This is a genomic window from Streptomyces sp. NPDC051020, assembly GCF_040683105.1.
In the GTDB taxonomy this organism is placed as follows: domain Bacteria; phylum Actinomycetota; class Actinomycetes; order Streptomycetales; family Streptomycetaceae; genus Streptomyces.
This window is the reverse complement of the sequence record NZ_JBFBCG010000001.1, coordinates 115344-230686: the sequence shown is the minus strand read 5'-3', so window position 1 is coordinate 230686 and position 115343 is coordinate 115344. Positions and strand designations below refer to the sequence as shown.

The following is a 115343-nucleotide window of genomic DNA, read 5'->3' as shown; positions in this document are numbered from 1 at the left end:
TGCGCGGCCGCCGCTTCGGCAACGCCGTGCTGCTCGCCTCCGGGCTGCCGCTCAAGGTCGCCGAACTGACCCGCAGGGTCGCCACCGACCCGCACCCGGGACGCGTCGAACACGGCCGGGAACTCGCCGACTTCACCGGCGGCGCGGCCGCGGTGCGCGACGCGGACGCCCGTCCGTCACCGGCGCCGCCGTCCTCCGCGTTCCAGTGACGTGGCGCCGCACCGGCGCCGAGCTCGAAGACGACCCGGACGCCGTCGTCCCGTCACTCCGCACCGTGCCGTACGGCGTGGCCGGTTGCGGGGAAGCAGGGGTGCGGGACGGCGGCCACATCCCCGCCGTGTGAGACCGTGTTCACCCGGGATGTGCCACGCCGCCCGTGCCTGCCAGAATCACGGCACTGGACGTGTCCATGCAGAGGGGGGCGATGGCACAGTCGGAGATACCGGTTGCCTGGATCGGTCTGGCAGGAGCGGTCGCCGGGGCCGTCGCCACGGCGGCGGTGGGCCGTTTCGCCGGGCGGGCGAGCATCAAGGCGGCGACCGTCGCCAAGATGGACACCCTTCCGGACGGACTGACCCAATTCTGCGCGCCGTTCATTGAAGCGAGGATTCAGTTACGCCCCGCTCTCGGCGGTCACACGCCCACCGAACCGTGGCAGGCGGTGGCCCCCGGCATGTCGCGCTCGGCACCCGCCTGGACCTCCATGGCCGCCGATCCCGTGGAGCTCTGGGAGATGCCGGGCATCGTTCGCCGCAAGGCCGCTTATGTGGATGCCGAGATCCGTTCGCACCAGTCGCGGACCGACCAACTGCTGCTTCCCGCTGTGCACTCGGCAGTCCGCGAGTTGTACCAGGAGGCCAAGGAACTGATGGATACGTACACCCGGGAGTTCCAGCGGCTGGTCAAGCGTGGCCTGGGCGTGATGTAGGTTCCGGCCGCCGAGGCCGATGGCCTGCTCCCTTCCCCCGATTCACCGCGGAGAGCGCCGCATCTGCCCCGCGCGTACGGCCGGGCGATGTCCCGGGTGCCGGCTTCGGGGAAATAACGCGCAGGCGGACCGGAGCCGCCCTCGGGCGCCGCACCTCGTTCACCTTCCAGCGGGCCCTCCCGTGCGAGCGAGGTGGCACGCGAACCGTTTCCCGGAGCCGGGGCGCCTGCGCCGTGCCGACGGGGACGTCCGTCGGCCGATTCTGTGAGCGTTCGTCAACAAGCCTTTGACCTGCTGGAAGTCAAGAGCCTGCCAGTCCGGGGATTACGTGCACCTCCTTTGGCAAGCCTTCGGCGGGACACGGTCTCGTGACGTGCAGGACACACTCGGGCAACGGAAGCGTCTTCAACTCTTGACACCCACACCTTCAAGGAAGGAACCTTCCGGCATCGACGCATGGGAGCGCTCCCACATCGCCTGAGGCCTTCTCACGCGAACGGCACTGCCCGTGTCCTCCCCCCTTGCACCACCCGGCACCCGCACACAACCAGCGCGTATGCCGCGCAGTCAGAACGCCAGTCCCACCCTGGAACAAGGAGTAGTGGAATGCGCATCACCCGCACCGTCGCCGGTCGAAGCCGCAGAGCCGCGGTTCTGGCCACCACGGGCCTGACAGCCACGGCCCTGTTGCTGACCGGCTGCAGCAGCGACTCGGATTCATCGGACAACACAGGCTCCGGCGCGAACGGGAAGATCACGCTGACCGTTGCCGACTTCGGGCAGTTCGGCTACAAGGAAGCCGGTCTCTTCGCCAAGTACCACGAGCTGCACCCGAACATCACGGTCAAGGAGGACGTCACCTCCGATGAGAAGGTCTACTACCCCAAGCTGCTCCAGCAGTTGAACTCGGGCAGCGGTCTGGCGGACGTCCAGGGCATCGAGGTCGGCCGGATCAAGGAGATCGTCGACACCAAGGCGACCTCCTTCGCCGACCTCAGCAAGGTCATCAACGTCGATGACTGGGTCTCCTGGAAGGAGAAGCAGGCCACCACGGCAGACGGCGCGGTGATCGGCGCGGGCACCGACATCGGTCCGATGTCCCTCTGCTACAACACCGACCTCTTCAAGCAGGCCGCTCTGCCGACCGACCGCGAGGAGGTCGCCAAGAGGGTCGCCGGCGGCTGGGCGGACTACCTCAAGCTCGGTGAGGAGTACAAGAAGAAGGCCCCCAAAGGCACTTTCTTCATGGACTCCGCGAGCGCGATGTTCAACGCCGTGGTGAGCTCCAACGCGAAGCAGTACTACGACGAGAGCGGCAAGCCGATCTACAAGGAGAGCCCCAGCGTCAAGCAGGGCTGGGACCTTGCGGCCGAGGCGGCGTCGAAGAAGCTGACCCAGGGCCTCGCCCAGTTCACCGACCCGTGGAAGGCCGCACTGCGCAAGGGCACTGTCGCCACCGTGGCCTGCCCCGCATGGATGGCCGGTCAGATCTCGATCAACGCCGGTGACAGCAACAAGGGCAAGTGGAACATCACCACCGCGCCCGGTGCGACCGCCGCCAACTGGGGCGGCTCCTTCCTCGCCGTGCCCAAGTCGGGCAAGAACGTCGACGAGGCCATCAAGCTCGTCACGTGGCTGACCGCCCCCGAGCAGCAGGCCGCCGTCTTCAAGGCGATCGGCAGCTTCCCGTCCAACAAGGGTGCGTACGAGCTGCCGGACGTGAAGAACGCGACGCTGCCGTACTTCAACGACGCCCCGATCGGCCAGATCTACGCCGGCGAGGCCACATCGATCCCCGAGACCGTTCTCGGCCCGAAGGACGGCGTCATCAAGGACACCATCTCCACCCAGATCAACAACATGGAGCAGCGCGGCACCAGCCCGGACGACGCGTGGAAGGCTGCGACCGGCGCGATCGACAAGGCGATCGGCTGACCGTCGCAGCAGCGGGCGGCCACCGGGCCGCCCGCGCCTGCACGCTCCTGACCACCCGGCCCGCCCCCGCACCCAGGGGCCGTCCGGTGTGCCGGGTGCTCATCGGCCCCTCCACGGCGTGCCCGGACACACCACGGGGTACCTCCCGGGCGCACCGTGGACCCGTCCGGTCCGGCCGGCGCCCCTCCGGCCACCCCGTGGACGTCCACGGCCGTGCGCAACCACCCACACCCCAGCCCCTGACGGGGCGCCCCCGTACCGGGTACCCCAAGTAACCAGGGAAGGACTCCCGCCCGTGGCCACCTCGACTCCCACCCGGGACGCCTATGCCCCGCCACCCGGCGGCTCCCAGCAGCCGCAGACCGGCCCCCGCCGGCAGGCGTGGCGGCGTCGGCTGTGGCGGTTCGACGACAAGGCGTCGCCGTACGCCTACATAGCCCCGTTCTTCCTCGTCTTCGGCGCCTTCGGGCTCTATCCGCTGCTCTATACCGGCTGGATCGCCCTGCACCGGGTGGAGATGACCGGCCTGGACCGGATGGAGTGGGTCGGCTGGGACAACTTCGACAGGATCCTGCATGACGGCGAGTTCTGGACCGCCGTCACCAACACCTTCCTCATCGGCGTCATGTCGACGGTCCCACAGCTGTTGGTCGCACTCGGCCTGGCCCACCTGCTGAACTACAAGCTGCGCGCCAGCACCTTCTGGCGGACGGTCATCCTCACTCCGTACGCCACCTCCGTGGCCTCCGCGGCCCTGGTCTTCGCCCTGGTCTTCCGGGCCGACGGCGGTCTGCTGAACTGGGCGCTGGAGTTCGTCGGCTTCGGCGACACCAACTGGGCCAACGGGCACTGGACGTCCAAGATCGCGATCTCCGTCATCGTGATCTGGCGCTGGACCGGTTACAACACGCTGATCTACCTCGCCGCCATGCAGGCGGTGCCGAGCGATCTGTACGAGGCTGCCTCGCTCGACGGTGCCTCGCGGTGGCAGCAGTTCCGCAAGGTGACCATCCCCTCGCTGCGGCCCACGATCCTGTTCACGATCGTCATCTCGACCATCGGCTCCATGCAGTTGTTCGGTGAGCCCCTGCTGCTGGAAGGCGGCACGCTCGGTGCCACGGGCGGCAACGAGCATCAGTACGAGACGCTCAGCGTCTACCTCTACAACTACGGCTGGAACCTCGGGCATCTCGGTCCCGCCGCAGCAGTGGCCTGGGCGATGCTCGCCCTCCTGCTGATCATCGCTGCGGTCAACTGGCTCATCGGCCGCTTCGTACGCACATCCGCGGTATGACCGGGAGCGATATCCAATGACCATGACCAGCTCCACCAAAGCCCCGGAGACCGGCGTCCCGCACACGGCCCACCGGGCGCGCCTGCGCCCGAGCCGGTTCAAGCCGGGCGCGGGCAAGCAGTTGCAGGGTGGCCCGTTCGCCTATATCGCCCTGGCCGTCGTCGGCATCGGCTCGGTCCTGCCGATGTACTGGACCCTGGTGGCCGCCTCCCACACGCAGGACGAGGTGCTGGCTTCCACACCGCCCTTCCTGCCGGGCGGACGGCTCATGCACAACCTGGACGCGGCCTGGAACCAGGCACATCTGGGCAAGGCGATCGTCAACAGCGTCATTGTCTCCGGCTGCATCACGGCAGCGACGCTCTTCTTCTGCACGCTGGCCGGTTACGCCTTCTCCAAGATGCGGTTCCGGGGCCGCAGCGGACTGATGGCCGCGGTCATCGCCACCCTGACGATCCCGCCGCAGCTCAGCGTCGTCCCGCTGTTCATGATGATGTCCGACATCGGCTGGGGCGGAAAACTGGAGTCGGTGATCTTCCCGACCCTGGTGAGCGCGTTCGGCGTGTTCTTCATGCGTCAGTACCTGTCCGAGGCGCTGCCGTACGAGCTCATCGAGGCCGCCAAGGTCGACGGGGCGAACAACTTCCGTATCGTGCTGAGCATCGTGCTCCCGGTGGCCCGTCCCGCGATGACGGTGCTCGGGATGCTCACCTTCGTACAGGCGTGGAACGACTTCTTCTGGCCCTACCTGGCGCTGAACCAGCAGAACCCCACGCTCCAGGTGGCCCTCGGCCAGCTGAGCGCCTCGTACACCCCCGACCAGAGCATCGTGATGGCCGGCGCGCTGATCAGCACGCTGCCGCTGCTCGTGGTGTTCGTGATCTTCGGTAGGCAGATCGTCGGGGGGATCATGTCCGGCGCCGTCAAGGGCTGACGTGACGTCACCCGACTCTTCCCTGGCGTCCCGTGCGGCCTGCGCCTGACCGCAGGCCGCACGGGACCCGGAGTCCCTCTCCTTCCCTGACTCTGTCCGTCCATTCTTGGGAGCGCTCCCGCATGACCGCCGTACGACCCGACATCGCCCCGCAGCGGGCACCCGAGGCAACGGACTTCCCGGCCGGTTTCGTCTGGGGGGCGGCCACCGCCGCCTACCAGGTCGAGGGTGCCGCCGCCGAGGGCGGCCGCACCCCTTCCATCTGGGACACCTTCAGCCGCACACCGGGCAAGGTCCGCAACGGTGACACCGGCGACATCGCCGCCGACCACTACCACCGCTACCGCGACGACGTGCAGCTGATGAAGCAACTGGGGCTGAAGGCCTACCGTTTCTCCATCTCCTGGCCCCGGGTGCAGCTCACCGGCCGGGGCCCCGCCGTCGAGCGCGGCCTGGACTTCTACCGCAGGCTCGTCGACGAGCTGCTCGAAGCCGGCATCACTCCCGTCGCGACGCTCTACCACTGGGACCTTCCCCAGGAGCTGGAGGACGCGGGCGGCTGGCCGCAGCGGGTGACCGCCGAGCGTTTCACCGACTACGCCGCCATCATGGCCGGCGCCCTCGGTGACCGCGTCGGCATGTGGACCACGTTCAACGAGCCGTGGTGCTCGGCCTTCCTCGGTTACGGCTCCGGTGTGCACGCTCCCGGCCGCACCGAGGCCGTGTCCGCCCTGCGGGCGGCCCACCACCTCAACCTCGCCCACGGCCGGGCGATCGAGGTGCTGCGCGGTCGGCTTCTTGCCGGCGCGCAGACCTCGGTCACCCTCAATCTCCACCAGGTCCGCCCGCTGACCGACAGCGCGGCCGATGTGGACGCCGCCCGTCGGATCGACGCGGTGGGCAACCGGGTGTTCACCGGGCCGATGCTGCGCGGCGAGTACCCCGAGGATCTGATCGCCGACACCGCGCACCTCGTCGACTGGTCGCAGTTGGTCCACGACGGGGACCTGGCCGCGATCTCCCGCCCCGTCGACGTCCTGGGCGTCAACTACTACACGCCGACGCTGGTTTCCACGCCTGCCGAGGGCGCCGGCGACTCGCGCAACGACGGTCACGGCGCCAGCGACCACTCCCCGTGGCCCGGCTCCGAACATGTCGCCTTCCACCTCTCCGAGGGGAAGCCGCGGACCGCGATGAACTGGCCGATCGACCCCGACGGCCTGTACAACCTGCTGATGGACGTCACCCGTGACCACCCCGGGCTGCCGTTGATGGTCACCGAGAACGGCGCAGCCTTCGACGACTACGTCTCTCCTGAGGGCCGGGTCGAGGACCCCGAGCGGATCGAGTATCTGCGCGGCCATCTCGACGCCGTGCGGCGTGCCGTCGCCGACGGCGCGGACGTCCGCGGCTACTTCCTGTGGTCGCTGATGGACAACTTCGAGTGGGCGTACGGATACTCCAAGCGGTTCGGTGCGGTGTACGTGGACTACGCGTCCCAGCGCCGCATCCCCAAGGCCAGCGCCCACTGGTACGCGGAGGTGATCCGCCGCCACGCGCTTCCCCCGGCCGACGCGTCCTGACCGGTGCCCCTCCCGGCAGTAGAGGATCCCTGAGACCCGGCCCTGTGCCGGGTCTCAGGCGTTTCTCTCCGGCAGTTGAGTCTCCGGGCCCTCCGCGCTGCGAGGTCCTTGATCGCGCGCATAGAGTGGGAGCGCTCCCAAAGGATGCTGCGGTGCGGGCGGCCGGCCCGGTGGAGTGTCGAGGGATCCCACATCGGGACTTGGTTCGGTTATCCGACTGTGAGAAATTGACCGCGAAACGGGAGGCGGCCATGACGGTAGCGCGAGTACGGAGCGGTGGGCGGCCCACGCTCGAAGAAGTCGCGGCACGAGCGGGCGTGGGGCGCGGCACCGCCTCGCGGGTCATCAATGGTTCACCGCGGGTCAGCGCGCACACCCGTGAGGCAGTGGAGGCTGCGGTCGCCGAGCTGGGTTACGTGCCCAATCGCGCGGCCCGCGCCCTGGCCGGGAACCGCATGGACGCCATCGCCCTCGTCGTGCCCGAGTCGGAGAGCCGCTTCTTCGCCGAGCCGTACTTCTCCGACATCGTGCGGGGTGTCGGCGCGGCCCTCGCCGACACCGACATGCAGCTGCTGCTCACCCTGGCGGGCAGCGACCGTGAGCGCCGGCGGCTGGCCCAGTATCTGACCGCGCACCGCGTCGACGGTGTGCTGCTGGTCTCCGTGCACGCCGACGATCCGCTGCCCGATCTGCTGGAGCAGCTCGGGATGCCGGCCGTGATGAGCGGCCGCAGATCCGCCTCGGAACCGCTCGCCGCGGTCGACTCGGACAACTTCGAGGGTGCCCGCAGCGCCGTCGACCATCTGATCTCCCGGGGCCGCCGGTCCATCGCCACGATCACCGGACACCTTGATGTGTACGGTGCGCAGCGGCGCCTCGATGGTTACCGCGAGGCCGTCGCCTCGGCCGGTCTCGACCTGGACGAGCGGCTGGTCGCCCCCGCCGACTTCACCGAGGAGGGCGGCGCCCGCGCCATGCGCGACCTGCTGGCCCGTCGGCCCGATGTCGACGCGGTCTTCGCCGCCTCCGACGTGATGGCCGCGGGCGCCCGTCAGGTGCTCCGAGAGGCGGGCCGGCGTATCCCGGACGATGTGGCGCTCGTCGGCTTTGACGACTCGGCCGTGGCCCGCCACATGGACCCCGCGCTCACCAGCGTGCGTCAGCCGATCGAGGAGATGGGCCGGGAGATGACCCGGCTGCTGCTCCAGGAGATCGCGGGCGAGGAACTGGAACGCCCGCAGATCGTGCTTCCCACCGAGCTGATCGTCCGCGACTCGTCGTGACGCCCGCTGCCGGACGGATGCCGGAGTGACGACCGTCACTAGTGCCGCGACCGGCAAGGTTTGCCCCGTCGCGGCGCCCGGCACGCCCTACGGGCGGACGACGCCACTTTCGAAACACGCCCTGGGCCCCCCGGTGAGGGGGCTCGCGCCGGGCGGCCTGGGGTGGCTTGTCGCTGTCGGCCGGAGCAGCTGTCCGGTCGGGCTGGTCGCACTTGTTCCGCTGGGGGACGTGCTCGACCGGCACCGGCTCATCGAAGGCCATCTGGTGCTGACGGCGGTGGGGTGCGCTGTGGTCGCGGCTTCACAGACGGTGCCGCTCGCGTCCGGCGGCGTCGGTGTGACGGAGCCGTGACTCCGCGATGCTCGCCGCGTGGGGACGATACGGCGCAGGACCTGCCGCCGTGTTCCCGCGATGTTCCCAAGTACCGGGACACGAAGAAGGCCTGACCTGTTTTCACAGGTCAGGCCTTCTTCATTCAGGGTGAGTAACGGGACTCGAACCCGCGACATCCTGGACCACAACCAGGTGCTCTACCATCTGAGCTATACCCACCGTGTCCGGTCTTTTCTGACCGGCCGAGAAAAAGTGTACAGGGTCCGAGGGGGTGCTCGCGCCCCCGTTGTTCAGCCGCTGATCCCAGACCTTGAAACGCCCGTGACCAGCGGCTTCCCGAGGTCCTACGACGGCGGCGCCGTCAGGCGTGTCGCGATGGCCTTGGCCTGCTCCGAGTCCGGCCCGGGCTGCGGTACGAAGATCGCCTCCCGGTAGTACCGCAGCTCCGTGATGGAGTCACGGATGTCCGCGAGCGCCCGGTGGTTGCCGTTCTTCTCCGGACTGTTGAAGTACGCCCTCGGGTACCAGCGGCGGGCCAGCTCCTTGACCGAGGACACATCGACGATCCGGTAGTGCAGGTAGGTCTCCAGGGCCGCCATGTCCCGGGCCAGGAATCCCCGGTCGGTACTGACCGAGTTCCCGCAGAGCGGTGCCTTGCCCGGCTCCTTCACGTGCTCGCGCACATAGGCCAGCACCTGGGCCTCGGCGTCGACGAGCGTGGTGCCGTCGGCCAGCTCGTCGAGGAGGCCCGAGGCGGTGTGCATCTGCCGCACCACCTCGGGCATCGTCTCCAGGGCCCTGTCCGGCGGGCGGATCACGATGTCCACCCCTTCGCCGAGCACGTTCAACTCCGAGTCGGTGACCAGCGCGGCCACCTCGATGAGTGCGTCTTCCGTCAACGAGAGCCCGGTCATCTCGCAGTCGATCCACACCATGCGATCGTTCATACGTCCCACCCTACGGGGCGCTGCGCTGCCCCGGCAGGGTCGGGCGCCCGGTGGCGTATGCGTCGGAGCTCGGCTTCCCGTGCTCCGGCTGCTCCGTCCCGGCCGCCGTGGCGGCTGCGGCCGGAGAGCCCGACGGGGTCGCCGACAGGCCGGCCCTCCGGCTCGCGGACGTGCCCTGTGCGGGCACGACCGTCTCGATCGCCGTCGCCACCGGCTCCATGGGTCCGCCCTGCGGACGGCGGGCCCGGTACGCGGCCCGGTACGCGGCGGGGGAGGAGCCCAGCTGGCGCCGGAAGTGCCCGCGCAACGCGACCGGCGAGCGGAAGCCGCAGCGGCCCGCGACCTCGTCGACCGAGTAGTCGGACGTCTCCAGCAGCCGCTGCGCCTGCAGCACGCGCTGGGTGATCAGCCACTGGAGCGGTGCGCTGCCGGTCAGCGAACGGAACCTCCGGTCGAAGGTCCGCCTGCTCATGTAGGCGCGCGCGGCGAGCGTCTCCACGTCGAACTGCTCGTGGAGGTGCTCCAGCGCCCAGGCCACGACCTCGGCGAGCGGGTCGGAGCCGATTTCCTCGGGTAAAGACCTGTCGAGGTAGCGCTCCTGACCGCCACTGCGCCGCGGGGGCACGACGAGCCGCCGGGCCAATGCCCCGGCGGCCTCGGTTCCGTGGTCCGTGCGGACTATGTGCAGACAGAGATCGATTCCTGCCGCTGTCCCGGCGGAGGTGAGCACATCGCCGTCGTCGACGAACAGCTCGCGCGGATCGACGTGGACCGACGGGTAGCGCTTGGCCAGCGTCGGGGCGTACATCCAGTGCGTGGTCGCGGGGCGGCCGTCCAGCAGCCCCGCGGCGGCGAGCACGAACGCGCCGGTGCACAGCCCGACGATGCGGGCCCCTTCCTCATGGGCACGGCGCAGCGCGTCCAGCGCCTCGGGGGGCGGCGGCGAGGTGATCGAACGCCAGGCGGGCACCACGACGGTGCCTGCCCTGCTGATCGCCTCCAGCCCGTAGGGCGCGGTGAGTTCGAGCCCACCGGTGGTGCGCAGCGGCCCCTCCTCCCCGCCGCAGACGAGAAGTCGGTAGCGCGGAACTCCCGCGTCCTGGCGGTCGATCCCGAACACGGAGAGCGGGATGGAGCTCTCGAAGATGGGGCCGCCGCTGAACAGCAGGACGGCGACGACTTCGCGACGTCGTCGTCCGCCGAGCTTTCGTACAGCCTCCGTTGCGGCGGCGGAGTCCTGGCTCATGACGCTAAGCCCCCCTCGATGTTCGCGTCTTCCTGGTCCTTACGGGCCTGTCGCTCCTGCACATTTCCCCTCGGTCTTGCACGAGTCCCCAGTCTTCGGCACCCAAGATCGAATCTACTGCGTTTCGTGGTGCCGTCGTGACAAGTTGACCAACCGGCGCTATATCGACATGGCCACTTGGCGGGAAGCATTCGATCACGAAGCGTTCCACCCCCGGGCCGCGCAGGGAAGTGCGCCTCCCGTTCGTGGCCCGTCCCTATCGGGTGGAAGCGTACCGCGTGGTCTCTTCTTGCCTGGTGGCAAGGGGGTTGATCGGCCAATTCGCCAAGGAATCGACAGGGGTGAGAAGTTGGCTGAAAACATACGGTTGCGTGTGCCGGATTCAGTCGTTCGACCGGCGCGCGACCCCCTCCGTGCGGCTACTCCTGTGCGCCCCTCGGTCCGGTGGGCGGCCGCGCGTTCGGACCGGCGGAGCAGGATGCGGCAGGCGGCGGTGCCGCCCCACGAGGCCGGGAGCGAGAGCGTCGGCATCGCCGGCGGATGTGCGGTACGCCACGAGGACGGCCGGTTCGGGCAGGCGGCTGAACCCCGCCCGGCGGACCACGCCGGTCGCGGACCGGACGGCGGTGGTGACGGGCACGGTCGGTCGGTCGGGGCGGGTGCGGGCGCATCACCGCGCCCCGGGGCGGCGCGGTGATGCGGTGCGGTGGGCACCCTGCGGGTGGTGACTCTGTGGTGCGACTCGGTTGCCGCCGGGTGTCCGCCGCAGTTGGTCGCCCGGCGCAGGCCCCGGTGGGGCGGCCTCGGTGTACCACGCAACCGGCATTGCCATCTGCGGCTGCCTCGGGCATGCTCCCTGGAACGTCGCACGCGCTTTGCGGGAGTCTGGGCAGTGGAAGAGTGGCGCCGTACCCTTGGGGGTAAGGGGTTGGGAAGATGATTCCCGGACACCACAAAACTGCCCGCTGATACACCTTCCCCAAGCCGCTCTCCTCACGAGGACTCTCTTCGCCGAGACACCGATGGCCGGTCACGAAATCCCCGAACCCGCGGACCGCAAGCAGGTAGCCGACCCATCGTCGGACCCCTTGGCGGTCGAAGAACCACGCCACTCCTGCGATCCCGCCTTCCGGCATGGGGTCGTGGTCGGCTTCGACGGCTCCACGTCCAGTGAGCGAGCCCTCGCCTATGCCATCGGGATGGCCCGAAGGTCAGGTTCCGGCCTGATCATCGTCCATGTCGCCAATCGGCTTCCGACCACGGTCTGGGCGGGCTGCGAGCCGCCCGTCTTCGTCGATGTGCCCGATCACCGCACCGAGGTCCTCGGTCTGGAGCTCGCCTGTGCGGACTACCTCTGCGAGGTGCCGTGGGTGCTCGTCGAGCGGGGCGGCGACATTTGTCACGAGCTGGAGGAGGTCGGCCGGGAGTACTCGGCCGACGCGATCGTCGTCGGCTCCACGCACGGCATCGTCGGCCGGATCTTCGGCTCGGTGGCGGGGCGGCTGGCGCGGCGCGCACAGCGCCCGGTCGTGGTCATTCCCTGAGACCGGTCGGTCTCAGGGCTGTCCCGTCATCCCTGCTGGATCAGCGAACGGCGTCGGATGCGGTGCATCGCAAGGCGGAGGAGCGTCCGCATGCTGGGCGTGTTCGGAGGTTCCGACACGCGGCGAGGTGCCGTAGCTGTCGTCGTGTGCCCACCAGGGGTTACGGGACAGTCCTCGGGCTCTTTCCTCCTGGCGCGGGGCGTCCTGGCCGGATGGCCGACGTGGCGTCAACTCGCCCTTGAAAACAGGCAATCTACTCACACGTAAAGGTGAATTGTGCGCTTGTGAAGGGTACATAAGGGTCACTGGGAAACAGCACCACTGCCTTTGAAGGGAGCCCGCCGTGGACAATGACGTCTCTGCGGGAAGCAGCAGCACCTCCACCCTCGGCCATCTCGCCCTGGGACTCACCCTGTTGGCGTTCGGTATCGGTCACACCCGGGTCATCGACGGGGTGACGGCGGCCGACGCCGTCTCGCTCGCACTGTATGTCGGCGGTATCGCCCTGTTCGTCGCCGGACTGCTGGAGTTCCGCGGCGGCAGCGCCTTCACCGGCACGTCCTTCGTCGGGCTCGGCGCCTTCTGGTTCACCTGGGGCACCGGTGCCGATGCCCATGTCTCCGGTCATGCGGCGGGGCTGTTCCTGCTGCTCTGGGCGCTGTTCGCGCTGAGTCTCACCCTCGGGGCGGCCGGCGGCGGTCTGCTCGCGCAGGGGACGTACGCACTGCTCTTCCTGGGGCTTCTGCTCCTGGGCGTCGGGCAGTTCGCCGGCAGTGACGGGCTCGGCAAGGTCGGCGGCTGGCTGGCCGCGGTGGCCGGTCTCGCCGCCTGGTACGGAGCGACGGCGGCGCTGGCCAAGTGGCCGACGGCGCTGCCGGGGCGTGCTGCCGGCCGGGGCGTGACGGCCGCCGGCTGAGGCAGTCACCGGCCGGTGCGACCTGGGGCGGCACCGGCCAACGGGAGAGAGCGGCCCCGCACCTTTCGTGACGTGGTGCGGGGCCGCTCTCCTGCCGTACGGGGGGCGGGGGGCTACTCGACGGTGACGGACTTCGCGAGGTTCCGCGGCTTGTCGATGTCGCGGCCCATGGCCAGCGCCGTGTGGTACGCGAAGAGCTGGAGCGGGATGCCCATCAGGATCGGGTCCAGCTCGTTCTCGTTCTTCGGCACCACGATGGTGTGGTCGGCCTTCTCCTGGACCTGGTGCGCGACCGCGAGGATCCGGCCGCTGCGGGCCTTGATCTCCTCCATCGCGGCGCGGTTCTTCTCCAGCAGGTCGTCGTCCGGCACGATCGCGACCGTCGGCATCGCGGGCTCGATCAGGGCCAGCGGGCCGTGCTTCAGCTCGGACGCCGGGTAGGCCTCGGCGTGGATGTACGAGACCTCCTTGAGCTTCAGTGAGGCCTCACGGGCGACGGGGTAGCCGCGCACCCGGCCGATGAACATCATCGACTTGGCGTCCGCGTACTCCGCGGCCAGCTTCTTGATCTCGTCCTCGCTCTCGAGGATCTCGGTGATTTGCGCGGGCAGCTTGCGCAGCCCCTCGATGATCCGCTTGCCGTCGGCGACCGACAGGTCGCGGATGCGGCCCAGGTGCAGGGCGAGCAGCGCGAACGCGACCACCGTGTTGGTGAAGCACTTGGTGGAGACGACGCAGACCTCGGGGCCGGCGTGGACGTACGTACCGCCGTCGGCCTCCCGGGCGATCGCCGAGCCGACCACGTTGACCACACCGAGGACCCGTGCGCCCTTGCGCTTGAGCTCCTGGACGGCGGCCAGCACGTCGTACGTCTCACCGGACTGGGAGACCGCGACGTACAGGGTGTCGGGGTCGACCACCGGGTTGCGGTAGCGGAACTCGGAGGCGGGCTCGGCGTCCGCGGGGATGCGGGCCAGCTCCTCGATGAGCTGGGCGCCGATCTGGCCCGCGTGGTACGAGGTGCCGCAGCCCAGGATCTTGATCCGGCGGACCCCGCGCGCCTCACGGGCGTCCAGGTTGAGACCGCCCAGGTGCACGGTGGAGAACCGGTCGTCGATGCGGCCGCGCAGCACCCGGTCGACGGCGTCGGCCTGCTCGGAGATCTCCTTGTGCATGTACGTGTCGTGGCCGCCCATGTCGTACGACTCGGCCTCCCACTCCACGGTGGTCGGCGTGGCCGTCGTGGACGAGCCCTCCGTCGTGTACGTACGGAAGTCGTCGGCCTTGAGGGTGGCCATCTCGCCGTCGTCGAGGGTGACGACCTGACGGGTGTGGGCGACCAGCGCGGCGACGTCGGAGGCGACGAACATCTCCTTCTCGCCGATGCCGAGGACGACCGGGGAGCCGTTGCGCGCGACGACGATGCGGTCGTTGAAGTCGGCGTGCATGACGGCGATGCCGTACGTGCCCTCGACCGAGCGAAGCGCCTCGCGGACCTTCTCCTCCAGGGTGTCCGCCTGCGCACGGGCGATCAGGTGGACCAGCACCTCGGTGTCGGTCTCGGAGAGGAAGACGATGCCGTCGGCGACGAGCTTCGCACGGAGCTCGGAGGCGTTGTCGATGATGCCGTTGTGGACGACGGCGACCTTGTTCTCGGCGTCCAGGTGCGGGTGGGCGTTCTCGTCGCTCGGGGCGCCGTGGGTGGCCCAGCGGGTGTGGGCGATGCCGGTGGTGCCGGTGAAACGCTTGGGGACGCGGGCCTCCAGCTCGCGGACTCGGCCCTTCGCCTTGACCATCTTCAGCGTGGCGGGCTTTCCGGCCGCTGCCTTGCCGGTGATGACGATGCCCGCGGAGTCGTACCCCCGGTACTCCAGCCGCTGCAGCCCCTCCAGCAGCAGCGGTGCCACATCACGCTTTCCGATATATCCGACGATTCCGCACATAGAGTCTCTGCCCCTCCATCGATGTCGTTGTGGTGCCTGGTGCTCAGCCGTAGACGATGCGGCGCAGCTGGCGGAGCGAGAGCTCCGGCGGCGCGACCGCCCGGTGCGGCAGCTCGGCCGAGATGCGTTCGAAGATCTCCGTGTTCACCAGGCCGCCGGACTGCAGTTCGCGGTGGCGGCGGCGGACGAAGTCGTCGGTCGTCTCGTCGAAGTACGCCAGCACATCGAGGATCACCCGGGCGGCTTCGCCGCGCTGGAGCGTGGTGGAGCGCACCAGGTGATCGATGAGGTCGTCGTGCGACGAGCGGCGTTCAGGCACTCGTTGATATTGCGGTGAATGGAGCCTCAACGCAACAATTCTGCCCGATATCGGGCAGGAGTGAGTGTGATCACGCTCTCCTTCACGCCCGGGTCGGGGCCAGGACCGCCCGGGAGTCACCCGGAGGCGCTTCGGTGCGGACGGCGACCTCACCCGGCGCCTCGCATGCCGGGTGATTCCGGCGGCCGCAGAACGGGGAAGTGGTCTACACCTTGACCACGCGTGAGGCGCACGATACGCATGGTGATGGTTCGTTGCTCAGGAGATCCACAGGTGTGAACCCGTCGAAAGGGACCGGCTTGTGAGACTGCACAGGAAACAGCGCACCGCACTTCCCCGTCTGCTCGGCTCGCTGCTGCTCGTCACTGCGGCCGGAATCTCCAGTGTCGGCGCGGCTCCGGGAGAAGCCGCGGCGCCCAGCGGCCAGGCCCCCGCCGCCGCGCCCCGCCCGCTCGGGCAGATCGTGCCCGCCCCCGCCGAGGTGAAGGCGGGCGGGTCCCCGTACACCATCACCGCGGGAACGAAGATCCGCGTCGACGACGACTCCGGCGAGGCCCGGAGGATCGGCACCTACCTGGCGGGCGTGCTGCGCCCCTCCACGGGGTACGCCCTGCCGGTCACCGACCGCGGCGGCGGTGACGGCATCCGGCTCCGGCTCGGCTCCGACGACAGCGAGCTGGGCGCGGAGGGCTACACGCTGAAATCGAGCCACGGATCCGTCACCATCACCGCGCGCGGCCCGGCGGGCCTCTTCCACGGCGTCCAGACGCTCCGGCAGCTGCTCCCGGCGGACGTGGAGAAGAACAGCCGCCAGGAGGGGCCGTGGCAGATCGCGGGCGGCACGGTCACGGACGCGCCGCGCTACGCGTACCGCAGCGCGATGCTCGATGTCTCCCGGCACTTCTTCTCCGTCACCGAGGTCAAGCGCTACATCGACCAGCTCGCCCTCTACAAGATGAACAAGCTCCATCTGCACCTCTCCGACGACCAGGGCTGGCGCATCGCCATCGACTCCTGGCCGCGGCTGGCCACGTACGGCGGGCAGACCGAGGTCGGCGGGGGAGCCGGCGGCTACTACACCAAGAGTGACTACAAGGAGATCGTCCGGTACGCCTCCTCCCGCTACCTGGAGGTCGTCCCGGAGATCGACCTGCCGGGTCACACGAATGCGGCACTCGCCTCGTACGCCGAGCTGAACTGCAACGGGGTCGCACCGCCGCTCTACACCGGCACGAGCGTCGGTTTCAGCTCGCTGTGCGTGCCGAAGGCGATCACGTACACGTTCGTGGACGACGTGGTCCGTGAGCTGGCCGCGCTGACGCCGGGCACGTACCTCCACATCGGCGGCGACGAGGCGCACTCCACCAGCCACGACGACTATGTGACCTTCATGAACAGGGCGCAGGCCATCGTCGGCACCTACGGCAAGACCGTGGTCGGCTGGCATCAGCTGACCGGGGCCACGCCCGTCGCGGGCGCGGTCGCCCAGTACTGGGGGTACGACCGGACGGGCGCCGCCGAGCGCAAGCAGGTGGCGGACGCGGCGAAGAACGGCACGCAGCTCGTGCTGTCCCCTGCGGATCGCACGTACCTCGACATGAAATACAACAAGGAAACCAAGCTGGGCCTGGCCTGGGCCGGCTATGTCGAGGTGCAGCGTTCGTACGACTGGAACCCGGCGACGTACCTCGAAGGAGTCCCGGAGGACTCGATCCTCGGGGTCGAGGCGCCGATCTGGTCGGAGACGGTGACGAACAGCGACGAGGTCGAGCAGATGGCGTTCCCGCGGCTGCCGGGCGTTGCGGAGCTGGGCTGGTCGCCGGCGTCCACGCATGACTGGGACGCGTACAAGGTGCGCCTCGCGGCGCAGGGGCCGAGGTTCTCGGCGCTGGGGATCGACTACTACAGGTCGGCGCAGGTGCCGTGGCCTGAGCAGTGAGGTGACCGGGCGTCCTGCGGACGCTCTGTCCCCGGTCGCCGGGTGGGCCTGATCTTCTGGGCCCGCCTGGCGACCGCGGCACTAGAAGCCCGCGATCGGGTTCCTGAGTGTGCCGACGAGCTGCAGCGCTCCCGACGGGTCCGTCAGGTCGACCATCTGCTTGTTGTCGCGCAGCTGGAGCCGGTTCAGGCAGGACAGTGCGAATTCCTCCGTGAACATGTCGTACTGCTTGAACTTGTCCGCGAGCTGCGGCACCGACTCCTGGTAGCCGGACACACAGGCGGCGACCGTCCGCCAGAACGTCTCCTCGTCGAGGATCCCCTCGGTGGCGAGTCCGGCGCCCAGGAAACGGAGGAAGCAGTCGAAGACGTCGGTGAGGACCGACAGCAGTTTCATGTCGTCCGGGACCTCGGCGCGGATCCGCTCGACCTCGGGCGGCAGCACCGCGTCCGGGTCCATGACGGCGATCTCCTCGGCGATGTCCTTGAAGACCGTGCGGGTGACGACGCCGTTCTCGACGACCAGGATGACGTTCTCCCCGTGCGGCATGTACACGAGGTCGTACGCGTAGAAGCTGTGCAGCACCGGCACCAGGTAGGCGTCCAGGTAGCGGCGCAGCCAGTCGGCGGGGGCCAGTCCCGACTCTCCGATCAGTGCGCCCGCGACGGAGTTGCCCTCGTGGTCGGTGTGGACGAGCGATGCCATGGTCGCGACCCGTTCACCCGGCGCCAGGCCGGGCACCGGACTCTCCCGCCAGAGCGCGGCGAGCATTTTCAGGTACGGGGAGCCCTTGGTGGTGGCCGCCTCGTACGTCCGGTGGCGGTAGCCGATGGCCGCCCGCTCGCGGATGATCGAGAACCGGGCCGCGCGCAGCACCTCGTCGCGCTCGATGAGCCCGGACAGCCAGTCGTTGATCGCGGGCGTCGCCTCCATGTACGCGGCGGAGAGCCCGCGCATGAAGCCCATGTTCAGGACGGACAGTGCCGTCTTGACGTAGTGCTTCTCCGGGTTGCCGGTGTTGAAGAAGGTGCGGATGGACTGCTGGGCGAGGTAGCTGTCGTCGCTCTCGCCGAGGCAGACCAGACGGTGCTGGGCGATTTCTCCGGCGAAGGTGACGGCCAGTTTGTTCCACCACTGCCAGGGGTGGACGGGGATGAGCAGGTAGTCGTCGGGGTCGAGCCCGAGGCCGGTCAGCGTGCCGGCGAACCGCTGCCGGGTCTCCCCGCTCAGTTCGCCGCTGATCAGCGTGTCGTAGTCGAGCCCGGCGCCCGCCGTGAACGTGGCGCGGTCGCGGTGGGCGGCGAGCCAGACCAGCCGGATCGCGCTCGCCGCCTCGGGGGCGTACGCACGGTACTCGTCGATGCCGAAGCCGAGGCGCCCGTTGTTGGCGACGAAGCAGGGGTGGCCCTCGGTCATGCCCGTCTCGATCGCCTGGAATCCGGCGGCGACGAGCGCGGCGGAGGTCACCGGCTCCTTGGTGAGTTTGTACGCGGTTCCGGCCAGTGTGGAGGAGATCTCCTCCAGGTAGACCGGCAGAACCTCCGCCGAAAGCCCCAGTGTCTCGCGCAGTTCGACGAAGAATTCCAGCGCGTCCAGGGGCAGTTCGGTGCCGTGCCGGTGGCGGGTGACGGAGGCGGCGTCGACCTGCCAGTGGTCGAGAGCGAAGCGCCGGGCGGCGAAGCGGTACTCGGTCGCCGTGTCGTCGCCGCGTACCGCGTAGAGGTCGGCGCCGAGCGGCTCGGGGGCCAGCAGCCGCTCGTGGCTGAACTCGGCGAGGGCTTTGCGGATGAGCTGCCGGTTGGCGGTGGCCCAGCGCTCGGGGGTGAGGTGCGCGACGGCGGCGGTGGTGGTCATCGGGCGTCTCCTTCGCGCGCGGCGTGGAACTGTTCTCGGATGCAGGCGCTGAGCAGGGCGGTCTTCTCCGGCTTGGCGATCTCGCGGAGGACCTCGAAGCCCACGGCCTTGTTGAGCGCGTGCACGGCTGTGTTGCGGACGTCCGGTTCGACGACGACCCGGCGCACCGAAGGATCGGCGAACAGCGTCTCCAGCACAGTGGTGATCACCGCGTGCGTGAAGCCGTGCAGCGGGGTGTCCGTCGGGGCGACGAGGAAGTGCATCCCGATGTCGCCGGGTTCGGCCTCGTACAGCCCCTTGAGCTCGACCTCGGCGGGGTCGTACCGCTCCATCAGGAAGGCGGGCTCCCCGTTGTGCAGTCCTATGAACGCGTCGCGGTGCGGGTGGGCGGCGATCGCCCTGTACTCACGCTCGACGTCCTGCAGCCGGGCGTCGCCCATCAGCCAGAAGGATGCCTTGGGGTGGGTGACCCAGCTGTGCACCAGTTCGGCGTCGGACATGGAGCCTGACCCGCTCGAACCGGGCCGAGAGGTCGGGGAAGGGTCGAGGGCGCGGACGGTGAAGGTACCGAGGCCGGTGTTCATACGGCGAACTCCTGGAAGGCGATGGACTTCTCGACCGGGTAGTACTCACGGCCGAGCAGCTCGCCGATGATGTACGCATTGCGGTAGGCACCCATGCCCAGGTCGGGCGAGGTGATCGAGTGGGTGTGCGTGCCCGCGTTCTGCAGGAAGACGCCGCGCCCGGTGGTATCGATGGAGTAGTTGCGGGCCACGTCGAAGCGGCCGCGGCTGTCGTGGCGCAGCCGGCCGGCGATCGGCTCCAGGAAGGCCGGCGGGGTGTAGCGGTAGCCGGTGGCGAGGATCAGCCCCTCGGTGGTGAGGCTGTACTCCTTGTCCTGCTCCTCCTGGTGCAGGCCGAGCGTGTACGTGTTGCTGCTCTCCTCGTAACGCGCACTGAGCAGGGCGGAGTTGGTGAGGAGGCGGGTGGGGACCGGTCCGGGCAGGTTCTTCCGGTAGAGCAGGTCGAAGATCGCGTCGATCAGATTGCCGTCGATGCCCTTGAAGAGTCCCTTCTGGCCGGACTCCAGCCGGTAGCGGGTCTGTTCGGGCAGGGTGTGGAAGTAGTCGACGTACTCCGGGGAGGTCATCTCCAGCGTCAGCTTGGTGTACTCCAGTGGGAAGAACCGCGGTGAGCGTGTCACCCAGTTCAGCCGGTAGCCGTGCGCGTCGATCTCGGAGAGCAGGTCGTAGTAGATCTCCGCCGCGCTCTGCCCGCTGCCGACGAGGGTGATGGACTCCTTGGCCTGGAGGGCCGCCTTTCGCTCCAGATAGCGGGAGTTGTGCAGGAAGTCGCCGCCCAGTTCCCGGCACACCTCCGGGATGTACGGGGGAGTTCCCGTGCCCAGCACCAGGTGCCGGGCGCGGAAGAGGCTTCCGGCGAGGGTGCGGGCGGTGTAGAGAGCGGTGCTCTCGTCGTACCTGACCGATTCGACGGTCTCGTTGAAGCGGACGCTGCTCAGCCGGCCGGCGGCCCACCGGCAGTAGTCGTTGTACTCGGTCCGCAGCGGGTAGAAGTTCTCCCGGATGTAGAAGGAGTACAGCCGTCCGCGTTCCTTCAGGTAGCTGAGGAAGGAGTACGGCGAGGTGGGGTCGGCCATCGTCACCAGGTCCGACATGAACGGCGTCTGGAGATGGGAGCCTTCGAGGAACATACCGGCGTGCCACTCGAAGTCCGGCTTGGACTCCAGGAACACACCGCTGAGTTCGTCGATGGGTTCGGTCAGGCAGGCGAGGCCGAGGTTGAACGGGCCGAGGCCGATCCCGATGAAGTCGTGGAGGTCAGGAAGCACGGTCAAGGGAGTCTCCCAGGTACTGCTCGGCGTGGCCGGCGATCAGGTCGAGGACTGCGGCGATGTCCTGTGCGGTCGTTTCGGGGTTGAGCAGGGTGAATTTCAGGTACTGGCGGCCACCGACCTTCGTCCCGGCGACGACGGCCTCGCCGGAGGCGAAGAGCGCCTTGCGGGCGTAGAGGTTGGCGCGGTCGATCTCGACGGGTGAGGTGGCGGCGTCCGGGACGCAGCGGAACACCAGCGTGGAGAGCTGCGGCTCGACGACGACGTCGAAACGCGGGTCCGCGGTGAGCAGCTGCCATCCCTCGGCGGCCAGGCCGCAGACCTCGTCGAAGAGCTCGCCGATGCCGTCCGCGCCCATGACGCGCAGGGTCATCCACAGTTTGAGGGCGTCGAATCTGCGGGTGGTCTGCAGGGACTTGTCGACCTGGTTGGGGATGCGCTCGGTGGCCATGCGCTGCGGGTTGAGGTACTCCGCGTGGTACGTGGCGTGGCGCAGCGTGGCCCGGTCGCGTACCAGGACGGCCGAGGAACTCACCGGCTGGAAGAAGGACTTGTGGTAGTCCACGGTCACGGAGTCGGCGTGCTCGATGCCGTCGAGGAGGTGGCGGCGCTCGCCGGAGGCGAGCAGTCCGCAGCCGTACGCGGCGTCGACATGCATCCAGGTGGAGAACTGCCGGCAGAGCGCGGCGACGTCGGGCAGCGGGTCGATCGATCCGAAGTCCGTGGTGCCCGCGGTGGCGACGACCGCCATCGGGACGGCGCCCTCGGCGGCGCACTGCTCCAGCGCGTGGGCGAGGGCCACGGTCTGCATGCGCTTCTTCCGGTCGACGGGGACGGAGACGACGGAGTCCGGTCCGAGACCGAGGAGTTTCGCCGACTTCTGGACGCTGAAGTGGCTGCACTCGGAGGTGAAGATCTGCAACCGGTCGAACTGCCCGGGGCGGGACTTGGCCTCTTCGCGGGCGAGCAGCAGGGCCTGCAGGTTGGACTGTGTGCCGCCGCTGGTGAAGATGCCGTCGGCGGCCGGGCCGAGGCCGATCCGGGCCGCGGTCCAGTCGATCAGCCGGCGCTCGATCAGGGTGCCGCCCGCGCTCTGGTCCCAGGTGTCCAGGGAGGAGTTGACGGCCGAGAGGACGGCTTCGCCGAGGACGGCGGGGATGACCACCGGGCAGTTGAGGTGGCCCAGGTACCGGGGGTGGTGGAAGTAGACGGCGTCCCGGAGATAGACGCGGTCGAGCTCGTCGAGGGCGGCGGACGCGTCGCCCAACGGCCGGTCCAGGTCGATCGCGTCGACGACCGGGGAGAGCTCGCCGACGGGGATCCCGGTGAACGGCCGGTCGGTGGCGGCGAGTTTGGCTGCGACCCGTTCGATCCCCGCGGTCACGGAGCGACGGTAGTGCTCCGCAGTCGAGTCATTGAGCAGGTGCGAACGCATGAAGGGGTCCTCCCGGATGCGGGGAAACTTCATCGGCGCCCTCAAGGCAGAGGAATGGGGGCGAGGGGCCGATGTTGAAGTTAGGTTAGCCTAACCTAACTTCATGTCGAGTCGTTCCCTCGCCCCCACGGGACGCCGCCTGCCATGTGACGGTCGGTCAAAGTTGTCCGGATTACACGTCCTCGGTGACCGCTTCTGCGCGCAGCTGCTCCTCGCTCATCCCGCGACGCCAGTAGCCGACGAACGTCACCCGCCTGCGGTCGAACCCGCGCTCCTGGACCAGATGGCGGCGCAGCGCCCGTACATTCGACGACTCGCCCGCGATCCAGACGTACGGGGTCCCCTCGGGCAGCTCGGCGGCGCGTACGGCGTCCACGGCGGACGGTGCGCCCTCGTCCCGGACGAGCCAGCTGATCCGGGCGCGGGCCGCGGTGCCCAGCGCCTGGCGGTCCTTGGTGTGCTGGACCTCGAGCCAGACGCGGGCCCGCATGCCGGCGGGCAGCCACTCCAGGGCTGCCGATGCGGCGGGAAGCGCCGTCTCGTCGGCCCAGATCAGCACCCAGTCGGTGTCCTCCGGGGGCCGGAAGCGGACGGCCGTGTTGTCCTCGACGGCCGGGCCGAGCGCCTTGAGGAGATCGCCGGGGGTGGCGGTGGTGGCCCAGCGGCAGGCGGGTCCGCCGTCCTCGTGCAGCGCGAAGTCGATGTCGATTTCTGTCGATCCGTCGGGGGCGCGGCGCTGCGCACGGACGGTGTACGAGCGCATGACGGCCCGTATGTCCTCGGGCAGGGCGCGCCAGGCGGCGAACCAGTTGCCGTCCTCGCCGACCGGAACGACTGGTTCCGGCTGGCCGGGGTGCGGCAGGAACAACGACAGGCTCTGGTCGCGGCCCCCGGCGGCGAAGCCGTCGAGGCCCGGACCGCCGAAGGTGATCCGGAGCATGGAAGGTCCCAGCCGCCTGGTCCGGGTGACCGTCAGGCCGAAGAGCCGGAAGGGGATGGCGGGAGGTGCGGCTGCGGTCGTCATATGAGGGCTCCTTCCAGGAACCGGGAAGCGGAGGAGAACGGCCCGGCCCGGCCGGGGGCAACCCTGGCCGGGCCGGAGACGGGGGTGCGTGACGCTCGGTCAGCTGACCTTCTTGGCGCCCTCGATGGCCTTCGCGAGGTCCTCGAGGATCGGCGCGCACTTGTCGTAGGAGTAGATCGGCTCGGTGGTGCGCGGGATGACCTGACCCGCCTTGACGGCGGGCAGCCGCGTCCAGGTCGGCTTGGACGTCAGGGCGTCGGGCTGCAGGGCCGAGGTGCGGTTGTCCATCATGATGATGTCGGCGTCGTACGTGTCGACGTTCTCCCAGCTCAGCTCCTCGAAGAAGCCCGCGGCGTTGACCTTCGGCTCGACGAACTTCACACCCAGCTCCTGGAAGTACAGGGTGTCCGCGGACATCGTGGCGAGCGAGACGTAGAAGAGGTCCTGGCTGGCCGAGCCGATCATGACCTTGATGTTCGGCTTGGACTTGGCGGCGGCGCGCAGCCGGGCCGCGGCCTTCTCGAAGCGGGCCTTGGCGTCGGTCACCGCGGCGGCCCTGACGTCGGCGCCGAGGGAGGCGGCGAGATCCTCATGGCGCTGGATCGCCTTGGGGATGGTGGTCTGCGCGGCCCACAGGGCGACGCTCGGCGCCAGCTTCAGGATCTTGTCCTTGGACTGGTCCGGCACGTACCAGAGGGAGTCCTTTTCCCACATGGCGGTCACGAGCAGCTCCGGGTCGAGCGCCGCGTACTTCTCGACGTTGAACTCGCCCCAGACGTTGCCGAGGATCTCGACCTTGCTGATGTCGAGGTCGCCGGCCTGCACATCGGCCTTGCCGTCCTTGGTCTTCGTCGGGCCGAAGACGCCCTTGACCTCGATGCCGTAGTCGTGGAGGGCGGCGGCGACACCGGTGAAGGCAACGATGTTCTTCGGGACCTTTGCGGCCTTCACGGTCTGGCCGCGGTCGTCCTTGAACGTCCACGGGCCGGACTTCCCGGCACTCGAACCCGAACCCGAGCCGGAGTCCTTCGAGTCGTTGCCGCCGCACGCTGCGAGTGCGGCGCCGAGGCCGACGGCGCCGCCGGCGGCCAGCAGGCCGCGACGGGAGAGGGAGGTGGTCCGGACCTTGGGCATGGGTGTGTCTGCTTTCGTACGCGCCGGTGGGCGCCCGCTGACGAGTTCGAAGGTAGGTTAGCCTAACCTCACTAACTGTCCAGCGGGCGGCCTGTCCGGCCCGCCGGGCTACCGGACGAGCGCTCCGCCGCCGACGTGCGGCTTGCCGCTCTTCCCTCGTACGAAGGTGTGCACCAGGAGCGTCATCCGCCGAAGTCCTTCCGGCACGCGTCGAGTCCGTCGATCCGCACATCGGCGGTGCGGTGCTCCTCCCAGCGGTCGCGGTCGATCCGCAGCCGCTGCAGGGTGACGGGGGCGCCCCGCAGCACGGCCACCTCCAGTCCGTCCGGCAGATAGCCGAGCCGGCGCGAGACGCCCAGCGAGCGCGGGTTGTCCGTCATCGCGGACGAGATCGCGCTCCGGGCGCCGAGCCCGGCGAACGCCAGATGCAGCACGGCGGCCCGCATCTCGGTGCCGATGCCCTGACCCTGGTGCGCCAGCCCCAGCCATGACCCGGTGTGCACCTCACCGGTCACCGCGAAGTCGCGCGCCCCCAGGTCCTGCCGCCCGACGACCTTGCCCTCGTGCAGCACGACGAGGCTCAGGACCCAGTCCCGTACGGACCAGTTGGCGATGGTGGACAGCACATGCTGGTACACAGCCCGGCCGCGTTCGGCGGGCGTGCCGTCGGTCCAGGGCACGGTGAACGGCATGCTGTCCGGCGCGTGCACCCCGTCGGCGGCGACGCTTGCCAGGTCGTCGAGCAACTCCAGGTCCGGAAGGCGGAGTTCCAGGCGTGGCGTGCGGATGCGGAGCCCGTACAGGGGCCAGTTCTGGGGGTCCATGAACAGACTCTGCCGCGACGGATGGTGCACCGTCGAATCAATTACACAGGGGGACGGGGAGCAAGGATCCCCGTCCCCCTGCCTTCCGCCGGCTCAGGCCGGCAGCCCCAGCTCCCGGGCGATCAGCATCCGCTGCACCTCGCTCGTTCCCTCGCCGATCTCCAGGATCTTGGAGTCGCGCCACATCCGCGCCACCGGGTACTCGTTCATGAAGCCGTAGCCGCCGTGGATCTGGGTCGCCTCGCGGGCGTTGTCCACCGCCACCGTCGACGAGTACAGCTTGGCGACCGCCGCCTCCTTCTTGAACGGTTCGCCCGCCAGCAGCCTGGATGCCGCGTCCCGCCAGCCGATCCGGGCCATGTGCGCCCGCATTTCCATGTCCGCGATCTTGAACTGGATGGCCTGGTTGTCGCCGATCGGCCGGCCGAAGGCGTGCCGCTCCTTGGCGTACTTCAGTGACTCGTCCACACAGCCCTGCGCCAGACCCGTGGCCAGTGCCGAGATCGCGATCCGTCCCTCGTCGAGGATCCGCAGGAACTGCGCGTATCCGCGGCCCTCCTCGCCGAGCAGGTTCGCCGCAGGGACCCGGACGTCGGAGAAGGACAGCTCACGGGTGTCCGACGCGTTCCAGCCGACCTTGGAGTACGGAGCGGCGACGGTGAAGCCGGGGGTGCCGGACGGCACGATGATCGACGAGATGAGCGGGGCGCCGTTCTCCTTGCGTCCGGTCACCGCCGTGACCGTGACCAGCGAGGTGATGTCCGTGCCGGAGTTGGTGATGAAGCACTTGGATCCGTTTATCACCCACTCGTCCCCGTCGCGCACGGCCGTCGTCCGGGTGCCGCCCGCGTCCGACCCGCAGTCCGGCTCGGTCAGCCCGAAGGCACCCAGCGCCTCGCCCGAGCAGAGCTTCGGCAGCCACTGCTGCTTCTGCTCCTCCGTGCCGAACCGGTAGACCGGCATGGCACCGAGCGAGACCCCGGCCTCCAGGGTGATCGCCACGGACGAGTCGACGCGGGCCAGCTCCTCCAGGGCGATCCCGAGGGCGAGATAATCGCCGCCCATGCCGCCGTACTCCTCCGGGAACGGCAGCCCGAACAGGCCCATCCGCCCCATCTCGCGCACGATCTCGTACGGGAACTCATGGCGCTCGTAGAAGTCGCCGATCTTCGGGGCGACCACGTCCTGCGCGAACTCCTCGACGGTGCGGCGCAGTTCCTCGTGTTCGGCAGTCAGCCGGTGGTCCAATGACATGGTGGGGGTCACTCCTTGTGGGACTGTGTTTATTGAACCGAGAGCGCGCGGACGGTACGGGACGGGCTCGGGCGGCCCAGTTGTTCGGCGAGCCACACGCTGGTGGCGGTGAGCGCGTCGAGGTCGACCCCGGTTTCGATGCCGAGGCCGTCGAGCATCCACACGAGGTCTTCGGTGGCGAGATTTCCGGTGGCGCTCTTCGCGTACGGGCAGCCGCCGAGGCCGCCCGCGGAGGCGTCCACGGTGGCGACACCGTGCTGGAGCGCGGCGAGGGTGTTGGAGAGCGCCTGGCCGTACGTGTCGTGGAAGTGCACCCCGATGGTGTTGGTGTGCACGCCCTCCTCGTTCAGCTCGGAGAGCAGGTCCTGCACATGGCCGGGGGTGGCGACGCCGATGGTGTCGCCGAGGGAGAGCTCGTCGCAGCCGAGGTCCATCAGCGCCTTGGCGACGCGTACGACCTGGTGGACGGGGACCGGCCCTTCCCACGGGTCGCCGAAGCACATCGACAGATAGCCGCGGACGTGCACCTTGTCCGCCTTGGCGCGGGCGACGACGGGCTCGAACATGGCGAGCGACTCGGCGACCGTGCGGTTGAGATTGCGGGCGGCGAACGTCTCGGTCGCCGACCCGAACACGGCGATCCGGCGCGCACCGAGAGCGAGGGCGCGGTCCAGCCCGCGTTCGTTCGGTACGAGCACCGGGAGCGCGACCCCCTTGATGTCCCCGAGGCGGGGGAACAGGTCCTCGGCGTCGGCGAGTTGGGGCACCCACTTCGGGTGGACGAAGCTGGTCGCCTCGATGGTGGTCAGGCCGGCCGCGGCGAGGCGGTGGATGAACTCCGCCTTCACCTCGGTCGGAACGACCGTCTTCTCGTTCTGCAGCCCGTCGCGGGCGCCGACCTCGTGGATGCGTACCCGGGCGGGCAGATCCGGTGCGGGCACGGTCATGGGCAGCTTGCCGACGGTCATGCTTCCTCCTCGCTCGGAACCACCACGGCCAGCACCTGGTCCATGGCGACGGTGGCACCGGCCGTCACATCGATTTCGGTGACGGTCCCGGCGTGCGGGGCGGAGATGACGTGCTCCATCTTCATCGCCTCCACGACGAGCAGGCTCTGCCCGGCGACGACCTCGTCCCCGACGGCCACCTTCACGACGGTGACCGTGCCCGGCATGGGCGCGGCAAGCGTGTCCGCGCCGCCGTGTGCGGCGCCGCTGAGGGACGCCTCCACGGGGTCGTGGTCCTGTACGTGCCAGGTGTCGCCGTCGCGGCCCAGCCAGGTCCCCTCCGGGGAGGTGGCGTGGGTGAACGTGTGGGTGACACCGGCGAGTTCGAAGGTGAGTCGGTGTGCGGAGGCGTCGATGACCCTGGCTGTCTCCGTGCCGCCGGGCAGGGGGGCCAGCGGGCCGCAGGTGCCCGTCGCGGGCGCGGGCGGCAGCGAACCCTCCCCGACATGACCGAACGTCAGCTCGGTGCCCGCCGGGCAGGAGCGCGCGGCGACCTGTACCGGGTCGTGGCCCGGCAGTCGGAAGTGGTGGACCGTGCGGGCGGGGGCGCCGCCCAGCCGCCAGCCGTTGGCCACCGAGAACGGGTCGACCCAACCGGAGCTGCCCCCGGGCGAGGTACCCCGGGCGGCCGGCTGCCGCAGCAGCGCCGCCGCCGCGTACACCTCCTCCGGCACCCCGTCCGGCACCAGCCCGTCCACCGCGCGCTCCACCAGCCCGGTGTCGAGATCGCCTGCCGCCACCTGCGGGTGGGCGAGCAGCCTGCGCAGGAACCCGGCGTTGGTCGGCACGCCCAGGATCACCAGCTCCGACAGGGCGGTGCGCAGCCGCCGCAGCGCCGTGGCCCGGTCGGGTCCGTGGACGATGACCTTCGAAAGCATCGGGTCGTACAGACTGCCGACCTCGACCCCCTCACCGAGACCCGAGTCGGTCCGTACGCCCCGGCCGTTCGGCTCGCCGAGGGAGAGCACCGTACCGCCGGACGGCAGAAAGCCGCGGGCCGGGTCCTCGGCGCAGATACGGGCCTCGATCGCATGTCCGGTGAGTGTGATGTCCGGCTGCTTGTACGGGAGTTGTTCGCCGGAGGCGACCCGCAGCTGCCACTCCACCAGGTCCAGGCCGGTGATCAGTTCGGTGACCGGGTGTTCGACCTGGAGGCGGGTGTTCATCTCCATGAAGTAGTACGAGGCGGGGTCGTTGCCCGGGACGATGAACTCCACCGTGCCCGCCCCGACATACCCGCAGGAGCGGGCCGCCTGGACGGCCGCCTCGCCCATCGCCGCCCGGGTCTCCTCGTCGAGCAGGACGGACGGCGCCTCCTCGATGATCTTCTGGTGGCGGCGCTGGAGCGAGCACTCGCGCTCGCCGAGATGCACCACGTTCCCGTGCCCGTCGGCCAGGACCTGGATCTCGATGTGGCGCGGCCGGTCGATCCACCGCTCCACGAGCAGGGTGTCGTCCCCGAACGAGCCGCGCGCCTCGCGCCGGGCGGCGGCGATCTCGTCGGCGAGCAGCGCCTCGTCGCGCACCAGCCGCATGCCCTTGCCGCCGCCGCCCGCCGAGGGCTTCAGCAGCACCGGCATGCCGATCGTGCGCGCCGCCTCCGCGAGCTGTGTGTCGCTGAGCCCGCTGCCGGAGGACCCCGGCACGACCGGAACCCCGGCCGCCGCGACGGTCTCCTTGGCCCGGATCTTGTCGCCCATCAGCGAGATCGCGAAAGCGGGCGGCCCGATGAAGACGAGCCCCGCGTCCGCGCACGCCTGCGCGAACCCCGCGTTCTCGGCGAGGAACCCGTACCCGGGGTGCACGGCCTGCGCGCCGGTGCGCCGGGCGGCCTCCAGCAGCGCGGGCACGCTGAGATAGCTCTCGGCGGCGGGTGCGGGTCCGATCCGCACCGCCGTATCGGCCTCCCGTACATGCCGGGCGTCGGCATCCGCGTCGCTGAAGACGGCGACGGACCGCACACCCAGCTCGCGCAGGGTCCGGATCACCCGGACCGCGATCTCGCCGCGGTTGGCGACCAGAACGGTGTCGAACATCGTCATCTGTTCCCTCACATCCGGAAGACGCCGAAGCCGGGCTCACCCAGCGGGGCGTTGGCACACGCGGTCAGAGCGAGCCCCAGCACCTGCCGGGTCTCCAGCGGGTCGATGACCCCGTCGTCCCAGAGCCGGGCGGTGGCGTAGTACGCGTTGCCCTGCGTCTCGTACTGCTCGCGGATCGGCGCCTTGAAGGTTTCCTCGTCCTCGGCGCTCCAGTCGTCGCCCAGCTGGTCGCGCTTGACCGTCGCGAGGACGGACGCGGCCTGCTCGCCGCCCATGACGGAGATCTTGGCGTTGGGCCACATCCACAGGAAGCGCGGCGAGTAGGCCCGCCCGCACATGGAGTAGTTCCCCGCCCCGTACGACCCGCCGACCACGACGGTCAGCTTCGGGACCCGGGTGCAGGCGACGGCCGTGACCATCTTGGCGCCGTGCTTGGCGATGCCGCCGGCCTCGTAGTCGCGCCCGACCATGAACCCGGAGATGTTCTGCAGGAAGACCAGCGGGATGCCGCGCTGGTCGCAGAGCTCGATGAAGTGCGCACCCTTCTGGGCGGACTCGGAGAACAGGATGCCGTTGTTGGCGACGATGCCGACCGGGTGCCCGTGGATCCGGGCGAAGCCGGTGACCAGCGTCGTCCCGTACTCCGCCTTGAACTCGGCGAACCGCGACCCGTCGACGACCCGCGCGATGACCTCCCGTACGTCGTACGGCGTCCGCGAATCGACCGGCACGGCCCCGTACAGCCCGGCAGGATCGACCTTCGGCTCCTCCACGGCCTCCACGGACCAGGGCAGAGCCCCGCGCGCGGGCAGCGTGGCCACGATGTTCCGGACGATCCGCAGCGCGTGCGCGTCGTCCTCCGCGAGATGGTCCGTGACGCCCGACGTGCGGGAGTGGACCTCGCCGCCGCCCAGCTCCTCCGCCGTGACGACCTCACCGGTCGCGGCCTTCACCAGTGGCGGACCGCCGAGGAAGATCGTCCCCTGGTTCCGCACGATCACGGCCTCGTCGCTCATCGCGGGGACGTACGCCCCACCGGCCGTGCAGGACCCCAGCACGGCCGCGACCTGCGGAATCCCGGCCCCCGACATCCGCGCCTGGTTGTAGAAGATCCGCCCGAAGTGCTCCCGGTCGGGAAACACCTCGTCCTGCATCGGCAGAAACGCGCCACCGGAGTCCACGAGGTACAGACACGGCAGCCGGTTCTCCAGCGCCACCTCCTGCGCCCGCAGGTGCTTCTTCACCGTCATGGGGTAATACGTGCCGCCCTTGACCGTGGCGTCATTGGCGACGATCACGCACTCCCGGCCGCTGACCCGCCCGATCCCGGCGATCACTCCGGCCGCCGGAGCGGCGCCCCCGTACAGCCCCTCGGCCGCGAGCGGTGCCAGCTCCAGGAAGGGCGAGCCCGGGTCGAGCAGGGCGTCCACCCGCTCCCGGGGCAGCAGCTTCCCGCGCGCCACATGCCGGGCGCGGGCCTTCTCACCCCCGCCCAGCCTGGCCGCGGCCAGGCGCGCCCGCAGCTCGTCGCCGAGCGCGCGGTGCGCCTCCTCGTTGGCCAGCCAGCCCTGAGACGCGGGATCCGCCGCACTCGCCAGCACCGGTGCCTGCTGCATCCGTCGAGCCCCCTTGCCCGGTCGACCGGTCCGGCCGATCCGGTTAATGAGCGTTAACACGTTTCCTTCAGGTTAACGCTCGCTAACGCCACTGTCTAGAATCGAATCCATGACCACCAGGACGGACGCCCCCACGCGCCGCGAGCAGATCCTCAAGGAGGCTGCCCGCCTCTTCGCCGAGCGCGGTTTCCACGGTGTGGGCGTCGACGAGATAGGCGCAGCCGTCGGGATCAGCGGTCCCGGCCTCTACCGCCACTTCCCCGGCAAGGACGCGATGCTCGCCGAACTGCTGGTCGGCATCAGCGAGCGCCTCCTGGCCGGCGGAAGGCTCCGCGTCACGGAGGACGCGACTTCCGGCGACGGCTCCCCGGAAGCCCTCCTGGACGCGCTCATCGAGGGCCACATCGACTTCGCCCTGGACGACCGCCCCCTGATCACCCTGCACGACCGCGAGCTGGACCGCCTCCGGGACACCGACCGCAAGCGCGTGCGCCAGCTCCAGCGCCAGTACGTCGAACTCTGGGTGGAGGTGGTCCGTGCCCTCTACCCGCTCCTCCCCGAGAGCGAGGCCCGCGCCGCCGTCCACGCGGTCTTCGGCCTGCTCAACTCGACCCCGCACCTGGGCCGCCCCGGCGCCCTCCCGGGGCGCACGGCGACGGCGGCGCTGCTGCACCGGCTGGCGCGGGGGGCGTTCGAGGCGGCGGCGTCGTAGCGAAGGACTGTGCGCACATCGCACCGGCCGGGCTGCCGCGGTGCGCTATGCGTACCGCGGCAGGTTCTCGGTCGAGATGGTCCACTCGCCGATGGTGATGTCCTCGCCGTACAGGAAGTCCTTGCGGGTGGCGTAGCGCGGCCCGTTCGGCGTGGGGTCCTCCTCGGAGAGCAGCAGCCGGGGATCGTGGCGGCGCAGCCCGCCAACCGGACCGATATCCAGCCCAGTTGGCAAACCTCACCCTTGTGGGTGACGGGGGGCGGGGTGGGGTGGGGTGGGTAATTCCCCAAGGAATCAAAAGCGTTTGATGGCGTGGCACACCGCGTCGCGACCGACCGGGTCCTGACCCACCGGGGCGCGGGCCACCGCGTCGCGACAGTTGCGATCCGGTGAGGGTGACATCCCTCCGGACGGCGGTACGCGGCACTCCACGGCGGAGTGCCGGGATCGGACCGCTCCGCGATGGTCCGGAGGGCGCGGGGCGGCCCGCCCCTCCGTGTCCGCCGTGCAAGACACCGGGCACACTGCGCACACCTGACGGCACAATGGGTTCATGCCGATACCCAGCCGCGCCGCCCTCGTCGAACACCTCGTCCGCACGCGTATCGCCGGAGACGTCGCCACCCCCCGCGACAACAACCTCACCCACTACCGCAGGCTCGCCAACGGTGACACGCACTACTGGCTGGGGCTGGAGCTCGGCAACCGGTGGGCCGACGAGCAGGACGTGCTCGCCGTGATGGCCGAGCGCTGTGGGGTCAGTGATGATCCGGAGCACCGGCACGGGCAGGACACCATCGACCCGGAGCTGACGGTCGACGCGCTGGAGCGGATGGCGGCCCGGCTGCGCAAGGCGGCGGCCGGGGCGGAGCGGGTGTTGTTCGCGACCGGACATCCGGGTGGGCTGCTGGATGTGCACCGGCAGACCGCGGACGCGCTGCGCGGCGCAGGGTGCGAGATCGTACGGATCCCGTCCGGGCTGATGGCGGACGAGGGCATGGTCTTGCAGTTCGCCGACGTAGCCGTGCTGGAGCGCGGGGCGACGCTGTGGCACACGCACTCACCGGCGCCGATGGCGGCGATCCTGGACGGTCTGGAGCGGGAGGGGAGGCCGCTGCCGGATCTGGTCGTCGCCGACCACGGGTGGGCGGGGTGCGCCGGGCAGCGGGGGCTCGACGCGGTCGGGTACGCGGACAGCAACGACCCGGCGCTCTTCCTGGGCGAGGCGGAGGGCACCCTGCAGGTGGTGGTGCCGCTGGACGATCACGTGCTCGACCCGCGGTTCTACGACCCGATGACGGACTATCTGCTGGACGCGGCCGGGCTGCTCTGATGCGTACGGACGGCGCGGGGCCGATCCGCGCCGACAGCTGTGGGGTGCTTTGCCTCGCGGGCATTCCAGAGGCGGACGGAGCGTCACAACCGTCCGGGACCCGGTGGTCTCCCTACAGAAGCGACTGCCGGCAGGCGTGATCCACTGAGGTGGGATCGGTCAGCGGTTCGTGTTGAGGAAGCCGATCGCGACCGCGCCCCACCAGCAGACCTGGGACAGGAGCGCCGTGGCACCTCCCCAGGCCATCATTCCGCGGCCGATCGGCTCGGTGGCCTCGGCGAGGCGGCGACCGAGGAGGCCAGCCTGGAGGCCGTTGAGGGTGAGCAGGCCGACCAGCGCGATCTTCGTCTGGGTCAGCAGGGAGTGCAGGTCGGGCCGGAGCATGAGCCCGCTGGTGACCAGCCCGCCGAGACCGGCCCAGATCGGCACGTGAAGCCGGGACGTGGCGGCTATGACCTCACCGAGCGGGCAGCGGCCGGTTGCCCACAGCAGGCCGTAGTAGTCGGCGGAGAGCACCGCGCCGAAGCCGAGCACCAGCGAGGCGAGGTGGACGAAGAGCACGGCGGTGTGCAGCGTCTGGTCGGTGTGCACATGCAGGGAGCACCACAGCCCCGCCGTCAGCACGATCATCGCCACCAGGCCGGCTGCCGCCACGGTCCACCATGAGTCGTACAGGCGGAGAGGACGGGAGGGCGTTCTGGCGGGCACCGAGGCGGCGGCGGGGGACAGCATGTGAGGGGCTCCGAGGAGAGTGCGGACGTGGGCCTGCACAGGACCCACACAAAAGCGAGGTAAGGCTTACCTAATTTCTGCTCCGCGTCAATGTGGCTCCGCAGCCAGGACGCCGTTCCGGCTGTTCGCAAGCACGCTGGGGGCATGGCCGACGGGTGGTGGGACGGGAGTTTGCGGCCTTTCTGGACCCCGCCGGCCGCAGCCGCGCCGTTGCCCGGCCCTGAGCAGTTTCACCGCCGGGCCCTCTGCCGCGCGGGCCGCCGCCTGGCCGTCGCCGTATCAGGTTCCCGTACCGGTATCCGGCCCCGCCCCCGGCCGGCCTGCCCCACACGCCCGAGCCGGAAAGCGTGCAGCCGAGGAGGCAGGGGCGGGCCGCGGCCTGTTCAGTCCCGCGGGACCCGGACCACGCCCTCCTGGATGACGGTGATCGCCAGCCGGCCGTCCTGCGTGTAGATGCGGGCCTGGCCGAGCCCGCGCCCGCCGGACGCGGACGGTGACTCCTGGTCGTACAGCAGCCATTCGTCGGCCCGGAACGGCCGGTGGAACCACATCGCGTGGTCCAGGCTCGCGCCGACCACGTCGCCGACCGTCCAGCCGCCGCGCCCGTGCGCGAGCAGCACCGAGTCGAGCAGCGTCATGTCGGAGACGTACGTGGCCATGCAGACGTGCAGCAGCGGGTCGTCCGCGAGCTTGCCGTTGGTGCGGAACCACACCTGGGAGCGGGGCTCCTGCGGTGTGCCGACGCTGGCGAACGGCGGGGCGCCGACATAGCGCAGGTCCACCGCGTCCCGCGCCTCCAGCAGCCGGTCCATGACACCCGGGTCGGTGAACGCGTCCGCGTACTGCGGGAGCATCTGTTCCGCCGTGGGCAGCGTCTCCGGGTCGGGGGCGGGAGGCATGTCCGCCTGGTGTTCCAGGCCCTCCTCGTACGTCTGGAAGGACGCCGAGAGATGGAAGATCGGCTGCCCGTGCTGGACGGCCACCACCCGCCGGGTGGTGAAGGAGCGGCCGTCGCGGATCCGGTCGACGCTGTAGATGATCGGCGCGCCCGGGTCGCCCATCCGCAGGAAGTACGAGTGCAACGAGTGGGCCGTGCGGTCCGAGGGGACGGTGCGGCCCGCGGCAACGAGTGCCTGGGCCGCGACCTGTCCGCCGAAGACCCGGGGCACGACCGCCGAACGGCTCGTGCCCCGGAAGATGTCCCGCTCGATCTGCTCCAGGTCGAGCAGATCGAGCAGGGATTCCAGTGCTGTGCTCATGGAGAAGAACGTAACCGCTTTACAGACCCATGGACTTGGCGATGATCGACTTCATGACCTCGCTGGTGCCGCCGTAGATGCGGTTGACGCGGTTGTCCGCGTACAGGCGGGCGATCGGGTACTCGTTCATGAAGCCGTAGCCACCGTGCAGCTGGAGGCAGCGGTCGATCACGCGGTGCGCGACCTCGGTGCAGAACAGCTTCGCCGAGGCGGCCTCGGCGGCGGTCAGCTCGCCGGCGTCGAGGGCCTCCAGCGCGCGGTCGGCGACGGCCTGGGCCGCGTCCACCTCGGCCTGGCAGGCGGCCAGCTCGAACTTGGTGTTCTGGAACGAGGCGACGGTCTTGCCGAAGACCGTGCGGTCCTGCACGTAGCTCTTGGCGAACCGGACGGCGGCGGCGGCCTGCGCGTACGCGCCGAAGGCTATGCCCCAGCGCTCGGACGCCAGGTTGGTGCCGAGGTAGCCGAAGCCCTTGTTCTCCTCGCCGAGCAGGTCCTCGACGGGGACCTTGACGTCGACGAAGGCCAGCTCGGCGGTGTCGGAGACCTTCAGGCCGAGCTTGTCGAGCTTGCGGCCCACCGAGTAGCCCGCCGACTTGGTGTCGACGGCGAACAGGGAGATGCCGAAGCGGCGGTCGTCCTCGCGGGGCGCGGAGGTACGGGCGCACACGATCACGCGGTCGGCGTGCACACCGCCGGTGATGAAGGTCTTGGCGCCGTTGAGGACGTAGTGCGTGCCGTCCTCGGAGAGCTTGGCGGTGGTCTTCATGCCCGCGACGTCGGAGCCGGTGCCCGGCTCGGTCATCGCGAGAGCCCACATCTCCTCGCCGGTGGTGAACTTCGGCAGCCAGCGCTTCTTCTGCTCGTCGGTGCCGAGCATCTTGATGTACGGCAGGCCGAGCAGGGTGTGCACACCCGAGCCGCCGAAGGAGACACCGGCGCGGGCGGTCTCCTCGTAGATGACGGCCTCGTACTTGTGCGAGTCGATGCCGGCGCCGCCGTACTCCTCGTCCACCTCGATGCCGAAGACGCCCAGCTCGCCGAGCTTGTGGTAGAACTCGCGCGGCGCTTGGCCGGCGGCGAACCACTCGTCGTAGACGGGGACGACCTCGGCCGCGATGAAGGCGCGGATGGTCTCCCGGAACGCCTCGTGGTCCTCGTTGAATACCGTACGGCGCACGGGGGTGCCTCCTCTGTCGGCTTCGATCAGCTTCGGGCGAGCATCGGCCAGCGGGATGGCTAAGCGCTTGCTCAGTTCTCCCCAAAAGTTACCCGGCGGTCACCAGGGCTGTCCAGGGTGATGCTCAGCACGCTCATCACGCTTCCTCTCCTCGCGGTGCTCATGCGTGATCAACGTAGGTGCGATCAGCTGATCGACGCTCGTATCCTCCTCGCTCACCGGGGACCGTGTTCGGGTCCGCGGCTTCGGCTCTATGGCTGCCGCCCGCCGGACAGCATCGACGACGGGGTTGTGAGCTGCTGTCGGTTTGCTGGGCTGAAGTGAGTGGTGGCGTGCGGGAGTGAGTCCTGTCGGTCGCTTGGCGGGGGGTGGGAACGGGGATCACGCATGCCGCAGCGCGAACCACAGTTCCGTGCGTACGTCCATGTCGTCCAGGTCCGCGTCCAGCAGCGTCGCGCAGCGGGCGATGCGCTGGCGGACCGTGTTGCGGTGGATCTGGAGGGCGGTCGCCGTGCGGTCCCAGCTGCCGTGCAGGCTGAGCCAGCAGCGCAGGGTCTCGATCAGCGGTTCGGTGAGCGGGGCGAGCAGGGCTCGGGCGTGGGCCTCGGCCTGGTCCGGAGGGATCAGGGCGGACAGACCGCCTCCGGCGCCGTTGTCGTGGTGGGCCAGCGGGGTGCGGGTGGCCACGGCCCGGCCCAGGGCGCGGGCCGCCTGGCCGTCGGCGAGGTCCAGTGCGGTGATGGAGACGGGGGCGGAGGTGCCGAGTGTCCAGCCGGGCTGCGGGGTGACCCGCTTGTCACCCGGGACCAGGACCTTGACCGCATCGCCGCCCCGGCCCGCGTCGACCAGCGCCGACCCCAGCGCGGCACCCAGTGCCCCGGCGGTGAGCGGGTCGACAGGGCCGCCACCGCTGCGCCGGGCATGCACCACCGTCCAGAGTTCGGTGCCGCCGAGCAGCGGGGCGACGGCCACCGGGTCCGCGCCGAGCAGCATCCGCACCAGTGCCGCGGACCGGCCCGCGGCGTCGGCGCCCTGGTGCGGGGCGGCCAGCAGGGAGAGAAGGACGACCGCGATCCCGGTGACCGTGTGGTCGCCCGCCCCGCGCCGCCCCGTCGACAGCGCCAGGACGAGCCCCTGCCCACCGCCGAGCGCGTACGCGAAGAGATGCGTGTCGCCGACGGTGTCGGTCGCGGATGTGGGGGCGGGGGAGGCGGGAAGCGCGGCGGGGGAGACCACGCGGGTCAGCCGGGTCAGCGCCGCCCGAACCTCGGGGGGTGGGCGGCGGCCCGCCGCGTGCAGTTCCTCGCCGGCCGCGGAGAGCAGGACCGCCCACCCTGACAACTGGGCGGCGAGCTGGTGCAGCACCGCGGGGACCGGATCCGGCCGGGCCGCCGCCGTGGCCAGGGCCTGCTGGGCGCGCGTCACCCGGCGCAGCTCCAGGTGCCGGGCCTCGGCCATCAGACGCCACACCGCTCGGGCGATCGCGGTGAACGGGGTCTCGGGCGGCACCTCCACCAGAGGCAGCCCGTGCCGGTCGCAGGCCTCGATCAGCGCCTGCGGCACCGAGTCGTGCACCGGTGTGACCCCGAAGCCGAGCGCCGCCGCCCCCGCCTCCACCAGCCGGGCGACATAGGTGTCCGGGTCCTTGAGCAGGACCCCGGCGCTCAGCAGCAGTTCACCGCCGAGCAGATACGGGTACGGGTCGGCCATTTCCGAGGTGTGCACCCACCACAGGTCCGCGTGGTCGGGTCCCGCGATCCGGCGCAGCCGGAGCTCCTCGCGGGCGAGCAGCTCGGCGAGCGGGACGGGCGGGGTGGGGGGAGCGGACCCGGTGGTGGCTGTGGGTCCGGTGGGAGTGTCCGGCATGGATGGTCCATCCATTGGCTACGACGAGATTGGATGAAACGTACACTTCAGCGTCTCTTTTGAGCCACCTACTGTCTTCACACAGCACTTACCCGCAACATTTCACGGAGACGGAGGTAAGCCCATGGCTGTCGACTACGCAGTGATCATCGTCTACCTGGCCGGCATGCTCGCGATGGGCTGGTGGGGCATGCGCCGCGCCAAGTCCAAGAGCGAATTCCTGGTGGCGGGCCGCCGCCTCGGCCCCTGGATGTACTCCGGGACCATGGCCGCGATCGTCCTCGGTGGTGCCTCCACCATCGGCGGCGTCGGCCTCGGCTACCAGTACGGACTCTCCGGCGCCTGGATGGTCTTCACCATCGGCCTCGGGCTGCTCGCCCTGTCCATCTTCTTCTCGGCGCGCATCGCCCGGCTGAAGGTCTACACCGTCTCCGAGATGCTCGACCTGCGCTACGGCGGCCGTGCCGGACTCATCTCCGGTGTCGTCATGTGGGCGTACACGCTGATGCTCGCGGTCACCTCGACCATCGCGTACGCCACCATCTTCGACGTCCTCTTCGACATGAACCGCACCGTCGCGATCATCCTCGGCGGCACCATCGTCGTCGCGTACTCGACGCTCGGCGGCATGTGGTCGATCACGCTCACGGACATGGTGCAGTTCGTCGTCAAGACGATCGGCGTCCTGCTGCTGCTCCTGCCGATCGCCGTCATCAAGGCCGGCGGCTTCAGCGAGATGAAGGCGAAGCTGCCCACCGAGTACTTCGACCCGCTGGGCATCGGCGGCGAGACGATCTTCACCTACGTGCTGATCTACACCTTCGGCATGCTGATCGGCCAGGACATCTGGCAGCGCGTGTTCACCGCGCGCACCGACCGCACCGCACGCTGGGGCGGCACCGTCGCCGGTACGTACTGCCTGGTGTACGCGATCGCCGGAGCCGTCATCGGTACCGCCGCCAAGGTCATGTACCCGAAGCTGCCCAGCGCGGACGCGGCCTTCGCGACCATCGTCAAGGACGAACTGCCGGTGGGTGTACGCGGACTGGTGCTGGCCGCCGCACTCGCCGCGGTGATGTCGACGTCGTCCGGTGCGCTGATCGCCTGCGCCACCGTCGCCAACAACGACATCTGGTCGAGGCTGCGGGGCGCGGTGACCCGGAGCGGCGGCGAGGAGCACGACGAGGTGAAGGGCAACCGGGCCTTCATCCTCATCATGGGTGTGGCCGTCATCGCCATCGCCATCGCCCTCAACAACGTCGTCGAGGCCCTGACCGTCGCGTACAACCTGCTCGTCGGCGGGCTGCTCGTGCCGATCCTCGGTGGTCTGCTGTGGCGTCGCGGCACGGCCGCCGGCGCGCTGGCCGCGGTGTCCGTCGGTGGCCTCGCGGTGATCGGTCTGATGGCGACGTACGGAATCCTCGCCAACGAACCGGTCTACTACGGGCTGCTGTCCTCGCTCGCGGCGTATGTGATCGTGTCCCTGGCCACGAAGCCGACGGACGCGGCCGTGCTCACCGCTTGGCGCGAGCGCCTGGCGGGCCGGGGCGCCGACTCCGACGAGACGCCGGCCGCGGACCCGGTCGCCGTCTAGTGCCGCGACCGGCAAGGTCGCGGCACTAGTGCCCCTCCCGGCAAGCTTTGCCCCGTCGCGTCGTCCGGTGCGCACGCTCGCCGCGTTGGCCAAAAGCCCTGGTAGCTCCGCTACAAGGACTTCCGGCCGCCTTGCGATCGCACGCACCGGACGACGCTCCTTACGGGGCAAACATTGCCGGTCACGGCACTAGTAGCCACTCGTCCTCAATCGCCGGGCAGGCAATTCAAGCCCGTCCGGCGATTGGGGACGGCACTGTTGCGGGAGGGCACCCCGAGTGCCACCGCATCCCGCACACTCGAATATCGTACGAACGCCCACAAAGCGTGCATCACCCTCTCAGGAAGGCACTCCACATGAGCAGCAACGAAACGCCGCGCGGCCCCGTCGACTCCTCCCGCGTCCCGCGGTACGCCGGTCCCGCGACGTTCGCGCGGCTGCCCCGGCTCGACGAGGTCGGCACCGCCGATGTCGCCGTCGTCGGCGTGCCTTTCGACACAGGTGTCTCCTACCGCCCCGGCGCCCGCTTCGGCGGCAACGCGATCCGTGAGGCGTCGCGCCTGCTGCGCCCGTACAACCCGGCGCAGGACGCCTCGCCGTTCGCCCTCGCGCAGGTCGCCGACGCCGGTGACATCGCCGCCAACCCGTTCAACATCAACGAGGCCGTCGAGACGATCGAGGCCGCGGCCGACGACCTCCTCTCCACCGGCGCCCGCATGATGACGCTCGGCGGCGACCACACCATCGCGCTCCCGCTGCTGCGCTCCGTCGCGAAGAAGCACGGCCCGGTCGCCCTGCTCCACTTCGACGCCCACCTCGACACGTGGGACACCTACTTCGGCGCCGAGTACACCCACGGCACCCCGTTCCGCCGGGCCGTGGAGGAGGGCATCCTCGACACGTCCGCGCTCTCCCACGTCGGTACCCGCGGCCCGCTGTACGGCAAGCAGGACCTCGACGACGACGCCAAGATGGGCTTCGGCATCGTCACCTCCGCCGACGTCATGCGCCGCGGCGTCGACGAGATCGCCGACCAGCTGCGCCAGCGCATCGGCGACCGCCCGCTGTACATCTCCATCGACATCGACGTCCTGGACCCGGCGCACGCGCCCGGCACCGGCACCCCCGAGGCGGGCGGCCTCACCTCCCGCGAGCTCCTCGAGATCGTCCGCGGCCTGTCCTCCTGCAACCTGGTCTCCGCCGACCTGGTCGAGGTCGCCCCCGCGTACGACCACGCGGAGATCACCTCCGTCGCCGCATCCCACACCGCGTACGAGCTGACGACGATCATGTCCCGTCAGATCGCAGCGGCAAAGGGGACTCAGAGCAAGTGACCCACGACCACCACGACGAGCGGCCGCAGCTCACCCCCGAGCAGATCGCGGCCGCTCTGAACCCCCCGGCCGGGCGCAACGGCGGTGACCTCGTCGTCGAGACCCTCCAGGGCCTCGGCGCGACCACCGTCTTCGGGTTGCCCGGTCAGCATGCACTGGGCATGTTCGACGCGCTGCGCCGCTCGTCCCTCTCGTACGTCGGGCTGCGCGTCGAGAACAACGCGGGCTTCGCCGCCGACGCGTACGGCCGGATCACCGGCGAAGTGGCGCCGCTGCTGCTCTCCACCGGGCCGGGCGCGCTCACCTCCCTCGCCGCGCTCCAGGAGGCGGCGGCCGCGTCCGCCCCCGTGCTGGCCATCTCCAGCCAGATCCCGACCGCGGGTCTGGGCGGCGGCCGCCACGGCTACCTGCACGAACTCCGGGACCAGAAGGCGTCGTTCCGCGACATCGTGAAGTCGGTCCACACGGTCCGTACGGCGTCGCAGATCCCGTCCGCGATCGCCGCCGCGTGGGAGTCCGCGCTGACGGCCCCGCACGGCCCGGTCTGGATCGAGATCCCGCAGGACGTGCTCCTGGCCGAGACCACCCTGCCCGCCGTCACGGCGATGGACGCCACTCCGCGCCCCCTGCACCCGCGTCCCGAACTGACCGCCGTGGCAGCGCACCTGCTGTCGAACGCCGAGCGTCCGGCGATCATCGCGGGCGGCGGAGTCGTACGCTCCGACGCGTCCGGCAAGCTGCTCGCCCTCGCGGAGAAGATCGACGCTCCGGTCGTCACCACGTTCGGCGGCAAGGGCGCGTTCCCCTGGGAGCATCCCCTCTCGCTCCAGTCCTGGCTGGAGGACCGCCACACGACGGACTTCCTCGAAGCGGCGGACGTCCTGCTGGTCGTCGGCTCCGGACTGGGTGAACTCTCCTCGAACTACCACACGTTCAGTCCGCGCGGCCGGGTCATCCAGATCGAGGCGGACGCCGGGAAGCTGGAGTCCAACCATCCCGCACTCGGCATCCACGCCGACGCCCGTGAGGCCCTCGCCGACCTCGTCGAAGCGGTCGACCGCCGCGAGGACGAGGCGGCGGCGGACCGCGTGCGAACGGTCCTCGACGCGGTACGGACCCGGATCGCAGGCCAGGACCTCACGCTGGAGCAGCAGCTCATCGCCTCGGTCCGCGAGGCGCTGCCCGACATGTCCCCCAGCTTCTGGGACATGACGATCCTCGCCTACTGGGCCTGGTCCGCTTTTGACGCCCGCCACCCGAACACGATGCACTCGGCGCAGGGCGCGGGCGGCCTCGGCTACGGCTTCCCGGCAGCGCTCGGCGCGGCGGCGGCCGACCGTACGAAGCCGGTCCTGGCGGTCTCCGGCGACGGCGGCGCGATGTACTCCATCGCGGAACTGGCCACGGCTCGTCAGTACGACCTGCCGGTCACCTGGCTGATCGTCGACGACGGCGGCTACGGGATCCTGCGCGAGTACATGACGGGTGCGTTCGGCGAGGCCACGGCGACGGAACTGTCCCGCCCGGACTTCGTCGCCCTCGCCGAGTCGTTCGGCGTGCCGGCGGTCCGTACGACCCCGGAGACGCTCGCCGACGACCTGGCGAAGTCCTTTGCGGAGCCCGGCCCTTCGGTGGTCGTGCTTCCGGCACTGCTGAGGATGTTCGAGCCGACGCATCTGTAGGCGCGACGGTGCGCAGGTGGTTCAGTGATCGGCGGACTCCTCGCCGATCGCTTCCACCTGCGCCTGCCGACCCTGCTCGAACTCCTTCTGCTGGTCACCGGACAGGGTGTCAGGCAAGTGCCTGGTCGAGGGCATCAGGCTCGGGATCGACCGGAAGACGGCGCCGGCTGCCGGGCCGCGGCCCTTCATCCGTGCCTTGTCCAGGTACCTGCCGGACTCCCACAGGCGCGGCTGCATTTCGGGACGGGGTCTCTTGGCAGCCTTCTGTCTCGACTCCGGGCGCGACAGCGAGCGGAAGTCGACGTCGGCGAGGGTCTGCAGCGCTTCCAGCGCCGCGTACAACTGCCCACAGCGATAGGCGTCGCTCGGTTGATCGTCAGGCATGATCCCTCCCCGGACCGCTCACGGAAGCCATCTCTACCCGCGTCTTCGGGGCCGGGAACGCCAGTCCGCACCAGCCGTACAACTTTTCGACCAGTCGTGAGTCATCCCTGACAGGTGTGCAGGGGGCACACCGCACAGATCACTCAGGGGGGACACGTCTCATGACGAACCAGCCTCGTACATCCCGCCGCGCGCGCACCGCGCTCGCCGTCACGCTCGCCGCGGGCGTGCTCGCGCCCGTGACCCTCGCGGCCACGCCGGCCGCAGCCGCGACGCCGGTCGTGACATGCACCTCCGGCAAGGCGGGACTCGCCGCCAAGCTGTCGACCGACATCACCGCCGCGCTCAAGGGGCGCAACTCGACCACGGCGATCGCGCTCTACGACCGGACCACCAAGACGTCCTGCACGATGCGGTCCACGAGCAGGTACGACTCCGCGAGCGTCGTGAAGGCGACCGTCCTCGCGACCCTGCTCTGGGACAACAAGAGGCACAATCGCTATCTCACCCAGCGCGAGATCAACCTCTCCACCGCCATGATCACCAAGTCCGACAACAATGCGACCACCAGCCTGTGGAAGCAGCTCGGCGTGACCAAGGTGAAGGCGTTCCTGACGGCCGCGGGTATGACGCACACCGTGCCCGGCTCCGGCGGCTACTGGGGGCTGACCCAGATCACCGCGCAGGACGAGCTGCGGCTGCTGACGCTGCTGACCGCCAAGAACTCCGTACTCAGCGACAACGCGCGTGCGTACGAACTCGGCCTGATGCGCAAGGTCATCTCCTCGCAGCGCTGGGGCACGCCCGCCGGAGCCCCGTCCGGGGTGACCGTCCAGGTCAAGAACGGCTGGCTGCCGCGTGCCACGCACGGCTGGCGGGTGCACAGCATCGGTGCGTTCACCGGGAAGGGGCACGACTACGGCATCACCGTGCTCACGCAGGACAACAAGACGATGAACGAGGGCATCAACACCATCCAGGCCGTCGCCCGCGCCATCCACAAGGACCTGAACCCGGCGGCCGTGACCGGGACGACCGTCGCCCCGCCGGCCGCGCCGCAGGAGGCGGTCCCCGCCGTGCCGGAGGCCCCTGCCGTGCCGATGCTGACGGCGACGCCCACGTCGTAGGGCGCCCCGGGGCGCGCCCCACCCCCGGGTGCGCTCCGTCGGACGACGTACGCCGGTCCTACTCCGATGGGACCGTCTTTGTCACGGCGGGATGAAATCCGCAGCTGATCGCGTTGGTGCCTTCCGGTAGAGCAGGTCGAACGGGAGGCACCAGTGACGGACGGGGACACGGACGCAGCACAGCACGGCTGGGCGCGGCGACTGGGCGGTTACGCATGGCGCTACCGGCGCAATGTGCTGCTGGCACTCGGCTCGTCGCTCGCCGGGATGGCCGTGCTGGCAGTCGTCCCGCTGATCACCAAGGTGATCATCGACGATGTCGTGGTCAACCACACGCGTTCCCTCGGCGTCTGGACCGGCCTCCTGATCGCCACCGCCGTGCTGGTGTACATATCGACGTACATCCGCCGCTACTACGGTGGCCGGCTCGCCCTCGACGTGCAGCACGATCTGCGCACCGACATGTACCGGACACTCGCCCGGCTGGACGGGAAGCGGCAGGACGAGCTGTCCACCGGGCAGATCGTCGGGCGCGCCACCAGTGACCTGCAGCTGATCCAGGGGCTGCTGTTCATGCTCCCGATGACGATCGGGAACGTGCTGCTGTTCCTCATCTCCCTGGTGATCATGGCGTGGCTCTCACCGCTGCTGACCCTGATCGCGATCGCCGTCGCCCCCGCGCTCTGGTACATCGCCCGCCGCTCCCGCTCCCGGCTCTTCCCCGCCACCTGGTACGCCCAGGGGCAGGCCGCCGCCGTCGCCGAAGTCGTCGACGGGGCCGTCTCCGGGGTCCGGGTCGTCAAGGGGTTCGGGCAGGAGGAGCAGGAGACCGGGAAGCTCCGCGAGGTCGGGCGGAAGCTGTTCGCCGGGCGGCTGCGCACGATCCGGCTGAACTCCAGGTACACCCCCGCCCTCCAGGCCGTCCCCGCTCTCGGCCAGGTCGCGATGCTGGCGCTCGGCGGCTGGCTCGCCACCCGCGGCGAGATCACTCTCGGTACGTTCGTCGCGTTCTCGACCTACCTCGCCCAGCTCGTCGGGCCGGTCCGGATGCTCGCCATGGTCCTCACCGTCGGTCAGCAGGCCCGCGCCGGTGTGGAACGTGTCATCGAGCTGATCGACACCGAGCCGACCATGAAGGACGGCACGGTGGAGCTCCCCGCCGACGCCCCGGCGAGCGTCGAGTTCGACGACGTGCGGTTCGGGTACGACCCCGAGCGGCCGGTCCTCGACGGGTTCTCGCTCACCATCGAACCCGGTGAGACCGTCGCCGTCGTCGGCGCCTCCGGCAGCGGGAAGTCCACCGTCTCCCTGCTGCTGCCCCGCTTCTACGACGTGTCGCACGGCGCCGTCCTGGTCGGCGGCCACGACGTCCGGGAGCTCACCCAGGACTCGCTGCGGGCCGCCATCGGCCTCGTACCGGAGGACAGCTTCCTCTTCTCCGACACGGTCCGCGCCAACATCGCCTACGGGCACCCGGACGCCACCCAGGAACAGATCGAGCAGGCCGCCCGCGCCGCCCAGGCGGACCGGTTCATCGCCGATCTGCCGAACGGCTACGACACCAAGGTCGGCGAGCACGGGCTCACCCTCTCCGGCGGCCAGCGCCAGCGCGTCGCGCTCGCCCGCGCCATCCTCACCGACCCCCGGCTGCTCCTCCTCGACGACGCCACATCCGCCGTCGACGCCCGCGTCGAGCACGAGATCCACGAGGCCCTCGCCCAGGTCATGGAGGGGCGGACGACCCTCCTCATCGCCCACCGCCGCTCCACCCTCGGCCTCGCCGACCGCATCGCCGTACTCGATCAGGGCCGACTCGCCGACATCGGCACGCACGAGGAGCTGGAGCGCCGCTCCGCCCTCTACCGGCGTCTGCTCACCGACCCGGACGAGCTGGGCGGCACCTCCCCGGGCCACCGGCCGGTGAAGGCCGACACAGCCATCGAGGACGACCGGGCGCTCCAGGAGGATCTGGAAGCCGATTTCGACGCCGAGCGCGGCATCAGCCCCGGACTCTGGGTCCGCAAGGAGGAGCCCCGCGACACCGGCGCGGCCGGCATGCCCGCCACGCCCGAGCTGCTCGCCCAGGTCGAGGCGCTTCCCCCGGCCACCGACACCCCCGGGATCGACGAGGCACGCGCCGTCCGGCGTGAGGAGTCGTACGGGCTGCGCCGGCTGCTGCACGGCTTCGGGCTTCCGTTGACGGTCAGCCTGGCGCTCGTCGCCGTCGACGCGGGCATGAGCCTGCTCCTGCCCGTACTGATCCGGCACGGCATCGACCAGGGCGTCACGCGGATGGCGACCGGTGCGGTCTGGGCGGCGTCCACGCTCGCCCTGCTCGTCGTGCTGGTGCAGTGGGCGGCGCAGATCGGAGAGACCCGGATGACGGGCCGCACCGGAGAGCGGGTGCTCTACTCGCTCCGGCTGAAGATCTTCGCGCAGCTCCAGCGGCTCGGTCTCGACTACTACGAGCGCGAGCTCACCGGCCGCATCATGACCCGGATGACGACGGACGTGGACGCACTGTCCACGTTCCTGCAGACCGGTCTGGTCACGGCCTTCGTCTCCGCCGTCACGTTCTTCGGCATCATGGTCGTGCTGCTCGTCCTCGACGTCCAGCTGGCGCTCGTCGTCTTCGCGACCCTGCCGGTGCTGGTCATCGGTACGTTCTTCTTCCGCCGCAAGAGCGTCAAGGCGTACGAGCTGGCCCGGGAGCGGATCAGCGTCGTCAACGCCGACCTCCAGGAGTCCGTCTCCGGGCTCCGGATCGTGCAGGCGTTCCGCCGCGAGAAGGACGGCGCGGAACGGTTCGCCGACCGCAGCGACCACTACCGCGAGGCCCGGGTGCGCGGCCAGTGGCTGATCTCGGTCTACTTCCCGTTCGTGCAGCTGCTGTCGTCGGTGGCTGTGGCCGCCGTACTGATGGTCGGCGCGGGCCGCGTCGACAACGGCACGCTCACCACCGGCGCCCTCGTGGCGTATCTCCTCTACATCGACCTGTTCTTCGCGCCCGTGCAGCAGCTCTCGCAGGTCTTCGACGGCTACCAGCAGGCCACGGTCTCCCTCGGCCGCATCCAGGAACTCCTCCGGGAGCCGACCTCCACCGCCGACTCCGAGGAGCCGCTGGACGTGCTGTCGCTGCGCGGCGAGATCGCGTTCGAGGACGTGACCTTCGCGTACGGCTCCGACGACGACGAGGAAGAGGCGCTCACCGGCATCACCCTGCGGATCCCGGCCGGGCAGACCGTCGCCTTCGTCGGGGAGACCGGCGCCGGGAAGTCCACCCTGGTCAAGCTCGTCGCCCGGTTCTACGACCCGACGGGCGGGCGGGTCACGGCGGACGGCACCGATCTGCGCCGCCTCGACCTCACCGCGTACCGGCACCGGCTCGGAGTCGTTCCGCAGGAGGCGTACCTCTTCGCGGGTACGGTCCGGGACGCCATCGCGTACGGGCAGCCGGACGCCACCGACGCACAGGTGGAGGCGGCGTCCCGGGCGGTCGGCGCCCACGACATGATCGCCACGCTGGACGGCGGCTATCTGCACGAGGTCGCCGAGCGGGGCCGCAACCTCTCGGCCGGCCAGCGCCAGCTGATCGCACTCGCCCGCGCCGAACTCGTCGACCCCGACATCCTGCTGCTCGACGAGGCGACCGCCTCCCTGGACCTCGCCAGCGAGGCCCTGGTCAACCAGGCGACCGACCGGCTGACCGGCCGGCGCACCACTCTCGTCGTCGCCCACCGGCTGACCACGGCCGCCCGCGCCGACCGGGTCGTGGTGATGGACCACGGCCGGGTCGTCGAGGACGGCACGCATGATGAACTCCTCGCCGGGGACGGGCATTACGCCGTGCTGTGGCGCACCTTCATCGGGGAGGACGAGCCGGCGGGAGTCTGAGAGGCTGTCGGGCTGCCTTCGATCGGGAAGCGTGCGTGCCAGGGCACGACCGCCCGATCAGAGGTGGCCCGACAGCCTCTGGCTGCGGGACTCAGCGGATGCCGGAGATCTTGCCGGTCTGCAGGTCCGACTGAACGGTCAGATAGGTGTACCTGGGGTGCTTGCCGCCGCTCCAGGTCAGCCGCACCTTCGACCAGGTGTGACCGGCGCCGCTGTCGCCCGCGGTGACCTTGAGGGCGAGCGGTGTGTTCTGGGCGCGGAGCACCCCGTCCGCGTGGTTGCGTGCCTCCCAGGTGCGTAGCTGCGAGCGGAGACCCGGCGTCAGGTAGAAGGACCGGAGGGCGGTGGCGAGCCTGCTGCCGCCCCCGGCCGTGCGAGCGTCGATATAGGCGCCGTAGAAGTGGGCGACCTGCTGATGGGCGGGGGTGACGTGGGTGCTGCGCAGCTGCGTCGCGGGCGCCGGGGCCTGCGGCGCGGCAGCGGCGGCCGGGACCACGGAGGCGGCGGCGAGGAGAGCGGTCACGAGAAGGGTGCGGCCGGCGGTGCGGCGGCCGCGCGGGCTGGGCGCATTGCGGAGTCGGATCACGGCAGTTCCTGCCTTTCGTATGACTTTGCCCTATTGGACCCATGGTGTGGAGGTTCGGTTGCGCGGGATGCGGAGCGCGCCGTATGCAACCTTCGGATGGCCCTTCGCGTCGTACGCATGTACGCGTATGAGCCGGGCGGGGGCGAGAGTGTTCGATGGGGTGAGGGAACTGCTGGGAAACAGGAACGGGGAAACCGCCGGAGAAGGCGGCACCGGACGACGGGCGCTGGTCCAGGTGTTCGTCCTGGCACTGGTGACCGCCGTCGGGCTGGTGCTCGGCGGTCCCGGGGCCGGCAGCGCCGACGCCGCATCGTCCTGCGGCGGGCGGCTCGCGAAGACAGTGACGTTCTCCACCGGTGAGGTGCGCGTCTACAAGAGCCGCTCCTACGCCTGCGCGATCACGGTCGCGAAGAAGTCGGGCCCGCGCCGCGCGATGTCCGTCATGATCCAGGCACGCGGCGGCCGGCCCGTCACCGACAAAGGCAGGTATACCAAGCAGACCGGCCGGGTGACCGTCCACGCACTGCACCGATGCGTCCGGGCCGCGGGTTCGGTCGCCGGAAAAACCGGCGCCACGGGCTGGATACTCTGCTGATGCTTCTGACGATGTGACAAGAGGGGCTGTTCAGCCGGGTGTTGCACCGCTAGATTCGCGATGAATCTTGTGAATCCAGGTGAATTCCCCGGGGAGGGTGTATGCGCAAGGCGCTCAGAGGTTTCCTTTCGCTCGCGGTACTCATAGGCACGGTGAGCGCGACGGGTGCCTCGGTCGGTGCGGCCAGTGCCGCGGACGCGACCGCGATCCGGTCCGCCGGGTCCGACCTGTCCGCCGATGCGACCGCGGACATCAAGGACCGCATCCTGGCGATACCCGGGATGAGTCTGATCGAGGAGAAGCCGTACGCGGGCTACCGCTACTTCGTTCTCAACTACACCCAGCCGATCGACCACCGGAACCCGTCCAAGGGCACGTTCCAGCAGCGCATCACCCTGCTGCACAAGGACACGTCGCGCCCGACGGTCTTCTTCACCAGCGGGTACAACGTCTCCACGAACCCCAGCCGCTCCGAGCCGACCCGGATCGTCGACGGCAACCAGGTCTCGCTGGAGTACCGCTTCTTCACCCCGTCCCGCCCCGCCCCCGCCGACTGGTCGAAGCTCGACATCTGGCAGGCGGCCAGCGACCAGCACCGCGTCTTCACCGCGCTGAAGCAGATCTACTCCGAGAACTGGCTGAGCACCGGCGGTTCCAAGGGCGGCATGACCGCCACGTACTTCGAGCGCTTCTACCCGAAGGACATGGACGGCGTCGTCGCGTACGTCGCGCCGAACGACGTGGTCAACAAGGAGGACTCGGCGTACGACCGGTTCTTCGAGAACGTCGGCACGAAGGAGTGCCGCGACCGGCTCGAGGGTGTGCAGCGCGAGGCGCTGATCCGCCGCGAGCCGCTGGAGAAGAAGTACAAGGAGGACGCCGACACGAAGGGCTACACCTTCAACACCGTCGGATCCCTCGACAAGGCGTACGAAGCCGTCGTCATGGACTACGTCTGGGCGTACTGGCAGTACAGCAAGCTCGCCGACTGCGGCACCATCCCCGCCGACGCCAAGAACGCGCCCGACCAGGCGATCTGGGACTCGATCGACGACATCTCGGGCTTCTCCGCCTACACGGACCAGGGCCTGGAGCGGTACACGCCGTACTACTACCAGGCGGGCACCCAGCTCGGTTCGCCGGACATCAAGCAGCCGTGGCTCGGCAATCTCAGCCGCTACGGATATCAGCCGCCGCGCACCTTCGTGCCGAGCTCCATCCCGATGACGTTCCAGCCGTCGGCGATGCGGGACGTCGACACCTGGGTGAGGCACAACGCCACCCGGATGATGTGGGTGTACGGGGAGAACGACCCGTGGGGTGCGGAGCGCTTCCGCCTCGGCGACGGCGCCCAGGACAGCTACGTCTACACGGTGGCCGGCGGCAACCACGGTTCCAATGTGGCCGGTCTCGCCGACGACGAGAAGGCGAAGGCGACCGCCGACATCCTGCGCTGGGCGGGCGTCGCCCCGGCCGCCGTGCAGTCGGACCCGGCCAAGGCGAAGCCGCTCGCGCCGTACGACGCGCGGCTCGACAAGCGGGACGTGACGAGCGAGCGCAGGCAGGGCCCCGCACTGCGCCCGTAACAGGCCGACACGGTGTGATGCGTGCCGGGTCCGAACCGTGCGGTTCGGACCCGGCACGCGTGCGTAGCCCGTCCGGTCAGTACGTCAGGCCGTAGCCGACCGGGTACAGCACCTGCGTCGGATCGTCCGCCCGTTGCACCGGCACCGGCAGTCGGCCCTCCGGTTCGGCGTGGCCCGCGATCACCCGGGCCGCTGCGCGCAGTTCGACATCCGTCCAGGAGTACGCGGCCAGGCTCGCCGCGTGGGCGGGCAGCCGGGCGATGTCGTACGGGTTCCGGATCGCGATCGTGATCACCGGGACTCCGGTCGCCACGAGGGCGCTGACCAGGGTGCGCTGGGAGCTGGTCGCCGAGACGTTGTACGTCCCCACGATCACCGCGTCCTTGCCCTGCGCGGCCGCCACCGCCTCGGCGATCTTCGCCTGGGTGGGCGCGGTGCCGGTGGACAGCGCGGTCGCCGCGTACCCCAGTTCGGTGAAGGCGCCGGCGAGGGTGGTGGTCGGCGGTCCGGTGGTGCCGGACGGGGAGGCGGGATCGGCGCCGACCACGAGGAGGTTCTTGTGGGAGCGGCGGGACAGCGGCAGCACCGCACCGGTGTTGGCCAGCAACGTGGTGGTGTGCTCGGCGATCCGGTCGGCGGCGGCGAGGTGCGACCGGGTGCCGACGGCACGGTCCACGCCCTGGTGGCTGACGAACGGGTCGTCGAACAGCCCCAGCTTCGCCTTCAGCCGCAGGATGCGCAGGATCGATTCCTCGAGCCTGGCCTCGCTGATCTCGCCGCTCTTCACGGCCGCCAGAACGGCGTTCCAGGAGACGTCGAGGCTCGGCGGGTTCAGCAGCTGGTCCACACCCGCCTGCAGGGCGAGGACGGGCACGCGGTCGTCGCCGTACTTCGTGCGCACCCCCTCCATGCCGAGCGAGTCGGTGACCACGACACCGTCGTAACCGAGCTCCTCGCGCAGGATGCCGGTGAGGATCGGCCGGGACAGGGTCGCCGGGTCCTCGGCTGCGTCGAGCGCGGGGACGACGATGTGCGCGGTCATGATCGCGTCGATGCCCGCGGCGATCGCGGCGCGGAACGGCGGCGCGTCCAGCTCCTCCCACTGGTCGCGGGAGTGGTGGATGTAGGGCAGACCGGAGTGGCTGTCGGTGTTGGTGTCGCCGTGGCCCGGGAAGTGCTTGGCCGTCGAGGCGATCCCGGCGCTCTGATACCCCTTCACCTGCGCGGCGACCATACCCGCCACGGCCTGCGGATCGGCGCCGAAGGACCGTACACCGATCACCGGGTTGGCCGGGTTGACGTTGACGTCGGAGTCCGGGGCGTAGTTCTGGTTGATGCCGATCGCGGCGAGCTCGGCGCCCGCGATCTGCCCGGCCCGGCGTGCGTCGGAACGCGAACCGCCCGCACCGAGCGCCATCGCACCCGGCATCAGCGTGGCGGGCTCGCCGACGCGGCAGACGATGCCGTGCTCCTGGTCGGTGGAGATCAGGAGCGGCAGAGGCGTGGGACCGGCGAGACCGGCGCGCTGGATGCCGTTGGAGAGGTCGGCGATCTGGTGCGGGTCGCGGGTGTTGTGCGCCCAGGCGAAGTAGATGATGCCGCCGACGTGGTACTTGGCGATCATCTCGGCGGCGGTACGGACCCCGATCTCGGCCATGTTCGCGTTGATGTCGGCCTGGTCGGGCTCGGTGGCGGAGTGCCCGTACACCCGCATCACGAAGAGCTGGCCGACCTTCTCCTCCAGGCTCATCCGGGAGATGAGCTGCTTGAGGCGCTCGGTGGTGGAGGCGGAGGATGCCGCGGAGGCGGCGAACGCCCCGGGGGCGGAGCCCGCGCCGGTCGCGACCGCTGCGGCGGTCACGGCGGTGGCGGTGAGGAGGGTGCGTCTGGAGGTGCGGTGGTGCACGTGTGCTCCTTCGGCCGTACTCAGGGGAGAGGGGGCGGTGAAAGTAACTTCCGAGGGGCACGAATATCTAGAAAGTAACTTCCAGTCAAGGGGGCGGTCGGATAATCGGCTTGGCGGCGTGCGATCCGGCTCGGCTCGTTCGGTGATCGAGGCGGGTGCATGGCCGCAGGCCGCACCGGGGAAGCCCCCCGGTCCCTCACGGCCTCCCCGCGACGGGGAGGCCGTTACGCCAAGCCCGCCCCCGCACCCCGCGCCTGAAGCGATTCCACCGCCACCGTGATCGCGGGCCGCCGGGCCGCCTCCGTGCGCCACAGCGCGTACAGCCGCCGCACCGGTACGGGGTCCAGCGGCACCGCCACCACTCCCGTCGGCAGCGGTCCCCGCCCCAGCCGCGGGATCATCGCGACCCCGAGACCGGCGGCGAGCAACGCCAGTTGAGTGTGGTTCTCCTCCGCCTGGTGCCGGATGTCCGGCTCGTAACCCGCCGCTCGCAGCGTCCGTACGAGCCAGTCGTGACAGACCGTCCCCGGCGGCTGGCAGATCCACCGCTCCTTCGCCAGCTCCTCGCGCCGCACCGCGTCCCGCCCGGCGAGGCGATGCCACTGCGGCACCAGCAGATCGCACCGGTCGTCACCGATCACTGCCTGCGCGATGCCCTCGGGGGCGGGCAGCGGTGCGATGTCCCAGTCGTGCGCGACAGCGAGGTCGATCACGCCCTTGGTCACCAGATCGACCGACAGATGAGGGTCGACCTCGGTCAGCCGCACGTCCAGGGCGGGGTGGTCCCGGTCCAGCTCGGCCAGCACGCCGGGCAGCAGACCGCGCGCCGCGGACGCGAAGGCGCCGATCGACAGCCGCCCCGTCGGCAGCCCCCGGCGCTCCTCCAGCGCCGTCTCGGCGCGCTCCACGATCGCCAGCAACTGCTGGGCGGTGGCGGCGAGATGCAGCGCCTCCTCGGTGAGCGCGACACCGCGCCCGCGCCGCTCCAGCAGCGTCGTACGGGTCTCCCGCTCCAGCTTCGTGATCTGCTGGGAGACCGCCGACGGGGTGTAGCCGAGCGCGACGGCGGCGCCCGCCACGGACCCGTGGACGGAGATGGCGTGCAGTGCGCGCAGCCGGGACAGATCGAGCACCGGAACCTCCCGGACCTTCCTGATTCGTTAGCAACGCTCAATTCCACCATGAAGAAATCCGCGCTGGTGCTACATGGTCCCGGCGGGTGATCCTCACTCCATGCGTCCCCTTCACATCGCCCTGGCCGCCCTGGTGGCCGCCGTCTGGGGTGTCAATTTCGTCGTCATCGAGGTCGGCCTCGGGCACTTCCCGCCGCTGCTCTTCTCCGCCCTGCGCTTCCTGGTCGCGGCGCTGCCCGCGGTCTTCTTCGTCGGGCGGCCCAAGGTCGCGTGGAAGTGGATCGTGGGCGTCGGGCTGGTCCTGGGCGTGGCGAAGTTCGGTCTGCTGTTCATCGGTATGGACCGCGGCATGCCCGCCGGTCTCTCCTCCCTGGTGCTCCAGGTCCAGGCAGTCTTCACGGCCCTCTTCGCGGCCGTGGCACTCGGCGAACGGCCGGGCGGAGTAAGGGTATTGGGGATGGGGATCGCGCTGGCCGGTATCGGGGTCGCGGCGGTGGACGAGGGTACGAGCGGCCCTGTGCTCGCCTTCGTGCTGGTGATCGCGGCGGCGGCCTGCTGGGGCGTGTCGAACGTCCTGACCCGCAAGGCCGCCCCGCCCGACTCCCTCAACTTCATGGTGTGGGTCTCGACCGTGCCCGTCCTGCCGCTGCTCGGTCTCTCCCTCCTCTTCGAGGGCTGGGACCGCGACGCCGACGCGCTGGCCGCACTGGACTGGAGCGGCGTCGGCATCATCGTCTACGTCGCCTGGATCACCACGGTCTTCGGCTTCGGGGCGTGGGGTTTCCTGCTGCGCCACCACCCGGCGTCGTCCGTGGCCCCGTTCACCCTGCTCGTCCCGGTCTTCGGGATGTCCTCGGCCGCGCTGTTCCTCGGTGAGTCGGTGAGCCCGCTGCGGTGGTGCGCCGCGGCGCTGCTGGTGGGCGGGGTGGCACTCACGTCACTGGCGGGGACGCGGCGGACGCGGGCCGCGGCGGCAAAGACGCCGGAACCGCAGCCCGCGCGCACCTAGGTCCTGTCCTGTCGATCTTCGTGGGCCCGGAACGCCTGGTACGGCACCTCGCCGCGTTGTCTTCAGTCGCCCGCGTACATCCAGTACGAGGACGATCCTCCGCCTTGCGATGCACCGCACCAGACGCCCCGGGCTGATCCACGAAGATCGGCAGGACAGGACCTAGAGCTCTTCTGAACCCGGACCGGCCCCTACTGCTCGGGCGCGCCCAGGCGGAGCAGGTGCTCGCGCCCCGCGCTCAGCAGTCCCGGCAGCTCGGCCGCGTCAGGGTGCCAGCGCTTCTCGTACTCCCAGCAGACCCAGCTGTCCGCGTCCAGCGTGTCCAGACAGGCACCCAGCGGCAGCACCCCGGCCCCGAGCGCCAACGGTTCGGTGCGCTCCGCCGATGCGATGTCCTTGACCTGCACGTATCCCAGGTGCGGGGCGAGCGCCGCATGGCTCGCGGCCGGCTCCTCGCCCGCCAGCCAGGTGTGCATGATGTCCCACAGCGCACCGACCTGCCGGTGCCCGACCGTCCCCGCGATCCGGGCCACATCGGCACCGGCCCGGTGCGAGTCATGGGTCTCCAGCAGGATCCGTACGCCCAGGTCGGCGGCGTAGGGGACGGCGGCGCCCAGCCGGCGGGCGGCGTTCGCCTCGGCCACCTCCGGGGCCAGCCCGCCGCCACCGGGGAAGACCCGGACGTGGCGGGCGCCCAGATCCCGCGCCAGCTCCACCAGCTCGGCGAGCTCGTCCAGCACCGGCTGGTCGTCCCCCTCGGCGGCGACCCGGACATACCCGGCGACGGTCAGGATCTCGACGCCGCCCTTCTTGAACTCCTCGGCCACGTCGGCGCGTTCGGCCGAGGAGAGCCCCGGGTGCACCGGCTCCTCGGGGTGGGCGCGCAGCTCCACGCCCTGGTAGCCGTGGTCGACGGCCAGCCGGATGACGTCGGCGATCGGCATCCCCGGTACTCCGAGGGTCGAGAAAGCGAGCTTCACGTGCGTGTTCCTTCCGTCGGTACCTGCCCCTGCGCCGTACGGACCGGAGCGCGGCCCGCACATCATCGGCCCATGGCACGCGGTAGGGGTACCACGGACCGGGGAGCGGAACCCGGCCGCGTCACTTCCGCGGCGGCGCCGTCGACCCCCGCACCATCAGCTCCGCCGCGATGGTCGCGATGCCTCCGGGCGGCGGCGTCTCCCTGCCCATCGCCAGCCGGCCGGCCCGTGCCCCCGCCTCGAACAGCGGTAGCCGTACGGTCGTCAGGGCCGGGACCGCGTCCACCGAGAACGGCAGGTCGTCGAAACCGGCCACGGAGATGTCCTCGGGGATACGCAGGCCGCGGTCCCGGATCGCAGCGCTCGCGCCCAGGGCGACGGTGTCGTTGGCGGCGACGATCGCCGTCATCTCCGGTTCGCGGCGCAGGAGTTCGAGCGTCGCGTCGTAACCTGACCGGCGGTCGTACGGGCCGTGCACGGTGAGACGATCCTCGTCCCCGGCATCTGCGAGGCGCCCTTCCGTGGTCGCGTCGTCCCCGTACAGGCCCGCCGCCGCCATCGCGTCGCGGTGCCCTTCCAGCCGGTGGCGCGTCGTCGTCCGCTCCATCGGGCCCGCGACATAGCCGATCCGCCGGTGGCCGAGCGACAGCAGATGTTCGGTGAGGCGCCGGCCGCCGCCCCGGTTGTCGAAGGCGAGCGCCGCCACGACCGCTTCGCCCTCGGGCAGCGGGGGCCGTCCGCACAGGACCACCCTGGTCCCGGCGTCCGCGAGTTTCGCCAGCTTCGCCGCCATCGCCGCCTGGTGCGCCGGGTCCTCCACCGCGCCGCCGGTGAGAATGACGGCCGCGGCGCGCTGACGCTGCAGCAGGGTGAGGTAGGTGAGTTCGCGTGCGGGGGAGCCGCCGGTGTTGCAGACGACGGCGAGCTTCTCGCCCCCGGCCCGCCCGGAGCCGTCGCCCGGCCCGCCGATCTCGGTCTGCGCCGCCCCGGCCATGATCCCGAAGAACGGGTCGGCGATGTCGTTGACCAGGATGCCGACCAGGTCGGACGTGGCGGCGGCGAGCGAGCTGGCCGGTCCGTTGAGCACGTAGTCCAGGTCGTCGACCGCGCGCAGCACCCGCTCCCGGGTGGACGCCGCCACCGGGTAGTTGCCGTTGAGCACACGGGACACGGTGGCGGGCGACACCCGGGCGCGAGCCGCCACGTCTGCGAGGGTGACTGTCATCGCTTCCTCCGAGGGTTTTGGACGGAGCCCTCTTGTCCGGGCCGCTGTCGGCAGGCTAGCGTCATACCGCATAGAAAGCGCTTGCTACGGCTGTATGGAGGAAACTTCGTGACACGCAGGACAGTGCGCATCGCCATGAACGGCGTCACGGGTCGCATGGGATACCGGCAGCACCTGGTGCGCTCGATCCTCGCGATCCGCGAGCAGGGCGGCCTCGACCTCGGCGGCGGCGAGGTGCTGTGGCCCGAGCCCGTCCTCGTCGGCCGCCGCGCTCACGCGCTGGAGGAACTCGCCGACCCGCACGGTCTGACCGAGTGGTCGACCGACCTCGACGCGGTCCTCGCGGACGAGCGCATCGACATCTACTTCGACGCCCAGGTCACCTCGGCCCGCGTCGAAGCGATCAAGAAGGCGATTGCCGCGGGAAAGCACATCTACACCGAGAAGCCCTCCGCCACGGACGTCGAGGGCGCCCTGGAGCTGGCCCGCCTCGCCAAGGACGCCGGGATCAAGCACGGCGTCGTCCAGGACAAGATCTTCCTGCCGGGCCTGCTGAAGCTGAAGCGCCTCATCGACGGCGGTTTCTTCGGCGAGATCCTCTCCGTGCGCGGCGAGTTCGGCTACTGGGTCTTCGAGGGCGACTGGCAGGAGGCCCAGCGCCCCTCCTGGAACTACCGTGCCGAGGACGGCGGCGGCATCGTCGTCGACATGTTCCCGCACTGGGAGTATGTGCTCCACGAGCTGTTCGGCCAGGTCAAGACCGTTCAGGCGCACGTCCGGACACACATCCCGCAGCGCTGGGACGAGCAGGGCAAGCCGTACGCCGCCACCGCCGACGACGCCGCCTACGGCATCTTCGAGCTGGCCGGTGGCGCCGTCGCCCAGATCAACTCCTCCTGGGCCGTCCGCGTCAACCGCGACGAACTCGTCGAGTTCCAGGTCGACGGAACGCACGGCTCCGCCGTCGCCGGACTGCGCAACTGCCGCGTCCAGCACCGCTCGGCCACCCCCAAGCCGGTCTGGAACCCCGACCTCCCGGTCACCGAGTCGTTCCGCGACCAGTGGCAGGAAGTCCCCGACAACGCCGTCTTCGACAACGGCTTCAAAGCCCAGTGGGAGCTCTTCCTCCGCCACATCGTGCTCGACGAGCCGTACACCTGGGACCTGATGGCCGGCGCCCGCGGTGTCCAGCTCGCCGAGCTCGGGCTCAAGTCCTCCGCCGAGGGCCGACGCCTGGACGTACCGGAGCTGACGCTTTGACTCCTCCCCCTCGTGAACGAGGGGGACTCCTAGCTCACTTCGCCTGACACCTAGCAGGTGGCAGGGCTTACAAGATCAGCACTAGCCGGGTTGAGACCAGCCCGGACGAGCATCACGCGGGCGGAGTTCTTGTCCCTGGAGGACACCGCTCCGCACGCGGTGCACGTATATGTTCGTTCCGAGAGGGGGAGTGCGTGCTTGGCTCTCGCTCCGCACTGCGCGCAGTCCATGGTGGTGTGCGCGGGGTGGACAAGGTGCACGGCGCGGCCGTGCTTGCGGCCCATCTCGATCAGGGCGCGCTTGGTCGTGCCGATTGCTGCGTCGGCCGCTTTACGGGCCATGGTGGACTTGGCGAGGAACTTCGGCCGGAAATCCTCCACGGCAAGGGCGTCGTGGTCGCGGACCACGGTCTTGGCCCACTTGCGGGCGGTGTCCTGCCGCTGGTTGGCGACCTTCTTGTAGAGCTTGGCCCGCAGCTTCTTCGCATGCCGGTAGCCCTTCGATGCGGCCTGCCCCTTCTTCGGCTTGCGCCGGGCCATCATCCGGTCATAGCGGGTCAGCTTCGCCTGGGCCTTCTTGCCGTACTGCGCGTGAGGCAGGTCATGGGTGTCGGAGGTGGTGGTCGCGGTCTCCTTCACACCCCAGTCGATGCCTATCACCCTGCCCGTGGCGGGCAACGGCTCCCTCTCGGTCTCCACGACGAAGCCGACGTACCAGTGCCCGACGGCATCGCGGTACACGCGCACGCTGGACGGGTCGGCCGGAAGATCCCGCGACCACACCACGGTCAGCACGATCCCGCCGGCCAGGTGCAGGCGGCCGTCCTTGAGGCGGAAGCCGCGCCGCGTGTAGTTCAGGGTCGGCAGCGCCTCACGCTTCTTCTTCGGCCAGGGCATCCCCGCCCGCCGGCGCATCGGCAGCCGGGCCTTGATGTCCTTCTGTGCCTTGGCACGGGACTTCGCGAAGTCCCGGATGACCTGCTGCTGAGGAACGGAAGCCCCGTCGCGCAACCACGCCATGGCGGCGCGGGCCTCGGTCAGCATCCGGTCGAGCTGCGCCGGGCCGCACGTCGCCTTCCCGCCCGTGGCCCTGTTGTGGGCGTGGACCTTGCGAGACACCGCCACGCACTCGTTCCACACCCACCGACATCGCGCCCACTCGGCACTCAAGGCCGTGCGGGCAGTGGACGACACACGCAGACGGAAGGTGTACCGGGCGTGCCCGGACCCCTCAGCCGTTTCCTGCGCCGTCGTCATGATCGAGACCTTAACCCCGCCCACTGACAATCAACCGAAAGCGCAGGTCAGAGTAGATGTGCAGAGAACTCCGCCGCTTCGCGGCTCCGCTCCAAGGGCCCATTCCTCCCCGGGCTGAAGCCCCGGGCATCCTGGGAGAAATCCGGTGACGATCCATCTCCCGCAGGGCCCGTACGAACCCCGCACCAACCCGCTCGACCTCGCACCGGCCGGGGCTCCGCTCGCCTCCCGTACGGTCTTCTCCGCCGCCCATGTCGTCGCCGACCCGTACGCCGACATCAGTCCCGACGACCCCGCGGCCGTCGACTGGGACGCCACCCTCGCCTTCCGCCGCCACCTGTGGTCGCACGGCCTCGGCGTCGCCGAAGCCATGGACACCGCCCAGCGCGGCATGGGCCTGGACTGGGCCGGTGCCGCCGAACTCATCCGCCGCTCCGCCGCCGAGGCGAAGGCGGTCGGCGGCCGGATCGCATGCGGCGTCGGCACCGACCAGCTCCCCGCAGGGCCCGCCACGCTCGCCGAGGTGAAGGCCGCGTACGAGGAACAGCTCGCCCTCGTCGAGGAGAGCGGTGCCCAGGCCATTCTGATGGCGTCCCGCGCCCTCGCCGCCGCGGCGAACGGCCCCGAGGACTACCTGGAGACGTACGCACACCTGCTGCGCCAGGCCTCGGAGCCGGTCGTCCTGCACTGGCTCGGCCCGATGTTCGACCCCGCGCTGGAGGGCTACTGGGGCTCGTCGGACCTCGACGCCGCCACCGACACCTTCCTGAAGGTCATCGCCGAACACCCCGACAAGGTCGACGGCATCAAGATCTCGCTCCTCGACGCCGAGCGCGAGATCGACGTACGCCGCCGCCTCCCCGGCGGGGTCCGCTGCTACACCGGCGACGACTTCAACTACCCGGAGCTGATCGCGGGCGACGGCCAGGGCTTCAGCCATGCCCTGCTCGGCATCTTCGACCCGCTCGGCCCACTGGCCGCCCACGCGGTACGCGTCCTCGACACCGGAGATGTGAAGGGCTTCCGCGAACTCCTCGACCCCACGGTCGTGCTGTCCCGGCACCTCTTCCAGGCTCCCACCCGCTTCTACAAGACGGGCGTGGTCTTCCTCGCCTGGCTGGCCGGCCACCAGGACCACTTCACGATGGTCGGCGGCCTCCAGTCCGCCCGCTCACTGCCCCACCTGGCGAAGGCGTACGAACTCGCCGACCGGCTGGGCCTGTTCCCCGACCCGGAGCTGGCCGAATCCCGGATGCGCGCCCTGCTCACGGTCAACGGAGGCGTCCGGTGACGGATCTGTCGCGCCTGAGCATCAACCAGGAGACCATCAAGCAGTGGTCGCTGCCCGAGCTCACCGAGGGCTGCGTCAAGGCGGGCATCGACAAGGTCGGCCTGTGGCGGGGCCCTGTCCAGGAGTACGGAGTCGAGCGCACCGCGCAGCTCCTGAGGGACGCCGGCCTGACCGTCACCAGCCTCTGCCGGGGCGGCTTCTTCACCGCACTCGACCCGGCCGAACGGGCCCGCGCCCTGGACGACAACCGCGCCGCGATCGACGAGGCGGCGGCACTGTCCACCGACACCCTGGTCCTGGTATCCGGCGGCCTCCCGCCCGGCAGCCGCGATCTCCACGGCGCTCGCGAACGTATCGCGGAAGCGCTTGCCGAGCTGGGCCCGTACGCGCGGGAACGCGGTGTACGCCTGGCGATCGAACCGCTGCACCCGATGTTCGCCTCGGACCGCTGCGTCGTCTCCACCCTGTCCCAGGCCCTGGACATCGCGGAGCGATTCCCGGCGGAGCAGGTCGGCGTGGTCGTCGACACGTACCACATCTGGTGGGACGACCAGGCGGCCGCACAGATCGCGAGGGCGGGGGAGGGCGGCCGTATCCACTCGTTCCAGCTGGCGGACTGGATCACCCCGCTCCCGGCGGGCGTACTCGTCGGACGGGGCCAACTCGGCGACGGGAGCGTCGACTTCCGCGCATTCCGCGAAATGGTCGAGGCCACCGGCTTCGACGGACCGATCGAGGTGGAGATCTTCAACGAGGACCTGTGGGCGCGCGACGGCGCCGAAGTCCTCGCGGAGGTCGCGGCGCGGTACGTCGAGCACGCCTGCTGAGAGCGGATTCGAAGCAGTGGGTAAAGACATCGCAAAGGGATGCAACCCTTCCGTACCCTGCCGGGTCGTATCTTGCGTCGGGCGCTTCCGGGAGGGATCCGGGGGGATCGGGAAGCCCTGATGGAGGGGGAAAGCGAGGGGGGTCCGGTCTTCTGACCGGACCCCGTTTCGTCTCCCGGGACACAGCTGCGGGGCTGCGGCCCCCACGGACCCACCAGGGACGCTGGGCGGGACCGGACCGGCACCTCTGCACCGGTCTCAGCGGGTCACCACCGGTCGCCGACACGCACCTTCTTCCACCGGCTCTTGGATATGCACAGCTCGTGCGCGTCGTCGTCCAGCTCGATCTGCCAGCACGCCGGACGCCGGTGCGAGACACGGTGGGTACCGGTCCGCACCGTGCGGCACGACTTCTTGGTCTTGCCGTTGCTCCGGGATGTGGTGCACGCCCTCTTCGTGACCGGCTCGGTCTTCCACGTGGTGCGGGCCGGCTTGTATTCCTTCTCGGTTATGGTGCCGTGCACCTCGCTGCTGCCACAGGCGGCCAGCAGCAGTACGGCCACGGGCACCGCGGCCAGGGCGGCGATCCGACGGAAAGGCATGGGCAGGTCCTCTGCGACAAGGGGGCAATGCCGGGCCAGGTCGGGAGGGTGGCGACGGCGCTGGTCAGCGCAGAATCATAGGGACGGCCGCCTGCACTCCGCTACTGATCACCGCGCCTCTCGCGGCCTCGTCTTCTCCATCCGTGGGGCGGTACGGAGCGCCGGACGCACCACACGCCGTTCCCCCGTGCAGATCTTGAGGTGCTTACGCCCGAGATCTGTGGTGCCGGGGGAACGGCGTGCGGTTCACTGCGAGGAAGGGGTGTTCGAGGCTGTTGGCCGTCGAGATCGGCGTTGCCGCCGACTGATCAGTAGGCCGAGTTGACGTTGTCGATCGAGCCGTAGCGGTGGGCCGCGTAGTTGCAGGCGGCGGTGATGTTGGCGACCGGGTCGTAGATGTTCCACGAGGTGCCGGGGACGTGGTACGCCTTGAAGGTCGGCTCTATGACCTGGAGCAGGCCCTTGGACGGGATGCCCTTGGCGGCATTCGAGTCCCAGTTGTTGATGGCGTTCGGGTTGCCCGAGGACTCGCGCATCAGGTTGCGGTGGATCCCCTCGTAGGAGCCCGGGATGCCCTGCGCCCGCATGATCTCCAGTGACTTGTTGATCCAGGTGCTGACACTGCCGCCGGACTGGGCAGGGACGGCGGCCGAGGCGCCCGGAGCGCCGACGAGAGAACCGGCGACGACTGCGGCGCCGGCGGCGACCATGCCCAGCGAGACCTTCTTGGTCTGGGTCATGTGAGCGAACTTCTTGGACATCGCGGAGATCTGCATCGGAAATTACCTCTTCCGTCGGGATGCCAAGAAGTTTTAAACGGGGCTTAAGTTCCGGTCAATGAGCCTCATTACTATCGAGATACGTACAAGGAACCGGCAGCAGTGTCTGAAATGGCCGCAAACGGGCGACAAGGCGGTCTCTTTGCCCTACTAAGTCGTATCATGGTGACGCACGCCATATCGCCCACCTCACACGGCGAAAGCGTTAAATCGTCACAAAACGGACATGGGTATATTGCCTCCGCCAACCGGAAATCCCTCTATTCGAGCCGCGTGATGAATAAAAAGCACGGTGTAATGAGAGCGCGGTCGGCCCATTCGAAAATCGGCCTGGGGGGCCTGCGGAGGCAGTCTCAACGGAGATGGCGGGTGAAGGCCTCGTCATGAGCCCGGTCGTCGTCGACCCGGCGCCGGACGATGCCGCGCGCATCGCCGAGCGCGGGTTGTCTGGTTCCAGACAATGCGAGTTTCGGACAGTCACCAGCCATTCACCACAGGGTCACTGGACTCACACACTGGGCCCGCCTGCTCGTCCTAGGCACCTTCGAATAGGAGTCCCTGTGAAGAAGACCCTCTCCATGGCGGTCAGCCTGGCGATCGCCGCGACCTGTGCCGTCGGTGTGACTCTCCCCGCGCACGCTGCTGACACGACGGGAGCCACAACCGTCTCCAGCCAGTCGCTCAAGTCGCTCATCGACACCTCCACGATGTCCCCGCAGACCAAGGCCCTCGCAGAGAAGATCCTGGCGAAGCTGCCCGCCGACTGGCAGTCCCGCTCCAAGGCTGCTGCCGCGAAGTACGGCATTGACGATTTGCAGTGGAGCGAGCTGCGCGACAGCCTGATCAATCCCGACGACTACCAGTGCCCGTCGACCGGGCTCAAGGACTGGGCCCGCTCTCTTCTCAAGGGCGCCGAGGACCCCTTCGTCATCTTCATGCTCTCGATCTTCGATGGTTTCGATCTCCCGATCTACGACGCGCTGATCTTCGGCACGGAGTCGAAGTCCAACAAGTTCGGTGTCGACGGTGAGTACACCAACGAGCTCACCTCCGAGATGAAGAACCTCAAGCGGTTCTGGGACATCGACTCGGCGGACATCCAGCTGGTACCCCTGCACGGGGCCGACGTCTTCTCCAGCCCCGAGCGGGTCGCACGCACGCTCTCCGCGCTGTACGGCGGGACGCCGGAGTCCCAGCTCGACCTGGCCGAGATGATCATCGAGCTCGTCAACATGGAACCGATCCTGAAGGGCGGCGCCAACCCGATCTTCTCCTTCAACGCCTTCGCCTACACCGAGAAGAACGAGCCGGAACCGACAGGCGTCTCCGACAGGATCATCATGGGCGACGGCATCCTGCAGGGCATGTCAGCCGTGGGTCTGGGCGACGTCGCGCCGCGGGCCATCGAGGCCCACGAGTTCGGCCACCACGTGCAGTACGAGAAGGATCTGTTCGTGAGCGACCTGACCTGGGCTGAGGCCACCCGCCGTACCGAGCTCATGGCCGACGCGTTCGGGACGTACTACCTGACCCACGCGCGCGGCGAGGCGCTGAACACCAAGCGTGTTCTGGCCTCTGAGCAGTCGTTCTACGAGGTCGGCGACTGCGGCTTCGACAACCCGGGCCACCACGGCACGCCGAACCAGCGGCTCGCCGCGTCCAGTTGGGCGGCGAGCGTGGTCAACGACGCGGCGAACCAGGGCCACGTCCTGCCGTCGCTCACGTTCGCCGGGCAGTTCGATGCCAAGCTTTCCGACCTGGTCAAGCCGGACGCCGGCTGACGCTGCAGTTCGACCGGAGGACGCGCTCCCTCGAGCGACCGAAGATCCGCATGAGGCGGGCCGGATCCCCCTACCGGCCCGCCCCACGCGCCCGTCACGTGTGGGCGATGTCGTCGACACAAGGGCACAGGGAGAAGCAGACCGCCAGGTATGCGGGCGAGGCCGCGGTCTCCCGCCTGGGTGACGGTTCAAAGGACGGTTCAAAGCCAGCCTTGGCGGCTGGCCTGGACACCGAGCTGGAACCGGGTCTGGGTACCGAGTGCCTCCTGCAGGCGGGCAACGCGTCGGGTGACGGTCCGTTCACTCACCCCAAGCTCACGGGCGATCGACTCATCGGTGAGACCGGCGCTGAGGTAGCCCAAAAGCTGTCGCGTCTCATTCGTCGGACGGGCCCAGCCCTCGGTGGGCCCGCCGGCCCGAGGAAGCGGGACGGCTATGCGCCAGTACGACTCGAAGACTCCGATCAGCCCATCCAGCAGGCCCGATGGTTGGACGATGACGCTGTGGTGTCCCGCGCGGTCCGGCGCGACGACGGACAGCACGGCCAAACGATCGTCACAGAGCAGCAGATTCATCGCGAGGTCGGGAAAGACCCGCGCCTGCTCCCCGCGGTCGACGCACGCGTGCGCCGCCTCCAGGGCCTTGGGCTCCTGCAGGATGCCGACGCCGTACACCACCCGGTAGGCGATCCCGCGGGCCAGGGCGTCCAACGCTTCGGTGTCGACCTCCGGCACACGCTCACCCGCGCCCACCGGCCCGATCGACAGCGCGCGCACCTCTGCCACGGCCTCGTTGTGGACCCGTTGCTGGATCACGTCAGGGCTGTGGGAGGTGTCGACGACCTCGATGTAGCTCAAGCCCGAGGTGTGATCGAGCCAGAAACGCGACAGGAGCGTCGCACTCTCGTGGGCGATCCGGGCCTCTCGTGCGCGCCGCTCGGCTATGGCCTCCAGCACTGCGCGAGGCGGCTGGGCGGTCAGCCTGTCATCCGTGCGGGACACCAAGCCGATATCGGCGAGTTCGCCGACCGCGTGCTGCAACCTTTCGGCAGGCGATCCGGCCCGCGCCAGCCGACCGGCGAGCCTCGCCGGGGTCAGCGGACCGTGCTCCACGAGCGTGAGGTAGGCAGCCTCAGCTGTCATGGAGAGGCCGAGATCCTGCAGTGGGCGCATTTTGGGTATGTCACTCCCCACCAGCGGCGCCGCACGGCGCGCGTCACCGACCCCATTCCCACGGGGACTGTCCATCTGCCGGATGGCCGTCACCCTAACATCAGATGATCATGTGGCGGCCGGGCCGAGGTTGGAGACCACCTGGCCGGTTTCGCAGGCCTGGCGACTCCGGCCATGTCCTGCCCCATCTGGCTGTCTTGGTCACCTCCGCCGGGGCTCTCGCTGTGTCTGCCGGCGGGGCCGTCGCGGTGACATGGCAGCGGCCCCATCAGGGCGGTGACCGTAACGGGGCCGCTGTGCTGCCGTGAACGCTTCAGGCGGAGAGCTCGCCTTGCCTGACCGCGGCGACGAAAGTCGACCAGCCGCCCGTGGAGAAGACGAGCGCGGGGCCGTTGACGGCCTTGCTGTCGCGGACGGGGACGGCGTCGTAGCCGGTGGCCACCTCAAGGCAGTCACCCTGACCGCCACCGCTGTAGCTGGACTTGAACCACCCGGTGAGCGTGGACGAGTCGGAGACGCTGCACTTACTGCTGACCATGTTCATATTCCTCTGCTGCTGCCCGCACGAGGGCCAGTGATTCCTGGTGCGACATCGCATCGCTCAAGGCGAGATCGTAGGCCGTTCGACAGGCCTTCACCAGAGCTGGATCATCCATCAGATGCCCTGTCAAGAAGCCCTCGACATAAGCCACCGAAGCGGAGTCCTCGAAGCCCATGAGGGATGCCAGACCCTCTTGCAGTGAATGGGCACCCGCGCTGAACGGCAGCACATGCAGCCGCAGCCGCCCGGCGTCAGCCATGTTCGCGATCTTGCGCAGCTGTTCCGCCATGACCTGCGGCCCACCGGCCTGACGCCTGAGCACGGCCTCGTCCAACAGAGTCCACAGGACAGGGTTCAACGGGCCGTCGAGGATGTGGGCACGCTCGTGCGCGTGCGCTCTTCCGCGCGTACCGGCCGAACCATCGGCAGGAGGACCTTGACAGAGACGTCGTCATCCGGCGGGCTGTCAAGCCCGAACCTCTGGAGCGTAGCCACGCACGACCCCACTCTGTGATGAGTTCGGCACAGAACGCATCCGTTCGTGGGTAAGCAGAGGGAGAGCACGCCGACATGAGACATCTGGTCCACCGACTCACGGAGCCGCTGATGCGGTTGGTACGACTTCCGCAGCGGCGCCGGCTCAGGCCTGGGACGCGGGGCCGGCCGACCTCGATTCCCGTACACGTCTATCCGTACTCCTGCGCGTACGTGGCAGGACCCACGGTTCACCGCACCGGGGAGCGCCCGCCGCGCGGGGAGGACAGTCCGTTGGTCCGCCCGTACATCGAGGCGCACGGGCGATGGGTGGCCGAGGAGCGGCGGCGACGCGTACAGCAGGGCGAGCTACGGATCGCCGTGCACGGGGCGGACATCGACCCTCGGCTCCTGCGCGGGGTGGGGGCCGCGGCATGAGCGTGGAGGAGCGTGAGCCCGGGCACTTCCGGCTTCTGCCGTGGACGGGGGAGCAGGGCAAGCCCTGTTACGTCCTGACGGACGGGTCAGGCCATGTGTCGCGGGTTGCGGACACCATCGAGGTCGTACAGCTCGGCATGGCGGAGGACCTGCTCGGCCACGCCGCCGCACTCCTGGCGGACCGCACGGCCGGGAACATCGAACTCCATTTTCTCGCCAGTCGGCTGACCGAGTCCCTGCGGGAGGTAAAGCGGATCGCCGACAGCCGCGCGATGCGGCTGGGCGACAGGAGCGGAGAGCACCCTTAGACGCGAGCAAGGCGCGGTCGGGGCGGCGGGTCAGCGGAAGAGGTCGAGGAACCCGTTCACCCAGATCCCGACGAACACGATCGCCAGGAGCGCGCAGCCCACGGCCGCCAGAGACTGGCGGAACGACCCGCCCTCCGGAGCACCACCGCGTACCTCTGTGAGGGTGTCCCAGTCGACCGCGTGGCCAAGGGCCTTGGAAGCAGCAGTACGCACGGCTGCCAACTGCTGCTCGGCAAAGGGGGAGTCGGCCGCCGACTCCGGACCTTGCCAGGCCAGGGCGCGCATCCGGCGCACGGGGTTGCTGTACCTCTCCTCGAACGCGGTGACCTCGCCCGGGAGCCTGTGCTCTTCGAGGTAGGTCCAGCGGCCCGCCTCGGCCGGGTCGTCGTACAGCCGGTAGACCGCGGCCAGGCGTCGGCGCAGACCGGGGTGGTGCGGGTAGGAGGAGATCAGTCCCCGCAGCCGTTGGCGCGCCATGGGTATGCGCCCTGCGGCGAGGTCCGCATCTACGCGCTCCAACGTCTTCTTCAGTGCCATGCGCACATCATCGGTGCTTCCCGCAGCCGTGTGTGAGTGAATTATTTCAAGGTGCCCCGGAGTCGATGCGCCCGGCGGCGGCCTGCGGGGCGGTGCCGGTGATGACCGGGGGCTGAGAGTCGGCGATCGGCTGAGCGGTCGTGCGGAGGGGGCCGGGTCGGGGGTGTCAGTGTGAGCCGATAGCGTCGAACCATGTCCAACATGGCCGTCCTCGAAGGTGTGCTTGAGCGCATCACGTACGCGAACGAGGAGAACGGGTACACGGTCGCCCGCGTCGACACGGGTCGGGGCGCGGGTGATCTGCTGACCGTCGTCGGTTCGCTGCTGGGTGCGCAGGTCGGCGAGTCGCTGCGGATGGAGGGGCGCTGGAGCTCGCACTCCCAGTACGGCAAGCAGTTCACGGTGGAGAACTACACGACCGTCCTGCCCGCCACTATCCAGGGCATCCGCCGTTATCTCGGCTCCGGATTGATCAAGGGCATCGGCCCGGTGATGGCCGACCGGATCACCACCCACTTCGGCGTCGACACGCTCGACATCATCGAGCAGCAGCCGAAGCGGCTGGTCGAGGTGCCGGGGCTCGGGCCGAAGCGGACGAAGATGATTGCCGCCGCCTGGGAGGAGCAGAAGGCGATCAAGGAGGTGATGGTCTTCCTGCAGGGTGTGGGTGTCTCCACCTCCATCGCCGTCCGTATCTACAAGAAGTACGAGGACGCGTCGATCTCCGTCGTCAAGAATCAGCCCTATCGGCTGGCCGCGGACGTCTGGGGCATCGGGTTTCTGACCGCCGACAAGATCGCGCAGGCGGTCGGCATCCCGCACGACAGTCCGGAGCGGGTCAAGGCGGGGCTGCAGTACGCGCTGTCGCAATCCACCGACCAGGGGCACTGCTTCCTCCCGGAGGAGCGGCTGATCGCCGACGCGGTCAAGCTGCTCCAGGTCGATACGGGGCTGGTCATCGAGTGCCTCGCCGAACTTGCCGAGGATCCGGAGGGCGTCGTACGGGAGAAGGTGCCGTCGCCCGAGGGGGGCGAGCCGATCACCGCCATCTATCTCGTACCGTTCCACCGCGCCGAGGTCGCTCTCGCCGCGCAGGTGCAGAGGCTGCTGCGGACCCCCGAGGACCGGCTGCCGGCCTTCCAGGACGTGGACTGGGACAAGGCGTTGACGTGGCTCGCCGGTCGTACCGGGGCGACCCTCGCCCCCGAGCAGGAAGCGGCCGTACGGCTCGCGCTCAGCCGGAAGGTCGCCGTGCTGACCGGCGGACCCGGCTGCGGCAAGTCGTTCACGGTCCGCTCCATCGTCGAGCTGGCCCGCGCCAAGCGCGCAAAGGTCGTTCTGGCCGCACCCACCGGGCGGGCCGCCAAACGGCTGTCCGAGCTGACCGGCGCCGAGGCGTCCACCGTGCACCGGCTGCTGGAGCTGAAGCCGGGCGGGGACGCGGCCTACGACCGGGACCGTCCGCTGGACGCCGATCTGGTCGTCGTCGACGAGGCGTCGATGCTCGATCTGCTGCTCGCCAACAAGCTGTTCAAAGCCGTGGCACCCGGTGCCCATCTGCTGCTTGTCGGGGATGTCGACCAGCTGCCGTCGGTCGGTGCGGGCGAGGTGCTGCGCGATCTGCTCGCCGAGGGCGGACCCGTTCCCGCGGTCCGGCTGACGACGATCTTCCGCCAGGCCCAGCAGTCCGGTGTCGTCACCAACGCCCACCGGATCAACTCCGGGACGCCGCCGCTCACTCAGGGCCTGAGCGACTTCTTCCTCTTCGTCGAGGACGAGACGGAGGAGGCGGGCGTCCTCGCGGTGGACGTCGCCGCCCGTCGTATTCCGGCCAAATTCGGCCTCGACCCGAGGCGTGACGTCCAGGTCCTCGCCCCCATGCACCGCGGTCCGGCCGGCGCGGGCACGCTCAACGGACTCCTGCAGCAGGCCATCACCCCGGCCCGCCCCGACCTGCCCGAGAAGCGGATGGGGGGCCGGGTCTTCCGGGTCGGCGACAAGGTCACCCAGATCCGAAACAACTACGACAAGGGGGAGAACGGCGTCTTCAACGGCACGGTCGGCGTCGTCACCTCGCTCGACCTCGATGAACAGCAGCTGACGGTCCTCACCGACGAGGACGAGGAGATCCCGTACGACTTCGACGAGCTGGACGAGCTGGCCCACGCGTATGCCATGACGATCCACCGCTCCCAGGGCAGCGAGTACCCGGCCGTCGTCATCCCCGTCACCAAGAGCGCCTGGATGATGCTCCAGCGGAACCTGCTGTACACGGCTGTGACGAGGGCGAAGAAGCTCGTCGTGCTGGTCGGCTCCCGGCAGGCGATCGGCCAGGCGGTCCGCACGGTTTCCGCCGGCAGACGCTGTACGGCGCTGGATTACCGGCTGCGTGGAGGAGCGGGCGGAGGATCAGCGGAAAAATGATCGATCAAATCGGTGGCAAACATCACGGAGCCCTTCCGGAACCGGAGTCAAGGGGGCAGGATGAGTAAGTTGGCGGCACTCAGTGCCGTCAGTAGGTCCAATGGACGACCCCGAGTGCACTCTCCTGGGCCAAATGGAGGAGGGTGGAGACAGTCAGGGAATCTCGAAGTAGAGCCACTACGTCGGTGAGGGATGACGTGAGCGACAACTCTGTAGTACTGCGGTACGGCGATGACGAGTACACCTACCCGGTGATCGACAGCACCGTCGGCGACAAGGGCTTCGACATCGGGAAGCTCCGGGCCAATACCGGCCTGGTGACGCTGGACAGCGGATACGGCAACACCGCCGCATATAAATCCGCCATCACGTACCTTGACGGCGAGCAGGGCATCCTGCGGTACCGCGGCTATCCCATCGAGCAGCTCGCCGAGCGCTCGACGTTCCTGGAAGTCGCGTACACGCTCATCAACGGTGAGCTCCCCAAGGTCGACCAGCTGGCGACCTTCAAGAACGAGATCACCCAGCACACGCTGCTGCACGAGGACGTCAAGCGGTTCTTCGACGGCTTCCCGCGCGACGCCCACCCGATGGCCATGCTGTCCTCGGTCGTCAGCGCGCTGTCCACGTTCTACCAGGACAGCCACAACCCGTTCGACGAGGAACAGCGCCACCTCTCGACGATCCGCCTGCTGGCCAAGCTGCCGACGATCGCCGCGTACGCGTACAAGAAGTCGATCGGTCACCCCTTCGTCTACCCGCGCAACGACCTCGGGTACGTCGAGAACTTCCTGCGCATGACCTTCTCGGTCCCCGCCCAGGAGTACGACCTGGACCCGGTCGTCGTCTCCGCGCTCGACAAGCTGCTCATCCTGCACGCGGACCACGAGCAGAACTGCTCGACCTCCACCGTGCGTCTGGTCGGCTCCTCGCAGGCGAACATGTTCGCCTCGATCTCCGCCGGTATCTCGGCGCTGTGGGGCCCGCTGCACGGTGGCGCCAACCAGTCGGTGCTGGAGATGCTCGAAGGCATCCAGGTCAACGGTGGCGACGTCGACTCCTTCATCCGCAAGGTGAAGAACAAGGAGGACGGCGTCCGGCTGATGGGCTTCGGTCACCGCGTCTACAAGTCCTTCGACCCGCGCGCCAAGATCATCAAGGCCGCGGCCCACGACGTGCTGTCGGCGCTCGGCAAGTCCGACGAGCTGCTCGACATCGCGCTGAAGCTGGAGGAGCACGCGCTCTCCGACGAGTACTTCGTCTCGCGCAACCTCTACCCCAACGTGGACTTCTACACGGGTCTGATCTACCGGGCCATGGGCTTCCCGACCGAGATGTTCACCGTGCTCTTCGCGCTCGGCCGGCTTCCGGGCTGGATCGCCCAGTGGCACGAGATGATCAAGGAGCCGGGATCCCGCATCGGCCGCCCGCGCCAGATCTACACCGGCGAGGTCCTGCGCGACTTCGTCCCGGTCGAGAGCCGCTGAATCTCGTAGCACCCCCTGCACCACCCCGGCCGCTGCGGCCGGGCTGCCTTCGCCCCGCGTACCGCGCTTTCGCACAGAGCGCGGTGTCCGGGGCGATTCGCGTACCAGGCCCGCCCCCGCATGCAGCGAGAAGCGCCCCGCCCTCGATCCCCCCACGGGCCGACAGCGAGGCGCTTCCCATATCCCGGAGCGGATTCCCCCCACGGGATCCGGCCGGGCGTCTGCGGGAGCCGAAGCTCCTGGGTGTTCCCCGGTACTGCTGCACTACGTCACTGCGGTTGCACGTCTCGCGGTCTGCCGGGGTACGTACCTTCGGGAGGGCCGCTCAAAGCTCCCCGGTGCACGTGCCCCGGCCAACGCTTGCCTGAAGCATCCCCCAAGACGCTTCGTCGGACGTCCCCCAAGACATCCTTGGCATCGCACTCTTAGACTCGCGAACCCACCGGATGGTTACCCTCAAACCGATGTGATCTAGATCTCTTTGTGGAAATCACGTGAAGGCGCGCAACCGCAGGCTGTTCGTCACGACGAAGACCGATGAACAGGCCATCGCCGCTCCGGCAATCATAGGGTTGAGCAGGCCAAACGCCGCAAGGGGTAGGGCGGCAACGTTGTAGCCAAATGCCCAGAAAAGGTTGCCCTTGATCGTGGTCAGGGTGCGTCGTGAGAGCCGGATGGCATCGGCGGCCACCTCGAGATCTCCACGAACGAGGGTGAGATCGCTCGCCTCGATCGCGGCGTCCGTGCCGGTGCCCATGGCCAGCCCGAGGTCGGCGGTGGCGAGGGCCGCCGCGTCGTTGACACCGTCCCCGACCATCGCGACCGAACGGCCCTCCGCCTGGAGCCGCTCGATGACGTGCACCTTCTCCTCGGGGAGCACCTCGGCGTAGACCTCGTCGATGCCGACGGCACGGGCGACGGCGTCCGCCACGGCCCGGTTGTCGCCGGTCAGCAGCACCGGCCTGAGGCCGAGGGCGCGCAGCTCGGCAACGGCTGTCGCACTGGAGTCCTTGATCGCGTCGGCGACCCCGAGAACGCCACGCGCCTCGCCGTCCCAGGCAACCGCGATGGACGTACGTCCCTGGGCCGCCGCGCCCGCGAGGGAGCCGGACAGCGCCTCGGGGACGGCGATCCCGGCGTCGGTGAGCAGCTGGGGGCGTCCGACGAGCACCTGGTACCCGTCGACGGTGCCGCGTACCCCGAGCCCCGGGACGTTGACGAAGGACTGGACAGCGGGGAGCGAGGCCCCGGTGCGTTCGGCGGCGCCGGTGGCGACGGCCTGGGCGATGGGGTGCTCGGAGGCGTGCTCCAGGGCGCCCGCCAGCCGCAGCAGTTGCGTCGCGTCGGTGCCGGGCGCCACGTGGACGTCCTGGAGAGTCATCCGGCCGGTGGTGACCGTGCCGGTCTTGTCCAGGACGATCGTGTCGATACGCCGGGTGGTCTCCAGGACCTCCGGGCCCTTGATCAGGATGCCGAGCTGCGCGCCGCGCCCGGTCCCCACCATGAGCGCGGTGGGAGTGGCGAGGCCGAGCGCGCAGGGGCAGGCGATGATCAGTACGGCGACGGCGGCGGTGAACGAGGCGGTCACGTCGTCCGTGAACAGCAGCCAGACGACCAGGGTGACCAGCGCGAGCAGCAGGACGACCGGGACGAAGACCGCGGAGATCCGGTCGGCGAGGCGCTGTACCTCGGCCTTTCCGTTCTGGGCGTCCTCGACGAGCCTGGCCATCCGGGACAGCTGGGTGTCGGCGCCGACCCGGGTGGCGCACACGACGAGGCGGCCCGAGACATTGACGGTGGCGCCGGTGACAAAGTCCCCGACGTTCACATCGACCGGAACGGACTCGCCGGTGAGCATCGACGCGTCCACGGCGGAGGCGCCCTCGGTGACGGTGCCGTCGGTGGCGATCTTCTCGCCGGGACGGACCACGAAGCGGTCGCCGACGGTGAGCCGGGCGACGGGGACGCGTACTTCGGTGCCGTCCCTGAGGACGGAGACGTCCTTCGCGCCCAGGTGCATCAGCGCACGCAGCGCGGAACCGGCCTTGCGCTTGGACTTCGCCTCCAGATGGCGGCCCAGCAGGATGAAGGTGATGACCCCGGCGGCCACTTCCAGATAGATGGTGGAAGAGCTGTCCGTGCGTGAGACGGAGAAGTCGAAGCCGTGCCGCATCCCGGTCATGCCCGCGTCCCCGAAGAACAGCGCCCAGAGCGACCAGCCGAACGCGGCGAGTGTGCCGACGGAGACGAGGGTGTCCATGGTGGCCGCGCCGTGCCGGAGGTTGGTCCAGGTGGCGCGGTGGAAGGGCAGTCCGCCCCAGACGACCACGGGGGCGGCGAGCGTGAGGGAGAGCCACTGCCAGTTGTCGAACTGGAGGGACGGGACCATGGCCAGGAGCACGACGGGGGCGGCGAGGACGGCCGAGACGGCCAGCCGCTGCCGCAGGGCGGCGAGGGCGTCGGCCGCGCTGCGCTCGGCTTCGGTTTCCTCCGGCGCGGTGCCGATGTCCGCCGCCCCTTCGGTTTCCCGGATCTGTCCGGTCTCTTCGGTCCGCTCGACCTCGGCGGGGCTGGTGGCCACGGGCGGCGAGAGCGTTTCGGCGGGCAGCGGGGGCGGCGCCGGCGCGGGCCGTTGTACCGGCTGTGCGGTGTATCCGGTCTTCTCGACCGTGGCGATCAGATCAGCCAGCCGGGTCCCGGCGCCGAACGCGACGCGTGCCTTCTCTGTCGCGTAGTTCACGGACGCGGTGACGCCGTCCATCCGGTTGAGCTTCTTCTCGACGCGGGCCGCGCACGAGGCGCAGGTCATCCCGCCGATCGTGAGTTCCGCTTCCGAACCCGCGACTGCCGGGGCTTCGGCCTCTGTTGCGCTGTGCATGTCCGAACTCCTGAAATGCCGACCGGGCCGTGCCCCACCAGTATCAGCTGGTCGGTCCGGCCCGGTGGCGCAAGGGGTGGTGCAGATGATGCGGGTGGTGCTGGTGGCGCGGGTCCGCAAGGTGTCCGGGTGGGCCCGGACGGCCTTCAGGCCTGGCCGGCGAGCTCGTAACCCGCCTCGTCGACCGCGGCGCGGACGGCGTCCTCGGACAGCGGCGCCTCGGAGACGACGGTCACCTCTCCGGTGGAGGCCACGGCCTTCACCGACGTGACACCCTCGATGCCGGAGATCTCCGCGGAGACGGCGCCTTCGCAGTGCCCGCAGGTCATGCCCGTCACCCGGTAGACGGTGGTGACCGCACCCGCCGTTGCCTCGGTGTTTGCACCGTCGTGGCAGGAGCCGTCGGGCGAGCAGCAGGAGCCGGTGGCCTGGGGGAGCTGGGTCTCGGTGGTCATGGTGTTCTCCTCTTCGACGTGTACAGCTTCAATGCGGCGCCAGGGAGTCCCGGGAAGGCCGGTGCGCCCCAACACGCAGATTCTATACCCCTAGGGGGTATTAATGCGAGGGGGGCCCGCTGAGGAGATGTCCGCACCCGCTCCCGATCGGGACAGGATCGGCGCCGGGGCGTGGAACGGACGGAGGCCCCGTGCGGCGCAGGGTCGGAGCCGGTCGCCGTACGGGGCCTGGAACGGACGGAGGGAGGGAGGGGGAGAGGGCGTCAGCCCTTGCGGCCCCGGTTGCTCGGGCGGGCAGCGACCCAGGCGCGGACGGTGTCCGCGTACCAGTAGGGCTTACCGCTCTCCACATGGTCGGGTGCGGGAAGGAGACCGTGCTTGCGATACGAGCGAACGGTCTCCGGCTGCACCCGGATGTGTGCGGCAATGTCCTTGTAGGACCAGAGCCTTCTGTCCGTCATAGGTGACACCTCTCTGCGCCGCAGCGGCAGCCGGGGGGCTGTCGGGAGAGCCGCGGCACGGACGCTGACGATCACTCAGCCTGTGTCCGGTGAACGACACGGAGTGACGAGCGGGGAGGGGCTGTCGAACGCCTGTGACGGAAGGCCCGCGTAACGCGGACATGTGTGACGAGGGAGTGATATCTGCGACAGAAGGCGCGCATTCGGGCGGGGGCCTAGGCGTGCCAGAGCGCGAACCAGGTCTGCGGACCGACCAGGCCGTCCGGGACGAGTGGCGGGTGGTCCGCCTGGAAGCGCTGAACAGCGGCGAGGGTCGTCGTCCCGAAGGTGCCGTCGACGGCACTCCACGGCAGATAGCGGCGGTTGGCCAGAAGGCACTGCACCTCGGAGACCCGTTCGCCCTGCTCGCCGAAGAAGGTCAGCTGATCACCGTCGTAGAACACGCAGGCCGCGCCGGGCGAGGGGAGCGGCTGCTCCGTGGCGCGCCCGGCGGCCCAGGCGACGGGGGCGGTGCTGAGGGCGGCAGTCAGGGCGAGTGCGGCCAGGACCGAGGCCCCTGCCGTCCTCGCGGAGAGAGACGTCTTTCGGATCACGGTGAGTTGCTCCTCGTGCGGTCACGGGGTGCGGAAGGGGCCGCACCCGCTTCTCTGCGAGCACAACACCGCACACTGCCGGGACGTCACATCCGCGCCCCGTTCGGCGTGTCCTGCTCGGGCGCGGGTGTCTGTGCCGGTGTGCCGCAGGAGCGGAGGAAGGCGCGGGTGCGACGGGCGATCGGCAGGGGCTTGTCGGGCGGGCACGGATACATGTCCTGCTCGACGATCGCGAACAGATCGACGTCCAGCCGTCGGGCCGCGTCCAGCACGGGCCCCAGGGCGGGTACGCCGTTCGGCGGTTCGCACATGACGCCCCGCGCCACGGCCGGCCCGAACGGCACCTCGTCCGCCACGACTTCGGCCAGGACGTCCGGGTCGACCTGCTTGAGGTGCAGGTAGCCGATCCGCTCGCCGTAGGTCTCGATCAGCTTGACGCTGTCCCCGCCGCAGTAGGCGTAGTGGCCGGTGTCGAGACAGAGCGAGACCAGGTCGGGATCGGTGGCGTCGAGGAACCGGTGGACGTTCTCCTCGCTGTCGATATGGGTGTCGGCATGCGGATGGACGACGATCCGCAGTCCGAATCGGTCCCGTACCTCGCGGCCCAGCCGCTCCGTCTGCGTGGTGAGGTGGCCCCACTGTTCCGCGGTGAGGGTGCGGTCCTCAAGGATCTCGCCGGTCTTGTCGTCCCGCCAGAATGACGGGATGACCACCAGATGCCCGGCGCCCATCGCCCGGGTGAGTGCCGCGATGTCGGCGACATGCGCCCAGGTCCGTTCCCAGACGTCCGGGCCGTGGTGCAATCCGGTGAAAACGGTGCCCGCGGAGACGGTGAGTCCGCGGCGGCCGGTCTCCTCGGTGAGGCGGGCCGGGTCGGTCGGGAGGTAGCCGTACGGGCCCAGCTCGATCCACTCGTAGCCCGCCTCGGACACCTCGTCGAGGAAGCGCTGCCACGGCACTTGGCGGGGATCGTCGGGGAACCAGACCCCCCAGGAGTCGGGTGCCGAGCCGATACGGATGCGGGCCGGAGCGGAAGCGGAGGAGGTCATGCGGCCAAGAATTCGGCGCCGGAAGACGAGTGTCAAGAGAACGTCCTTATGTCCGGACAAAATGTTGACAGGATTCCGGAGAGAGGGCTAGACCTGGGGGCAGCCGCTCCGGTCGCCGGTCGAAGGGATGCGTATGCCCGAGATGTACGACGTGATCACCATGGGGCGGATCGGGGTGGACCTCTACCCCCTGCAGACCGGACGGCCGCTGGCTCAGGTCGACACGTTCGGGAAGTTCCTCGGCGGCTCACCGACCAATGTGGCTGTTGCGGCCGCCCGGCTCGGCCGGCGGACGGCGGTGGTGACACGCACCGGCCGGGACGCGTTCGGGGACTATCTCCACCAGCAGTTGCGGGAGTTCGGGGTGGACGACCGATGGGTGACGTCTGTCGACGCGTATCCGACGCCGGTGACCTTCTGCGAGATCTTTCCGCCGGACGACTTCCCCCTCTACTTCTACCGCCTGCCCAAGGCGCCCGACCTGGAGATCCACGAAGCGGAACTCGATCTGGACGCGATCCGGGCGGCCCGGGTCTTCTGGATGACCGGCACCGGACTGTGCGCGGAACCCAGCCGCACGGCCACGCTGGCGGCGTTGCGTGCCAGGAGCGAGGCGCGGGCGGAGTCCGGCGACGAGCGAGGCCTTGCGCCAGGTTGCTGCACGGTCTTCGACCTGGACTGGCGCCCGATGTTCTGGACCGGCGCGCCCGATCACCCCGGCGCGGACCACCTCGTCGACCCCACGGCCACCGCGCGCTACCGCGAGGCCCTCGCCCACGCCACCGTCGCCGTCGGCAATCTCGACGAGTGCCGGATCGCCACCGGGGAACGCGAGCCGTATGCGGCCGCCCGCGCCCTGCTCGCCGCCGGGGTCGAGCTCGCGGTCGTCAAGCAGGGCCCCAAGGGTGTCCTCGCCGTCCACCGGGACGGCACCGTCGCCGACGTCCCGCCCCTGCCCGTGGACGTCGTCAACGGTCTCGGCGCCGGAGACGCCTTCGGCGGGGCGCTCTGCCACGGGCTGCTCGCCGGCTGGGAGACCGAGCGCATCATGCGGTACGCCAACGCGGCCGGCGCCATCGTCGCCTCCCGGCTCGCCTGTTCGCCCGCCATGCCCTTCCCCCGCGAGGTGGAAGAGGCACTCGTCCGCGGCGCCGTCACCACCGGCGAAACCGAACCCGGAACCGGGCCCGGGGCGGTCTCATGACACCCGCGGCCTCCTCCGTCGCCGACCTCGTACGGCTACGCGTGCGCCACCCCGAAGCCGTCGCCGAGGCCGCCGCCCGCCGCCGCAGACGGCCCCTCGTCGGTGACAGCGGGCGCCTGATGATCATCGCGGCGGACCACCCGGCCCGCGGCTCCTTCGCCGTCGGCGGGCACGAACTGGCCATGGCCAACCGGTTCGAACTCCTGGAGCGGCTCTGCCTCGCCCTCTCCCGCCCCGGCGTCGACGGTGTCCTCGGCACCGCTGACATCCTCGACGACCTGCTGCTTCTCGGCGCGTTGGAGGACAAGGTCGTCATCGGCTCGATGAACCGCGGCGGACTCGCGGGCGCCTCCTTCGAACTCGACGACCGCTTCACCGGTCACCGCCCCGACGACCTCGCCCGGCTCGGCTTCGACGCGGGCAAGCTGCTGCTCCGCATCGACTACGACGACCCCGGCTCCCTCGACACCATGCACGCCACCGCCCGCGCCATCGACGCCATGGCCGCGCACCGGCTGCCGGTCTTCGTCGAGCCGTTCCTCTGCCGCCGGGTCGACGGCAAGGTCCGCAACGACCTCGGCGCGGCCGCGGTGACCACGTCGATCGCCATCGCCTCGGGGCTCGCGGGCACCTCCGCGTACACCTGGCTCAAGGTCCCCGTCACCGAGAACCCCGACCACATGGCGCGCGTGATGGAGACATCGACGCTGCCTGCCGTGCTGCTGGGCGGCGAGGTGGGCGGCGACCAGGAGGGTGCGTACGAGAAATGGCGTGGCGCGCTGCGACTGCCCACCGTTCAGGGGCTGGTGGTGGGGAGGTCGCTGCTCTATCCGGTCGACGGGGACGTGGCCGGTGCCGTCGACACGGCCGTGGCGCTGCTGTAGCGAGTGGACAGCGAGGGGAAGGGAGAAGGCATGACAACGGACCATGAGGAACGCGTACGGGAACGGCCGGGGCACCGGTGGCATCTGCCCGCGGGCAGCGCGGCGGAGGGACCGTACGCCCTGGACATCGATCCGAAGCGGGCCGGCTGGGACCGGTCGAGCCTGCGTGTGGTGGAGCTGAGGCCCGGGGGTGTTCACACACTTGTCACCGGGGAGAGTGAGTGGATCGTCCTGCCGTTGACCGGTGGCTGTACGGTGCACACCTCAGGTGACATCTTTGAACTGCTGGGCCGGGAAAGCGTGTTCAGCGGGGTGTCCGACTTCGCCTACGTGCCACGCGACGCCCATGCGCAGATCGCCTCCGGCGCAGGAGGCCGCTTCGCCCTGGCAGGAGCGAAGTGCGAGCGACGACTCCCCGCTCGCTACGGCCCCGCGCCGGAGGTACCCGTGGAGCTGCGCGGCTCCGGAACCTGCTCGCGCCAGGTCAACAACTTCGCCGCCGCCGACACGTTCGAGTGCGACCGGCTGATTGCCGTCGAGGTCCTCACCCCGGGCGGCAACTGGTCCTCGTATCCGCCGCACAAACATGACGAGCACCGCCCCGGAGTCGAGTCGGTCCTCGAAGAGATCTACTACTTCGAGATCGAGGAGCGGGACGGCACGGCCGGGTTCGGCTACCACCGTGTCTCCCCGTCCCGGCCCGGCGGCACGGATGTCCTCGCCGAGGTCCGCGGCGGCGACGCGGTCCTGATCCCCGACGGCTGGCACGGCCCGTCCATCGCCGCCCCCGGCCACACCATGTACTACCTCAATGTGATGGCCGGCCCGGGGGAGCAGCGGGAGTGGCTGATCAGCGACCACCCCGATCACGGCTGGATCCGCGACACCTGGCCGGCGCAGCCGGTCGACCCCCGGCTCCCGCTCCCCGGACTCCCCGGCCCCGCCGGAATCTCCGGTCAGGAGGCAACCCGATGAGCACCCGCAGGCTCACCACCGCCCAGGCCCTGGTCTCCTTCCTCGCCCGCCAGTACACCGAGCGCGACGGCCGGCGACAGCGTCTGATCAGCGCCACCTGGGGCATCTTCGGCCACGGCAACGTCGCCGGAATCGGCCAGGCACTGCTGGAGACCGGGCCCTCCATGCCCTACCTCCAGGGCCGCAACGAGCAGTCCATGGTGCACGCCGCCGTCGGGTACGCCCGCCAGTCCGGCCGGCTCTCCGCACACGCCGTCACCACGTCCATCGGCCCCGGCGCCACCAACCTCGTCACCGGCGCCGCCCTCGCCACGATCAATCACCTTCCCGTCCTGCTCCTCCCCGGCGACACCTTCGCGACCCGCCCCGCCGACCCCGTCCTGCAACAGCTCGAAGTCCCGTCCGCCGGCGATGTCTCCGTCAACGACTGTCTGCGCCCCGTCTCCCGCTACTTCGACCGGATCACCCGCCCCGAGGCGCTCGTCCCGGCCGCGCTCCAGGCGATGCGGATCCTCGCCGACCCGGCGGAAACCGGTGCGGTCACGCTCGCGCTGCCGCAGGACGTACAGGCGGAGGCGTACGACTGGCCGGAGGAGTTCTTCGCCGAGCGCATCTGGTACGTACGCCGGCCTGCGCCCGACGCCCATGGGCTGGAGCGGGCGGTGCGGGCCGTGCGCACCGCCCGCCGGCCGCTGATCGTCGCAGGCGGCGGCGTCCACCACAGCGCCGCCGAGGAGACCCTCGCCGCGTTCGCCGCCGCCACCCGGATCCCGGTCGCCTCCACCCAGGCGGGCAAGGGCTCGCTGCGCCACGACCATCCCGCCGATGTCGGCGGCATCGGCTCGACCGGCACCGCGGCCGCCGACGAGCTGGCCCGCACCGCCGACCTGGTCATCGGCATCGGCACCCGCTACTCCGACTTCACCACCGCCTCCGCCACGCTCTTCTCCCACCCGGCGGTCCGCTTCCTCAACCTCAACATCACCGGCTTCGACGCCCACAAGCTCGCCGCGCTCCCGCTCGTCGCCGACGCCCGCACCGCCCTCGAAGCACTGACCGGGGCACTGAACGGGCGCAACTACCGCGTCGACCCGGCGTACGAGACCGAGTACACCGCGGCGAAGGAGCGTTGGGAGCAGCGCGTCGACGCCGCGTTCGCCGCCGACGACCCCCACGCCCGGCCCACCCAGGCCCAGGTCCTCGGTCTCCTCGACACCCTGGTCACCGACGACGACATCCTCATCAACGCCGCGGGTTCGCTCCCCGGCGACCTGCACAAGCTGTGGCGGACCCGCTCCCGACGCCAGTACCACGTGGAGTACGGCTACTCCTGCATGGGATACGAGATCCCGGCCGCGATCGGCGTACAGCTGGCCGCCCCCGGCCGTCCCGTCTGGGCGCTCGTCGGCGACGGCACCTACCTGATGAACCCCACCGAGATCGTCACCGCCGTGCAGGAGAACCTCCCGATCAAGGTCGTCGTCCTGCAGAACCACGGCTACGCCTCCATCGGCGGGCTCTCCGAGACGGTCGGCGGCGAACGCTTCGGCACGGCCTACCGGCACCGGAGCACCGACGGGAGTTTCACCGGCCCCCCGCTGCCCGTCGATCTCGCCGCCAACGCGGCCTCCCTCGGAATGCGGGTGCTGCGCGCGAAGACCGTCCATGACCTGCGCGAAGCCCTCACCGAGGCGCGGAGTGCGGACCGCCCCACTTGTGTCTACGTCGAGACCGAAACGGCAGACACAGTGTCGGGCCCCCCTCCGGCGCAGGCGTGGTGGGATGTTCCTGTAGCCGAAACGGCCACCCGCCCGTCGGCGGTAAAAGCCCGGGAAGACTACGACCGGCAAGTCGCAGCCCGACGCCGCCACCTCTGAAGGCCTGAAGGAGTTTCGTAATGAAGACCGTCAACCACTGGATCGGTGGCAAGACCGTCGAGGGCACGTCGGGCAACTACGGCCCGGTCACCGACCCGGCCACCGGCGCCGTCACCACCCAGGTCGCGCTCGCATCCCTCGAAGAGGTCGACGCCGCGGTCGCCGCAGCGAAGGACGCGTACGCCACGTGGGGCACGTCCTCGCTGGCCGCCCGCACCGCCGTCCTCTTCCGCTACCGCGCGCTGCTCGACGCCCACCGCGACGACATCGCCGCGCTGATCACCGCCGAGCACGGCAAGGTGCACTCCGACGCGCTCGGCGAGGTCGCCCGCGGTCTGGAGATCGTCGAGCTGGCCTGCGGCATCACGACCCAGCTCAAGGGCGAGCTGTCCACCCAGGTCTCCAGCCGGGTCGACGTCTCGTCGATCCGTCAGTCGCTCGGTGTCGTCGCGGGCATCACGCCGTTCAACTTCCCGGCCATGGTGCCGATGTGGATGTTCCCGCTGGCCATCGCGTGTGGCAACACGTTCGTCCTCAAGCCCAGTGAGAAGGACCCGTCGGCCGCCATGCTGCTGGCCGAGCTGGCCGCCGAGGCCGGTCTGCCGGACGGCGTGCTGAACGTCCTGCACGGCGACAAGGTCGCGGTCGACGGGCTGCTGAACCACCCGGACGTCGCCGCGGTCTCCTTCGTCGGCTCGACCCCGATCGCCCGCTACATCCACACCACCGCCTCCGCCAACGGCAAGCGCGTCCAGGCGCTCGGCGGTGCGAAGAACCACATGCTGGTCCTGCCGGACGCGGACCTCGACGCCGCCGCCGACGCCGCGGTCTCCGCCGCGTACGGCTCCGCCGGTGAGCGCTGCATGGCGATCTCCGCGGTCGTCGCGGTCGGCGCCATCGGTGACGAGCTCGTCGCCAAGATCAAGGAGCGGGCCGAGAAGATCAAGATCGGCCCCGGCAACGACCCGACGTCCGAGATGGGTCCGCTGATCACCGCGGCCCACCGCGACAAGGTCGCCTCCTACGTCACCGGCGCGGCGGCCCAGGGCGCCGAGGTCGTTCTCGACGGCACCGGCCACACCGTCGACGGCTTCGAGGGCGGCCACTGGATCGGCCTCTCCCTCCTCGACCACGTGTCCACCGACTCGGACGCGTACAAGGACGAGATCTTCGGCCCGGTGCTCTGTGTCCTGCGCACCGAGACGTACGAGGAGGGCGTCGCCCTCATGAACGCCTCGCCGTTCGGCAACGGCACCGCGATCTTCACCCGCGACGGCGGCGCCGCCCGCCGCTTCCAGTTGGAGATCGAGGCCGGCATGGTCGGCGTCAACGTGCCGATCCCGGTGCCGGTGGGCTACCACTCCTTCGGTGGCTGGAAGGACTCCCTCTTCGGCGACCACCACATCTACGGCAACGACGGCGTGCACTTCTACACCCGTGGCAAGGTCGTCACCACCCGCTGGCCGGACCCGGCGGACGCCCCGGCGGGCGTGGACCTGGGCTTCCCGCGTAACCACTGATCGCCCCTGGTTCCGCTGCTCTTCCGCCCGACGGCCCGTACGGAAGCTGTATCCGTACGGGCCGTCGGCATGCACGGACGGACGTGTCCGGCCGCCACGGTCGTCCGGTGTGCTCTCACAGGCGCCGCAGGCCCACGTACTGGAGCGCACCCATGGCCGCCACCGTCAGGCCCTGGAACACGATCCACCCGTTGCCGGCGCCCGTCGCCGTCAACGCGTCCGCGAGCACGGTCACCACACTTGCCACGGCCCAGGCCACGTTCAGGCCGATGACGACGGCGACCGCGCCGCGGCTGATGCGCTCCTGACGGGAGACGGCCAGCACCCACAGGGCGTACACGGTGAGGAACGCGCCCACCGCGTACTGCACGGACGCAGGCACGCCGAGGAACGAGTCCAAGACCGTGGCCAGCGCGAGGTAGCCGATGCCGTTCGCACCGGTGAGGACGACGTCCGCCGAGAGGGCGAACCGGAGCAGGCTGTCGGAGCGGGTGGCGCCTGCCGCCGGGACCGTACCCGCGTTCTGGGACGACATCATGAGGTCTTCCTTTCCTTAGTTGTGTTGCTGATCCGCAGGTGTGTGCCGGGTGAGGCTGCAGGTGCCCCGGCATCGGAGAACACCGGGGTGGGCGAACCGGGCAGGACCCGGGTCCCGGTGTTCACCCGCAGGAACGAGTCGAGCGCGATGCCGCTCGGCGGACCGGAGGGGAGATCGGATAAGAGGGTGCCGGGGCGTTCACCCGCGCGTCCGCGGCGCGAAGGCCCCTACGGGGACGGTAATGACCGGCACACGGCCGCCTCAATTACCTCCCAGGTAATCGTCGCCCGGCGGAATTCGGGGCCGACCACCGTTTCGGGGACCGGTGGTTTCCGGTGCGCGCGCTCATGGGGCGGGCCGGGTCCGGCCCGCCCCAACCGAAAGAGGGAGCCGCACCAGCGGCTCCCTCTTTCGGCCTCACCCTGTCATCGCGTGCCGACTGCGGTTCTCCCGGAACCGACCGCTTCGGCGATCATCCGCTCCATCGGAACGGCGCCCACACGGCCCGAGACCAAGAACGCGAACACCATCGTCGCCACCATGATCACCGTGCCGAGCCCTTCGCGGCGCCCGTTGCATGACTCGCCACGCCATCCCCCTGGCGGCATCCGGCCTGAAGATCGACTGGGCCAAGATGCCGACGTACAACACGATCAAGGCGGTGGCCGCCGGAGCCGGGCTGCTGCCCGTGGTGGCGCTGGGGCGCCTGCTCCTCGCGTCCGACCGCACCATCACCCCCGAAGGCTGGGTGCTGGCGTTCAGTGCCGTCACCCACATCGGCCTCATCGTCAAAACCATGTGAGTCGTGCTCAAAGGATGGTGGACCCGGTCGGTTCGTCAGGGCCCGCCCGGGCCGTCCGGGGCCGCGCTCGGGTACCGGCGGGTGGCGTCCGCGAAGAAGTGGCATCTTCCTGTCATGCGAGGGCCCTGATGTGAGCGTTCAGTGAGGGGTCGACGCGTGCGTCTTCACCGTCTTCCGGTACATCGGGCGCCTGCGGGGGTCGGTCCGGGCCCCATTTGGTTCGCCTCGACGGCCTGTGGCCATGGTTATGTTCACTGGCCATCGGCTTCATGGCATGTCTATCATGGGCCCGACGGTCAGGTGTTCGGAAGTGACGGGAGTTTCCGGCCGGCGATTCCCGCGGGGGGGTCAGCAATGTTGGAATATTTGGGGCTGACGGCCGATCAGGAATCGGTCTACAGGGTCATGCTCAGAGAACCGGATTTAGGGGTGGACGGCCTTTCGAAATTTTTTGAATGGCCGCGGAGCAGGGTTCTCGGTGTATTCGAGGAGCTTGCAGAGCTTTCACTGGTCCGAAGAATTCGCGAAGACGGGCGGGACGAGCACAGTCTCGTTCATCCGGGCCTTGCCCTGGCGTCTCTTCTGAGTCAGGGCGAGGAGGAGTTGCTTGAGCGGCAGCGCAGGATTTCACAGAGCCGGCGGGCCATCGCGGACCTGCTGGCCGAGTACAGCAATGCGTCGACTGCGTCCCGGACGGGTGAAGTTCAGCGATTTGAAGGAATGCGGGAGATCTCGCGCTGTATCGAGGAACTCTCACACACCTGCGAATCGGAGGTCGTTGTGTTCGCCACCGGTGGCGCTCAGCCGGCACAGAGCCTGGAGGCGGCCAAGCCGTTGGACCGGGCCGTGCTCGACCGCGGTGTGCACCTGCGCTATCTGTACCTCGACAGTGTCCGCAACGATGCTGCGACGACCGGGTACGCGCAGTGGCTGACCGGCCTGGGCGGCCAGGTGCGTACCGTTCCGGAACTGCCGCCCCGGATGATCATTTATGACCGTGCCGCTGCGCTGGTTCCGCTCGACCCGAACGAGGCCGACTCGGGAGCGGTGCTCTTGCGCGGCGCGGGGATCGTGGCCGCCCTGCACATGCTCTTCGAGCAGTTCTGGGAGCAGGGGAATCCGTTCGGCCCCTCCCGCCCCAAGGACGCCGACGGACTGACTGCCCATGAGCGGACCGTGCTGAGGCTCCTTGCCGGCGGCCACACGGATGACGTCATCGCCCGCAAGATGGGCATCTCGGTGCGGACCGGTCGCCGTACCACCGCCGACCTGATGCGTCGGCTCGGGGCTCGGAGCCGGTTCCAGGCAGGCGCACTGGCCTCGGAACGGGGCTGGCTCGGGCAGAACCCGATCAGGGTGCCGGATCAGAGAACCGTCCTCTGATCGTCATCAATTCGAAGAGCAACAGCACCGGAATCGCTGAACACCGCCGGACCGACCAGCCATGCAATTGTGGCGATGCGAGCAGGACGCGCAGAGTCAGCCGGAGGCCGGATACCTCTGCCTGCTGAACCGAGGGCTGACTGAGGAAAAGAGTGACCTCGGTGAAGGCTGAGTGTCCTTTGGGAACATAGACGTGCTGCAAGCCATCACCCGTCTGGGCCGACCTGCGAAACAGGTCGGCCCAGGCGGTTCGTTTGATCGGCCGGGCCGTTCCGTCGGTAGACAGGACAATGCTTACCGCGTGCATGGCGCCGGTGGGGCCTGACGGAATTACGGCCCCCACGTGTTGTCGAGCGAGTTCGTCGGTGCGACCTCACTGATGGGTGCGGATTCTCCCGATGCCCGGCTCGTCGCCGCGTTCGCTGTCGGAGCGACCAGGAGGGCGATGAACAGGGCGCAGGCAAAGGGGAATGACTTCTTCACGTCACGATCTCCATCGTCCTATTGTTCTCGCTGTCAATGAGTCCATCTTTTCACCAGCGGTTCCGCGCAAATAGGCCTCTGGGGTGTCAGGGTGTTGCGGTGGCAGGACGCTGCCTTGTTCATGCTTCCGGCACACGCTTGCCGGCTCATGCCGGACTCAGCTGTGGCGCAGGGCGAGTTCGCGGAGCACCGGCGACTCCGCCCCCAGCCTCCGGGGGCTCGGCCATGGTCCGCAGTTCGAGCAGCAGGGCCAGCGCCTCCGTGGCGTTCCCCGCCACCTGGATGAGGGCCCGGTCCGCAGGTGACATGAATCCCTCGGCGACGATGTTGTCCAGCAGAGCGGTGAGCGGGTCGAAGAAGCCGGCCTCGTTCACCAGGACCACCGGCTTGCGGTGGAACCCGAGCTGGTTCCAGGTGGAGACCTCCATCAGCTCGTCGAGCGTTCCGAAACCGCCCGGCAGCACCGCGAAGGCACTGGAGAGCCGGTACATCAGTGCCTTGCGCTCATGCATGGAACGGACGACGAAGAGCTCCCCGTGCCCCGGTTCCGGCTTCTCCCGGTCGAAGAGGTCCTGCGGAATGACTCCCGTGACCGTGCCGCCCCCGGCGAGCGTCGCCTTGGCGACCGAGCCCATGATGCCGATGCCTCCGGCACCGTAGACGAGGCCCAAGTTTCGGGCGGCCAGCGCGGTGCCGAACTCCCACGCGGCCTCCAGATACGCGGCGCGGGTGCCCGGCCGGGCTCCGCAGAAGACACCGATCCGGTCGGCGCGCTGGACAGAGACGTTCATGAAGTACCCCTTGATTGCCCGGAACCGACATGTGTGCGTTCGGGGCACAGCCTCGCGGGGACTTCCATACTTCTCCCATACGTCACCTGTCGGCCCGGACCGGCCCGGTCGCCGCAAGCGGTTGCCGCGACCATCCGGGCCCGGTCCTCGGGGGCAGGGAGAGCAGCGGGTCGCCGACCGTTCCCGCGGGTGTCTCCGCTATCCGCGGCAGTACGATCCGGTCCACCGTGACCGAGGCCGGGATCGCCAGTTGCCGGGAGTCCAGCCGCCACACCTTCGCGTCACAGTCCTCCCGGAGCAGTGGCTGTGGTCCGGGACCGAGCCGTACGACGCCCGAGGCGAGCAGTGCCAGCAGCTCCACCGTCCGGCCCGGATCGGGGCCCACCACCAGCCGGTTCACGGCCGGTACGAACGTGCCGTGGAACCGGGCCGTGGACTCCTCGTCCAGGCCCGGCCCCTCCAAAAGCCCCCGCAACAGCATGCGATGGTCATGCAGAACTTCGAGCGCGTCCTTGACCGGGTCCGCGCCCAGCCCCGCGCGGGCCGCGCGCAGATCTCCGGCCAGCTCGGCGCCGAACCAGTCGGCGTACGCGCGCTCGTCGGCCCACACCGGCATCTCGTCGCTCCGGGACAGCACGGAGTGGACCGGACTCGCGCCGTGCGCCGTGCGCAGCTCATCGAGCAGCCTGCGGTGACCGTCGGCGGCGATCCGCGCGGCGAACTCCCGCTGCACCGTCTCCGGTCCGACCCCGCCGGACGACAGCAGCGAACGGTAGTAGGCGAGGTCGAGTTCCGCCTCCAGGGCGGGCAGTACGTCGTCGGCGAGGCTCAGCCGCCCGCCGGCACGCTTTCTGCGGTGCTGGGCCAGGCGGGCCGAGGTGAAGACGAGCGGAGCCGGCACCGTTCTGCCCGGAGGGGCGACCGGCCGGGTCCGGGGAAGCCCGCCCGCCCTGACGGTCAGCACGACGGCCGGTTCGCGCCCGCTGGGCAGATAGTGGGCCGTGCTGCCGTCGAAGGCGAACCGGCCGCCGCGTCCGATGGTCAGTTCTGTCAGCACCGACAGGGCGGTGAGCCCGAGCCCGAGCACCGCTACCCGTTCGCCCGCGCCGACCGACCGGTACGCCAGGTGAAGCGGCTGGGTCCGGGGCTCCGGCTCGGGCGCCGGTCCCGGCGCGACCGGGGGCTGGAAGAGATGCCGGAAAGCGGTGGGCAGCACGGCGTCCACCCTCAGCAGCGTGCCGTCGGCCAGGACCACGGTCTCGCCGCCGCCGTCCGCCGTAGGACGCACCGCGGTGGCAGGCTCCGGATGAACGACCACCCGCACCACGGCGCCCCCGGACGCGGCGATCCGGCCGGCCGCCCAGCGGAGGTAGGCGCGGTGCAGGCGCAGCGGCAGGAAGTCGTCCGGGCGGACCGGGCCGATACCGCGTTCGACACACCACTCGTAGAGCGACGGGCCGTGTGCGGCCGACCTGGCGTCGTGGAACGCGTTGATCGCCGCACATGTGGTCCCGAGCAGGTCGTCCTCGTCCCGCTCCGCGGACACGTCTGTGCCCTCTCCGGTCACCAGATGCACCGTCATCGGTGCGGGCCCGTTGCGGAACCGGCGCACGAGCCTGGCCAGTACGGGCAGCGCGTCGCCGGGCCGGCCCAGTACGGCCAGGGCGGACGGGGCGTCACCGGCTCCGCGAAAGGGCTGGGGCACCGGCCCGTCCGCCGGTGCGGCGATCGGCTCGCGGGGTGGGGACGGTGCTGTCCGCGTCCGGTGGTCCGTGCTGTTGTCCATCGTGATCTCCGGTCTGTCCTGATCCGGTGGTCCGGTCGCCGTGGACCAGCTCCCGCACCTGCTACACGTACATCCAGCCCGCGTACACCGGGCTCGCTCCCAGCACCCGGTCGAGCGCGGCGTACCGGGTGTCCGAGGTCTCCACGGCTGCGGCCCGCTCGGTGGCGAACGCCAGTACCAGATCGTGGAAGCGGAAGCACTCGGGGCCGCTGCCGGTGTCTCGGCCGGTCTGCAACAGCCGTGCGTCGACGAGGCGTTCCAGGATGTCCCGAGTGCGGTCGACCGGGAGGTCCAGGAGCACCGCGGCCTTCCAGGGCTGGAACGCGGGCCCGTCCAGCAACGACAGCAGACGGAAGGCCCGTTGCTCCGGCTCCGCAAGCTCCTGGTATCCCATCGCGATGCCCGCCCGTACCTCCAGATCGGCGATGCTCAGCTCGTCCAGGCGCCGGTGCTGATCCGACAGCCGCTCGGCGAGACGGGTGAGCGGCCAGTGCGGTCTCGCGGCCAGCCGCGCTCCCGCGATACGGACGGCGAGGGGGAGCAGTCCGCACAGCCGGACGATTCGTTCGGCAGCCTCCGGTTCGGCGCTCGTGCGTTCTGGCCCTGCGACGGCCGCGAGCAGGTCCCGAGCCTCGTCGTGGCCGAAGACGTCCAGTTCGATGCGGTGACCGCCGGCCAGCGCGGGCAGCGTACTGCGACTGGTCACCAGGGCAGTGCACGTGGGGCCGGCCGGCAGCAGTGGACGTATCTGCTGTTCGTCGGCGGCGTTGTCGAGCAGGACGAGCATCCGCCGGTCTGCCAGGAAGCTGCGGTAGAGAGCGGAGCGTTCGTCCAGGGTGGCCGGGATGCGGGAGTCGTCCAGGCCCGTTCCGCGCAGGATGCCGAGCAGCACCTCGGCCGGGTTCGCGCGGTGCTGCCCCGCGCCGCGGAGGTCGATGTACAGCTGCCCGTCCGGGTAGGCGTCGAGGGTCAGATGTGCGGATCGTACAGCCAGGGCGGTCTTCCCGACTCCGGCCATGCCGCTGATCAGGCAGTGGCCCCCCGTGGCGGCTCGGGAGCCGCGACGGCGCAACAGGTCGTCGAGAACCCGCAGTTCCCGGCTTCGGCCAGTGAAGTCAGATATATCTGGAGGGAGTTGGGCTGCCGATTGTATTCGAGAGCCGATGGTGGTGAGCGGCACTGACGGTGAAGCTGCTGGGGACGGGGGCGGTACGAGCAGAGCGGGGTCGGCGGCCAGGATGCTGCTGTGCAGTGCCTGGAGGTCGTCGCTCGGATCGATGCCCGTCTCCTCCGCGAGCAGGCGTCGGAAGGAGTCGTATCCCGCGAGTGCCTCAGCCTGCCTTCCGGACCGGTACAGGGCGAGCATCAGCTGGCCCCGGGTCCGGCCGCGCAGCGGCTGCTGAGCGGCGAGCGAGGTCAGTTCGGGGACGAGGGCCGCGTGATGTCCCAGTGCGAGCCGGGCTTCGGTCCGGTTCTCCATCGCATCCAGCCGGGTCTCCTCCAGCCAGGGCCGCTCGGCCCCGGCGAGCGGTTCCGCCACACCGGCGAGTGCGGGCCCGTGCCAGAGCCCGAGCGCTGTGCCGAAGAGCGTTTCCGCATCGGCCGCGGCCCCCGCCGCGAGCGCGCTGCGGCCTCGGGCCGTCAACGACTCGAACGTGGTGAGATCGATTCGGTCGGCGTCGGTGTGCAGGACGTAGCCGGGCTGCTGACGGTCCAGCCGGGCACCGGGCCCGAGCGCTTTGCGCAGCCGGGACACATAGGTCTGGATCTGGGCCGAGGCGGTTCCGGGCAGCTCCTGGGACCAGAGCATCGACGTGATCCTGGCGTCGGAGACGATGCGGCCGGGGGTCAGGAGCAGCAGCGCGAGCACGGTGGGCACCTTGCTGCCGCCCAGGGGTATGGGCCCGCGGTCACCGATCGCGGTGACCGGTCCGAGCAACTGGAAGTCCACGCCGGTCCTCTCCCGGAATGTCGAGGGACTCCCCGGGACAACCGGGAGCCATGGTGAGCAGGCGCACAGGTCCGGTGGCGGCGGCCTCGTGGGCCACGGCGGCGAAGACACGGCCGGCCATCGGGACGTCCCGGACCTGCCACAGGGTGCCGGCCTGCCCCGGACCGGCGGCCGCGCGTACCTGTACCGGGCCCGTTGCGCCGGGTGCGATGGCGATGGCTGTGAGATCGGCGGCCAGCCCGACGCCGAGGGCCTTGGCCACGGCCTCCTTGCGGGTCCACGCCCGGTAGAAGTAGGCCGAGCGGGCGTCGGCGTTCTCGCCGTGCCCGGGTGGGGGGAAACCGGCGAGTTCGGCGGCGGCGAAGCAGACCGCGGCCATCGAGGCGAGGTCCGGCCGGGCGTCCGGCAGTTCGTGCTGGATGTCGGCACCGACTCTGCGGTCCGCGGCGACGGCCAGCAGCCAGTGCGTTTCGGAGCGCGAGAGGTTGAACGTGAGCCGGGTGGCGGGGGTCCGTACGACCGGGGGCCCGTGCCCGGTGGAGCCGCAGCCGGGGCAGACGGCACGGCCCAGGACGACCGAGCCGGGCGGCCGGCTCAGGTACCGGCCGAGTATCCGGTGTACGGCGATGTGCGTGTGGGCATACGCGGCGGCCGGGCCGGGCGGCAGGGCCCGCATCCGCCGGAGCTCGTCGGGGGACAGGACGCCGGTGTCCGGCGGCGCGGCCGCGTCCGGTGCCCTACCGGTCCACACATGCGTCGCGTCCGCGTCGAAGACTTCCTCGAGGCCGGATGTCATGCTGCCGCTCGCACCTTGATGTCGCCCGATCCGGTACGGATCCTGACCCGATGGGTGTCGGAGCCCTGCTGCGGTACGTCGATGTTCCGGCTGCCCGACTTGCTGTCCGCGTCGATCAGGTAGCTGCCCCTCGGCAGCGTCAGGTCGACGTCGCCGGAACCGGCGTTCGCGGTGATGTCCGGTACGGGGCCGGTGAACACGGCAGTGATCGATCCCGAGCCTGTTCTGAGCTCCGCCGTGCCGCCGAGCGACTTCGCGTCGATGTCGCCCGAGCCGGCTTCGAGCCGTACGGAGCCGGTGAATTCACCGATGTGCACATCGCCGGAACCGGACTGGACCCGCAGAACGGTGCCGCTCGGCGCGGTGACGGTGTAGTCGGTGGAGCAGCGGTCGCAATTGTCGAGCGTCAGCGTGCCGTCGACCGGTTCCTTCAGTGTGCCGGCCTCGTCGCCGTTGTAGCGGACCGTGCGCCGCACAACGACCTTGTCGCCGGGGGTGACCCTGACCGTGCCGCTGCCCGAGTGGATCTCGATGGTGCGGACGGTGCCGGTGGGACGCAGGGAGTCCTTGGTGGTGTGTTCGGGGCCGATGAGCCCGCCGCACCCGGCGAGCAGAGTCACGGCGGCCGGCAGAGCCAGGGTGGTGGCGACCAGGTGCTTGCGCATACGGATGTCTCCAGGGTGCGAGAAGGGTGCGAGAAGGGCGCGGGGCGGCAGGGCGGGCACCGCGGGCCCGGTGCCGGGGCGGGGCAGTGATCCCGCCCCGGCACCGGACGGAGCGTCAGCGTTCGGTGCCGACCAGACGTGCGGCGTCGTCGTCCTGGCTGCCGTGCCCGGGTCCGTGCGACGGTGTGCCGTCCTTGGCGGGCGACGGCGAAGCGCCCCGCCGGACGGGCCACCAGAAGTGGTCCCCCAGGTCGAGCGCGATCGACGACACCACCAGGGAGCGGACAACGAAGGTGTCGAGAACGACTCCCAGAGCGACCAGGAGGCCCAGCTCGACCATGGCGACCAGCGGCAGCACCGCGAGTGCGGCGAAGGTCGCGGCGAGCACCGCACCGGCGCTGGTGATGACACCGCCTGTGGAGGTCAGGGCACGCAGGACGCCGCCCCGGTGATCCGGTGTCACGCCGGCGGCCGTCTCCTCCCGGATGCGGTGGACCAGGAAGATGTTGTAGTCGACGCCGAGCGCCACCAGGAACAGGAAACCGAAGAGGAACAGCGAACTGTCCACGGCCGGGTAGCCGAGCAGATGGTGGAAGATCAGCCAGCTCAGTCCGAGCGCCGCGCCGAACGAGACGATCACGGTGGCCATCAGCAGCAGCGGGGCCACGAGCGAGCGGAGCAGCAGGATCAGCACCAGCAGGACCACCGCCAGCACCATCGGCGGGACGGTACGCCGGTCGTGGGCCTGGGCGCGGGAGACGTCCAGGTCGGTGGCGGTCGAACCGCCGACCAGGGCATCGGCGCCGGAGACGCCGTGAGCGGCCTCCCGTACCCGGTCCACGCTGTCCTGCGCGCCCTTGCTGCCGGGGGCGTCGGTGAGGATGACGGACAGGGAGATCTTCGACCCGTCCTCGGAGCGCACCGGCGGGGCGACGGAGTCGACTCCGTCGGTACGGGTGAGTGCGGTGCGCAGCGTGTCTGCGGATCCGGCGTTGGCGATCACCTGGAGCGGGCGGGCGGATCCCGCCGGGTAGTGCTTCGCGAGGAGCTGCTGGCCGATCACCGAGTCGGGCTTGGTGGTGTACGTGTCCGCGGGGGCGAGACCGGTCTTCATGCCGAGACCGCCGACGGCCAGAGCGACGAAGGCCAGTACGCAGGTGACCCACATGAGGCGGGGACGGGCCGAGACGAGGCGGCTGACGGTGCCCCAGAAGGAGCGGCGGCCCGCCGCCGGTGCGGTGTTCCTGGCAGACGCGGCGGCGAACCGGGGGACGACCGGCCAGAACAGCCAGCGTCCGCAGACCACCAGGAGAGCGGGGAGCAGGGTCAGCATGGCGAGCAGCGCGCAGAGCACGCCGACGACGGCGACCGGGCCGAGGCTGCTGTTGGAGTTGAGCTCGGCGGCGAGCAGGCACAGCACTCCGAGGGCCACGGTCGCGCCCGAGGCGACGATGGCGGGACCGGCCCGACGCAGCGCGACCGCCATGGCGACGTGCTTGTCCTCGTGCCGGGTCAGTTCCTCGCGGTAGCGCGACAGCAGCAGCAGCGCGTAGTCGGTGCCCGCGCCGAAGACCAGCACCAGCAGGATTGCGGCGCTCTGGCTGGTCACGACCATGCCTGCGTGTTCGGCGAGCAGATAGGCGACGGCGTTGGCCAGCTGGCTGACGATGCCAACGCAGAGCAGCGGGAGCAGCCACAGCACCGGGCTGCGGTATGTGACGATCAAAAGCAGCGCGACCACGCCGCCCGCCACCAGCAGCAGCGTCGAGTCGATGCCCGAGAAGGCGTCCAGGCTGTCGAGCCGGGCCCCGGCGCCACCGGTGAACCTGCTTTCCAGCCCGTCCGGTAGGCCTTCGGCGGCGCTGGTCCGCAGCTCCTCGATCTTCTTGCCCTTGATGTCGGAGGGCAGCCTGAGACTGATCATCAGCGCCTTGCCGTCCTCGGACGCGACGGGCGCGGTGACTGGGGTGCTGCTGAGCCCGGCGAGTTCGGTGCGCTCAGCCGCGACCGCGGCGCGGTCGGCCTCGGTCAATCCGGCGGGGCGGACGTAGACGATGACGCCGGTCAGCGTGTCACCGCCGGGGAAGTCCTCGGCCCTCTCGGCGACGCGGGTGGACTCGGCGCTGTTCGGCAGCCAGGAGGTGATGTCGTCGTTCTGGGCGCCCGCGAGCCGGCCGGCCAGCGGGACCAGGGCGACGGTGGTCAGCAGCCATAAGACGACGACCACCCACTTCGACACCCGGCCGGTGAGCGCACCGGTCAGCCGTTCGGCCGACTTGATCGGGAGGGACACGAGATGTTCCTCTTTCCTGTGGAGGTCCGTGCACGGAAGGACACGCCGTCGGGCGTGCGGGTACGGCGTCCGCCACCGGGTCGTCGAGTTGCCGCTCGGCGACCCGGGCTTCAGCGGTGCGCCGCGTGGTACGGCGGCCGGGTGGTCAGTCGAAGTCGCTCATCGTCTTCTCGATCGAGGCCAGCCGGGTCTTGACCTCGGCGAGCTCCGAGGCGACCGCGTCCTGGGCCTTGGTCGCCCGTTCCAGCTGCTCACGGAGACTCTCTTCGCGCTGCGCGGAGGCGCGGGCCTGGATGACCCGGGCGACGGCGAAGATGATGGCGACGACGACCAGGGCGATCAGTGCGAACCAGCCGAGGACGAAGGCGGTGGTGCCCCAGTCGGTACTTGCGGCCAGTGTGTTCATGGTCGGGACTCCTTCAGTCCTTGAGCGTGAGCGTGGGCGTGGACAACGCGATCCGGTCCGCGGTGAGGTGCAGATCGAACGGCTGAACCTCGAAGAACTTCATGGCCTTGCCGTCCTGTGAGAGCTCCAGCGAGCTGGTGACCAGCCCAGCGGCCTCCAGGCGCTGAAGGTGCATGTGCAGGACCGGCCGTCCGACCCCGAGTTCCCTGGCGAGTTGACTGACGTAGTTCCGGTTCTGTGCCAGCGCCGCCAGAATCCGCAGCCGTTGCGGATTGGCCAGTGCGGACAGCACCTTCAGCAGCTCGTCGCCAGATGGTGGTGATGTGCTCATCGGCGGCGCCTTTCTCGTCATGTCAGAAAACACTGACAGGTGTCTCGATTGACTGTCAAGCCCAATGGATTGCTGACACCTGTCTGATGGAACCGGTGAACCAGTCGGACTTGTGAAGCTCTCCCGGGGTTGGCAACTAGCTGCCGGTGCGAGGTCCTGACAGCCGCTGCGGCCGAAAAACGAGGTTGGGCGCGGCAAGAATGCTTGTTGTCGCCGCAAGGTCTCCGCAGAACCTGCACGTTCGCCGGATTCCCGCAGCGCTCACACTCATGGGACCGAGGGGGAACCGTGTCCGAACCGCTGACGCCCGAAGTGGCGGATCTGGTGGGCGTACTCCAAGCGCATGTCCGGACGGGGCCGGAGCGCGAAGCCGTGGCCTTCGTCCGCAGCGACGGCTCCGCGCCCGTCGAAGAGACGCTGACCTACGGGCAACTCGACGCAGCCGCAAGGTCGGTTGCCGTCGCCCTGGCCGAAAACGGAGTACGTACCGGTGACCGGGTGCTGCTGCTGCACCCGCAGGGACTCGGGTTCGTCAGGGCGTTCCTCGGCTGCGTGTACGCCGGAGCCGTACCCGTTCCCGCGCCGCTGCCCGGCGGTCAGCGCCACCACTACGTCCGCGCCGCCGGCATCATCCGTGACGCGGGGGTGTCCCTGGTGCTCACCGGCCGCGACGACCTGGCGGAGATATCCGCCTGGCTCGACGAATCGCCGGACCGCGTGCCCTGTCTGGCCGTCGAGGACGCCGCCACCGCCGACGCCGGACAGTGGTGGCGACCGGACATCGACGGGGACTCGCTCGTCTTCCTCCAGTACACCTCGGGCTCGACCAGCGCCCCCAAGGGTGTCATGGTCAGCCACTCCAACCTGCTCCACAACCTGGCCCTGATCCAGCGCAGCACCGGCTTCACCCGGGAGACCCGGTTCGGCAGCTGGCTGCCGCTCTACCACGACATGGGTCTGATCGGCCTGCTCCTCGAACCGCTCTACCTCGGGGCGTCCGCCACCTTGATGTCGCCCACCGAATTCCTCAAGCGGCCGGTCTCCTGGCTCCGCATGATCGACCGACGCGGCATCCACATGACGTCGGCCCCGAACTTCGCGTACGACCTGTGCATCCGGCGGCTGACCGACGAGCAGATCGCCGGACTCGATCTGTCCCGCTGGCGCTGGGCATGCAACGGAGCCGAACCGATCGACGCCCGCACACTCGCCGCCTTTGGTGAACGCCTCGCCCCGGCCGGATTCCGGCAGGAGGCCTTCCTGCCCTGCTACGGGATGGCGGAGACCACCCTCTTCATCACCGGCTCCGACCCCGAGCTGCCGCCGGTCAGCCGCTGGGCCGACGCGGCCGACCTGGAGCGCAACGTCCTCACCCCGCTCTCCGCGGACCCCGGCGACGACCCCGGCCGGCCCGCGCAGCTGCTCGCCAGCAGCGGAACGGGATGGGAACTCGACGTGATCGTCGTCGACCCGGCCGACCACCAGGTCCTCGCGGACGGCCGGATCGGCGAGATCTGGGTCCGCGGCGGCAGCGTCGGCCGCGGCTACTGGAACAACGAGGAGGAGAACGAGCGCATCTTCCGGGCCGTCACTGCCGACGGACGCACCGGATTTCTGCGCACCGGTGACCTGGGCGCGATTCTGGACGGCCAGCTCTTCGTGACCGGCCGGATCAAGGAGATGCTCATCGTCCACGGCCGGAACCTGTATCCGCACGACATCGAGCGCTCGGCCCGTCTCGCCCATCCCTCCGTCGCCCACCTCGTCGGCAGCGTCTTCACCGTGCCCGCGGCCCGCGAGGAGATCGTCGTCGTCCAGGAGGTCAGGGCGCCCGGCAAGGGCGAGGACTTCCTGCGCGAGGTGACCGCAGCGGTGCGCAAGGCGCTCACCGCCGAGCTCGGGGTGCGAATCGCCAATGTGGTGCTTGTCCGGCCCGGTCGAGTCAGCCGCACGACCAGCGGAAAGATCCAGCGCCGCCTGATGCGCACGCTCTTCCTGGAGAACGCGATGGAGCCGCTCCACGAGGAGCTGGAGCCGGAGATCCGCAGCCGCTACCGGGCAGTGGAGCCGATCGGGGCCGCACTGTGAACACCGCTCTGCACACCGCCGCCGAGTTCGAACAAATGCTCGGTCCGGCCCGTGACCGGAACACCGTCTTCGGCTACGCGGCCTGCGCCGACCTGGACGAGCGCGAGGAGTTCCCCGAGGCCATCGCCCGACAGTTGGACGGTCTCGGACTCTGTGCGAAGTACGTCCCCATCGAGTACGGCGGCCGGCTGCGCACGTACGAGGAGCTGCTGCAACTGATGAGGATGGTGGCCCGCCGCGACCTCACGGTGGCGATCGGCCACGGCAAGACCTACCTCGGCGCCGTCAGCGCCTGGGTGGCCGCCACACCGGAACAGGCCCACCGCTTCGGCACCGACGTCGCCGCGGGCACCGTGGTGTCTTGGGGGCTGACCGAACAGGAACACGGCAGCGACCTCCTGGCCGGCGAGCTCACCGCCACCCCGGCCGATGACGGCTACCGGCTCGACGGCGAGAAGTGGCTCATCAACAACGCCACCCGCGGCGAGCGGATCTGCGTACTGGCCCGCACCTCGCCCGACGGCGGACCGCGCGGATTCAGCCTGATGATGGTGGACAAACGCGAACTGGATCCGCAGTCCCACCGGCCGCTGCCGCGCTCACGCACTCACGGCATCCGCGGCGCGGACATCAGCGGCATCGCCTTCGACGGAGCGGTGGTCACGGCCGACAGCCTGATCGGCACGGAGGGCACCGGACTGGAGACCGTGCTCAAGAGCCTTCAGATCACCCGTACCCTCTGCGCCGCGCTCTCGCTCGGTGCCGCCGACCAAGGGCTGCGGCTCGCCCTCGACTTCACACTCGACGCCCGGCGCTACGGCCGGGCGGTCGCCGAACTTCCCCAAACGACGCGGACCCTGACCGAGTACTACGCCGACCTGCTGATCGGCGAGGCCGTCAGCACGGTGGCGAGCCGCGCCCTGCACACCCTCACCGAGGAACACTCCGTCACCGCGGCCGTGGTCAAGTACCTGCTGCCCACCTCCGTGGACCGGATGCTCACCGGGCTCGGACAGGTCCTCGGGCTGCGGTCGGTGGTGCGGGCCGACCCGGACGGGGCGTACGGAATCTGCCCGTACGGCAGATTCCAGAAGACCGAGCGCGACCACCGCATCGTCGGCATCTTCGACGGCAACACGCTGGTCAATCTGAACGCCCTCATCGACCAGTTCCCCACCCTCGTACGCCGCTACCGGCGCGGCACCGACGGGGCGGACACCGCAGGACCGGTCGCGGCCGCCCGGCTCTGCGGTCCGCTGCCGCCCTTCGACCGGAACCGGCTCGTACTCGCCTCCCGAACCGGCAACACGGTGGTCGCGACCCTTTCCGCATCCGCGGCCCGGCTGGACGAGCAGGCCGAAGCGGGCCTGATCCCGCAGCGGGTGGCCCGGCTTGCCGGCCAACTGGCCCGGCACACCGACACCCTGCACGACCGGATGGCCGCCATCCGGCGCACCGCGCGCGACGTGCCGTCCGAGGCGTTCGAGATCGCCGAGGAGTACGTGCTCTGCCACGCCGCGGCGGCCTGCCTGCTCCTGTGGCTGCACAACGCCCCCGAGCGGGTGGTGCCCGACGACCCGGCGCCGGACGCCGCCCTGTGGCGGGATGCGTGCTGGCTGCAGGCCGCGCTCGCCCGGATCCAGGCCAGGCTCACTCCCGGCGGCGCACAGCCCGACGGTGACGCGCTCGACGCCCTGTACCCGCAGCTCGTCGCACAGCACCGCGAAGGACTGCTCTTCTCCCTGTTGTACTGCCCGGTGTCCGAGGAGGCTCCCGCATGAACGGACGGCGCCCCGCGGAACTGGAGCGGCTCCTTGGAGATCCGCTGGACCCGGACTCCCCGCTCGGCCACCGGGAAACCCTCGCGGCGGACGAACGCGGCGAACCCTCGGCCGCCGCCGAAGCGGCCCTCGACACCTATGGACTCAACGCCGAATTCGTCCCCGTCGAGCTCGGCGGGCGGCTGGACCGGCTCGACCGGCTGTCCCACGTGTTGCGCCCCGTCTTCCGCCGCGACTGCGCCTTGGGGGTCGGCTACGGCATCACCGGCTTCATCGCCGGCGTCGGCGTCTGGTCCGCGGGCAGCACCGAACAGCGCCGAAGAGCCGCCGAACTCCTGCTGTCAGGAGGCCGGATCGCGGCCGCCTACACCGAGCTCGCCCACGGCAGTGACGTCGGCCGCGGTGAACTGCGCACCGAACCGGGCCCCGACGGCAGCCTGTTGCTCACCGGCGGCAAGCAGATGATCAACAACATCGAGCGGGCCGACGCGGCCGTGACGCTCGCCCGGACCGGCGACGACCCGGGCAGCCGCAGCCACTCCCAGTTGCTGATCGACCTGACCACGGCCGACCGGGACAAGGCCGTGGTGATCCGACCCCGGCTCGCCACCTCCGCACTGCGCGGCTGTCACATCGCCGGAGTCGACTTCACCCGGTTCCCGCTCGGCAGGGACAGCATCGTCGGAGAGCCCGGACGAGGGCTGGAGAACGTCATGCGGGCCTTTCAGGTCACCCGTGCCGTACTGCCGGGCATGATGCTGGGCGGACTCGACACCCAACTGCGCACCGTCCTCGCTTTCGCCCTGGAACGCCGGCTGTACGGCAGGTCCGTGGCCGAACTTCCCTACGTCCGCTCGGCCCTCACCGGGGCCTTCGCCGACCTGCTTGTCTGTGACAGCCTCGCCACGGTCACCGCCCGCAGCCTGCATCTGCGACCCGAGCACGCGGGCGTGCTGTCCGCGCTGTCCAAGTACCTGGTGGCCGATCTCGTCCAGGACGCCGCTCAGCGCCTCGCGGCGGTACTCGGCGCCCGCTCGTTCCTGCGCGAGGGACCGTACGGCATCGTCCAGAAGATGCTGCGTGACCTGCCGGTGGCCGCACTGGCCCACGCCGGCGGCACCGTCTGCCGGGCCTCGGTCGTTCCGCAACTGCCCGCGCTGGCCCGGCGGGGCTGGCGAGAGCCCGAACCGGCGCCCGCCGACCTGTTCCGCGTGAACGGCGCACTGCCACCCCTCGACTACGGGCGGCTGCAACTCACCCCCCGCGGCGCCGACGTACTCACCTCCGTGCTCGGCGAACAGCCCGGCCCTCGCGAACCCGCCGAACTGGCCGCCCTGTGCGCGGCGTTCACCGGCGAACTGCGACGGATGGCGGAGGTGGAACTGCCGCCCGGTGACCGCGCCGTGACCGCAGGACCGGACGCCTTCGCGCTGGCCGCCCGGTACGCGGTGGTGCTCGCCGCCGCCGCCTGCGTGGGCATCTGGCGGCACAACCGGGCCGACACGGACCGGCTCCTCGCCGATCCGGCCTGGGCCATCACCGCACTGCGCCGGCTCGCCGCCCGCATCGGTCTGCGGGTACCGCCCGGCCCGCACTCCGGCACCGAAGCGGCCCTCTTCGCGCTGCTGCTGGAGCGACGGTCGGCCCACCGGAGCTTCGACCTGTACGGGGACCCGCTCGCCGGGCAGCCCCACCCGCTTCCCGCACTTCCTGCCGATCCGCGAACGACGGAGTGAGAACACCGTGACCCTTGCAGCCCGCCCCCACGCTCTCGAGGAGATCCGGAACTGGCTCGTCGGACGAGCCGCCTTCTATCTGGAGCGTCCTGCCACCGCAGTCGACCCGTCCGTGCCCCTTGTCGAGTACGGCCTCGACTCCGTCTACGCGCTGGCCTTCTGCGGCGACATCGAGGACGAGTACGACATCGTCGTCGAGCAGACGCTGGCCTGGGACCACCCCACGGTCGACGCGATGGCGGCGCACCTCCACGGGATCCTCGCCGGAGAACAGCCGTGACCGGCACCAGGCAGCCGCTCTCCCAGGGGCAGCAGGCCCTCTGGTACCTGCACCGGCTCGCCCCGGAAAGCTCTGCCTACCACGTGATGTGCGCGGTCCGGATCGTCGGCGCCCGGCGTATCGGGGCGGACGTGCTCGCCCGCGCCGTCACGGCGGTCGAGCACCGTCACGATCTGCTGCGCTCCACCTTCGACGAGGACGAGAGGGGCCCCTACCGGTGCGTGCACCCGGCCGGACGGCTGGCACCCGAGATCCGTCCGGCCGATGAGACCGGCGAACAGCTGCGCGCGCTGGTCCGCGCCGCCGGGGACCGGCCTTTCCGGCTCGGCACCGACAGCGCCTTCCGCGTGGTCCTGTTCGACGGCCCCGACGCCCAGGTGCTGCTGGTCGCCGCCCACCACATCGCCACGGACGCGGCGTCCCAGGCCCTGCTGCTGCGCGAACTCCTCGACGCCTGCGGCGCCTTCGACGCCGGTGACCCGCTGCCGTGGGAGGGGCCCGCCACCGGGTTCGCCGTCCAGGTGGCTGCCGAGGAACGGTTGCTCGCCGACCACGAGGAGACCGAGCGTCTCGCCGAGTTCTGGCGGGACAGCTGCCGCGGCGCACCCCTGGTCCTCGACCTCCCGGCGGACCTGCCCCGGCAGGTTCTGCCCGGTCAACGGGGCGACACCGTGGCCGTACCCGTCCCGGACCGGCTGGCCGAGCGGATCAGAGCCACCGCGGCCGATGGGCGAACCACCGTGTTCGTGGTGCTCGCCGCAGCGTTCCAGGCCCTGTTGTACCGCTACACCGCGGAGCCCGAGTTCGTCATCGGCTGCCCGGCGAGCGGCCGCCGTGCCCGCGAACTGCGGGGCACCGTGGGCTACTTCGTGAACCCGATGGTGCTGCGCGCCTCGCTCGACGACGAGACGACGTTCGACGCGTTGCTGCGCCGTACCCAGCAGCGGCTGCGCGACGCCATGAACCACCAGGAGTACCCCTTCCCGCTCCTCCCCGGCGCACTCGGCCTGGCCAGGAACGCGGCACGTACCCCCGTCTTCCAGACCACGTTCACCATGGTCGCCACCAGCCGCCTCGACCCCGTCATGGACCTGTTGTCCGACCCTCGGGGGCAGCGTGTCCTGGAGTACGCGGGGCTGAGCATCACCGGTTACGACCTGCCGCAGCAGGAGGGCCAGTTCGATCTGGCGGTCGAGGTCCTCTCCGGCAGCGGCGGCCTGACCGTGTTGTTCCGGTACAGCACCGATCTGTTCTTCAGGCCGACGGTCGACCGGCTGAGCATGCACTACCTGCGGCTGCTGGACGCCGTCACCACCCGGCCGGAACGCCGTATCGGGGCGATCCGGCTGACCGGCGAGGAGGAACGGGCCCATCTGCTCGCCCTCTCGGCCGGCGCCCCGGCCCGGTGACCGCCCACCAGGCGCACCCGACTCCGTGTTCCTCGAGAGGACAGTCGTGACCGTTTCGCCCACCCAGCCGCCCCACCTTCTGAAGCCTCCGGACACCGCAACCACCGACCTCGGGGACGGCGTGTACGCCACCCCGGGGGTGGTGGACGGAATTCTTGGCACCATCGGCGCCACCCCGCTCGTCGAACTGCGCAAGGTGTTCCCGCACTACCCGTTCCGGATCTTCGCAAAGCTGGAGCGGTTCAATCCCGGCGGCAGCATCAAGGACCGCACGGCCCTGAACATGCTCATCGGACGGCTGCGCAGCGGTGAACTGGTGCCCGGCCGCTCCGTGGTGGTGGAGTCCAGTTCCGGCAACCTCGGTATCGGTCTCGCCCAGCTGTGCGCCTATTTCGGACTCCGCTTCATCTGTGTGGTCGACGCTCGGACCACGGAACAGAACCTTGCCGTACTGCACGCGTATCAAGCCGAGGTCGAAGTCGTCACCGAGGCCGACGCGGCGGGCGGCGAACTGCTGCCGGCCCGGCTGCGACGGGTACGCGAGCTCGTCGAGAGCATCCCGTACGCGTACTGGCCCAACCAGTACGCCAATCCACTCAACCCGGCGGCCCACCACACCACCATGCGCGAGGTCGTCGAGGCACTCGACGGCCGCGTCGACTACCTGTTCTGCGCCGCCAGCACCGGCGGCACCCTCGGCGGCTGTGCCGCATACGTCCAGGAGCACGCGCTGCCGACCGCGGTCGTAGCGGTCGACGCGGAGGGCAGCGCCATCTTCGCCCCTCCCACCGGGCCACGGCTGCTGCCCGGCCATGGGGCCTCCGTACGCCCGCCGCTGCTGGAGAAGGACCCCTCTCACCACCTCGTGAGGGTTCCCGACCTGGAAGCCGTCGCGGCCTGCCGCCGGCTCACCGCGTCCGAAGGACTGCTGGCGGGCGGCTCGTCCGGTGCGGTACTCGCCGCTCTCACCGTTCTTGCGGACCGCATCCCGGCCGGCGCCAACTGCGTACTGGTCTTCCCCGACGGGGGCGACCGCTATCTCGACACCATCTACTCCGACCACTGGGTGCGCGACCACTTCGGTGATGTCTCGCACCTGTGGAAGGAGCCCAGAACAACTGGAGCCACGCAACCATGCTGATCATCCGTCACTTCGAGGTTCAGCAGATCCTCGACGGCCGTGAGCGCGAACTCGTCGAGCTTGTCGCCGACACGTACATGCGTCACGATGCGGGGGCCACAGCCCTGCCGCACTCCACCTTCCTGCGCTTCCCCGGCGACGACCGCAACCGGATCATCGGCCTGCCCGCCCACCTGGGCGGCGCCGAACCCGCGGCCGGGATCAAGTGGATCGCCTCCTTCCCTGACAACATCCGCTCCGGCAAGGCCCGGGCCAGCGCGGCCGTCCTGACCAACTCCATGATCGACGGGCGGCCCACCGCGCTGATCGAGGGCTCGCTGATCTCCGCACGCCGCACCGCGGCCGGTGCCGCCCTGGCCGCGCGGACCCTGCTGCCCGCCGGGCCGGCCGGCGGCGTCGCCCTCCTCGGCGGCGGCGTCATCAACGCCGAGATCCTCCGCTTCCTGGCCGCCGTCGTACCGGGCTTGGACACCGTCACGGTCTACGACCCCGACCAGCGCAGGGCCGAGGAATTCGCGGCGGTCTGCGCCGGGATCGTCCCGGACGCCAAGGTGACCCTCGCCCCGGACAGCGCGACCGCGCTGGCCGCCCACGACCTGGTCTCGCTCGCCACCAACGCGGGTGAACCGCACCTGGATGCCTCCGCACTGCGCCCCGGCGCCCTGGTCCTGCACATCTCGCTGCGCGACCTGACGGCCGAGACCGTGCTCGGTGCGCAGAACGTGGTCGACGACGTGGACCACGTCTGCCGCGAGCGCACCTCGCTCGACCTGGCCCAGCAGCTGGCCGGCAACCGGGACTTCGTCGACGCCACCCTCGGCGGCCTGCTCCGCGGCACCGCACACCTCGACCGCGACCCCGAACGGCTGCTCGTCTTCTCGCCGTTCGGCCTCGGCGTACTGGACCTGGCGTTCGCCGACCTGGTCCGCCGCACCGCGCAGGAGCAGGACCTGGGCGTGCGCGTCGACGGGTTCCTGCCCGCGGACGCCTGACCGGCCACCGACCGCACCGAAGAGACACGGGCGCGCGCAGCGCGCAGAGAGCAGGAGTGCACATGAGCGAGCAGGGAAACGGCGGACGCAGCTACCTCGTGGTCCGCAACGACGAGGAGCAGTACTCGATCTGGGCCGAGGGACGTGAGCTGCCCGCCGGATGGACGGCGGAGGGCACCAGCGGCACCCGTGAGGAGTGCCTCGCCCACATCGCCTGGATCTGGCAGGACATGCGCCCGCTGAGCCTGCGCCGCCGGATGGCGCAGTACGCGGCGTCCGACGGTCACAGCACCGCGGGCTGATCACGCCCCCGAGCCACCACTGCGAAGGACCCACCATGACCACGCCACCACGGCCCTCGCCGGCCGGAGTCCTTTCGGACCTGATATCCGTGCAGGCCGGACGCACACCTCACCGTACGGCCGTCGTCGCCGACGGCGAGCACCTCCCGTACGAGCGGCTGGAGAGCCGGGCCAACCGGCTGGCCCACCATCTCCGGGCCCTGGGTGCGGGACCCGGCACCCCGGTCGCCGTCTGCCTGGACCGTGGCGCCGACCTCGTGATTGCGCTGCTGGCGATCTGGCGTGCCGGTGCGGCCTATGTACCGCTCGACCCCGGACATCCCAGGGAGCGGCTGAGCTGGATCCTCGACGACAGCGGTGCCGGACTGGTCCTCACCGCGGCGGCCACCGGGCACGCGGTCCGCGGTCTTCCGGTCCGCACCGTGCGGGTGGAGAAGGCCTGCGCGGTTGCCACCGCTCTGCCCGACACCGCCCCGCGGCCCGGACCCGGCCCGGACTCGGCCGCGTACATCCTGCACACCTCGGGCTCCACCGGACGTCCCAAGGGCGTCATGGTCAGCCATGCGGGCATCACCAACCGGGTGCTGTGGACCGTGCGGAGGCACGGCATCGGGGAGGGCGACCGGGTGCTCCAGAAGACCCCGTGCACCTTCGACGCCGCGGGCTGGGAGTTCTTCGCCCCCTTGGTGGCCGGCGGCGCGGTGGTGCTCGCCCCGCCGGGGGCCGAACGCGACCCGGCCGCCCTGGTCCGGGCGGTGGCCCGGTCCGGTGCCACGGTGCTGCAGGGAGTGCCCTCGGTACTGCGGCTGCTCGCCGACGAGCCCGGCTGGGCGGACTGCGGCTCCCTGCGGCTGATCTTCTCGGCCGGTGAGCCCCTGTACGCGGAGGTCGCGCACCGGCTGCTCGCGCCGCTCGGCCCCGGCACCGAGCTGTGGAACACCTACGGCCCGACCGAGTGCTCCATCGACATCACCGCTCACCTCTTCGACCGGAAGCAGGCGGTCGGCCCGGTGCCGATCGGCCGGCCGATCGACAACATGCGCGCCCTGGTGCTCGACGTGGACGGCGAACCCGTGCCGATCGGGGTGCCGGGTGAACTGTACGCGGGCGGCCCGGGAGTGGCCCATGGCTACTTCGGACGCCCCGAACTGACCGCGGACCGCTTCGTGCCCGATCCGTACGGGCCTGCCGGATCCCGGCTCTACCGCACCGGCGACCGGGCACGCTGGCGCTCAGACGGCGTACTGGAGTTCGTGGGCCGCCTCGACGACCAGGTCAAGGTCCGCGGCGTGCGGATCGAACCGGGCGAGGTGGAGAGCGCGCTCGCTGGGCACCCGGAGATCAGCGGAGCGGCGGTCGCCGTGTACAAGGACGCCGAGGGCGTCGGGCGGCTCGCCGCCTACCTCGTGGCCCGCCAGGACCTGCCGCCCGCCGAACTCCGCAGCTACCTGCGGGCCAGGCTCCCCGACTACCTGGTCCCCTCGGTGTACGTCCCGCTTGCCGAGCTGCCCAGGACCAGCAGCGGCAAGGTGGACCGGGCGGCGCTCCCCACCCCGCCCGACCAGGACACCGAACCCGACGACGAGACGTACACCGCCCCGCGCACCCCGGACGAACACACCGTCGCCCGCGTGTGGTCGGAACTTCTCGGCGTCGAACGGATCGGCGCGCACGACGACTTCTTCCAACGCGGCGGCTACTCCCTGCTGCTGAGCCGGCTCTCCGGCATGCTGCGGGCCGCCACCGGGCACAGCCTCACCCTCGGTGAACTGCTCGCCGCCCCGACCGTGGCGGACCAGGCCAAGCTGCTCGCCGCGGGCGGGCAGCACAGCGAGCCCGTACGGCCCGTGCCCCGCACCGGCCCGCTGCCCCTTTCCCCGGCCCAGCAACGTCTGTGGCTGCTGGACAGGATGTCCCCGGGCAGCGCGGAGTACGTGGTCCCGCTGCTGCTCGACATCCCCGCGGGCACCGGCGCCGACGTGGTCCGGCGCGCGCTGGCGATCCTGGCCGCACGCCACGAGGTGTTGCGCACCCGGTACGCCGTCGAGGACGGCGAGCCCTGCCAGATCATCGAGCCCGAGGCGGCCGTCGACCTGACTGTCGCGGACCCCGCCGTCGTCGAGGACGCGCACGACCGGCTCGCCGGGCTGGCGGAGGCAGAACTCGCGCGCGGTTTCGACCTGGCGCACGGGCCGGTCTGGCGCGCCCTCCTCGTACCGGACGGCGAACGTGCCGATCTGCTGTTGACCATCCATCACATCGCCTGTGACGGCTGGTCGTCGGCCCTGCTGGAGAGCGAGTTCAGGACGGTCTGCACCGCACTCGCGGAGGGCTTCGACCCGCACTTGGCCCCGGTCGCCGTGCAGTACGCCGACCACGCCGTCTGGCAGCGGCAGCGGCTGGAGGGCGAGTCCGTGCACCGGGACATCGCCCACTGGCGCAACGCGCTCGACGGGATCACCCCGATCGAGCTGCCCCTGGACCGGCCCCGGCCGCCGGTCCGTGACCCACGCGGCGCCCTGATCACCTTCGAGGTGCCCGCTCGCCTGGGCCGGACGGTGACCGAGGCCGGCCGCAAGCACGGTGCCACGCCCTACATGACGCTGCTCACCGTGTTCGCCGCCCTGCTGGCACGTCACACCGGGCAATGGGACGTGCCGGTCGGCGCACCTGTCGCCGGACGCCTGCGGCCGGAGACGGAGCAGGTCGTCGGCTGCTTCGTCAACACACTCGTGCTGCGCTGCGATCTGACCGGCGACCCCTCCTTCGAAGAGGCCCTGCGCCGGGTACGGGACACCGCGCTGGATGCCTTCGCCCACCAGGAACTGCCCTTCGAACGCCTCGTTGAGGAGCTGCGGCCGGACCGCGACCTGTCCCGTACCCCGCTCTATCAGGTGATGTTCGACCTGCACGACGAGGGGCTGAGCGCCGCTACGGCCGACGGGGCGGCAGCGGACGTACTGGGCCGCAGCTGGCGCACCTCCAAGGCCGATCTGATGCTGACGTTGCACCGGCAGGCCGACGGTTCACTGACCGCAGCCCTGGAGTACGCCACGGCGCTCTTCGACCGGGAGACAGCCGAAAGGATCACCCAGCAGTTCGTTCAGCTCCTCGGCTCCGTCGCGGCCGACCCGACCACCGCGCTGTCGGACCTGGAACTGTTGTCGGCGGAGGAACGCGAGCGTCTCCTCGTCGCCTGCCGCGGACCGGTCGTCGAGCGGTGGTGGACCGGCGTCCACGAACTGTTCGAGGCCCGGTCCAGGACCGCTCCGGACGCCGTCGCGGTCAGCGCTGGAGGCACGGCGGGCAGCCCCGGGATTCATCTCACGTACGCCGAACTCAACGCCCGGGCCAACCGGTACGCGCACCAGCTGCACGCCATGGGGGTCACCGCCGAGTCTGCGGTCGGAGTGTTCCTCGACCGCACCCCCGACCTGGTGGCCTGCCTGCTCGGCGTCTGGAAGGCCGGAGCCGCCTACGTACCCCTCAACGCGGACTTCCCCGCCGAGCGGCTGGCGTACATGCTCGACGACTGCGGAGCGCGGGTCTCGGTCGTCGCATCCGGGTATCGCGGCCTCATGCCGGAGTCCTACGACGGGGACGTACTGGTTCCCGACAGCGAAGAGGGCATCGCCGCGCTTGCCTCGCGTCCGGTGGCCGACCCGCCGCCGACCACGCCCGACCATCTCGCCTACGTCATCTACACGTCCGGTTCCACCGGACGTCCCAAGGGCGTCAAGGTGGAGCACCGGGCGCTGGCCAACCTGCTGTTCGCGATGCGCGACGAGCTCGGTTCGCAGCCGGGTGACGCCTGGCTGGCCCTGACCGCGCTCTCCTTCGACATTTCCGGACTCGAACTGTATCTGCCGCTGATCAGTGGCGGCCGGGTGGTTCTGGCCGGCACCGGGACCGCCCGTGACGGGCGGGCGGTGCTCGACCTGATCGACCACCACCGGGTCAGCCATGTCCAGGCGACCCCGTCGGGCTGGCGGCTGCTGCTCCAGGCCGGATTCGACCGGCCGGGAACGACCGCCCTGGTCGGCGGCGAGGCGCTGCCCGTCGAGCTCGCCGCGGAGCTGCGCCGCAGGACCGGCAGGCTCGCCAATGTGTACGGCCCGACCGAGACGACCATCTGGTCCATGATCTGGGAGGTCCCCTCTCGGCCCGAACGGGTCGCCATCGGCCGACCGGTCCAGAACACCACCACCTTCGTCCTCGACGAGCTGCTGTCCCCGGTACCGGTGGGTGTGCCCAGCGAGCTGTACATCGGCGGACTCGGTCTGGCCCGCGGATACCGCGGGCAGCCGCGACGCACTGCGGAACGCTTCGTACCGGATCCGTTCTCCGCGATCCCCGGATCCCGGCTCTACCGCACGGGCGACATCGCTCGGATGCTGCCCGACGGCACGGTGGAGTACGTCGACCGGGCCGACAACCAGGTGAAGATCAGCGGCTACCGGATCGAGCCCGACGAGATCGCCGCCGTGCTGCGCGAACATCCCGCGGTTGCCGACACGGTGGTGCTCGCCGTCGACACACCGGGCGGAGAACCTCGGCTGGCCGCCTATTGGGTGCCCGCCGCACCGGAGCGCGACGCCGCTTCCGGGGAACCGTCGGGCGCGGAGCACCACGCCGCGGCAGATGCCGCTCGACTGGCCGCGCACTGCCGCACCCGGCTGCCGGAATACATGGTCCCCGGTGTCTACGTACCCCTGCCGGCCCTGCCCCTGAATGCCAGCGGAAAGGTCGACCGGCTCGCCCTGCCCGGCCTCACCGTCGACAGCGCGATCCAGGCAGCTGACGCGGGCGCCGATGTGCCGCCCGAAGGACCGGCACAGGAGCTGATGGCCGAGATCTGGTGCGAGCTGCTCGGCACCGAACGCGTCGGCGCCGCACAGAACTTCTTCCGGCTGGGCGGCACCTCGCTGCTGGCCGCCCGGCTGGTCGCCGCCATCGACGACGCGTTCGACGTACCCCTTCCACTGCACACCGTCTTCGAACAGCCCACCGTCGCAGGCCTGACGGCGGCCGTGGAGGACGCGATCCGGGCCGAGATCGCCGAACTCGACGACACCGAACTCGCCGCGGCCACCAACCGAATGACCCTGAACGAGGAGCAGAGCCGATGACCACTGGCGCGATCAGCCCCACCGGACACGGCGGCGAACCATCGCACGGCACGCCGTCCACCCAGGCGCTGCGCGACGAACTGCTGCAGGCTCGACTGGCCGGCCGCCGGCGCGGGGGCGCCACCCAGGCGCTGCCGCGGGCCGATCGGGAGGTGCCGCTCCCGCTCTCCTTCGGCCAGCAGCAGATGTGGTTCCTCAACCGCCTCGCACCCGAGAGCCCCGAGTACCTGATGCCACTCGCGCTGAGGCTGCGCGGCGGGCTGGACCGAGCCGCCCTGCGGGGCGCGATCAGCGATGTCGTCGGCCGACACGAGGTGCTGCGGACCCGGTACCGGCTGGCCGACGACCGGCCGGTCCAGATCATCGACCCACCCCGGCCGCTGGATCCAGCGGTGTACCAGGAGGTCGATCTGACGGGCACCGCCGCCGCGGAACGGGAGATCGCGGCGGCCGCGTTCGTCGACCGTGAGATCTCCGTCGGAATCGATCTGGAACTCATGGCGCCGCTGCGGATCCGGCTGGTGCGGTTGGCCGACGACGACCACCTTCTGCTGGTGGTCTTCCACCACATCGCGGGAGACGACCGTTCCACCGAGGTCTTCATCGGCGAACTTACCCGGTTCTACCGGCACCGCACGGGAGGCGACGGCGAACTCCCCGCCCCGCTCAACATCCAGTACGCCGACTACGCCGCCTGGCAGCGTGCCCGGACGACCGCTGAACTGCTGGCGCCCGGCCTGGCCTACTGGCGCGGGCAGCTGGCCGGTGTGGAACCGCTGGAACTGCCCACGGACCGGCCCCGGCCCGCCGTCCGTGACTGGCACGGGGCCACCGCCCCGCTGACCGTTCCCGCGGACCGGGCAGCCGTACTGCGCGAGTTGGCCCAGGAGCGGGAGACCACCCCCTTCGTTCTGCTGCTGACGGCGTTCCAGACGCTGCTGGCCCGCTACACGGGCCGCGCCGACATCGCGGTCGGCACCCCGGTCGCCGACCGGACCAGGCCGGAGGTTCGCGACCTCATCGGATATCTCGTCAACACGGTTGTGCTGCGGGCACGGTGGGAGGGCGACCCGACCTTCGACGAACTGCTGCGGGGCAACCGGGCCACCGTCCTGGACGCACTGAGCCACCAGGACGTGCCGTTCAGCACGCTGGTGGACGAACTCCAGCCGGAGCGCGACCTGTCCCGCACTCCACTGTTCCAGGTGGCGTTCGCCCTCCACCCGGCCTCGAACCCGGCCGCGGCGCTGCACGGTGTCGGCGTGGAACGCGCCGACACCCCGTGGACCGTCGCCAAATTCGACCTCTCTCTGCAACTGGAGGAGCAGGCCGACGGATCGCTGCGCGGCGCCTTCGAGTACGCCACCGCGCTGTTCGACCCGGAGACGGCGGAGCGGCTTGCCGAGCACTTCACCAGGCTGCTGGACGGGATCGCCGACGCGCCCGGCAGCACGATCTCCGAACTGCCGCTGATCGGAGAGGCCGAGGAGACCCTGCTCCGGTCCGGTGCCGGCGACCCCCGCGCCGCTGCGGGCACCGCGGCCGACCGGGCCGACGAGGACCTCTGCGTGCAGGAACTGTTCGCCCGCCGGGCCGCGGCCACCCCCGACGCGGTCGCCGTGACGTTCCAGGACACCTCCCTCACGTACCGCGAACTCGATCAGGAGGCCAACCGCATCGCGCACGCCCTGCGCAGTCGCGGAGCTGCGGCCGGCGGCCTCGTCGGGGTCTGCCTCGGCCGGGGCCCGAGCCTGGTCGCCACCCTTCTCGGCGTCCTCAGGTCCGGGGCCGCGTATCTGCCGCTCGACCCCTCCCACCCCGCGGAACGGCTGGCAACGGTTCTTGCCGAGGCGGAGGCGACGGTCGTCGTCAGCGACACCGGGCACATCGACCGGCTGTCGGCGGCCGAGCACGTGGAGGCGATGCTGCTGGACTCCGCGCCGGTACGCGCCGCTCTGGCCTCCGCTCCCACCACCGCACCGCGCACCCGAGTCGCGCCGGACGACCCGGTCTACGTCATCTACACCTCGGGATCCACCGGTCGGCCCAAGGGCGTCGTCCTCACCCACCGCAACGTGGTCCGGCTCTTCACCGCGTCACGGCGGCACTTCGGCTTCGGCCCCGACGACGTATGGACCCTCTTCCACTCGTACGCCTTCGACTTCTCCGTGTGGGAGCTGTACGGGGCGCTGCTCCACGGCGGCCGACTGGTCGTCGTGCCCGTCGAAGTGTCCCGTTCCCCGGACGACTTCCTCTCGTTGCTCGTCGACGAGCGGGTGACGGTGCTCAACCAGACGCCGTCCGCCTTCCGCTCCCTCGTGGACGCCGCCCGCCGGGGTGACCCCAGGCTGGACCGGCTCGCGCTGCGCACCGTCATCTTCGGCGGCGAAAAGCTCGACGTGGCCGAACTGGCGCCCTGGTTCGAGCGGATGGGACCGGACGGTCCCGAACTGATCAACATGTACGGGATCACCGAAACCACCGTCCACGTCACCCACCACCGCGTCGAGGCTGCGGAGGCGACGGAAGGGCCGACCGGCGCAATCGGCCGCCCGCTGGACGACCTGCGCGCCTATGTACTCGACCCGTACGGACGGCTTGCCCCTGTCGGAGTGCCCGGCGAGATCCATGTGGGCGGCGCCGGTCTGGCCCGCGGATACCTGGGCAGGCCCGACCTCACCGCGGAGCGCTTCGTACCTGATCCGTTCTCCGGGAACCCCGGAGCCCGGCTCTACCGCACCGGCGACCTGGCCAAGGCGGGCCCGGACGGACGCCTGACATATCTGGGACGCATCGATACCCAGGTCAAGATCCGCGGCTACCGGATCGAACTGGGCGAGATCCGGTCGGTGCTGGGCTCGCTTCCCGGCGTCGGCGAGACGGCCGTGGTGGTCCGCGAGTACGAACAGGGGAACAAGGAACTCGTCGCGTATGTCGTCCCGGAGACCGGTGCGGCCGGACCGTCCGACGGCCCGGCCGACGACCGGCGCATCCGGCCCGACGCGCTGCGCGAGTCGCTCGCCGCGGTACTCCCCGCCTACATGGTGCCGTCCGCGTACGTCGTCCTGCCCCGGCTGCCGCTCACGGCCAGCGGCAAACTGGACGAGCGGGCGCTGCCCGCCCCCGACCGCCACACCGACCGTTCGACACGGGCGTTCACCGCGCCCCGTACCCGCACCGAACAGCTGGTCGCCGCCGTCTGGCAGCACGTCCTGCACCTCGAACAGGTCGGCGCCGAGGACAACTTCTTCGACCTCGGCGGCGACTCCATCCGAGCCGTCGCACTGGTCGGCGCGCTGCGGTCGGAGGGATTCGACGTCAGCGTGCGCGACGTCTTCGAGTTCCGCAGTGTCGCCAGACTGGCGGGCGTACTCGAAGGACGAACCACCGGCCTCGACGAGGAGCCGTCCGTCGAACGGTTCGCCCTGCTCCCGCCCGCTGACGCCGGCTCACTGCCGGACGGCGTCGAGGACGCCTACCCGCTCTCGCAGGTACAGGCAGGCATGGTCTTCGAGATGCTCAGCAGCACCGAGCGGACCTACCACAACGTCACCTCCTTCCGGATCCGGGACGATCAGCCCTTCTCGCTCGAGGCGCTGCGCTCCGCCGCCGCGGAGGTCGTCGCCCGGCACGAGGTGCTTCGTACCTCGATCGCCCTCGCCGGTCACAGCGAACCGCTCCAGCTCGTGCACACCACGGCCGCGATGACGGTCGGCTGCGAGGACCTGTCGGCCCTGGACGCCGAAGCCCAGGACCGGGCCGTGCGCGACCACCTCGACCGTGAGCGGGCCGACCTGTTCGACCTGCGCGAACCACCGCTCCTCAGACTCTTCGCGCATGTCTGTGGCCGGACCGAATGGCGGATCGCGGTGACCGAGTGCCA

92 protein-coding genes, 1 tRNA gene and 2 pseudogenes (2 of these 95 cut by a window edge) are annotated in these 115343 nt (G+C 70.1%); 47 read left to right on the top strand and 48 right to left on the bottom strand.

What is annotated here, in order from left to right:
- The 9 genes from AB0N06_RS00915 to AB0N06_RS00875 all read left to right on the top strand — a co-directional run.
- Positions 1 to 209, top strand: partial view of a fused MFS/spermidine synthase gene (locus tag AB0N06_RS00915; protein ID WP_366132643.1) — the 3' portion only. It extends 682 nt beyond the left edge of the window; 209 of the gene's 891 nt are visible here — the last part of the coding sequence; its start codon lies beyond the left edge, outside the window; it ends in the stop codon at positions 207 to 209.
- Complete coding sequence (locus tag AB0N06_RS00910; RefSeq protein WP_366132642.1) at positions 206 to 343, top strand: hypothetical protein; 138 nt, start codon at positions 206 to 208, stop codon at positions 341 to 343. Before AB0N06_RS00915 ends, AB0N06_RS00910 begins: the two co-directional genes overlap by 4 nt.
- An 81-nt stretch (positions 344 to 424) precedes the next feature.
- A complete protein-coding gene (locus tag AB0N06_RS00905) occupies positions 425 to 928 on the top strand; it encodes a hypothetical protein (RefSeq protein ID WP_366132641.1) in 504 nt (167 codons plus the stop codon).
- A gap of 606 nt (positions 929 to 1534) precedes the next feature.
- Positions 1535 to 2863 (top strand): ABC transporter substrate-binding protein, encoded by a 1329-nt coding sequence (locus AB0N06_RS00900; protein ID WP_366132640.1) that lies wholly within the window; start codon positions 1535 to 1537, stop codon positions 2861 to 2863.
- Positions 2864 to 3158: 295 nt separating this feature from the next.
- On the top strand, positions 3159 to 4157 hold the full coding sequence (locus tag AB0N06_RS00895) for a sugar ABC transporter permease (RefSeq protein ID WP_366132639.1): 999 nt from the start codon (positions 3159 to 3161) through the stop codon (positions 4155 to 4157).
- A gap of 16 nt (positions 4158 to 4173) precedes the next feature.
- Positions 4174 to 5091, top strand: coding sequence for a carbohydrate ABC transporter permease (locus AB0N06_RS00890; RefSeq protein ID WP_366132638.1), 918 nt, complete (start codon positions 4174 to 4176; stop codon positions 5089 to 5091).
- Between the two features lie 122 nt (positions 5092 to 5213).
- Positions 5214 to 6674 (top strand): GH1 family beta-glucosidase, encoded by a 1461-nt coding sequence (locus AB0N06_RS00885; protein WP_366132637.1) that lies wholly within the window; start codon positions 5214 to 5216, stop codon positions 6672 to 6674.
- Between the two features lie 251 nt (positions 6675 to 6925).
- A complete protein-coding gene (locus tag AB0N06_RS00880; protein WP_366132636.1) occupies positions 6926 to 7957 on the top strand; it encodes a LacI family DNA-binding transcriptional regulator in 1032 nt (343 codons plus the stop codon).
- 25 nt (positions 7958 to 7982) lie between these two features.
- A complete protein-coding gene (locus tag AB0N06_RS00875) occupies positions 7983 to 8309 on the top strand; it encodes a hypothetical protein (protein ID WP_366132635.1) in 327 nt (108 codons plus the stop codon).
- A gap of 128 nt (positions 8310 to 8437) precedes the next feature.
- Here AB0N06_RS00875 and AB0N06_RS00870 read toward each other — a convergent pair.
- The 3 genes from AB0N06_RS00870 to AB0N06_RS00860 all read right to left on the bottom strand — a co-directional run bounded on the left by AB0N06_RS00870 (position 8438) and on the right by AB0N06_RS00860 (position 10484).
- A tRNA-His gene (locus tag AB0N06_RS00870) sits at positions 8438 to 8510 on the bottom strand.
- 125 nt (positions 8511 to 8635) lie between these two features.
- Positions 8636 to 9238 carry an oligoribonuclease gene (gene orn, locus AB0N06_RS00865; protein ID WP_358862475.1) on the bottom strand — a complete coding sequence of 201 codons (603 nt, stop codon included), beginning with the start codon at positions 9236 to 9238 and terminating at the stop codon, positions 8636 to 8638.
- Between the two features lie 10 nt (positions 9239 to 9248).
- On the bottom strand, positions 9249 to 10484 hold the full coding sequence (locus AB0N06_RS00860; RefSeq protein ID WP_366132634.1) for a helix-turn-helix domain-containing protein: 1236 nt from the start codon (positions 10482 to 10484) through the stop codon (positions 9249 to 9251).
- A 1022-nt stretch (positions 10485 to 11506) separates the two neighbouring features.
- Here AB0N06_RS00860 and AB0N06_RS00855 point away from each other — a divergent pair.
- Together AB0N06_RS00855 and AB0N06_RS00850 are read left to right on the top strand one after the other, a co-directional pair.
- On the top strand, positions 11507 to 12028 hold the full coding sequence (locus tag AB0N06_RS00855; protein ID WP_366132633.1) for a universal stress protein: 522 nt from the start codon (positions 11507 to 11509) through the stop codon (positions 12026 to 12028).
- 343 nt (positions 12029 to 12371) lie between these two features.
- Positions 12372 to 12944: an acetate uptake transporter gene (locus AB0N06_RS00850; protein WP_358860729.1), complete on the top strand. Its 573-nt coding sequence runs from the start codon at positions 12372 to 12374 to the stop codon at positions 12942 to 12944.
- Positions 12945 to 13057: 113 nt separating this feature from the next.
- Here AB0N06_RS00850 and glmS read toward each other — a convergent pair whose 3' ends face one another.
- Both glmS and AB0N06_RS00840 read right to left on the bottom strand, forming a co-directional pair.
- Positions 13058 to 14887 (bottom strand): glutamine--fructose-6-phosphate transaminase (isomerizing), encoded by a 1830-nt coding sequence (gene glmS / locus AB0N06_RS00845; protein ID WP_366132632.1) that lies wholly within the window; start codon positions 14885 to 14887, stop codon positions 13058 to 13060.
- A 43-nt stretch (positions 14888 to 14930) separates the two neighbouring features.
- Entirely contained in the window at positions 14931 to 15206 is a 276-nt protein-coding gene (locus tag AB0N06_RS00840) for a hypothetical protein (RefSeq protein ID WP_358860728.1), read from the bottom strand.
- Positions 15207 to 15507: 301 nt separating this feature from the next.
- On the opposite strand from AB0N06_RS00840, the gene AB0N06_RS00835 reads away from it, so the two are divergent.
- The gene (locus tag AB0N06_RS00835; RefSeq protein ID WP_366132631.1) at positions 15508 to 17145 is read left to right on the top strand and encodes a beta-N-acetylhexosaminidase; all 1638 of its coding nucleotides are present in this window, start codon (positions 15508 to 15510) and stop codon (positions 17143 to 17145) included.
- Between the two features lie 81 nt (positions 17146 to 17226).
- Here AB0N06_RS00835 and AB0N06_RS00830 read toward each other — a convergent pair whose 3' ends face one another.
- The 11 genes from AB0N06_RS00830 to AB0N06_RS00780 form a co-directional block, all read right to left on the bottom strand.
- Positions 17227 to 18999, bottom strand: a complete 1773-nt coding sequence (locus AB0N06_RS00830; protein WP_366132630.1) for an IucA/IucC family siderophore biosynthesis protein — start codon at positions 18997 to 18999, stop codon at positions 17227 to 17229.
- The gene (locus AB0N06_RS00825) at positions 18996 to 19583 is read right to left on the bottom strand and encodes a GNAT family N-acetyltransferase (RefSeq protein ID WP_366132629.1); all 588 of its coding nucleotides are present in this window, start codon (positions 19581 to 19583) and stop codon (positions 18996 to 18998) included. Before AB0N06_RS00825 ends, AB0N06_RS00830 begins: the two co-directional genes overlap by 4 nt.
- Positions 19580 to 20857, bottom strand: a complete 1278-nt coding sequence (locus tag AB0N06_RS00820) for a lysine N(6)-hydroxylase/L-ornithine N(5)-oxygenase family protein (protein WP_366132628.1) — start codon at positions 20855 to 20857, stop codon at positions 19580 to 19582. The genes AB0N06_RS00825 and AB0N06_RS00820 overlap by 4 nt, the downstream gene beginning before the upstream one ends.
- Positions 20841 to 22289 (bottom strand): aspartate aminotransferase family protein, encoded by a 1449-nt coding sequence (locus AB0N06_RS00815; protein WP_366132627.1) that lies wholly within the window; start codon positions 22287 to 22289, stop codon positions 20841 to 20843. The genes AB0N06_RS00820 and AB0N06_RS00815 overlap by 17 nt, the downstream gene beginning before the upstream one ends.
- Before the next feature lie 172 nt (positions 22290 to 22461).
- Positions 22462 to 23313, bottom strand: coding sequence for a siderophore-interacting protein (locus tag AB0N06_RS00810; RefSeq protein WP_366132626.1), 852 nt, complete (start codon positions 23311 to 23313; stop codon positions 22462 to 22464).
- Positions 23314 to 23412: 99 nt separating this feature from the next.
- A complete protein-coding gene (locus AB0N06_RS00805; protein WP_366132625.1) occupies positions 23413 to 24447 on the bottom strand; it encodes an ABC transporter substrate-binding protein in 1035 nt (344 codons plus the stop codon).
- 182 nt (positions 24448 to 24629) lie between these two features.
- The gene (locus AB0N06_RS00800) at positions 24630 to 25271 is read right to left on the bottom strand and encodes a GNAT family protein (RefSeq protein ID WP_366132624.1); all 642 of its coding nucleotides are present in this window, start codon (positions 25269 to 25271) and stop codon (positions 24630 to 24632) included.
- 93 nt (positions 25272 to 25364) lie between these two features.
- The gene (locus tag AB0N06_RS00795) at positions 25365 to 26525 is read right to left on the bottom strand and encodes an acyl-CoA dehydrogenase family protein (RefSeq protein ID WP_366132623.1); all 1161 of its coding nucleotides are present in this window, start codon (positions 26523 to 26525) and stop codon (positions 25365 to 25367) included.
- Between the two features lie 29 nt (positions 26526 to 26554).
- The gene (locus AB0N06_RS00790) at positions 26555 to 27493 is read right to left on the bottom strand and encodes a hydroxymethylglutaryl-CoA lyase (protein WP_366132622.1); all 939 of its coding nucleotides are present in this window, start codon (positions 27491 to 27493) and stop codon (positions 26555 to 26557) included.
- Entirely contained in the window at positions 27490 to 29568 is a 2079-nt protein-coding gene (locus AB0N06_RS00785; protein WP_366132621.1) for an acetyl/propionyl/methylcrotonyl-CoA carboxylase subunit alpha, read from the bottom strand. The genes AB0N06_RS00790 and AB0N06_RS00785 overlap by 4 nt, the downstream gene beginning before the upstream one ends.
- Before the next feature lie 14 nt (positions 29569 to 29582).
- Positions 29583 to 31190, bottom strand: a complete 1608-nt coding sequence (locus AB0N06_RS00780; RefSeq protein WP_366132620.1) for a carboxyl transferase domain-containing protein — start codon at positions 31188 to 31190, stop codon at positions 29583 to 29585.
- A gap of 109 nt (positions 31191 to 31299) precedes the next feature.
- Between AB0N06_RS00780 and AB0N06_RS00775 the strand changes: the two genes are divergently transcribed.
- Complete coding sequence (locus AB0N06_RS00775) at positions 31300 to 31902, top strand: TetR/AcrR family transcriptional regulator (protein ID WP_366132619.1); 603 nt, start codon at positions 31300 to 31302, stop codon at positions 31900 to 31902.
- A gap of 45 nt (positions 31903 to 31947) precedes the next feature.
- Here AB0N06_RS00775 and AB0N06_RS00770 read toward each other — a convergent pair.
- Positions 31948 to 32076, bottom strand: a pseudogene (locus AB0N06_RS00770) (Uma2 family endonuclease); the annotation flags it as partial.
- Between the two features lie 379 nt (positions 32077 to 32455).
- Here AB0N06_RS00770 and AB0N06_RS00765 point away from each other — a divergent pair.
- Complete coding sequence (locus tag AB0N06_RS00765) at positions 32456 to 33235, top strand: phosphatase (RefSeq protein ID WP_366132617.1); 780 nt, start codon at positions 32456 to 32458, stop codon at positions 33233 to 33235.
- Between the two features lie 159 nt (positions 33236 to 33394).
- Here AB0N06_RS00765 and AB0N06_RS00760 read toward each other — a convergent pair whose 3' ends face one another.
- The 4 genes from AB0N06_RS00760 to AB0N06_RS00745 all read right to left on the bottom strand — a co-directional run bounded on the left by AB0N06_RS00760 (position 33395) and on the right by AB0N06_RS00745 (position 38269).
- Positions 33395 to 33967: a hypothetical protein gene (locus AB0N06_RS00760; protein ID WP_366132616.1), complete on the bottom strand. Its 573-nt coding sequence runs from the start codon at positions 33965 to 33967 to the stop codon at positions 33395 to 33397.
- A 383-nt stretch (positions 33968 to 34350) separates the two neighbouring features.
- Positions 34351 to 35226 (bottom strand): acyl-CoA thioesterase II, encoded by an 876-nt coding sequence (gene tesB / locus AB0N06_RS00755; RefSeq protein ID WP_366132615.1) that lies wholly within the window; start codon positions 35224 to 35226, stop codon positions 34351 to 34353.
- 19 nt (positions 35227 to 35245) lie between these two features.
- Positions 35246 to 36403 carry an acyl-CoA dehydrogenase family protein gene (locus AB0N06_RS00750; protein WP_366132614.1) on the bottom strand — a complete coding sequence of 386 codons (1158 nt, stop codon included), beginning with the start codon at positions 36401 to 36403 and terminating at the stop codon, positions 35246 to 35248.
- 381 nt (positions 36404 to 36784) lie between these two features.
- Positions 36785 to 38269, bottom strand: coding sequence for a PucR family transcriptional regulator (locus AB0N06_RS00745; RefSeq protein ID WP_366132612.1), 1485 nt, complete (start codon positions 38267 to 38269; stop codon positions 36785 to 36787).
- Positions 38270 to 38393: 124 nt separating this feature from the next.
- Here AB0N06_RS00745 and AB0N06_RS00740 point away from each other — a divergent pair, with 124 nt between their 5' ends.
- From AB0N06_RS00740 to AB0N06_RS00730, 3 genes are all read left to right on the top strand, one after another.
- On the top strand, positions 38394 to 39863 hold the full coding sequence (locus tag AB0N06_RS00740; RefSeq protein ID WP_366132611.1) for a sodium:solute symporter: 1470 nt from the start codon (positions 38394 to 38396) through the stop codon (positions 39861 to 39863).
- A gap of 356 nt (positions 39864 to 40219) precedes the next feature.
- Positions 40220 to 41197 carry an agmatinase gene (gene speB, locus AB0N06_RS00735; protein ID WP_358860705.1) on the top strand — a complete coding sequence of 326 codons (978 nt, stop codon included), beginning with the start codon at positions 40220 to 40222 and terminating at the stop codon, positions 41195 to 41197.
- Positions 41194 to 42879 carry a thiamine pyrophosphate-binding protein gene (locus tag AB0N06_RS00730; RefSeq protein ID WP_366132608.1) on the top strand — a complete coding sequence of 562 codons (1686 nt, stop codon included), beginning with the start codon at positions 41194 to 41196 and terminating at the stop codon, positions 42877 to 42879. Before speB ends, AB0N06_RS00730 begins: the two co-directional genes overlap by 4 nt.
- A 21-nt stretch (positions 42880 to 42900) precedes the next feature.
- Here AB0N06_RS00730 and AB0N06_RS00725 read toward each other — a convergent pair whose 3' ends face one another.
- The gene (locus AB0N06_RS00725) at positions 42901 to 43263 is read right to left on the bottom strand and encodes a hypothetical protein (RefSeq protein ID WP_366132607.1); all 363 of its coding nucleotides are present in this window, start codon (positions 43261 to 43263) and stop codon (positions 42901 to 42903) included.
- A gap of 161 nt (positions 43264 to 43424) precedes the next feature.
- Here AB0N06_RS00725 and AB0N06_RS00720 point away from each other — a divergent pair, with 161 nt between their 5' ends.
- On the top strand, positions 43425 to 44390 hold the full coding sequence (locus AB0N06_RS00720; protein ID WP_366132606.1) for a serine hydrolase: 966 nt from the start codon (positions 43425 to 43427) through the stop codon (positions 44388 to 44390).
- A gap of 153 nt (positions 44391 to 44543) precedes the next feature.
- The gene (locus AB0N06_RS00715; protein ID WP_366132605.1) at positions 44544 to 48284 is read left to right on the top strand and encodes an ABC transporter ATP-binding protein; all 3741 of its coding nucleotides are present in this window, start codon (positions 44544 to 44546) and stop codon (positions 48282 to 48284) included.
- 91 nt (positions 48285 to 48375) lie between these two features.
- Here AB0N06_RS00715 and AB0N06_RS00710 read toward each other — a convergent pair whose 3' ends face one another.
- Positions 48376 to 48870, bottom strand: coding sequence for a hypothetical protein (locus AB0N06_RS00710; protein WP_366132604.1), 495 nt, complete (start codon positions 48868 to 48870; stop codon positions 48376 to 48378).
- Positions 48871 to 49105: 235 nt separating this feature from the next.
- Between AB0N06_RS00710 and AB0N06_RS00705 the strand changes: the two genes are divergently transcribed.
- On the top strand, positions 49106 to 49465 hold the full coding sequence (locus AB0N06_RS00705) for a hypothetical protein (protein ID WP_366132689.1): 360 nt from the start codon (positions 49106 to 49108) through the stop codon (positions 49463 to 49465).
- A 101-nt stretch (positions 49466 to 49566) separates the two neighbouring features.
- Positions 49567 to 51051 carry a S28 family serine protease gene (locus AB0N06_RS00700; RefSeq protein WP_366132603.1) on the top strand — a complete coding sequence of 495 codons (1485 nt, stop codon included), beginning with the start codon at positions 49567 to 49569 and terminating at the stop codon, positions 51049 to 51051.
- A gap of 76 nt (positions 51052 to 51127) precedes the next feature.
- On the opposite strand, the gene AB0N06_RS00695 is transcribed toward AB0N06_RS00700, so the two are convergent.
- Together AB0N06_RS00695 and AB0N06_RS00690 are read right to left on the bottom strand one after the other, a co-directional pair.
- The gene (locus AB0N06_RS00695) at positions 51128 to 52957 is read right to left on the bottom strand and encodes a glycoside hydrolase family 3 protein (protein WP_366132602.1); all 1830 of its coding nucleotides are present in this window, start codon (positions 52955 to 52957) and stop codon (positions 51128 to 51130) included.
- 224 nt (positions 52958 to 53181) lie between these two features.
- Positions 53182 to 54090, bottom strand: a complete 909-nt coding sequence (locus tag AB0N06_RS00690; RefSeq protein WP_366132601.1) for a LysR family transcriptional regulator — start codon at positions 54088 to 54090, stop codon at positions 53182 to 53184.
- 100 nt (positions 54091 to 54190) lie between these two features.
- On the opposite strand from AB0N06_RS00690, the gene AB0N06_RS00685 reads away from it, so the two are divergent.
- Positions 54191 to 55099, top strand: coding sequence for an EamA family transporter (locus AB0N06_RS00685; protein WP_366132600.1), 909 nt, complete (start codon positions 54191 to 54193; stop codon positions 55097 to 55099).
- Positions 55100 to 55290: 191 nt separating this feature from the next.
- Here the strand turns inward: AB0N06_RS00685 and AB0N06_RS00680 are convergent, their stop codons facing one another.
- The gene (locus AB0N06_RS00680; RefSeq protein WP_366132599.1) at positions 55291 to 56079 is read right to left on the bottom strand and encodes a sugar phosphate isomerase/epimerase family protein; all 789 of its coding nucleotides are present in this window, start codon (positions 56077 to 56079) and stop codon (positions 55291 to 55293) included.
- A gap of 121 nt (positions 56080 to 56200) precedes the next feature.
- Positions 56201 to 57304 carry a LacI family DNA-binding transcriptional regulator gene (locus tag AB0N06_RS00675; protein WP_366132598.1) on the bottom strand — a complete coding sequence of 368 codons (1104 nt, stop codon included), beginning with the start codon at positions 57302 to 57304 and terminating at the stop codon, positions 56201 to 56203.
- 108 nt (positions 57305 to 57412) lie between these two features.
- Here AB0N06_RS00675 and AB0N06_RS00670 point away from each other — a divergent pair, with 108 nt between their 5' ends.
- Positions 57413 to 58564, top strand: a complete 1152-nt coding sequence (locus AB0N06_RS00670; RefSeq protein WP_366132597.1) for a Gfo/Idh/MocA family oxidoreductase — start codon at positions 57413 to 57415, stop codon at positions 58562 to 58564.
- A 50-nt stretch (positions 58565 to 58614) separates the two neighbouring features.
- Here AB0N06_RS00670 and AB0N06_RS00665 read toward each other — a convergent pair whose 3' ends face one another.
- Positions 58615 to 59820 carry a transposase gene (locus tag AB0N06_RS00665; RefSeq protein WP_366132596.1) on the bottom strand — a complete coding sequence of 402 codons (1206 nt, stop codon included), beginning with the start codon at positions 59818 to 59820 and terminating at the stop codon, positions 58615 to 58617.
- Between the two features lie 145 nt (positions 59821 to 59965).
- Here AB0N06_RS00665 and AB0N06_RS00660 point away from each other — a divergent pair, with 145 nt between their 5' ends.
- Positions 59966 to 61111, top strand: coding sequence for a dihydrodipicolinate synthase family protein (locus tag AB0N06_RS00660; protein ID WP_366132595.1), 1146 nt, complete (start codon positions 59966 to 59968; stop codon positions 61109 to 61111).
- Positions 61108 to 61938: a sugar phosphate isomerase/epimerase family protein gene (locus AB0N06_RS00655; protein WP_366132594.1), complete on the top strand. Its 831-nt coding sequence runs from the start codon at positions 61108 to 61110 to the stop codon at positions 61936 to 61938. Before AB0N06_RS00660 ends, AB0N06_RS00655 begins: the two co-directional genes overlap by 4 nt.
- A gap of 266 nt (positions 61939 to 62204) precedes the next feature.
- Here AB0N06_RS00655 and AB0N06_RS00650 read toward each other — a convergent pair whose 3' ends face one another.
- Together AB0N06_RS00650 and AB0N06_RS00645 are read right to left on the bottom strand one after the other, a co-directional pair.
- Positions 62205 to 62540, bottom strand: coding sequence for a hypothetical protein (locus AB0N06_RS00650; RefSeq protein ID WP_366132593.1), 336 nt, complete (start codon positions 62538 to 62540; stop codon positions 62205 to 62207).
- A 308-nt stretch (positions 62541 to 62848) separates the two neighbouring features.
- Complete coding sequence (locus AB0N06_RS00645; protein WP_366132688.1) at positions 62849 to 63280, bottom strand: transglycosylase SLT domain-containing protein; 432 nt, start codon at positions 63278 to 63280, stop codon at positions 62849 to 62851.
- 599 nt (positions 63281 to 63879) lie between these two features.
- On the opposite strand from AB0N06_RS00645, the gene AB0N06_RS00640 reads away from it, so the two are divergent.
- Positions 63880 to 65100 (top strand): hypothetical protein, encoded by a 1221-nt coding sequence (locus AB0N06_RS00640; protein ID WP_366132592.1) that lies wholly within the window; start codon positions 63880 to 63882, stop codon positions 65098 to 65100.
- Between the two features lie 200 nt (positions 65101 to 65300).
- On the opposite strand, the gene AB0N06_RS00635 is transcribed toward AB0N06_RS00640, so the two are convergent.
- The 3 genes and pseudogenes from AB0N06_RS00635 to AB0N06_RS00625 form a co-directional block, all read right to left on the bottom strand.
- Positions 65301 to 66242, bottom strand: coding sequence for a LuxR C-terminal-related transcriptional regulator (locus tag AB0N06_RS00635; protein ID WP_366132591.1), 942 nt, complete (start codon positions 66240 to 66242; stop codon positions 65301 to 65303).
- Between the two features lie 343 nt (positions 66243 to 66585).
- The gene (locus AB0N06_RS00630; RefSeq protein WP_366132590.1) at positions 66586 to 66810 is read right to left on the bottom strand and encodes a DUF397 domain-containing protein; all 225 of its coding nucleotides are present in this window, start codon (positions 66808 to 66810) and stop codon (positions 66586 to 66588) included.
- Positions 66797 to 67195, bottom strand: a pseudogene (locus AB0N06_RS00625) (DUF5753 domain-containing protein); the annotation flags it as partial. The pseudogene AB0N06_RS00625 and the gene AB0N06_RS00630, both read right to left, overlap by 14 nt.
- Before the next feature lie 188 nt (positions 67196 to 67383).
- On the opposite strand from AB0N06_RS00625, the gene AB0N06_RS00620 reads away from it, so the two are divergent.
- Both AB0N06_RS00620 and AB0N06_RS00615 read left to right on the top strand, forming a co-directional pair.
- Positions 67384 to 67725 carry a hypothetical protein gene (locus tag AB0N06_RS00620; RefSeq protein ID WP_366132589.1) on the top strand — a complete coding sequence of 114 codons (342 nt, stop codon included), beginning with the start codon at positions 67384 to 67386 and terminating at the stop codon, positions 67723 to 67725.
- On the top strand, positions 67722 to 68033 hold the full coding sequence (locus tag AB0N06_RS00615; RefSeq protein WP_366132588.1) for a hypothetical protein: 312 nt from the start codon (positions 67722 to 67724) through the stop codon (positions 68031 to 68033). The genes AB0N06_RS00620 and AB0N06_RS00615 overlap by 4 nt, the downstream gene beginning before the upstream one ends.
- A 30-nt stretch (positions 68034 to 68063) precedes the next feature.
- On the opposite strand, the gene AB0N06_RS00610 is transcribed toward AB0N06_RS00615, so the two are convergent.
- Positions 68064 to 68570 carry a DUF6584 family protein gene (locus AB0N06_RS00610; RefSeq protein ID WP_366132587.1) on the bottom strand — a complete coding sequence of 169 codons (507 nt, stop codon included), beginning with the start codon at positions 68568 to 68570 and terminating at the stop codon, positions 68064 to 68066.
- Positions 68571 to 68762: 192 nt separating this feature from the next.
- On the opposite strand from AB0N06_RS00610, the gene AB0N06_RS00605 reads away from it, so the two are divergent.
- Together AB0N06_RS00605 and AB0N06_RS00600 are read left to right on the top strand one after the other, a co-directional pair.
- Entirely contained in the window at positions 68763 to 70994 is a 2232-nt protein-coding gene (locus AB0N06_RS00605; protein WP_366132586.1) for an ATP-dependent RecD-like DNA helicase, read from the top strand.
- 197 nt (positions 70995 to 71191) lie between these two features.
- Positions 71192 to 72481: a citrate synthase gene (locus tag AB0N06_RS00600; RefSeq protein WP_366132585.1), complete on the top strand. Its 1290-nt coding sequence runs from the start codon at positions 71192 to 71194 to the stop codon at positions 72479 to 72481.
- A gap of 490 nt (positions 72482 to 72971) precedes the next feature.
- On the opposite strand, the gene AB0N06_RS00595 is transcribed toward AB0N06_RS00600, so the two are convergent.
- The 5 genes from AB0N06_RS00595 to AB0N06_RS00575 all read right to left on the bottom strand — a co-directional run bounded on the left by AB0N06_RS00595 (position 72972) and on the right by AB0N06_RS00575 (position 77917).
- Positions 72972 to 75359, bottom strand: coding sequence for a heavy metal translocating P-type ATPase (locus AB0N06_RS00595; RefSeq protein WP_366132584.1), 2388 nt, complete (start codon positions 75357 to 75359; stop codon positions 72972 to 72974).
- Between the two features lie 146 nt (positions 75360 to 75505).
- Entirely contained in the window at positions 75506 to 75814 is a 309-nt protein-coding gene (locus tag AB0N06_RS00590; protein ID WP_366132583.1) for a heavy-metal-associated domain-containing protein, read from the bottom strand.
- A gap of 263 nt (positions 75815 to 76077) precedes the next feature.
- Positions 76078 to 76275, bottom strand: a complete 198-nt coding sequence (locus AB0N06_RS00585; RefSeq protein ID WP_037694159.1) for an AlpA family transcriptional regulator — start codon at positions 76273 to 76275, stop codon at positions 76078 to 76080.
- Positions 76276 to 76490: 215 nt separating this feature from the next.
- Positions 76491 to 76868, bottom strand: coding sequence for a peptidoglycan-binding protein (locus AB0N06_RS00580; protein WP_366132582.1), 378 nt, complete (start codon positions 76866 to 76868; stop codon positions 76491 to 76493).
- Between the two features lie 86 nt (positions 76869 to 76954).
- Positions 76955 to 77917: a sugar phosphate isomerase/epimerase gene (locus tag AB0N06_RS00575; protein WP_366132580.1), complete on the bottom strand. Its 963-nt coding sequence runs from the start codon at positions 77915 to 77917 to the stop codon at positions 76955 to 76957.
- A 133-nt stretch (positions 77918 to 78050) separates the two neighbouring features.
- Here AB0N06_RS00575 and iolC point away from each other — a divergent pair, with 133 nt between their 5' ends.
- From iolC to mmsA, 5 genes are read left to right on the top strand one after another with little or no spacing between them, the layout of a single operon-like run.
- A complete protein-coding gene (gene iolC / locus AB0N06_RS00570) occupies positions 78051 to 79121 on the top strand; it encodes a 5-dehydro-2-deoxygluconokinase (protein ID WP_366132579.1) in 1071 nt (356 codons plus the stop codon).
- Positions 79118 to 80005 (top strand): deoxyribose-phosphate aldolase, encoded by an 888-nt coding sequence (locus AB0N06_RS00565; RefSeq protein WP_366132578.1) that lies wholly within the window; start codon positions 79118 to 79120, stop codon positions 80003 to 80005. Before iolC ends, AB0N06_RS00565 begins: the two co-directional genes overlap by 4 nt.
- A 30-nt stretch (positions 80006 to 80035) precedes the next feature.
- On the top strand, positions 80036 to 80980 hold the full coding sequence (gene iolB / locus AB0N06_RS00560; RefSeq protein ID WP_366132577.1) for a 5-deoxy-glucuronate isomerase: 945 nt from the start codon (positions 80036 to 80038) through the stop codon (positions 80978 to 80980).
- Positions 80977 to 82857, top strand: coding sequence for a 3D-(3,5/4)-trihydroxycyclohexane-1,2-dione acylhydrolase (decyclizing) (iolD, locus tag AB0N06_RS00555; RefSeq protein ID WP_366132576.1), 1881 nt, complete (start codon positions 80977 to 80979; stop codon positions 82855 to 82857). Before iolB ends, iolD begins: the two co-directional genes overlap by 4 nt.
- Positions 82858 to 82877: 20 nt before the next feature.
- Positions 82878 to 84377 (top strand): CoA-acylating methylmalonate-semialdehyde dehydrogenase, encoded by a 1500-nt coding sequence (gene mmsA / locus AB0N06_RS00550; RefSeq protein ID WP_366132575.1) that lies wholly within the window; start codon positions 82878 to 82880, stop codon positions 84375 to 84377.
- A gap of 115 nt (positions 84378 to 84492) precedes the next feature.
- On the opposite strand, the gene AB0N06_RS00545 is transcribed toward mmsA, so the two are convergent.
- A complete protein-coding gene (locus AB0N06_RS00545) occupies positions 84493 to 84915 on the bottom strand; it encodes a hypothetical protein (RefSeq protein WP_366132574.1) in 423 nt (140 codons plus the stop codon).
- Between the two features lie 577 nt (positions 84916 to 85492).
- Between AB0N06_RS00545 and AB0N06_RS00540 the strand changes: the two genes are divergently transcribed.
- The gene (locus tag AB0N06_RS00540; protein ID WP_366132573.1) at positions 85493 to 85717 is read left to right on the top strand and encodes a hypothetical protein; all 225 of its coding nucleotides are present in this window, start codon (positions 85493 to 85495) and stop codon (positions 85715 to 85717) included.
- Between the two features lie 366 nt (positions 85718 to 86083).
- A complete protein-coding gene (locus AB0N06_RS00535) occupies positions 86084 to 87100 on the top strand; it encodes a helix-turn-helix transcriptional regulator (RefSeq protein WP_366132572.1) in 1017 nt (338 codons plus the stop codon).
- A 629-nt stretch (positions 87101 to 87729) separates the two neighbouring features.
- Here AB0N06_RS00535 and AB0N06_RS00530 read toward each other — a convergent pair.
- The 8 genes from AB0N06_RS00530 to AB0N06_RS00495 all read right to left on the bottom strand — a co-directional run bounded on the left by AB0N06_RS00530 (position 87730) and on the right by AB0N06_RS00495 (position 96602).
- Positions 87730 to 88374 (bottom strand): TIGR00730 family Rossman fold protein, encoded by a 645-nt coding sequence (locus AB0N06_RS00530; RefSeq protein ID WP_366132571.1) that lies wholly within the window; start codon positions 88372 to 88374, stop codon positions 87730 to 87732.
- Positions 88375 to 88456: 82 nt separating this feature from the next.
- Positions 88457 to 90160 carry an FAD/NAD(P)-binding protein gene (locus tag AB0N06_RS00525; protein ID WP_366132570.1) on the bottom strand — a complete coding sequence of 568 codons (1704 nt, stop codon included), beginning with the start codon at positions 90158 to 90160 and terminating at the stop codon, positions 88457 to 88459.
- Between the two features lie 61 nt (positions 90161 to 90221).
- On the bottom strand, positions 90222 to 92111 hold the full coding sequence (locus AB0N06_RS00520) for a BTAD domain-containing putative transcriptional regulator (protein WP_366132569.1): 1890 nt from the start codon (positions 92109 to 92111) through the stop codon (positions 90222 to 90224).
- Positions 92071 to 92907: a 4'-phosphopantetheinyl transferase superfamily protein gene (locus AB0N06_RS00515; RefSeq protein ID WP_366132568.1), complete on the bottom strand. Its 837-nt coding sequence runs from the start codon at positions 92905 to 92907 to the stop codon at positions 92071 to 92073. Before AB0N06_RS00515 ends, AB0N06_RS00520 begins: the two co-directional genes overlap by 41 nt.
- A complete protein-coding gene (locus tag AB0N06_RS00510) occupies positions 92904 to 93572 on the bottom strand; it encodes a DUF4097 family beta strand repeat-containing protein (RefSeq protein WP_366132567.1) in 669 nt (222 codons plus the stop codon). Before AB0N06_RS00510 ends, AB0N06_RS00515 begins: the two co-directional genes overlap by 4 nt.
- Positions 93573 to 93687: 115 nt before the next feature.
- Positions 93688 to 95865 (bottom strand): MMPL family transporter, encoded by a 2178-nt coding sequence (locus tag AB0N06_RS00505; RefSeq protein WP_366132566.1) that lies wholly within the window; start codon positions 95863 to 95865, stop codon positions 93688 to 93690.
- Positions 95866 to 96010: 145 nt separating this feature from the next.
- The gene (locus tag AB0N06_RS00500) at positions 96011 to 96271 is read right to left on the bottom strand and encodes a hypothetical protein (RefSeq protein WP_366132565.1); all 261 of its coding nucleotides are present in this window, start codon (positions 96269 to 96271) and stop codon (positions 96011 to 96013) included.
- A 13-nt stretch (positions 96272 to 96284) separates the two neighbouring features.
- Positions 96285 to 96602, bottom strand: a complete 318-nt coding sequence (locus AB0N06_RS00495) for a winged helix-turn-helix domain-containing protein (protein WP_366132564.1) — start codon at positions 96600 to 96602, stop codon at positions 96285 to 96287.
- A 288-nt stretch (positions 96603 to 96890) separates the two neighbouring features.
- Here AB0N06_RS00495 and AB0N06_RS00490 point away from each other — a divergent pair, with 288 nt between their 5' ends.
- From AB0N06_RS00490 to AB0N06_RS00445, 10 genes are all read left to right on the top strand, one after another.
- Positions 96891 to 98690: a fatty acyl-AMP ligase gene (locus tag AB0N06_RS00490; RefSeq protein WP_366132563.1), complete on the top strand. Its 1800-nt coding sequence runs from the start codon at positions 96891 to 96893 to the stop codon at positions 98688 to 98690.
- Positions 98687 to 100471, top strand: a complete 1785-nt coding sequence (locus tag AB0N06_RS00485; RefSeq protein ID WP_366132562.1) for an acyl-CoA dehydrogenase family protein — start codon at positions 98687 to 98689, stop codon at positions 100469 to 100471. Before AB0N06_RS00490 ends, AB0N06_RS00485 begins: the two co-directional genes overlap by 4 nt.
- Positions 100468 to 102207 (top strand): acyl-CoA dehydrogenase, encoded by a 1740-nt coding sequence (locus AB0N06_RS00480; RefSeq protein WP_366132561.1) that lies wholly within the window; start codon positions 100468 to 100470, stop codon positions 102205 to 102207. The genes AB0N06_RS00485 and AB0N06_RS00480 overlap by 4 nt, the downstream gene beginning before the upstream one ends.
- Positions 102208 to 102214: 7 nt before the next feature.
- The gene (locus tag AB0N06_RS00475) at positions 102215 to 102487 is read left to right on the top strand and encodes an acyl carrier protein (protein WP_366132560.1); all 273 of its coding nucleotides are present in this window, start codon (positions 102215 to 102217) and stop codon (positions 102485 to 102487) included.
- Positions 102484 to 103896, top strand: a complete 1413-nt coding sequence (locus AB0N06_RS00470) for a condensation domain-containing protein (protein WP_366132559.1) — start codon at positions 102484 to 102486, stop codon at positions 103894 to 103896. Before AB0N06_RS00475 ends, AB0N06_RS00470 begins: the two co-directional genes overlap by 4 nt.
- 139 nt (positions 103897 to 104035) lie before the next feature.
- Positions 104036 to 105037, top strand: coding sequence for a 2,3-diaminopropionate biosynthesis protein SbnA (sbnA, locus tag AB0N06_RS00465; RefSeq protein WP_366132687.1), 1002 nt, complete (start codon positions 104036 to 104038; stop codon positions 105035 to 105037).
- On the top strand, positions 105031 to 106029 hold the full coding sequence (gene sbnB / locus AB0N06_RS00460; protein WP_366132558.1) for a 2,3-diaminopropionate biosynthesis protein SbnB: 999 nt from the start codon (positions 105031 to 105033) through the stop codon (positions 106027 to 106029). The genes sbnA and sbnB overlap by 7 nt, the downstream gene beginning before the upstream one ends.
- A gap of 62 nt (positions 106030 to 106091) precedes the next feature.
- A complete protein-coding gene (locus AB0N06_RS00455) occupies positions 106092 to 106331 on the top strand; it encodes an MbtH family NRPS accessory protein (RefSeq protein WP_366132557.1) in 240 nt (79 codons plus the stop codon).
- Positions 106332 to 106366: 35 nt separating this feature from the next.
- A complete protein-coding gene (locus tag AB0N06_RS00450) occupies positions 106367 to 111460 on the top strand; it encodes an amino acid adenylation domain-containing protein (RefSeq protein WP_366132556.1) in 5094 nt (1697 codons plus the stop codon).
- On the top strand, positions 111457 to 115343 hold the 5' portion of the coding sequence (locus AB0N06_RS00445) for an amino acid adenylation domain-containing protein (RefSeq protein WP_366132555.1). The gene runs 3484 nt beyond the window's last position; the window shows 3887 of its 7371 coding nt (coding positions 1-3887); the start codon lies at positions 111457 to 111459; the stop codon falls past the right edge of the window. Before AB0N06_RS00450 ends, AB0N06_RS00445 begins: the two co-directional genes overlap by 4 nt.

Coding starts and splice junctions, on each gene's coding strand:
- AB0N06_RS00905 (WP_366132641.1), top strand. CDS start 425: ATGGCACAGTCGGAGATACCGGTTGCCTGGATCGGTCTGGCAGGAGCG.
- AB0N06_RS00900 (WP_366132640.1), top strand. CDS start 1,535: ATGCGCATCACCCGCACCGTCGCCGGTCGAAGCCGCAGAGCCGCGGTT.
- AB0N06_RS00890 (WP_366132638.1), top strand. CDS start 4,174: ATGACCATGACCAGCTCCACCAAAGCCCCGGAGACCGGCGTCCCGCAC.
- AB0N06_RS00885 (WP_366132637.1), top strand. CDS start 5,214: ATGACCGCCGTACGACCCGACATCGCCCCGCAGCGGGCACCCGAGGCA.
- AB0N06_RS00880 (WP_366132636.1), top strand. CDS start 6,926: ATGACGGTAGCGCGAGTACGGAGCGGTGGGCGGCCCACGCTCGAAGAA.
- orn (WP_358862475.1), bottom strand. CDS start 9,238: ATGAACGATCGCATGGTGTGGATCGACTGCGAGATGACCGGGCTCTCG.
- AB0N06_RS00860 (WP_366132634.1), bottom strand. CDS start 10,484: ATGAGCCAGGACTCCGCCGCCGCAACGGAGGCTGTACGAAAGCTCGGC.
- AB0N06_RS00855 (WP_366132633.1), top strand. CDS start 11,507: ATGGCCGGTCACGAAATCCCCGAACCCGCGGACCGCAAGCAGGTAGCC.
- glmS (WP_366132632.1), bottom strand. CDS start 14,887: ATGTGCGGAATCGTCGGATATATCGGAAAGCGTGATGTGGCACCGCTG.
- AB0N06_RS00830 (WP_366132630.1), bottom strand. CDS start 18,999: ATGACCACCACCGCCGCCGTCGCGCACCTCACCCCCGAGCGCTGGGCC.
- AB0N06_RS00825 (WP_366132629.1), bottom strand. CDS start 19,583: ATGAACACCGGCCTCGGTACCTTCACCGTCCGCGCCCTCGACCCTTCC.
- AB0N06_RS00815 (WP_366132627.1), bottom strand. CDS start 22,289: ATGCGTTCGCACCTGCTCAATGACTCGACTGCGGAGCACTACCGTCGC.
- AB0N06_RS00810 (WP_366132626.1), bottom strand. CDS start 23,313: ATGACGACCGCAGCCGCACCTCCCGCCATCCCCTTCCGGCTCTTCGGC.
- AB0N06_RS00805 (WP_366132625.1), bottom strand. CDS start 24,447: ATGCCCAAGGTCCGGACCACCTCCCTCTCCCGTCGCGGCCTGCTGGCC.
- AB0N06_RS00800 (WP_366132624.1), bottom strand. CDS start 25,271: ATGGACCCCCAGAACTGGCCCCTGTACGGGCTCCGCATCCGCACGCCA.
- AB0N06_RS00795 (WP_366132623.1), bottom strand. CDS start 26,525: ATGTCATTGGACCACCGGCTGACTGCCGAACACGAGGAACTGCGCCGC.
- AB0N06_RS00790 (WP_366132622.1), bottom strand. CDS start 27,493: ATGACCGTCGGCAAGCTGCCCATGACCGTGCCCGCACCGGATCTGCCC.
- AB0N06_RS00785 (WP_366132621.1), bottom strand. CDS start 29,568: ATGTTCGACACCGTTCTGGTCGCCAACCGCGGCGAGATCGCGGTCCGG.
- AB0N06_RS00780 (WP_366132620.1), bottom strand. CDS start 31,190: ATGCAGCAGGCACCGGTGCTGGCGAGTGCGGCGGATCCCGCGTCTCAG.
- AB0N06_RS00775 (WP_366132619.1), top strand. CDS start 31,300: ATGACCACCAGGACGGACGCCCCCACGCGCCGCGAGCAGATCCTCAAG.
- AB0N06_RS00765 (WP_366132617.1), top strand. CDS start 32,456: ATGCCGATACCCAGCCGCGCCGCCCTCGTCGAACACCTCGTCCGCACG.
- AB0N06_RS00760 (WP_366132616.1), bottom strand. CDS start 33,967: ATGCTGTCCCCCGCCGCCGCCTCGGTGCCCGCCAGAACGCCCTCCCGT.
- tesB (WP_366132615.1), bottom strand. CDS start 35,226: ATGAGCACAGCACTGGAATCCCTGCTCGATCTGCTCGACCTGGAGCAG.
- AB0N06_RS00745 (WP_366132612.1), bottom strand. CDS start 38,269: ATGCCGGACACTCCCACCGGACCCACAGCCACCACCGGGTCCGCTCCC.
- AB0N06_RS00740 (WP_366132611.1), top strand. CDS start 38,394: ATGGCTGTCGACTACGCAGTGATCATCGTCTACCTGGCCGGCATGCTC.
- speB (WP_358860705.1), top strand. CDS start 40,220: ATGAGCAGCAACGAAACGCCGCGCGGCCCCGTCGACTCCTCCCGCGTC.
- AB0N06_RS00725 (WP_366132607.1), bottom strand. CDS start 43,263: ATGCCTGACGATCAACCGAGCGACGCCTATCGCTGTGGGCAGTTGTAC.
- AB0N06_RS00720 (WP_366132606.1), top strand. CDS start 43,425: ATGACGAACCAGCCTCGTACATCCCGCCGCGCGCGCACCGCGCTCGCC.
- AB0N06_RS00700 (WP_366132603.1), top strand. CDS start 49,567: ATGCGCAAGGCGCTCAGAGGTTTCCTTTCGCTCGCGGTACTCATAGGC.
- AB0N06_RS00685 (WP_366132600.1), top strand. CDS start 54,191: ATGCGTCCCCTTCACATCGCCCTGGCCGCCCTGGTGGCCGCCGTCTGG.
- AB0N06_RS00675 (WP_366132598.1), bottom strand. CDS start 57,304: ATGACAGTCACCCTCGCAGACGTGGCGGCTCGCGCCCGGGTGTCGCCC.
- AB0N06_RS00665 (WP_366132596.1), bottom strand. CDS start 59,820: ATGACGACGGCGCAGGAAACGGCTGAGGGGTCCGGGCACGCCCGGTAC.
- AB0N06_RS00650 (WP_366132593.1), bottom strand. CDS start 62,540: ATGCCTTTCCGTCGGATCGCCGCCCTGGCCGCGGTGCCCGTGGCCGTA.
- AB0N06_RS00645 (WP_366132688.1), bottom strand. CDS start 63,280: ATGACCCAGACCAAGAAGGTCTCGCTGGGCATGGTCGCCGCCGGCGCC.
- AB0N06_RS00635 (WP_366132591.1), bottom strand. CDS start 66,242: ATGACAGCTGAGGCTGCCTACCTCACGCTCGTGGAGCACGGTCCGCTG.
- AB0N06_RS00630 (WP_366132590.1), bottom strand. CDS start 66,810: ATGGTCAGCAGTAAGTGCAGCGTCTCCGACTCGTCCACGCTCACCGGG.
- AB0N06_RS00620 (WP_366132589.1), top strand. CDS start 67,384: ATGAGACATCTGGTCCACCGACTCACGGAGCCGCTGATGCGGTTGGTA.
- AB0N06_RS00615 (WP_366132588.1), top strand. CDS start 67,722: ATGAGCGTGGAGGAGCGTGAGCCCGGGCACTTCCGGCTTCTGCCGTGG.
- AB0N06_RS00610 (WP_366132587.1), bottom strand. CDS start 68,570: ATGGCACTGAAGAAGACGTTGGAGCGCGTAGATGCGGACCTCGCCGCA.
- AB0N06_RS00605 (WP_366132586.1), top strand. CDS start 68,763: ATGTCCAACATGGCCGTCCTCGAAGGTGTGCTTGAGCGCATCACGTAC.
- AB0N06_RS00595 (WP_366132584.1), bottom strand. CDS start 75,359: ATGCACAGCGCAACAGAGGCCGAAGCCCCGGCAGTCGCGGGTTCGGAA.
- AB0N06_RS00590 (WP_366132583.1), bottom strand. CDS start 75,814: ATGACCACCGAGACCCAGCTCCCCCAGGCCACCGGCTCCTGCTGCTCG.
- AB0N06_RS00585 (WP_037694159.1), bottom strand. CDS start 76,275: ATGACGGACAGAAGGCTCTGGTCCTACAAGGACATTGCCGCACACATC.
- AB0N06_RS00575 (WP_366132580.1), bottom strand. CDS start 77,917: ATGACCTCCTCCGCTTCCGCTCCGGCCCGCATCCGTATCGGCTCGGCA.
- iolC (WP_366132579.1), top strand. CDS start 78,051: ATGCCCGAGATGTACGACGTGATCACCATGGGGCGGATCGGGGTGGAC.
- AB0N06_RS00565 (WP_366132578.1), top strand. CDS start 79,118: ATGACACCCGCGGCCTCCTCCGTCGCCGACCTCGTACGGCTACGCGTG.
- iolB (WP_366132577.1), top strand. CDS start 80,036: ATGACAACGGACCATGAGGAACGCGTACGGGAACGGCCGGGGCACCGG.
- iolD (WP_366132576.1), top strand. CDS start 80,977: ATGAGCACCCGCAGGCTCACCACCGCCCAGGCCCTGGTCTCCTTCCTC.
- mmsA (WP_366132575.1), top strand. CDS start 82,878: ATGAAGACCGTCAACCACTGGATCGGTGGCAAGACCGTCGAGGGCACG.
- AB0N06_RS00545 (WP_366132574.1), bottom strand. CDS start 84,915: ATGATGTCGTCCCAGAACGCGGGTACGGTCCCGGCGGCAGGCGCCACC.
- AB0N06_RS00540 (WP_366132573.1), top strand. CDS start 85,493: ATGACTCGCCACGCCATCCCCCTGGCGGCATCCGGCCTGAAGATCGAC.
- AB0N06_RS00530 (WP_366132571.1), bottom strand. CDS start 88,374: ATGAACGTCTCTGTCCAGCGCGCCGACCGGATCGGTGTCTTCTGCGGA.
- AB0N06_RS00525 (WP_366132570.1), bottom strand. CDS start 90,160: ATGGACAACAGCACGGACCACCGGACGCGGACAGCACCGTCCCCACCC.
- AB0N06_RS00515 (WP_366132568.1), bottom strand. CDS start 92,907: ATGACATCCGGCCTCGAGGAAGTCTTCGACGCGGACGCGACGCATGTG.
- AB0N06_RS00510 (WP_366132567.1), bottom strand. CDS start 93,572: ATGCGCAAGCACCTGGTCGCCACCACCCTGGCTCTGCCGGCCGCCGTG.
- AB0N06_RS00500 (WP_366132565.1), bottom strand. CDS start 96,271: ATGAACACACTGGCCGCAAGTACCGACTGGGGCACCACCGCCTTCGTC.
- AB0N06_RS00495 (WP_366132564.1), bottom strand. CDS start 96,602: ATGAGCACATCACCACCATCTGGCGACGAGCTGCTGAAGGTGCTGTCC.
- AB0N06_RS00480 (WP_366132561.1), top strand. CDS start 100,468: ATGAACGGACGGCGCCCCGCGGAACTGGAGCGGCTCCTTGGAGATCCG.
- sbnB (WP_366132558.1), top strand. CDS start 105,031: ATGCTGATCATCCGTCACTTCGAGGTTCAGCAGATCCTCGACGGCCGT.
- AB0N06_RS00455 (WP_366132557.1), top strand. CDS start 106,092: ATGAGCGAGCAGGGAAACGGCGGACGCAGCTACCTCGTGGTCCGCAAC.
- AB0N06_RS00450 (WP_366132556.1), top strand. CDS start 106,367: ATGACCACGCCACCACGGCCCTCGCCGGCCGGAGTCCTTTCGGACCTG.